Source organism: Paenibacillus massiliensis subsp. panacisoli DSM 21345 (assembly GCF_000426545.1).
Lineage (GTDB): Bacteria > Bacillota > Bacilli > Paenibacillales > Paenibacillaceae > Paenibacillus > Paenibacillus panacisoli.
This window is the reverse complement of record NZ_AUFO01000024.1, coordinates 1-101,104: the sequence shown is the minus strand read 5'-3', so window position 1 is coordinate 101,104 and position 101,104 is coordinate 1. Positions and strand designations below refer to the sequence as shown.

The following is a 101,104-nucleotide window of genomic DNA, read 5'->3' as shown; positions in this document are numbered from 1 at the left end:
AGGGTATTGTCACAGACAGGGAATAGTGCTTCTGCCGGGAAGGAAGATTTGCGGCCCGGAAAGGGAAGTAAGCTGGGATATGTCGTAGCCGGGGCCATTCTAAGCTGTAGCTTCGGCACACAGCCCACTCGGCTGAAGCGCCCGCTAAGCCATGGTGTATATGTCAAAGGCAAGGCGCAAATGAATGTCGGCGATTGTGAGCCGGGAGTGAACATATCTGGCTTTGGCAGGTGCTGGTGTAAGGCCAACCCTGCGGTGAAGGCGAGCAAGCTGGTAGATATCTACGGAGTGCCCAAAGCACCGTGTGTACCGGTCATCACGGGAGCATGGATTGGTGGAAAGAAGGATGTGCTGATTGAAGGTCAGCCAGCGCTGCTGCAAAGCTGCTCTAACGCCTGTATGTATGGAGGCATGATTCGAATTGACGATGATGGACAGAATCTCGACTGAGCGGACGTTCATCATACAAGGAAGGGAAGACAGGGGAGGAACAACGAGATGAGGAAGAATGGTGATGAGTGAGATCCCGACCAATCAGAGCACAACAGTAGAACCTAGCCACATTCCACTGCATCGGCTGGAGCTGTCAGCGCCATTTGCGCTGCAACGGATTTCAGACATGCGAATGAGCCGCCCACTGCACAATCACGCCAGACTGTTCCTGATGGGAATTGTAGATGAGGAGCAACAGGGACGCGTGCTAGAGCAGGCCCGAGCGGATCAGCCGCTCATACTTACGCTCCGAGGGGAGGAGGGTCAGCCTGCACGTACGCTGTTTCATGGAGAGCTCCAGCAGGTGCGCATGAGCATGGTTCGAGGAGTACACACCGTTGAACTGGAGGCGGTGTCTCATACCTATCAGCTGGACGTCAGACCACGCACGCGTTCTTTTCAGGACTCGCAAATGACGTATGCTGAGCTTATTCGGCAGGTGCTAGAGCTTTATCCCGATGCGGACTGCATCCAGATGGTTGGCGATGAAGTCAAGCTTGGTGAGCTCCTTGTCCAGTATCAGGAGACGGACTGGGCATTCCTGCAACGGATGGCCTCCCGTTTTGGAACGGTGCTGGTTCCTGAGGTGACGCTTCCTGGTCCGAAGCTCTGGTTCGGGGTACCAGAGGGACGCTCTGTCAGCTTGGACAACGCCCATTATCGGCTGAGACGGAGCTTCGATAAGGACGCCACGGCGGAATTCAACCATATATTAGAGAGCGGAACACAGGCCCAGCCGGGAGATGAGGTAGAGTGGGCGGGAACGAACTGGACCATTGGAGAGATCACAACGAGCACCCAAAGTGAACTGTTGTTCCATGAGTACCGTCTGATGCCTGAAGGCAGCATTCATAAGCCGCTGCAGCACAATGCAAGATTGACAGGGGCCATACTGGAAGGCAAGGTGCTGGAGGTCAAGGAGGATCGCCTGCGTGTGCATCTGGAGGTGGACGAGCAGCAGGACCCTGCGAAGGCGTGGTGGTTCCCCTATGGAACGCCCTATAGTGCCGAGGGGCATAGCGGCTGGTATGTCATGCCGGAGGTCGGGGACCAGATCCAGGTCTACTTTCCGAATGTTCGGGAGGTGGAGGCTGTGGCAACGGCCTCAATCCGCCGGGCCAAGTCAGCGTCAGCGAAGCTGACTGATCCCCAGGTGAAGGTGTGGGGGACGGCGGCGGGGAAGTCAATACAGCTCAGCCCATCTGAATTGACGCTGACGGCGAGCAGTGGAAAGGTAGACATCCGACTTCACTCTGGTGGCGTGCAGGTGAGCAGTGACAGCAGCCTGTCGGTCTCTGCCAAGAGTCGTCTGTCGCTGCATGCAGATCGTCGTGTGCAGGTGGATGCAGGTAGTGCGATCTATCTGCATGCCGGAGGCAGCAGTCTCGTGCTGGACGGTGAGACCGATCTGCGTTCAGCACAGGTGAAGCTGGAGGGAACGGTGAAGCGCCCGGTCTTCGTAGCGGATCTGGAGCCGATCTGGGAGCCACCTATTGCCGGGGCCCCGACTCCCGGAGACTCGCCAGACGCTTCCGGGGGAGAGGGTGGAGAATCCTCGTCAGGTCGCAGCTCTTCGAATTCGAAGGGAAGTGAAGGGGGCCAAGCTCCTGCGGCCAATCTGATGGGGGCACAACTCAATGCCCTGAAGCTGGGTCAGGCAGTGGCGGGTATGATCCCAGTCTTAGGTGCAAGCCCGGTGGTCGCTGCTGTTGGTGCCGTTGTCGCTGTGGCAATTGCTGGTGCGATGCCGTTCATGGGCCATGTATCATCAGGAGGAGCCAGAGGACGTTCCAGTTCGAGCATATTCGGTCAGCATCTATTGTCAATCGTGGGTGGTCCGCTACTGGGTAAGGCGTATACCGCCGCCAGATTGTTCGGTAGAACGCCGATGGCCGAAGAGCTCATTAAGGCCATGAAGGATGAGATGAAGCGGAAGCAGCGATATAGTACGTATATGGCCTTGCATATGGAGAAGGATCTATTAAGGCCGAAGATAGAGAAGGAGACTCTGGCGGCGATCAAAGCACGCAACCCCGATAGTAAGCTCTATGGTGGAGAGAAGGAGGGCTTCTATCAGGCGCAGCAGTATTATCTAGTATGGCTTTATGGAAGTAAGGCTACTGAAAGGCTGAGCCAAGAGGAGCTTGGACATAATTCATATCTCGTGTATGAGCTGGATAAGCTGCAAAAGCAAGGTAAGGACTTATCGACGCTAACGGTTGAAGAAATGGACCGACTGTCATTTGAAAATGCGAGTCGATGGTTTAAAATTGATTCAGCGGTTGTTACTGCTTACGGTGCAGGTACGGCGTATATGGAGGGCAGAGCCCTGAGCTCGACGGCAGGTAAGACAACTGTAGATCCACAGCCTAAAGCCACTTCTCAGGAGTCTAGCGATCATGTTACGTATTATCGTGTACAGGGAGGAACACCCCCTAATGCTAGTTGGGAAAGAATTAAGAAAAATGATAACGAAAGCATTACCGTTCAAAAAGGTGTTAATGTCAATATAAGTACTGGAAATATTAAACATGCAGAATATTTCCTTAAGGAAAAGCGTCCTGGTGGAGAAATAGTTGCTTTCGATTTACCCAAATGGTTTGATGATTTTGTTAAAGAAACTGCAATAAAACAGAAAGGGTATAAGAAAAACCCATTAAATCAAGGTGGTAGTGCTCCTAAGATCGTTGATCCAACTACTCCCGGTGACTCATATGAGTTTCCCCCGATATGGTCTGAATGGTTTGAGGAATATGCGAAAAATGGTAGGATAATAAAAGATGTTGGGGATTAGATAGTTTAGTTATATTTTCAAATCAATTTAGAAGGTGATTTTATTGAAAGTAAATATAGAGTATGGTGAAAACATTATAATTGCAGTCATATTTAAAAAAAATTGGAGCTGGTATGTTACTGAGAAGGATTACTGGTTTTTAGATCTAGTTAAATTGGAAAATGCATATTTGAATAAAGGCTATCAACTGCATGACCAAGGTGATTATTCGGATCGTTTTAATATTGCAGTACTAGATGAAAACTCAGTTGAGAATTTTTTAGATGAGATAAGTGAATTTCAGGTAAGTAAAGATGAATTGAAAGAAATAATACTTATGACAGATGGGACTAATACAGGAGTTGAAAATTATTTACTTCAGTATATGCCTGCCTTGTTAGTTGATTTTGATAATAGAATATTATCATCCAATTTTCCTGAGCCTGCTTCTTTTGAATGCTATGTTCCTGACGGTTGGATCGGAAAGTATGAAGACTTTTTAGATAAAGTCTCAATTGAAGAAAAATACTGGTTAATAAACAGTAGAGACTATTTTTCCAAAAAGTAAAATATACTACTCAAGGAGGATGTTCCCTTGGAAGAGAATAATAAACTAAATATTTTAAGTGAGAAATTTGTTAACGGCGAGACTGGTCAAGAGGTCGAAGGTGTTACAATAATGATTGATGGTAAATTCAAACAGGCTTTAGACATAATTATGGATAATATCGGTGAGTATACTAGTTATACAGAGATTATGCGTGATATCATATTCAGTGGTACTTCGCAAATTATTGAATCAATTAAAAGGTGATTTTTATGTTTTTAACAACCCCATATAGGTGATTTCGAAAAGCAAGTTTATTTACAAGTTTTAAAACAAGATCGTACAATACAACCAACAAACCAAGGCTAAACAATTAACAAGCACTTGATAAACTTTCAAAAGCTCTTTCCCACTTGAATTTGAGTAGGAATGAGCTTTTTTGTGTGCAGAAAACAAACTAATGGCTGAATAACATGGGGAACAATTGTAGGCAACAGAGCAAAAGAGCTAAACTACTAAATGGGGTAACACTGAGTATAAAACGAGTCAAAAAGTACTGACTAAACCAGAGTATATGACAGGTATTGTAGATGAGGAGCAACAGGGACGCGTGCTGGAGCAGGCCCGAGCGGATCAGCCGCTCATACTTACGCTCCGAGGGGAGGAGGGTCAGCCTGCACGTACGCTGTTTCATGGAGAGCTCCAGCAGGTGCGCATGAGCATGGTTCGAGGAGTACACACCGTTGAACTGGAGGCGGTGTCTCATACCTATCAACTGGACGTCAGACCACGCACGCGTTCTTTTCAGGACTCGCAGATGACGTACGCTGAGCTTATTCGGCAGGTGCTGGAGCTTTATCCCGATGCGGACTGCATCCAGATGGTTGGCGATGAAGTCAAGCTTGGTGAGCTCCTTGTCCAGTATCAGGAGACGGACTGGGCATTCCTGCAACGGATGGCATCCCGTTTTGGAACGGTGCTGGTTCCTGAGGTGACGCTTCCTGGTCCGAAGCTCTGGTTCGGCGTACCCGAGGGACGCTCCGTCAGCTTGGACAACGCCCATTATCGGCTGAGACGGAGCTTCGATAAGGACGCCACGGCGGAATTTAACCATATATTAGAGAGCGGAACACAGGCCCAGCCGGGAGATGAGGTAGAGTGGGCGGGAACGAACTGGACCGTCGGTGAGATCACGACGAGCACCCAAAGAGAACTGTTGCTCCATGAGTACCGTCTGATGCCTGAAGGCAGCATTCATCAGCCGCTGCAGCACAATGCAAGATTGACAGGGACCATCCTGGAAGGCAAGGTGCTGGAGGTCAAAGAGGATCACCTGCGTGTGCATCTGGAGATGGACGAGCAACAAGACCCTGCGAAGGCGTGGTGGTTCCCCTATGGAACGCTCTATAGTGCCGAGGGGCATAGCGGCTGGTATGTCATGCCGGAGGTGGGCGACCAGGTTCAGGTCTATTTTCCGAATGTACGGGAGGCGGAGGCTGTAGCAACGGCCTCAATCCGCCGGGCCAAGTCAGCGTCAGCGAAGCTGGCTGATCCCCAAGTGAAGGTGTGGGGTACGGCGGCGGGGAAGTCAATACAGCTCGGCCCCTCTGAATTGACGCTGACGGCGAGCAGTGGAAAGGTAGACATCCGACTTCACTCTGGTGGCGTGCAGGTGAGCAGTGACAGCAGCCTGTCGGTCTCTGCCAAGAGTCGTCTGTCGCTGCATGCAGATCGTCGTGTGCAGGTGGATGCAGGTAGTGCGATCTATCTGCATGCCGGAGGCAGCAGTCTCGTGCTGGACGGTGAGACCGATCTGCGTTCAGCACAGGTGAAGCTGGAGGGAACGGTGAAGCGCCCGGTCTTCGTAGCGGATCTGGAGCCGATCTGGGAACCGCGGACTACTGTCGCTGCATGCAGACAGGCGTGTGCAAGTGGATGCAGGTAGCGCGATCTATCTGCATGCCGGAGGCAGCAGTCTCGTGCTGGACGGTGAGACCGATCTGCGTTCAGCACAGGTGACCACCGCTTGACCGCCTATTGCCGGAGCCCCGACTCCCGGAGACTCGCCAGGCGCTTCCGGGGGAGAGGGTGGAGACTCTTCTTCAGGTGGCAGTTCCTCGAACTCGAAGGGAAGTGAAGGGGGCCAAGCTTCGACGGCTCCTACGGCCAATCTGATGGGGGCGCAATTAAACTTGTTGAAGCTGGGTCAGGCAGTGGCGGGCATGATCCCAGTCTTGGGTGCAAGCCCGGTGGCCGCTGCTGTGGGTGCCGTTGTCGCTGTGGCGATCGCTGGTACGATGCCGTTCATGGGCCATGTATCATCAGGAGGAGCCAGAGGACGTTCCAGTTCGAGCATATTCGGTCAGCATCTATTGTCGATTGTGGGTGGTCCGCTGCTGGGCAAGGCGTACACCGCCGCCAGAATGTTCGGCAGAACGCCGATGGCTGAAGAACTCATTAAGGCGATGAAGGAAGAGATGAAGCGGAAGCAGCGATATAGTACGTATATGGCTCTGCACATGGAGAAGGCTATGCTAAGGCCGAATGCAGACATCGGCAAGCAGACACTAGCGGAGATCAAGGCAAGAAATCCAGAGAGCAAGTTGTACGGTGGAGAGCAGGAAGGGTTCTATCAGGCGCAGCAGTACTACTTGGTGTGGCTCTATGGGAGCAAGGCAACGGAGCGCTTGAGCCAAGAGGAATTGGGGCATAACTCATACCTCATCTATCAATTGCACAGCTTGCAAAAGAAAGGCCAGGATTTATCGAAGTTAACGGTTGAAGAAATGGATCGACTGGCATTTGAAAATGCGAGTCGATGGTTTAAAATTGATTCAGCGGTTGTTACTGCATACGGTGCAGGTACGGCGTATATGGAGGGCAGAGCCCTGAGCTCGACAGGTAAGGCAACTGTTAATCCTGAAGGGACGGGTGATTCTGCAAAGATACCTAGAACAGGACCAGAATGGGATGAGTATTTCCGTTCAAAGTATGGCGATGGTAATGTGGACTGGAAGACTAACTCTGAATACAAACTATACGGTGAAAAATATATTCCTTATACACCTAAAATCAGACCCAATGCAGTAGTTACTAAGCCATCGTTACCTAATGGGGGAAAACCAGAGGGCAATTATGCTGATACTACCGGTAAAGATAGTCGAGGATTAGAAAGACAAAATGAAGCTGCTGACGTACTTGCGGAAAAAGGATATCATACGACAATGCTTGACGAATTTGACAATGGAAATGGTTATGGTCGTGATCCTAAAAAAAGTCCCGATTTCATTATACAAGGGCAAGTATTTGATTGTTATTCTCCTGAGTCAACTAATCTATCGAACATTAATAAAATGCTCAGAGATAAAACTACAGGTCAAGCTAGAAGAATAGTATTAAATTTAAATGATTATCCTGTTGGAAATAGACGTGAGCTAATTGAGTTTATAAGAAGCCAAACGCATAAAGATTTAAAACATTTAGATGAACTACTGATTATCGAAGATCGTCAAGTAACTAGAGCGTACTGGAGGTATGAGTAAAATGGATTTTTGGTTATGTATTGGTTCTAATCTATCTAGGGCGGATTTGAGAAAGTTGCTTTATGATATGATGTGCGAGGTATTATTTGTAGAATTGATTGATTATGAGGCAGAAGTATGGGATTGGTCCGATACTCAACGCGTAAGAATCGGTTGCACATATTTTTCAATGAGCATTAATTTAGAGGATGAAGATGAATACAGAGAACGTTATCGGAAGGACAATCTCGAAGTATATGGTGTAGATACGAATGTTTTTATTAGTATTCAATTTATAGCCCGTACTTTTGATATCGGGTGGATAAAGATTCTTGAAGTTATTGGGAAATTACTGCGGTTGAACAATAATGATCTGGTTATTGAAGATGATACCTCATATCCATTAATCAAAAGAACTAAAGGATGTTTACTGATAAACACTCATTCAGTTGAATATCAAGCAAACTACTTGACTAAAGAAAACTTGGAACTGCTGAATTATCCATATCAGAAGAAGGATTTTTTTGAAAGTGAGTAAAGAAAGTAACTGCTTCTGATTTGCTGAATAACAGAGACATGGTACTCTGCGGATTTTTGGTGTATCCTCAGCACAACACGAAACCACAATATGAGCATGATTAGATATGAAAGAATTGGAAATTCTGTAATGTTGGACTTTTAGGAATATATTGAAGAAGAGGGTTTACGTATTGTGGTCTTTTTTGCCCTTGTTTTTGCTTCAGATATTAGTGAAGTACCTTCACCAGTACCGAGTGAGTTGGGTAACTAAACCCTGGCAGACATAATCTAAGTAATTGCGGTATGAAAAATGAGATGAAGCGGAAGTAGCGATATAGTACGTATGGCGCTGCATATGAAGAAAGATATGACCTATGAATTACTGGAAAATGAAACAAGAAAACAACTGGACAAGATTCTTTGCAGCTTATGGAATACTGACCCTTATTATGACTTAGAACGGTATAAATAAACAAAACTCAGCTACAACCTATCAGCAAGATGCTAGATAGAAAAGGCCTCATGATCTATGTACTTCCGTACATGAGATCATGAGGCCTTTATCTCATTATTTCAATAAGTTGTTACTCTTCCATTACATATTCATAGGCTTCCTTCAGACCGCTACGTAGATCATAGCAGGGCTTCCAGCCAAGCAGTCGTACTGCCTCGCTATGATGCAGCACGCTGTGCCGGATGTCACCAGGCCTCTCGGGCTCGTAGTGTACCTGGAAGGGCTGAGAATGCAGCTGACGTAGCTCATGCACCAGTGTGTTCAGCGAGGTAGGTGTCGTGGTGGCGATCTGAATGATGTGCTGGTGGCCCCGCCTAACAGCGGCCAGGTTGGCTGCGACGACATCCTGCACATAGACAAAATCCCGTGTCTGCTGTCCATCTCCATAGACGGTCAATGGCAGACCTTTTTTCAGACGCTCCAGGAAAATAGAGATGACACCACCCTCTCCCTTGGGTGTCTGTCTTGGTCCGTATACATTCGCATAACGCAGAACAGTGTACTCGAGGCCATAGAGCTTGTGGAAGACACGCAGGTAAGATTCTGGTGTGAGCTTGGAGATTCCGTAGAAGGAGATAGGCTCCACCAGATCCTCTTCCCGAATGGGGAGCTGATCCAGCTCTCCATAGACGGCACAAGAGGAGGGATAAATGACCTTCCGCACTCCAGCCAGCCTGCAAGCCTCCAGTAAATGAGCTGTTCCGGCAATGTTCACTGTGGCATCGTAGCCAGGATTCTTGACGGAATATTGCACATCTGCCTGTGCGGCATGGTGGAACACCACCTCAGGCTGGATGCGGAGCAGCAGCTCCTGTGCTTGAGGGCTACCGATGTCACACACGTGCAGATGAGCTTGTGGGGACACGTATTCCTGTTTGCCTGTTGAAAGATTGTCTATAATGTGGAGTTCTGCCCCTGCAGAGAGCAGGGCATCGACCAGATGGGAACCGATGAATCCCGCTCCCCCTGTGACGACAGCCTTCATGACAGTCGGCCCGCTTTCATCTGATTGCGGAACCAGTCAATCGACAGTTGAAGCCCCTCTTCCAGCGAAATACGCGGTTCGTACTGCAGCAGATTGCGCGCACGAGAGATGTCGGGTACGCGCACGGGCATGTCTTCATAGCTGCTTCCATAAGCATCGATATATGGAATGTATTCAATCGTGGAAGAAGACCCTGCAATAGTGCGAATCTTCTCGGCCAGATCGGCAATGGTAATTGGCTTCTCGGAGCCAATGTTGAATGCCAGTCCGTCCACCTCCCTCTCCATAGCGGCAATGGTGCCCTCGACCGCATCGCTGATATATGTGAAGCAGCGAATCTGCGATCCATCGTTGTATACCTGGAGCGGCTCACCAAGCAGGGCAGCCTTGATGAACCGGGATACGACCCCGCCATAGGGAGAGGAGGTCTGGCGCGGACCGTAAGCGTTAAAGTAACGTACGATGCTGACCGGGAGTCCTTCCTGCGCATAAGCAAAGCACAGATGCTCATCCGTTGCCTTTGCTGTCGCATAGCACCAACGATTGATGGAAGGTGCACCGAGCACCCGGTCCGAATCCTCACGGAACGGAAGTTGTGTGTTGCGTCCATAGATCTCCGAGGTGGAGGAGAACACGACCTTGATCCCGCGCTCGAATGCCAGCTTCAGAATATTGCGGGTACCGTCTATATTCCCCTCAATGACTTTCAGCGGATTCTCCACTGTATTCTTTACACCAAGTACGGCAGCCAGGTGAAAGATAACGTCACATTCGTCCACAAGCTCGCGAAGCACGCCTGCATCCGTCACAGAGCCCTGTATAAAGGTATGATTCGGATTGTGGGATACCTGTTCAAGGAAATGCAGTCGACCTGTAGACATGTCGTCCAGCGTCCATACCCGATGACCGAGCTGGAGCAAGCGTTCTACCAGATGTGAGCCAATGAAGCCAGCCCCGCCGGTTACCAGAATGTTCATGCTTGACACCGCCTTTAATAGATTTTGTAGCTGTACTGGATCACTTGAATGATCAGATCAGGATGATTTTGCTGCGATCCTTGACATGCTTGGTAGCATTGCGGGTATCGATAATCAGATTGGAGACGGATGGGAGCTGCTCATAGGGGACAGAAGAGTGGTCAGACAGAATCAGCACACAATCGTGCTGCTGGATGTTTCTTTTGGTAAGTGGGATACTCTGAAGCTTCGCACGTCCTACGGTAACCTCGGGAATATACGGATCGGAGTAGCTTATGCGGACACCGAGCTGTGACAGCTTCTCCATGATCGGAATGGCTGTAGATTCCCGCATGTCATTGACATCCTTTTTGTAGGTGATACCGAGGACCAGGACACTACTCTTGTTCAGTGCCTTGCGGGCTGACAGGGACTGGCTGACCTTTTGTACGACATAGTTGGGCATGAAGCGGTTCACCTTATGGGCCAGATCAATGAATGTCAGATCGTAGCCGTATTGCTTGGCCTTCCAGAGCAGGTAGAGTGGATCAACGGGAATACAGTGTCCTCCAATGCCGGGTCCAGGATAATAGGGGGTAAAGCCATAAGGCTTGGTACTCGCTGCATCAATGGCTTCCCAGAGATTAATGTTCATCTTCTCACAGAGCACCGTCAGCTCATTAATGAAGGAAATATTAATCAGCCGTTGGCAATTCTCCAGGATCTTGGTGAACTCGGCCACTCTCGGAGATGATACGACAACGACTTGATCGAAGATACTTTCATAGACTTGCTGTGCAAAGGCTGTGCATTGTCTTGTCACGCCGCCAAGCACCTTCGGAATCGCATGTAGAGCAGCTTGCTGCGGCCCCGGATCGATACGCTCGGGAGAGTAAGCCAGATGGATTTCTTCACCGACCACAAGTCCCTTGGCCTCCAGCATGGGCTGCAAAATCTCTTCCGTTGTTCCCGGATACGTTGAGCTCTCCAGCACAATCAACTGGCCCTTGTGCAGGTGGGGGAGCACGGCTTCCATAGCTTTTTTGACGTAGGTGAGGTCAGGCTGGCTGTCACGGTCCAGTGGTGTAGGCACACAGATGATAATGGCATCTGCATGCGTGACATCGGCGAAGTCGCTACTGACCTGGAAGAGCCCGTCCGCGAACAGCAATCGAATCTCTTTGGCAGAGAAATCCGAAAGATAGCTTTGATGCTGCAGCAGCTTCTGAATCTTGCTATCATCCACATCGATTCCATAGACGTGGTGTCCCTTGCTGAGGAAGAGCTGAGCCAAGGGGAGTCCTACATATCCTAATCCGATTACGGCAATGTTGAAGGTTGACTTGTTCATGTTTTCACTCCTTTTCCAGTGCTTGTATATCCTACTCATTTGCTCTTCCAAACGTATAGATTAAAGTACCGTCAGCGCAAAAATGGTAGAATACCATGCCTGTTCCAGGATTCAAGAGATTATGGTGAATGGCGCCATGAATGGCAGACGTCATGGAAAATGGTTGGATGTCCCTGACGGTGACAGACACCAGCACATAGAATAGTGTGAAATGTCTTGGGGAGGTGCTGGATTAGGTGAGAATTTTGCTAAGTACGTATTTTTACTTGCCCCATGTCGGCGGTCTGTCGACCTACGTAGACACGCTTAAGCAGGGGCTTGAACAGTTGGGGCATGAGGTGGATGTGTTCGCCCATCACCCGGATATGGCGCATTATTACATGTCGAACAACGGTCGCAAGCTCAAGAAGTCACTTATTGAGGAACGGGTACATGGTCAGCTCAGCGCTTATTATGAGCAGCACATGCCACATGTGGAGCACTGGATTCGTTGGCGGGATATCGAACGCTATTGCTTCGAGATTGCGGCAGCCTCCTTCGGCCTGGAATCCTACGATCTGATTCATACGCAGGATATTGTCTCTACCCGAGCCCTGTGGAGGGTGAAGCCGAAGAAGACGCCGTTGGTGGCCACCATACATGGCTGTATTGCTACGGAGTTCCTGCACAATGGAGAGGTTACAGGAAAGAACACACTAGCTTGGAAATATGCTGCGGCTGAGGAGCTGTATGGTGCTACCTCCAGTCATGCGACAATGGTGCCCTCTCGCTGGCTGCAGCAGCTGATGGTATCGGACTTCGGTATTCCGAACCGTCATGTAAGGGTCATGCCCTACGGCATTGATGTAGATGCCTTCATGGCACGGACGCAGCAGCCGACAGAAATAAGTGCAGCAGAGGGGACCAAGGTGATCGTGTGTCCAGCCAGATTGGTGCCTGTCAAAGGACACAAGTACTTAATTGACGCACTGGCTCGCTTGAAGCAAGACCGTACAGATTGGGTGTGCTGGCTGTTAGGAAATGGACCACTCAAGGAGGAGCTACAGCAGCAGACGCAAAGGCTCGGCCTGCAGGAGCATGTCCTATTCTTGGGAGATCGCGCAGACGTACCAGCCTTGCTCAAGAAATCGGATATCTTCGCGCTGGCGAGTCTTCAGGATAATTTGCCGTTCTCCGTTATGGAGGCTCAACTGGCTGGGACTCCCGTCGTAACGGCAGGAGCCGGCGGTATTCCCGAGATGGTGCAGCATGGCAAGACGGGCTTCATTTGCCTTCCAGGACAGAGCAATGCGCTATATACGCATCTCAAGCGTTTGCTGGATAATCCGGAGCTACGGGCTCAGATGAGCAAGCAGGCCCAGGAGTGGGCGACGGAGTACTGGTCCATGTCACGCATGATGACTGAGACGATGGAGCTCTATGAAGAAGTGACGAATCAACCAACCTAAGAGAAAGGAATGACGCATATGGCTTATCGTATGGGGCTGCTCAGACAGACCAAATGCGCTGCGGGTAGACCGACCAAAAGCAGACGTACTAAAAGCGAACGCACCAAAAGTGAACGCACCGCGACTTGGGGTTCTGCTCGTAAGCGACGCCGGTCAGAAGGCTTGAAGAGTCGGAAAAGAAGGCCATCATCGTATAGCGGTAGCGGCGGGGGAGTCAAGCGACAGGCGAGAAGACTCAGGAGGAGTACTCAGGCCAGGGGGAGCAGAGGAGTAAGACAACGGAAGCCGAAGCAAGTGAAGCAGCTTAAGCCGAGCAGTCCATTGCAGCAGCAGAGGAACCACCTCATAGCTCCTGGACTGCCTGCATGGCCTGGAACGCCGCAGCAGGCTGAGGCTTGCCCACCTGAGCAGATGCTGCAGCCGTTGGTGCCTCCAGTACAGCCTATAGCAGCCGTCGCTGATCCTGAGAAGCTGATGCAGCAAGTGCACCCAACGCACCCATTAGAGTTATCCGAGTCGGTGCTCCCGAATCTGGCAGCAGCAGCGCTGCAGCACGAAGGAGAGGGAGCAGGTGGCGATGAATGGGGAGCGCATTCCGCAGCGTTCATTGCAGAGCATTCAGGATTTACTTCTGAGCATCTAGCCAATGGAGCTGTGGAGCAGGTAGCGCCTCACTCTGAAGCAGTCGAGCATGTAGGGGCTCACCCCATTGAAGTTAGTTCGTCGCCAGTTCAAGTAGATGCAGCTGGAATGCCTATGGTTGCAGAGCATACGATGCAAGAGAACAAGATATCGGACGACATCACGGATACAAGTGTTTGGGGAGCTTCTGTAGCCCATGGAGCATCTCCTGAGTCAGCTGCAAGCGAGCCTGTAGTCCGGGAGCATACTGCCCCAGAGGAGGATATACCTGTAATCACCCGGCTGGAGTTGGACCCGGCTTTCCTGGAGGTATTGTTGACATCTTCACCTGCAGCCTTGTCGAGTGCTAAGGGCATGGGAAGAGATGAAGGAGTGGGGACGGTCCTGTCCAAGGATGAGATAGATCAGCTTGCCCTTCAGGTCAGCCCGCCGGAGGTAGAGTAGTTGTAGAATGCTGCTTGAGCTCTTTTTAGGTAGACGTAGTGAAGGAATGTTTTTTTAATGCACGAATGTGTAGGGGGATGAAAAGGGTAACGATACTTTCAAGAAAAGAGAACTCTGTATAAATCAGCCTTCAGTATGCTTGATTCAATAGCGACTGAGGGCTGTGGCTTTTGAAGCCTGTAGGCATGAGTCTGTCTCATTTTTAAACTCTAGTAGCAAATAAAAGCTGACAATGAACAACATGGGAAAGAATTGTATTGTTATCAAGGCTATTTACATCTTAACGATATCCTTATGGAGTATAATCACTATACATACTTTCTGTTTGGAGTGAAAATATGACATTTAAATATGCAATTATGGATGATGAAACTGATACAATAATTGGCCACTGCACAGACGTACAGGTAATTTCTCTCGACGAGGATGAACTAATAGAAGCATGCGTAACAGAAGGTTTTGTACCTAGTAAGGTGGATTTAAACACACATCGGCAAATCCATAATATCTTTTTAGCCCTAATGGATGAACAAAGTAACGTTTTGGGAGGGTACTATTGCTATTTAGAAGAACCAGTCAGCTATAAGAACCTAAACAGCTCTAACCTTTATTTCATCATCAACAGTGCAGCGCGTCCTACAACGAGAGAATTTCAATTATGGGAATATTTCAGAAGGGGGAACTTGTTCAAGGGTAACTGGCTTGAATTTGACTATCAGGGGAAAATAGCTTGGTTACGAGTAGTTCGGATGCATTCTCCCTCAATCGACTATATGGATGTAACTCAAGGCTCTTATACTATTAACTGTAGAAATATAACGGATAGATCATCCTTGTATATTGAGTTAGGAGAGGCTATAAATGGTCCTGGAGGTTATTATGGAAGTTGCTTGGACAGCTTGCATGATTGCCTTTGTGGCGGATTTGGAGCAGTTCCCCCTTACAAGCTTATATGGGAGGGATTCGAGTATCTTGTGGAGTGGTCTGTGGATCAGAGGTGCTATTCAGAGCATGATAATTCTATGACTCTGCAAGCATATATTCAGGAAGCCATACAACTGCTTGAGGAATATGGAATTAGTAATCATAAGGAATGATACAATTTCAGGATAAAAATATACATAAACCTTTCTCATGAAGGAGGTTCGCATGGAGCGAGACTCATATATAGACAGCTTCCTGAAGGAGCACTTTGACGGCAATGAGCTGAAGAAGCCGTTGTTTTACAACTCCCGCGTAGCTATTCGATTCGAGATGGGGGCAGATGTGGAGGAGGACGAAGCAAGGGCAGCGCAAGTGAAGCAAAGGGCCGTTGCCTTATATAATGCCCTGAACCAGCCTGAGGACGATGTGCTTGTGGTGCTATTTATGGACAAGTGGATGGATGAGCCTGTGGATGCGCTTGAGCCGGAGGTTGCGGAAGCCTTCAATACCTATATAGACCAGAATCATATGGGGCCACTAAGCAAAAAAGAACAGGAGTACCGGTATAAGGAACCGGATGATTCCGATGATGTGATGACGATTCGGTATGCGGTGCGTGTGAAATCAAGATATGTGAAATTAGCTGACCTTATGGAGGTCATTGCTAATCAGACGCTGGGGCTGGAACCTACGGTAGATGGCGACATTTATGTGTTGAACACAACGAACAGGACGATTTTTCATCTCTATGATGATCGGGGACTGGATATAGCAGCTGCGAACAGAGAGACGCTGAGACCGATATATGAGCAGTATAACGGCTGGATTTTGGACTATGACCGTGACAGAATTGATGCCACATTCAACTAACCCATGTCATGATCCAGGGAACGATTACTATCACTAAGAAATGATCGCAAGATATGAATTAAATGTAGCCAATGTGTTTGTTTTGACGTCTACAATGACCCGATGCACTCATATAAATAATAAGCTTATTAGGAGGCTCCACGATTGTCTGACCTCTTGTTGCCAGATCGTTTACTGTCAAATCACTTACTTATAGTATTTTTGCTGAATTTGTCTTTATTTCTCCTGCACGAAATGGATGCGATCAGACATGCAGAATGGAAAATGTTTGTCATTCTCAAGGATATGGAGGATTCCACAGCATATAAAGTCTTCACAGGTATTCATCTACCTCTGTATCTCATTATCCTGTATTTCCTGTTCAGTCCTCACCAGATCATTGTGTTCTGGGTTCTCGATCTGTTTTTCATGATTCATGCTATATTGCATCTCTTGTTCGAAAAACACCCCCAAAATGGAATGAAAAATACGTATTCCAGATCTATTATTTATGGCATGGGTATCCTGGCAATGGTTCATGTCATGTTACTTTTCTAGTGACTTAATAGTGTGAATGTTGTGGAGCATGTTCATGTTCCATGACATTCTTTTTTTATTGTAAGGAGCACCATATCATGGATGCGAATGTCATATTAGAGGACATAGCGAGTTAACTTTCAATAAAGAAAGCGCTATTAACAACTCTTTTTATCCTTCTCGCACAATAAACCCGCAATCATTTTGGCAAAGCGGTACATTGTAGCCCTCTTCCGAACTAGGTAGACTTGATCTCAAGATGAACAGCTTAGAGAGGATGTGTAACCATGCCACTTCAAAAAACATTATTGGCCCTTGAGGCTCTGGATAGTGCTTATGTTACAGGAGAGAGTGTGAAGCAGTTGTTTGCTTCTTACCCGCGTGTGTCGGTAGAGGTAAAGACGGTGCAGGGGGAGAAAGGTAGCACGGATTTTGTGAAAATTGTAGTGCCAGGAGCTGACGGGAAATCAGGCGGTGGGCAAGCCCCAACGATGGGGATCGTCGGTCGTCTTGGCGGCATTGGAGCACGCCCCGGGCGCATTGGTATCGTCTCGGATGCGGATGGTGCAGTAGCTGCGATCGCTGCGGCCTTGAAGTTGGCAGACATGCAGACGAAGGGAGATGTGCTCCACGGAGATGTCATTCTAACGACTCACATCTGTCCAGACGCGCCGACACTGCCGCACGAGCCGGTTGATTTCATGGATTCACCTGTAGACATTCAGCAAATGAATGAGCAAGAGGTCCTGCCTGAGATGGAAGCTATTTTGTCGATTGATACGACAAAGGGCAACCGTGTCATTAATCATAAAGGGATTGCGATCTCGCCAACAGTCAAGGAAGGCTATATTCTGCGCATTAGCGAGGATCTGCTGCGACTGATGGAGATGGCAACAGGACAGTTGCCTGTAACCTTCCCGATTACGATGCAGGATATTACGCCTTATGGTAATGACCTGTACCATATCAATTCAATTCTGCAGCCAGCGGTAGCTACACATGCCCCAGTAGTAGGTGTCGCCATTACGGCTCAGGCTGCTGTACCAGGCTGCGGCACGGGAGCCAGCCATGAGATTGATATCGCTACGGCGGTTCGCTTTGCCATTGAAGTCGCCAAGGAGTTCACCGGCGGGATTTGTTCCTTCTATGACGCTGCGGAATTTGAGCGTATTCACAGCCTCTATGGCTCCATGAAAGTGCTGCAGACCTCGGGCGCTAAGTCTGGTAGCCCTACGGCCTGATTCTTGAATCCTACAGCTTGATAGGCTAGTACCTTGACCTGATCAAATGAGTGTAGAGCCGCTGCAAGCAGGGAGCCCTGTCGACCTCTGTTAAGCTTGCTGTTCTTTCGAACGAAAATGAAAAGCTGATGAACAGCAAGCTTAAAGGCGGCCACTGTCGTTTCTCTAGGGCTTCCCCGCTTTCCGCTAACCATGATCTCTCCAGATCATCCACCCTGAGATCAGATTCGGTCAAGGCAATAATAGTCGAATTGTCTAATACTCGAATGGTCTATCACTCTAAGTATCAGTGACTCTGCAACTGTGCCATAACTTAGAATGCAGAGTCATGATGAACAGGGCAAAGGAGCCGATGCTATGAAGCAGCTTGGTATGATTACGATTGGTCAATCTCCTCGAACTGATGTGGCTCCTATTATTGAGAAATATCTGGAGGGCCGTGCGGAGCTTGTGCAATGTGGAGTACTGGACGAGCTCACACCGGCTCAGATTGCAGAGCTGGCACCAGCGCCCGGGGAATATGTGCTGACCTCCCGTCTGCGTGATGGCGGCGCCGCGGTTGTATCCCGGGAACGAATCAGACCGATTCTGGAGCAAAAAATTCGGGAGCTGGAGGAGCGCGGCATCCTGAATATATTGCTGTTATGTACGGGATCATTTCCAGGGCTGCGGGTAGACCGTGCCCACCTGATTGAGCCAGACCGCATTATTCCCCCAGCAATTGAAGCGCTGGCTGATGGTCGTAGGCTAGGACTGATTGGCCCCCTGCCGGAGCAAGCAGATCAGCTGGGGCAAAAGTTCACCTCTACGCCTCCCCCCCTTTTTGCAGCAGCATCCCCCTATGCTTCAGGAGAAGCGGAGTTCCGCCAGGCAGCACGAGCGCTGAAGGATCAGGCCCATTTGATTTTGCTGGACTGCATGGGGTATGATGAACGACACCGTCAGTGGGTAAGCGAGGCTGCGGAGGGAGTTCCGGTGATGTTGTCGAATGCATTAATGGCCAAGCTCGTCTCCGAGACGGTATGACCTATAGGCATAGAAGGAGGCAATACCAATGAGTCAAGAGCGTATCGAGATTAGCAAACATGTACTGATTCAGTGTCTGGGGCTACGCCCTGGTGAGAATCTGGCAGTCGTGGCGGATGATGCCAAGCGTGAGCTGGCAGAATCCATCTATGAGGCAGGCAAGGCGCTTGGTGCGGAAGCGGTGCTGCTGGTTATGAAGGAAAGAAACCGATCAGGTGAGGAGCCACCTGCTCCGATCGCTGAAGCCATGGCTCGTGCCGATGTAGCTGTCTGCGTGACACGTCACTCGGTGACACACACACAAGCACGCAAAGCGGCAGCGGCTGCAGGTACAAGAGTCGCGACGATGCCGGGCATGACGGATGACATGTTCATGAACGGAGCCATAACGGCTGAATATACCGAAGTGAAGGCTCTGACCGAACAAGTGACAGACTTGCTCTCCCAAGGGCGCGAAGTCCGTATCGAGAAGGATGGACAGGTGCTGTCGTTCTCCATTCAAGATCGTCCAGGTGTTCCAAGTACAGGGATGTATTTGAACCCAGGAGAGTCCGGGAATCTGCCTTCCGGTGAGGCCTACATCGCACCTGTGGAGGGTCAAGCACACGGCAGTATTGTGGTCGACGGCTCGATCGCAGGAATCGGTGCATTATCTGAGCCGATCACGCTGACCGTGGAGAATGGTCGTCTGGTTGCAGCGAGCGGAGCAGAAGGAGCGAAGCTGCTGGAGATTCTGGGTGAAGGTGATGGACGCCTACTCGGTGAATTCGGTATTGGGACGAATGACAAAGCCCGCATTACTGGTGTGGTGCTGGAGGATGAAAAGGTGTACGGCACGATTCATGTAGCTTTTGGCAGTAATAACACTTTTGGAGGGACTATTGCTGCGGGTGTACATATCGACGCAGTGGTCTGCAAACCGGATGTGTATATTGACGATGTCCTGATCATGCGGCAAGGAGAGCTGCTCTCCAAGTAATGGTGATCTGCCCGTTGCTGGGCACAAGGAATTAGACAGAGAACAGCGCGTGGAAGAGCGGAGCGTTAAGATACATACACCATGCAAAGTACACATGCTAAATACAATATGCTAAATATGTTAAGCAAAGTGTTAAATACAATCTGCTACATAAAGACATCTTATATGCCCGGTACGGTACTTAATATGCGCAGTACGATACTTTCGAACAGTTCATCTGTAATGCAATAAGACTGTCTCGCAGATAAGGTACTTGGCTTCATTAATTACAATTTCATTACACATCAGCTAGGAGGCGGACGGATGTTAGGGATGATTCGGGTAATTACGCTGGAGCAGGAGGAAGCGGTTCATAGGCACGGGGCCTTGCTTGAGGCGAAGTATGGACTTCCCGTTATCAGTCGCTGCATTCCAGATCAACCGCTGGGTGTATACGATGAGGCTACGGAGCAGGAAGCCATTCCGAAGATTATTGCCTTGGCTCGTGAATTAGAGCAATCAGGCTGTACAGCGATCGGGATTAGCTGTGCCGCCGATCCTGGTCTAGCCGAGGTGAGAGCGGCGATCGGCATACCGGTATTCGGAGCAGGCTCCTGCACTGCTCATCTGGCTTTAACTGCTTCAGAGCGCATAGGAGTGCTTACCATACTGGAGGAGGTTCCACCGTTGATCCGCTCCATTCTGGGGGATGCTTTCGTAGGGATGGAGCGTCCTGAGGGAGTGGTGACGACGGTGGATCTGAATACGCCAGCGGGTAAGACAGCTGCGCTCGAAGCGGCCCGAAGATTGCAGACGATGGGTGCTGACTGCATCGCATTATCCTGTACGGGCTTTGCAACGATGGGGTTCGCCGCCGAAGCAGAGCGAACGCTCGGCATCCGCGTGCTGGATCCGATTCTCTCACTGGGAGCCGCAGTAGCAGCTTCGCATGTCGAGGGGAAATGATCTTCCTTCTGTAGACGAACAACCTTCTCTAGATGAGCAACCTTTTGCAGATGAACAACTAAGTAAAGGCTGCTGCATTTCCCCATAGTAAACGCAATACAAGACTAGCTAGGAGCTGGCTTGTGTGCAAATAGCACCGGTTGGCTGAATGCCTGCTCGGTGCTATTTCGTATGATTGGAGATATTTCTAACTCAATGACTATATGATTCTAGGATTCATGGTTGTACGCTCTATGACTCTATGACTCTATGTCTCTATGTCTCCATATCTCCATATTCTGGAGGCAACTATCTAACCAAGGATTGGAGGATAAGACTTTATTCACTAGATCACTTTACTCCTTCTAAGTGATAACGTAATAAATTTTTTTTGTGTATCCATAGATTTCATATAACAACATGAAAATAAAATATATTTTCATGAAAACAAGATAATAAAAGAAAAAGTCTCAGGAATTTCCGTTTTGTTTACGAATGGAGTCTGGTACACTATCTGGAACATTAGCACATGATGAAATGACAGTAACGACATAATACGTATAAGCAGACATAGAAAATCGGGAAGGATTTATCATCATGAATGCCACTACCGGGTCATAGGGGGCGATAGACTTGAGAACGACAGGAATAACACTGCAGGAGCTAATGAATATCTCCATACTCAACAGAGCCAAGGTGATCAGTGGTCATCAGGGATTGGACAGGGTCGTCCGTTTCGTGGATATTATGGAAGTTCCAGAGCTGAAGGGCTGGCTGCGAGAAGGCATGCTCATGCTGACGACGGCCTACTCCATCCGACATGATCCTGCGATCTTGGGTGAGCTGATCTATACGCTGAATGAGGCGGGAGCAGCTGCGCTGGCAATCAAGCCCGCTCGTTTTCTCAAGGAAATTCCTATAGAAGCTGTGAATGCCAGCAATGAATGCGGATTGCCAATACTCGAAATACCGCCGGATATTCCTTATATGGATATTACCCAGCCAATCATGGAACTAGTGCTCCATCGTCAGGCTGCGCTGCTGCGCCGTTCGGAGGAGGTCTATCGCACGTTAACCACGATGGTCCTCGAAAATAGCGGTATTCAGGCTGTTGGCGACAATGTAGCTGATCTGCTGCAGGCTCCTGTTGGCGTTATTGATAATGCAGGAAAGATCATCGTCTCATCTCCACAGGATTATAACTGGAAGACGACGGAGCATGCCCCGTTATCGTGGGAGATTAACCTGGATCGGAGGCGGGTCGCGCGATTGCTGGTGGACAAGCCGAAGCTGGATGAGATGGAGGAGGTTGGTATCGAGCAAGCACGGCTGGTGCTGTCGCTTGAACTGATGCGCAACAAGGTGGCAGAGGACACTGAGCATCGGCTACGTGGCAATTTCATTGACGAACTGCTCACACCTCCTCTGATGTCAAGACACGAAGCTGAAGCCCGCGGCAGCAAGCTGGGGATGAATCCACAGCATCTGTGGGAGGTCGCTGTCATCGAGGGGGAGGATGAGCCGAATCAGGAAAGTCTGACTGCCCTGCTGGAGCTCGAAGCCAGACAACGTGGTGTAACGCCGCATATGGAGTTTCGCTCGAATCGGGCTGTCTTGTTCTTGCCTACACCCGATTACAGACCAGGCATTGATGATACGGAGAAGCCCTGTGCCTGGGCGAAGACGGTAGATGGCTGGCTGCAGGATTCTGCGAATCGGCTAGGGGGCTTCAGGGCCGGAATAGGCAGCCCGGTCCAGCTGTGGAACATGCACCAGAGCTACGGAGAAGCTCGGAATGCATTGAAGGTATCTGTACGCCTGTACGGATCACGCACGACTCGCTTCGAGGAGGTCGAGGTCTACCACCTTCTTGGGGAATCCATTGAGGATACAGGCTTCGCCGCACTGTTCGAGCGCAAGCTGGGCAAGCTGTGCCAGTACGATCAGGAGCATGCAGGGGACCTGCTGCGTACGTTGTTCTATTACCTGGAGAGTCGGGGGAGCCTAGTGGACACGGCTCAGCGTCTCTATATTCACCGCAATTCTGTAAAATATCGACTGGAGCGTATTCGTGATATCGTAGGCTTCGATCTCAATCAGCCGAGGGAGCAGTTCGTATGCCACCTATGTCTGGTGTACTACTATTTAAGACAGGATGAGCAGGAAGGCTGAGACTTCATCCACAGCAAGACAAACGTTCGCGCAATCCCGATCTGTTTCTTGTCGAAATACGCCCATTAGAACTTTATAATGTGACTTAAAATGACACGGAGAGGTACATTAGTGCACAACCGACAAACGGTTGTGCTTTTTTTTAGCTGAAATGGACGTAGTTCAGCCCCCGGATTCTATGTAAAATAAGCACAATTACTAAAGAGCAAGTGCCGCAAACCTGAAGTACATTGTCTGAGCTACAAGATGTTCCAGCCACAATAGGCAGCTTTCTGCTACGTGCTGGTACTATGAACGATTGGAATGTATCGACGCAGAATGCTGAAGAAGAGATGCAATTGACACACAGCAAGGTGATGACAACAGAGATAAAAAGGGGTTGATCCATTGTTTGCTTTTACAGTCCGCAGGCTGCTGCAGATGATTCCGGCATTAATCGGTATTATCATCATCACGTTCATTCTGTCCAGGGTCCTGCCTGGAGATCCTGCGCTTGTGATGGCGGGAGAACAGGCCACGGATGAGGTCATCGCGAAGATTCGGGCGGACATGGGGCTGGATAAGCCGTTATTCATGCAGTTCTTCGCTTATGTAGGGCAGCTGCTACAGGGTGACCTGGGCTTCGCCTATCATACCGGTCATACGGTTATGAGCGACTTTGCGACCCGCTTCCCGGCTACGATTGAGCTGACCCTGGCGAGCATGATTATTGCCATCTGTGTAGCCATTCCAGTGGGCATCATTGCTGCTACACAGAAGGAATCGATCATTGACCATATTTCACGGGTGTTCTCGCTGATCGGAGCCTGCGTACCTATTTTCTGGCTTGGTCTGCTAGGCATTTATATTTTTTATTCAATTCTAGGCTGGGCTCCTGCACCCATGGGACGCATCAGCGGTGATCTGAATCCGCCGACGAACATTACAGGCTTGTATGTAGTAGACAGTCTGTTAAGTGGGGATATGGTTGCCTTGAAGAGCAGCCTCGCACATCTCCTGCTTCCCGCGATCTGTCTGAGCACAGGTACGATGGCGATTGTGGCACGAATGACCCGTTCCAGCATGCTGGAAGTGGTAGGACAAGACTATGTTCGCACCGCACGGGCCAAGGGCCTAAGTGAGACGGCAGTCATCGGAAAACACTCTTTGATTAACGCATTGATTCCGACCATGACGGTGCTTGGACTGCAGTTCGGCGGACTCATGGGGGGCGCGGTGATCACAGAGACGATCTTCTCCTGGCCGGGTGTCGGTGGCTATGTGACGGATTCAATCCTCGCAGCCGACTATGCACCGATTCAAGCATTTACCTTGGTCAGTGCCATTTTGTTCAGCTTCATCAACCTGATTGTGGACCTGGTGTATGGATTAATTGATCCACGAATCCGCTATGAATAATTTCTCAGTAACGATGGGTGCTGTGAAAGGAGGAACAACGCTGTGAATACTGCTGCACCGACGAGCTTGGGCACATCACCTGCCAAGGCAGTGACTCCCAAGCCAAGAACGTTCTTTCGACTCCTGCTGCGCAATCGTCTGGCAGCCATAGGACTGGCCTTTATCATCATGTGGACTGTGATCGCAGCTGTCGCGCCTTGGATTGCACCTTATGATCCTTATGCTACAGACACCTCTGTGAAGCTTACCGCTCCCACAAGCGAGCACTGGTTCGGAACGGACAACTATGGACGGGATATTCTGAGCCGGGTACTATACGGAGCCAGAATCAGTATCTGGACTGGCCTCATTGCAGTCAGTATTTCGTTCCTGATCGGCGTACCGTTAGGTGGCATCGCTGCTTATTATGGCGGACGTACTGGAACAATCATCATGCGTATCATGGATGTGCTGCTAGCCTTTCCTTCCCTGGTGCTGTCGATGGCGATTGCCGCCTCCATGGGGAATGGATTGACTGGAGCCATGATCGCTGTCGGCATCGTGGGCATTCCCGAATTCGCCCGCTTGATGTATGGACAGACCGTTTCCTTACGTGAAAAAGAATATGTCGAGGCCAGCCGGGCCATCGGCGTGAAGGATCGAACGATCTTGTTCCAGCATATTTTGCCCAATGCACTTGCTCCTCTGCTGGTGCAGGCTACGCTGGGGATGGGATTTGCCATTCTGACAGCCTCAAGCCTTAGCTTCCTCGGTCTTGGTGTCAAGCCACCCATCGCTGAGTGGGGCGCAATGATCTCCGAAGGACGGGAATACATCATTTCAGGCCAGTGGTGGCTGGTGACGTTCCCGGGACTCTCCATTGCGACGTCGATTCTGGGCTTTAATCTGCTGGGTGACGGCTTCCGCGATGTACTTGATCCACGGCTACGCTCGGGTAAATAGCCCGAGGGAATAAGCGGACCGCACGTAGCTTCGCTCCAGCCAGCGATTGGGTTCTCCGATCCGGGAGAATGGATGATTCATACCTGTACAAACAGGTACCGTCAAGCACCTTCGTCCATCTGTATCCAAAGTGAGCATCTATGTGAATCCACGTGCATTCATGCACTCTGTTGAATTGAAGCGATATCGCTGCATGACTTCACAGTGTGATGATCATATGGTGAATCATACTTTGCTGACTGCTGTATATTCGATACCTGGCTTCATTGCTGCATGCATTAGCACCAGCATTCATTCATAGTCGTCAACTTCAAGCATCCAGGTACCCAGACATCCAGAAATCAACGCATTCAAGGTATCAAGGCTTGAAGGATTCAAGCAGCAATCGCTCTACCGATCCAACACGGCTTGAACTCGATTCCACTCGGTTCTACGTGGTAACGAAGGCTTCATCAGATGACAAGGTTCAATTGGGGAGGAAAACAGACATGAAAAAGCTCAAATGGTTCTCAGCATTAATTGCCCTTACTGTAGTACTCGGCGGCTGTGCCAGCAACGCGAACCAGCAGCCTGCGGCATCCGGCGGAGGAGAAGCAGCGAAGCCTGCACCATCACTGACGGTAGCCTACTCTGAAGGCGGTACGACGATGGACCCAGCGGAAGCCAATGATTTGACTTCGGATACCCTGGTACTGGCCACTTACGACCAGCTCGTAACGTATGGGGTGAAGACACTGGATGGCTCAGAGGTTGCTAATACAGAAGATATCCAACCAATGCTCGCAGAGAGCTGGGAGGTATCGCCAGACAATACGACCTACACCTTCAAGCTGAAAAGTGGCGTGAACTTCCAAAGTGGCAACCCGGTAAATGCCGATGCGGTCGTCTACTCCTATGATCGGGTGAAGAACTCCAGCTCCGGCAGCTTCCTCTATGGAATGGCTGACATCAAGACCGTAACGAAGAAGGATGATTCCACTGTGGAGATCGTGCTGAACAAGCCGAACCACATGTTCACACAGATTATCGCGATGTATACCTTCTCGATCGTGGACCAGAAGCTCGTCGAGGAGAAGGGTGAGGATTACCTCAAGACCAATGCCGCTGGCTCCGGTCCGTTCACGCTGGAGAAGTGGGACCCGGCAACTGAAGCGGTGTTCCAGGCTAATGCAGACTACTGGCAAGGTGCTCCCAAGCTTGGCAAAGTTACACTGAAGTTCACCAAGGAAGCCTCTAACCGTGTATTGCTGCTGAACAAGGGCGATGTGGATATGGCGATTGAGATTCCGCCGAAGGACGTGGCGGCGCTGAGTGAAAATAGCGCTTTGACCGTTAAATCCAATGCCAGTAACCGTATTTTGTTCTTCGGTATGAACAACAATGTGAAGCCGTTTGACAATGTGAAGGTGCGTCAGGCTATCAATTATGCGATTCCTTACGATCAATTGATCAATGACGTTATGTATGGACAAGCGAAAGTGATGAAGAGCTCGGTAGCCAGCAATACACCAGGCTCTACGGATGCAGGCTATGTCTATGAATATAACCTGGATAAAGCGAAGCAGCTGCTGACAGAAGCGGGCTATCCAGACGGATTCAGCTTCGACTTTACACTGGGATCAGGCTTTGATGACTGGGAATATGATGCGGTACTGATTCAGGCAGAGCTGGCCAAGATTGGCGTGAAGATGAACATTAACAAGGTCGCTCGCGCTCAATTCCTGGAGCAACAAAAGGAAGGTAATCTGGTATCCTACATCTCCAAATGGACATCCTTCGTGAATGATCCTGGCTACCATCTGGGCTTCCTGCTCTATGGCAAAGGCTCCTCCAACTACATTCATTACAACAATGAGGAAGTCAACAAGCTATGGGAAGAAGCAGGCGCAGAGGCAGATGCGGACAAGCGTAACGAGCTGTATAAGAAAGCACAGGAAATCATTACAACAGAAGCACCTTGGGCTTACCTGTATGAATACAATCGCGTTGTGGGTATGAGTAACAAAGTCAGCGGATACGTGTACTATCCAGATGAGGTATTGCGTTTCTACCCGCTTAACAAAGGCGAATAACAGCACAGGCAGCAAGAAGCAGGAGGGAGACAGGTGCATACCTGTCTTCCAACCTTTTTTCAGGACGATATGGTTAACTGTATGAATATTTGAATAGACGATGCGGAGAGGAGTCTGATCATGATGGACTGGAAGAAGAAAGTGCTGGAAGCAATCGAGGAGCAACAGGATGAGCTGTTGGAGCTGTGCTCGAAGCTGATTCAGTATCCGACGGAGAACCCGCCTGGAGACTCACGGGAGATCAGTGCCTTCATTATTGATTATTTGCGGCAGGCGGGGATTTCCACGCAGGTTCACGCAGCGACAGATACGATGCTGAATCTGGTCTCGACACTGGAGGGGGCAGGCCAGGACAAGTCCGATCGTCATCTGATTTTCTGCGGTCATACGGATGTAGTCCCGGCAGGGGATCTGTCGCGCTGGGATTTCGACCCATTCTGTGGTGAGATTCGGGACGGATACATGCTGGGGCGTGGCGCCTCCGACATGAAGGGCGGATTGGCCGGGCTGCTGTTTGCCACGGCGATTCTGGCCAAGCTGGGCGTGCCACTACGCGGTGATCTGTCGCTGATGATCGTGCCGGACGAAGAGACTGGCGGCGATCTGGGTGTGCCTTGGGTGCTGGAGCGAGGCCTGGCAACGGGGACTGCAGCCGTCATCGCTGAGCCTTCCAGTCCCCAGCATCCGACGATCGGACAGAAGGGGAGCTGCTGGTTCGAGTTCACCGTAGAGGGTACGCCTGGGCACGGAAGTCTGTCTCCCGTCGTAGGCGATAATGCAATTGTCAAAGCAGCGAAGGGGATCGAATCCCTGCAGCGGCTGTGGGATATCAAGCCTAATATTCCAGAAGAGGTGCAGGAGATCATCCGTATATCCCAGCAATATGCGATTGAGCGTGAGCAGGCTGGACTAGCCTATCAGGTCTTCGATCATGTCACTGTGAATATCGGGACAATTACAGGTGGAACGAAGGTTAATGTGGTCGCGGATCGTTGTACGGTACAGGTGGATTCCCGTGTGCCATTCGGCGTGGATTACAGGGATGTGCTGGATCGGGCGCGCTCTCTGCTGCTGGAGGCCGGTATTGAATCCGAGCTGAAGCCGTTCGGCTTCCAAGGTAATGCCAACTGGACACCACCGCATGAACCGATCATTAGTAATCTGGTCGATAGCATTATCGAGGTCAGTGGCGAGGAAGCGTATGGTGTGCTGCAATGGGCTTCCAGTGATGCCCGTCATTTCCGCAATCACAATATTCCCGTACTACAATATGGACCAGCCGAGCTGTCCACGATTCATAATTTTAACGAAAAAGCGCCTGTATGGCAGATTATTCAATGTGCCAAGGTCTATGCGCTGAGCGCTCTGAAATATCTCGGTGTGGAGGGTATGGACGATACGCAGAAGGATGCCCCAGCTGATGGTGCTACCGCACAGGGAGTTACAGCTTCTTCGTAAATGATGCAGTAGATACTCGTTCTGGGAGGAGGAACAACATGACTGAATTGCTCGAAGTCACGGATTTGCGAACAGAATTCATTACAGACAGCGGCGTCATTCGGGCCGTGGACGGCGTGAGCCTGTCTGTGCGACAAGGCGAGGCGCTGGGCATTGTGGGCGAGTCTGGCTGCGGGAAGAGTATCACCTCGCTGTCGATTATGCAGCTCCTGCCCAAGCGGATCGGACGTGTCGCCTCCGGTGAAGTGCGATTCAAGGGCAAGGATATGCTCAAGCTATCCAGACGAGAAATCCGGCAGGTGCGTGGGAATCAGATGGCGATGATTTTTCAGGAGCCTATGACCTCATTAAATCCGGTGTTCAAGATTGGCAAACAAATATCAGAGTCGGCGCGTTATCATCTGAAGCTAGGCAAAAAAGAAGCCTGGGAGCGCTCAGTGGATATGCTGCGCAAGGTTGGCATTCCGCGGCCCGAGCGTATTGCGGAGCAGTATCCTCACCAGCTATCAGGAGGAATGCGTCAGCGGGTCATGATTGCGATGGCGATGGTGTGTAGCCCACAGCTACTCATCGCGGATGAGCCGACCACGGCGCTGGACGTGACGATTCAGGCGCAAATTCTGGATCTGATGCGGGAGCTGCAGCGTACCGAGAATATGGCAATCATGATGATCACCCATGACCTGGGCGTTGTCGCCGAGATGTGCGATCGGGTCATGGTCATGTATGCAGGGCAGGTTGTGGAGGAGACGGATGTGAAGACACTCTTCTCCAATCCCAAGCATCCATATACGCGGGGGTTAATGGCTTCGCTGCCCCAGCTGGCCGGGGACCAGAAGCGACTGTCCTCTATTCCGGGGCAGGTACCCAATCCGGCACATATGCCTGCAGGCTGTCGCTTTGCTCCACGCTGTTCAGTCAAGCAGGAGCAATGTGAGCTGATGCAGCCTGAGCTGCTGGAGATCGAGCCGGGACACCGCTGTCGCTGTCTGCTGGAGCAGAAAGGAGGAGCCTGATGAGTGCCATATTGGAAGTTCGCAATCTGAAGAAGCATTATCCGATTCGGAAAGGCCTGCTAGCCAAGCAAGTAGGTGCAGTCAAGGCTGTGGATGGAGTCACGCTAACGGTAGAGACGGGCGAGACTTTGGCTGTAGTTGGTGAGTCCGGCTGTGGTAAATCTACCACAGGACGTGCGATCCTGCGGCTCATTGAACCGACAGACGGTGAGGTGTTCTTCGAAGGCCAGGATGTGCGCGCCCTGTCTCCTGAGCAGCTGCGTCGTTTTCGTACCGATATGCAAATGGTATTTCAGGACCCCTATGCGTCACTTGATCCGCGTTGGACGGTACAGCGTACACTGGAAGAGCCACTGCTGACCCATCACAGCTTGGGCCGTAATGAGGTCAAGAGCCGTGTAGAGGAGCTAATGGAGGTCGTAGGCCTGTCTCCTTATCAGGCGCATCGCTTCCCGCATGAATTCTCTGGAGGTCAGAGACAGCGGATCGGTATCGCCCGTGCCCTGGCACTCAACCCGAAGTTCATCGTCTGTGATGAGCCTGTCTCGGCACTCGATGTGTCCATTCAGGCGCAGGTGCTGAATCTGATGCAGGATTTGCAGGAGCAGTTCGGGCTGACGTATATGTTCATCTCGCATGACCTGTCTGTCGTTAAATTCATCAGTGATCGGGTAGCTGTCATGTATCTTGGAAAAGTGGTGGAGCTGGCTCCGACGGCCGAGCTGTTCAAGGAGGCGTTGCATCCGTATACGCAGGCGTTGATGTCAGCTGTTCCGGTGCCGAACCCCGAGATCACCCGGCAGCGGATCGTATTGAGCGGAGATGTACCGAATCCGGAGAATCCTCCGTCTGGCTGCACCTTCCATACTCGTTGTCCGTATGTTAAGGATACCTGCCGCTCCGTCGTACCGGAGCTGCGAGAGATATCCCCGGGGCGTCAGGTTGCTTGTCATCTGTATTAAGTAGAGTTGATCTATCTAGTACCTTGGCCAGATCAACTATGAGTAGAGAGCAGCTAGCGAGCAGGGAGCTCTGTCGACCGCTGTGAAGCCTGCTCCTGTCTAAATTGAAGTCACCTGAATGCATGAGACGAAGCTCATGACCAGGTGGCTTCTTGTCGTATCCGGGGGTGAAGGAAGCTTGACCGTCACTGTACTTGGCTACATACTGAGCATACATGGAGGCCATACAAGCAGGAACTACATGTATGGCATCACCTATATGGCATCACCTATATGCATACGTTTACCTAACGTCTATACGGCGCCTATGGCATATGAATTTAGCCGCATGAGTCATAGACGAACAGTAGGGAAAGGAGAGAAGAGCATGTCCAGAGTTAACTTTTATCGGGATGCGGAGACTCCATTTCTGGAGGCCAAGCATTGCCTTGCTGATGATCTGGCTTACCATAAGCATTTTCACGAGGAATATTCCATAGGTCTGATCCATCAGGGACGTACTCGCGCCTGGTGTGATGGTCAATTGCTACATGTGGACGCCGGGAGAGTCATTAGCTTCCCGCCGCAGATGCTGCATGCCTGTCAGCCAGAGCCGGAGCTGGGCTGGCAATACAGTATGCTCTTCATTCAACCAGAGTGGCTGAGGCAGTTGGAGCCGCGGGAGCTGGAGCGTGTGCATATCCCGTATTTGCTCGCAGATGGCAAAAATCAAAAGTGTGCTGTCCTGATCGAGCATGTGATGGCTGCGCTGCGGGAGCACAGGGGACCACTGGAGACGGAGACAGCCCTCATTGACCTATTACAAGCCATTACAGGTGCGGAGCCGGATGATCTGCGCCACGCGCATCGCAGCAAGGGAGATCATCAATACATTCGACGGATTCATGAGTATCTGAACGAGCATTTTATGAAGCGAATTACCTTGGAGGAGCTAGAGCAGCAGGCAGGCATCAGCAGGTTCCATCTCATTCGTCTGTTCAAGCAGTGGAGCCACTTGCCCCCTCATGCTTATCAGAACGTGCTGCGCATCAATTTTGCCAAAGTCGAGCTGGCTCGTGCACGTCGATCGCTATCGGATATAGCGATTGAGGCAGGCTTTTATGACCAGAGTCACTTTACACGGATGTTCACCAGAATCGTCGGAGTCACGCCGCGCCAGTACAGTTTATCCGTATAGGTACTCATAGAAATAGAAGCTTCTATTTCTAGATTCAAATTATCATCATCTAGATTGAAATTATCATCAATGCAATTCGTCTTCTTCTGTCGACAAGATTCTTCTTACCTCGTAAAAATTCATATCAAGTAATATTCTGGAGCCATTCATTGGAGTAATATTTTGGCGCCGTATATCGGAGCAATTTTGTACAATATTTTGGTCGCCCTCTCCTGTACAGTAAGGATACTCAGATGGCTTTTCGCGAACAGTACCTGCTTTATTGTCAACGTAAATGTTACTGTCCCTGAGATTATGTTGGCATTAGTAGAAGTGCCTCGGTCTCGAAAAGCTGCCTTACGAAAAGGAGCTGGAAGAATGAATCAACTACAACCTACAGACCTAGATAAGCAGCTAGCAGAAGCACTCAAAGCTATTGCCCGTCGTCAGGATATCAAGGCTTATCTGGAGCAAAATGAACAGATGAACCGGCTGGTGCGTCGAGCGGCGGTGCAATATGTCACGGGCGAGCAGCGTTATGAAGCCATGATTGCAGCAGCTAGACTAGAGCAGCGTGGCTACGCCGTATCGCTTGAGTATATTGGAGAAAATACGACAAGCGAGAAGGAGTGCGAGCTAGCTGCGCAGGAGCTGTCTGATCTCATAGCTGAACTGGGGGCGTCCAGGCGTTCAGGTCGTGTTTCCTTTGACCTGTCTCATATCGGACTGCTGCTGGATACAGAGCTGGCGCTAGGATATTTGCTACAACTGGCAGCTCAGGCCAAGCCGCTGGGTATTGAGCTATTCATTAGTATGGAGGAATCCACCAAGACAGCCCGAATCTTACAGGTATATGAGCAGGCTGTGGCCCTACACTTGAATATCGGCATCACGCTACAGGCTCATTTACATCGTACCTGGGAGGATGTCACGGCGAAGCTTCCAGCTCAAGCCAGAGTACGTATCGTCAAGGGGGCTTATCAGGAGGATGAAGAAATCTGTCTTCCACGGTCACAAGCTTTGAATGAGCGTTACCTGGAGCTGTTGATTCACGTTGTGACTCAAGGCCATCAGGTATCCATTGCAACTCATGATGAAGCATTAATAGAAGTAATCCTGCAGAAGGGCTTGTTGGACAGACCGGGGGTGGAGTTCGAGATGCTGTACGGCATTCGACCGGAGCTCAGTGCTCGCCTCCAAGCCGCTGGACATCCTGTTCGTATCTATCTGACCTACGGACAGGAGTGGTATCTATACTTGTGCCATCGCATTGCCGAGTATCCGCCCAATCTGTACCGCGCCGTCATTCACATGATTCAGGAGGAACCTATAGACCCTATAGCATCCTATGGTGAATGGCCTACCCGATAAAAAAGATAGACAACCCAATATGCCCAACAAGCGCAACAAACATATCAAGTACAACAAGCACCATAAGCAAATTGGAAAAAGTAAGTTAAGCAAATTAATCAAAACAAGCACAACGAGAAAAGCTTACTAGAAGCCCACGGATAAAAACTCACGAAGAAAAGCCTAACAAAAGCAGCTCCCGAGCTTGCAGATGGATCAACCGTTACTATGGGGTAACGGTTTCTTTTTGTTGTGATACCGTTTACAATTCCATATATAATATGGAACATAACTATTGATCTAGGACGTGGATGATGTGAAAAAAACACTTCTGATCTATGTGGTGCTGATTGGCCTGTTTGCGCTCTATGTGTTCCGATACGAATATGCGAGCCGGACACAGGGAACCTGGGAGGAGCATGCGCTGCAGGGAACATTGACGGAAAGCTATGTCATGATAACGTTCCAGTCCGGGCTGGAGTATTGGAAGGGAGCGCTAAAAGGGTTTGAGGATGCAGCCGATGCGCTAGGGGTGACGGCTGAATATCGCGGAGCCACTCGTTATGACGTGCAGGAGCAGACGACGGTGATTGAGCAAGTCATAGCGCGCAAGCCGGCTGGGATCGCCATCTCAGCTATTGATCCGACCTCTGTCGTTCCAGCGATCAACAAAGCTATTGATGCTGGAATTCCTGTCGTCCTGTTCGATGCCGGGGCACCGGGCAGCCGGGCGTATTCTTTTCTGGGAACAGACAATTATCAAGCCGGTATCACCGCAGCAGACCAGATGGCAGAAAGGCTGGATGGTACAGGAGAGGTAGCCGTCTTGACACTCCCTGGTCAACAAAATCATATGGAGCGGACTCGCGGGTTCATGCAGCAGATCCAAACGCAATATCCTGCTATACAGGTCGTTGAGGTTGCGGATGGGGAAGGTGATGCGAAGGTATCGAACAGCGAGGCTCTTCGATTGATGACGGAGCATCCCCGACTGACGGGCATCTTTGTGACAGAAGCGACAGGGGCAGCGGGGGTAGGGGAGGCGGTTCGGAATGTTGCTGCTGACAGAGCGCTGACGGTTATTGCATTTGATACAAATAAAGCGACGCTGGACATGATCAAGGATGGGACGATCTCGGCGACAGTAGCCCAAGGAACCTGGAATATGGGGTACTGGTCCCTTCAATATTTGTTCCATTTGCAGCACGGCCTGACCGTTCCGGCACCTTCTCCGACAGCTCCCACGGCTCCACTGCCTGTGACGGTAGATACAGGGATATCGCTCGTGACCCGCCAGAATGTGGATGATTTTTATGCAAAATAAACATCAACGTCAGCAGCTACAGACTGAGATACGCGGCAGCCACGAGCAACAGTCAGCTGAGATACAAGAGGACCATGACCAGCATCAACGACTTCGAAAGCTTCTTACCCACATGCAGCTGCGGAATATGCCTCTGCGCTATCAGTTGATCCTGCTCTTTCTGTTATTCGCCATTGTCCCATCGGTCGGTTTGGGAGCTCTGGTGAACTGGACGGTCGAACGAATCGTAGAGCGGCAGGTGGAGAGCCATACACTACAGCTGATCGGGAAGGTGAATGAGGCGCTGGACAGTCAGATGGAGAACCTGCAGAACATGACCTATCTGATCGGTTTTCAGCCGGAGGTCATGGCCTTCATGTCAGGGCAGACGGCAGCGGATGGCTATACCGGACAGTCGGCGCAGACAGCAGACACGTCAGACTCAGGGTCTGGGGCTTCACCAGCTATAGCTTCGGCGCTGGCAACCGTCTCAGCTTCAGCAGCGGTCACACCATCTTCATCATTCTCATCGTCATCATCAGTTTTGTCTTCAACAGCAGTCTCGCCATCATCATTCTTATCATCAGTCTCGTCTTCAGCAACGGATTCAGATTCTCCGAAATCTGAATCGCAGCCTGCATGGCAGCAGCATTTACCGAAGGCTCCGTTGTCGGCTACGGGCGCACCATCGGCCCGGAGCCAGGATCAGCTGTACAGCATGAAGCAATACCTGCAGGGCTTTACGACACTCTATCCCGAGATTGCAGGCATTCTACTCGTCAATCAGCAAGGGGATTATATTAGCAATGATATGTATCCCAGATATGATCGCAGTCTGCTGCTGGAGGATTGGTACGTCAAGGCGAAGCAGAACCCCGGTATTTTCACTGTGCTGGGCCAGCCTGATCAGCGTAACCTGACGAGCCATGCCCGCTATCAGAACAATGAGCTGGTGTCGATCGTTCGCTCGGTGACAGATCCGGCCTCAGGCCAGGTGCTGGGCGTTATCCTGATTGACCTCAAGCAACGAAGCATCTCACAGGCAGCCAGAAATATAACCCTTGGCAAATCCGGCTACGTCATGGTGACGGATGCAGAGGGGAGAAGCATCTACATGCCGGAGCTGTCACCTATCAAGCATATCCCTCCAGAATGGCTCCATAGCGGAGAGAGCGGAGGCATTTTCACTCGGGAGACAGAAGGCAGGGAGATGCTGTTCATGTATCAGGCCTCTTCATTTACGGGCTGGCAGACGGTAGGTGTATTTCCTGCCGATGAATCGGTACAGGAGGTGCGCCAGATTCAATTTTATATTGTCTGCTTTGTGTTCATCGTCTGTCTATTCGGCTTGACGGCGTCCTTATGGTTATCCCGGTCGATTGCCCAGCCCATCCTGCAATTGATGTCTTATATGCGTAGAGCAGAGAAGGGAGATCTAAGCAAGGGGAAATGGACGGAGCGAGCGGATGAGGTGGGCATGCTCGGCAGGAGCTATAACCGCATGGTAGAGCAGCTTCAACAGCTAATGCAGCTGAACAAGGTGCGTGAACGTCAAAAGCGGGAAGCTGAGCTGCGCAGTCTGCAGGAGCATATCAAGCCACATTTTCTATACAATACGCTGGATACGATTCACTGGATGGCACGTAAGCAGGGAGCTGCCGATGTGTCTGTCATGGTAGGAGCACTCTCGCGTCTGTTTCGCATCGGACTCAGTAAAGGCGATGATTATATTCCACTGCAGGCGGAGATCGAACATATCTCCAGCTACCTGCATATTCAGCAAATGAGATACAGAGATCGGCTGCGCTATGAGCTGGTCGTGCCACCAGAGCTTGCGCGATTGTACCTGCTGAAGCTGCTGCTTCAACCCATCGTGGAAAATGCCATTTATCATGGAATCAAGGCCCGGCGTGGACCCGGCCTGATTCGCATTGAAGCTTCCACAGATGCAGACAGCCTCAGGCTCACTGTGAGCGATAATGGGGCAGGCATGTCAGCGCAGCGCTTGCAGGAAATCAGAGAGCTACTGGCATCCCCTGTGGAGAAGCTGGATACGCACGACCGAAGACAGGACACTACTTGGACAGGAAGAAGCTACGGTATGCTGAATGTGCAGGCTCGCCTGCGCCTGTCGTTCGGTGACACATATGGAATCACAGTAGATAGTGTGGAAGGGGAAGGGACCTGTGTAACTATCATTCATCCACTCTTGCCTGATATGCCAACACCTCAGGCTGAGCGGACGGAAAGCGAGGGATTGGATTGAGCGAAGTTGTGACTAACACAAACGGAGACGGTCATAGAGAACCTATGATGTGGCCGCTGGAAAAAGCCCGCAGCATAGGCACGAGTCCACCTACTGCTTCCTACAGAGTGCTGATCGCTGATGATGAGCCTATTATTCGTGAAGGTATACGAGAGGCCATCCCATGGTCTGAGCTAGGGATGGAGGTAGTCGGTGAAGCAGAGGATGGTGAGGAAGCACTGGAGCTTGCTCGAGAGCTGGATATTCATATTATGCTGGTCGATTTGAACATGCCTTTCCTGAACGGGATTGAGCTGATTCGTCGCTTACAGGAGGAATGCCCGGATTGCCGCTGCCTGATCATATCCGGTCATGATGAATTCGCCTATGCCCAGGAGGCTGTTCGTCTCGGTGTACAGGATTATCTGCTCAAGCCAGTAGACGACAGGCAATTATATGAGACCTTATCCGGTCTGCGACAGCGAATGGATGAGGAGCTTGCACGGAGCGCCTATGTGGAGCAGACGGCCATCCAATTGGAGCGACATATTCCCTTGCTCCGGCGTCGCAGCTGCCTGGAGTGGCTAGAGGGGAGCATGGAAGAACCCGAGGTGCTGGAGCAGCTCGCCTTCCTGAGCCTGCCGTCCCATCTTCCGGTACAGATTGGACTTGTACGCTGGCCAGGAGGGGAGTCGCAGAGCATTATGCAGGAGTCGGAGCGACAGCTGCTTCGATTCGGTGCTGAGAATATTATGGGGGAGCTGCTGACGGAGCTTCCGCATGTGTTGTTCCAGACGCGCGGAGGACTGGTTGGTATGTGTCTGTGGCAGCTTGCGCCTGAAGGTATGGAGGCGGAGATTGAACAGAAGATTGGCAGCTTCCTGAATATCGCGGTACATTGCTGCCTGGAGAAGAATGAAGATGGACTGGATGGACTTCGAGCAGCGTATCGGCACTGCCGTGAGCAATTGCAGTATGAGGCCCAGGTGTCTCCCTTGGTCCGCCGTGCACGTCAGCTGATCCGGGAGCGTTATGCCCAGCGCGAGCTTACGCTGGATTCGCTGGCAGCCAGCCTGCAGGTATCGCCCGTGTATCTCAGTCGTGTGCTCAAGAAGGAGCTGAACGATAACTTCGTCACACTTGTCACGCGTACCCGAATTCGCAAGGCCGTGCAGCTGCTGGATTCCACCCTGCTGCCCATTCATGCGATCGCAGAGCAGACCGGATATGACAGCCAGCATTATTTCAGCACGGCATTCAAGAAGATTATGGGCGTCTCTCCGGCCCAGTACCGCCGAGGTCGGGGCACGTTACCAAGTGGGAAGCAATAACGAATAGACGAATAAACGAATAAAGCGATCACTGAAAACTGATAACGATCACTGAAAACTGCTGATAGCTGATAATTGATGAGCCTTAATAACTGACAATGAAATAGCACAGGCCACAGAATAGCAAGCTTAACAGCGGTCGATAGGGCTCCCCGCTTACAGCGGCTCTACACTCCCATATGATTGATCTGGTTAAGGTATAGTAGAAACCAAATGACTTCATCCGTTCTCTGGAGCTGGTGAGGTCTTTTTGTGTTTTTTTAGAGGCAACCGTTCACTAATTTTGATGAGCAGTCGAGCCTGACAAGACAAAAGTTAAAATTTTATAAAAAAGGTTCATTCATCATAAAGACCCTGCTTATTCCCAAGTGATACCATATCCATGCAGGTGACGTACCAATATTACATTTTGAAAGCGTTATCCAATTGTGTCACTGAACATCCGCCAGCAAGTAGCGGCAAGCACAATTCGGGACGAGTGGGTTGGCGATTCAATAGGAAAGGGGACTTCGCGATGAAAAAAGGAGCTGTAATGCTGTGGCTGCTGGCCATGACCCTGCTGCTATCCGCCTGCAATCTGGCAGAGAGCGGGCCGGGCAGCAGAGAGAAGGGCTACGTGGGCATATCTATGCCGACCAAATCCTCTGCACGCTGGGTAGCTGATGGAGAGAATATGGTCCGTCTCTTTCAGGAGCAAGGCTATAAGACGGACCTGCAATACGCTGAGGATGTCGTTGAGAATCAAATTTCGCAGATCGAGAACATGATTACCAAGGGCGTTGATGTCATGGTCATCGCTTCGGTAGACGGCAATACACTGACAGATGTAATTCAGAAGGCACATGATCAGGGAATTCAGGTGATTTCCTATGATCGTCTGATTCGCAATACACCTTATCTAACTTACTACGCAACGTTTGACAATTTCAAGGTAGGCGTGCAGCAGGCCTCGTATATCGAGCAGCGTTTGGAGCTTAAGGAGGGTAAAGGACCGTTCAACATTGAGATGTTCGGCGGGTCACCGGACGATAACAACGCCTATTTCTTCTTTGACGGGGCCATGTCTGTGCTACAGCCCTACATTGATGAGGGCAAGCTTGTCGTCCGTAGTCAACAGACCACGATGGCCCAGATTGCCACGCTGCGTTGGGATGGTGCGCTAGCTCAGTCCCGGATGGATAATCTGCTGAGCGCCTACTATTCGACAGAACGGGTGGACGCTGTGCTGTCACCGTACGATGGAATTAGTATCGGAATTATATCCTCATTGAAGGGCGTCGGCTATGGTAGCAGTGCCAAGCCCTTGCCGATCATCACCGGGCAGGATGCTGAGCTCTCCTCGATCAAATCCATTGTAGCCGGGGAGCAGACGCAAACGGTATTCAAGGATACACGTAAATTAGCGGAGAAGACGGTAGAGATGGCTAACAGCATCTTACAAGGTCAACAGGCGGAAGTGAACGACACGGAGTCTTATAACAATGGAATAGAGGTAGTCCCGGCTTATCTACTGGACCCTATTTCTGTCGATCAGAGCAATGTGGAGAAGGATATTGTGGATAGCGGATATTACACCCGCGAGGAGATTGGTCTTAAGTAACAAGCAGAAGACACGAGCTGGAAAGGAGCAGGTCCATGGCTGGAATCATTCTGGAGATGATTGGTATCACCAAAGCTTTCCCGGGCGTCAAGGCGCTGGAGGACGTGAATCTACGGATTCGCGAGGGAGAGATTCACGCTTTGTGTGGCGAGAATGGAGCAGGAAAATCGACCTTGATGAAGGTGCTTAGCGGAGTGTATCCCCACGGCTCTTATGAAGGGGAGATTCGTTTTCAAGGCCAGACGTGTGAGTTCAAGGATATTCGGCAAAGTGAGGAGCTTGGGATCGTTATTATCCATCAAGAGCTCGCGTTAATTCCGGAGCTGTCGATTGCGGAAAATATCTATTTGGGCAATGAGCGAGCCAGCAAAGGAGTGATCGACTGGAACGCCACTTATGCGGGCACGCAGCAGCTTTTGGCCAAGGTCGGACTGCATGAGCGGCCAGACACGCTGGTATCCAGCATCGGTGTAGGGAAGCAGCAGCTCGTCGAGATCGCCAAGGCCTTATCCAAAAAGGTCAAGCTGCTCATTCTGGATGAGCCGACGGCAGCCCTGAATGAGAACGATAGCGAGAACCTGCTGCAATTGATGCTGGAGCTGAAGCGACAGGGCATTTCCTGCATTATCATCTCCCATAAGCTGAATGAGATATCCAAAGTGGCAGATTCTGTGACCATCCTGCGTGACGGGCACACCATTGAGACACTGGACATGAAGAAGGACGTGGTTACAGAGGATCGGATCATCAGCGGTATGGTTGGCAGAGATCTGACCAGCCGCTATCCGGAGCGACACGCCGAGATTGGTGAGGTCATTCTGGAGGTGAAGGACTGGACGGTCTACCATGAGCATCATGCGGACCGCAAAGTGCTGGAGGAGGTCAATCTGCAGCTACGGCGCGGGGAGATTGTCGGAATCGCCGGACTGATGGGAGCAGGTCGAACGGAGCTGGCCATGAGCATCTTCGGCAGATCCTACGGGCGTAGCATCTCCGGGCAGCTCATCAAGGAGGGCCGCATCATTCGCAACCGGACCGTGACGGAGGCTATTGAGAATGGGTTCGCTTATGTTACCGAGGATCGCAAGGCTTACGGCCTGATTCTGATGGATGACATCAAGCGCAACATCTCGCTGACCGGCTTGCCCAAGCTTAGTCAGAACACCGTGGTGAACGAGCATGAGGAAGTGCTGGTGGCTGAGGAGATGAAGCGCAGCATGAATATCAAGGCACCAAGCATTTTGCAGAAGACCGGTAATCTAAGCGGTGGCAATCAGCAGAAGGTGGTACTGGGAAAATGGATATTCGCGGAGCCTGACATTCTCATGCTGGATGAGCCGACGCGCGGTATTGATGTAGGTGCCAAATATGAGATCTATACCATCATTCATCGACTGGCTGCAGAAGGAAAGGCTGTGCTGGTGATTTCCTCCGAGTTGTCCGAGATTCTTGGGCTATGTGATCGCATCTATGTCATGAACGCAGGACGAATGACCGGAGAAGTGAGCCGTGAGGAAGCATCGCAGGAAGTGCTTATGAGATATATGACCAAGTCAGGAGGCGGGAAGCATGACCATGTTGGCTAGATTGTTCAAGGGGAATGTACGGCAATACGGTATGATATTTGCATTGGTGGTCATCATGCTGCTGTTCCAGGTGTTAACGGGCGGGCTATTGCTCAAGCCGATCAATATTACCAATCTGATTTTGCAAAATAGCTATATTCTGGTGCTTGCCATCGGCATGGTGCTGGTCATTATAACAGGGCACATTGATTTGTCGGTCGGTTCGGTTGCTGCATTTGTGGGTGCGGTAGCTGCGATCATGATGGTAGACTGGCAGCTGCCGACATGGATAGCTGTTATTGCTGCCATCCTGGTTGGTGGCTTAATCGGTGCCTGGCAAGGCTTTTGGGTCGCGTATGTACGGATTCCGGCCTTTATCGTGACGCTGGCGGGTATGCTGCTCTTCCGCGGTCTGACCATGATTGTGCTGGATGGGCAGTCCATCTCTCCATTCCCTGGTGGATTTCAGAAGCTGAGCTCAGGTTTCCTGCCGGACGTTGCTTTTTCAGGAGTTAGTATCATCTCGGTGGTAGTGGGTGTTGCACTGAGTGTCTGGTACATTCTGAGTGAAATGCGTGCTCGTCGTGCGCAATTAAAATATGGATTTGAAGCGGGGGCTAATAGTTTATTCCTCCTGAAGCTGGCTGCGGTAGCAATCATAACGAATGTGTTCACCTTCATGCTGGCGAGCTATGCGGGCATTCCGAACATTCTGGTTCTGTTGTTCGCACTTATTATTGCCTATTCCTTTATCATGAATCGTACGGTCATCGGACGACATGTGTATGCACTCGGAGGAAATGAGAAGGCGGCTGAGCTGTCCGGGGTCAAGACGAAAAAGGTCACGTTCTGGGTGTTCGTCAATATGGGTGTGCTGGCTGCCATCTCTGGCCTGATTTTTGCCGCACGTCTGAATGCTGCTACGCCGCGGGCTGGAACGAACTTTGAGCTGGATGCTATTGCAGCCTGCTTCATTGGGGGGGCTTCGGCCTCCGGGGGGATCGGGACGGTCTATGGTGCAATCATCGGGGGCTTGGTTATGGGCGTGCTGAACAATGGTATGTCGCTCATCGGCCTCGGTATTGATTGGCAGCAAGGTATTAAAGGTCTGGTACTTCTACTGGCCGTAGCATTCGATATCTACAATAAGAATAAGCGCGCAGCTTAGGCACCAAAATCAACCATTTACGATCTATTGCCGCTATTCATAACCTGTTGTAAAGTGAGGGAGATAAGGCACTTTTACATCGTATCCGGGTATCTTCAACTGGATGTCTGAGCTGTATTTTGGGCCTGGATGTATGCAAAATGCTGACTTTACAGCGAACAGGGGCGATAGGGATGAGAGGGAGCATTGAGAGACTTGTGCCGGTCTGGATTACGATGAGCCTGCTGCTGGCGGCTTGTACGGGGATGCAGAATTCAGCTGTAGATCGGGAACAGCCTGTCCCGGCACAGACGCAAAAGGGTGTGAACACCCAAGGTGAAGCTAAGACGGACAGCGGCTTGGGTGCGGGGAGTGAGCATACGCTAGACAGTGAAGATGCTTCAGCATCCACGACTCCAGCGGCAAGCCATTCGAGTCTAGGCTCCTCGTCAGCGGTGTCATCGACATCATCGTCATCAATATCATCTTCATTTTCGGTGTCGTCTGCGGAACCACTTGCAGTTCTCAATCCTTCCTTACTATTGACCGAAGGCGCCTTAGGCTTTGCAGATGCGTCAGGCAGCAGATTGTTAGTTGATTCGCCAAGCGAGGGCAAGGTGCCGAGTCAGGGATACAATCTCGCCGTAGGCTACCATGGCCAGCGCCTCGCTGTTCGATATATGAGTGTACAGGAGCGAAATGATGCGGATAATGGCCGCCAGACGGCCCAGAACTTTGATTATTTGCCTGGCAGTCTCTATGAGATCATCGAGGGGAAGGCTACGCCGAATGAGACCTATTTCTTGACAATGGCGCAAGACATGCCTGAAGCTGCTCAACTGGGCATGACCTCTATACGTGAAGAGCAGACACCTGCTGCGCTCGTCAGCCGTCTGGATAATACCTGGAAGCGTCAGATTCAACATATCTGGCCTTTAGAGCAGATTGACTCACAGGGTAAGTTGTACCTGGTCCAATTCGAGCCCAAAGGCCAAGAACTGCTGGCCAGCCTTGTGCTTGACAGCAAGGATGGACTGATCGTGCAGGATTATCCTGCGCAGCTTGAGGGCTATTCAGCTTGGCGAGTGGACGATGGTGGAGAGGTCCTGCCAGAGATGTTCTCATTCCTGTGGGCCGCTCGCACACCGCAAGGATTCATGCTGGGTGTGCAATGGATGGGAGCAGAAGGTGAGTCCGTCACGTTCCTGTCAAGGGAGCAGAACCAATTTACGGAGCTGGACGTTACTTATGGTCGCTATATGTCACCATTGTGACGGTTAAAGAGACGACGCATATAATTATCTTCTTTATAATTGTCTTTTAAAATACTTGCGCTACTGCTGCAATAGACCTCAGAGACGTGATAACGGATCTATGAGGTCTATTTATTTTGCTGAACATATATTGTTGCTGTTATTCTGCTGTTGCTATCGTTATAGCTCAGTTATATTTGAAGAGTCTTGCTGAAAGGAACGCAGAACTAGGCTCGAATGAATTCAATGCTTCAAGATTAAATTCTGTTGAATTCGATGCCTCTGAAACGATATTTGATAATGATTCTCAGTGAAACTATAATAGAACTAACATAAATTCTGGAAGCGGGGGGTTGGAGCACGAATGGTGACACGCGATCAAATGCTGTTATGGACTTGCGCTTCCATTGATATTGTCGATATTCGACATAGCCAGCTGCAGCCGGGAGAAGAGCTGGATTATGTTGCACCTGCAGAGCTATTCCTCATATCAGGGGCAGGGATGGCTCGAATTGAGGCTGGCGATGTAATTTGCAGCTCTGAGGGTTCACCTGTCGTTCATGTCGTGAAAGGAACACGCCTTCATATCAGTCAGGTGTCGAACGGGCTGGAATACGTCCTGATATTGTACAAAGCCTCTCTTCCACAGCAATTACCGAGCGGGTTGCTTGAGCCGGAGCTGGCTGTGGATCGTTTTGGCTCTTGTTATGGCGGTCCTCCCGGGTCCACTGCCATGTATAGAAGCATGGCGTCCGATATGGACAGATTATGGCATCAGGAGGACCCGCTGGCGCGTCTGGAGGCAAAGCAACGCTTCTATGCCTTCGTGCAGCTGCTGCTAACAGAGCTGGATCGGCTGGAGGGAGCCGCTGACAGGACAGAGGAGCAGGATATGATCGCTTCCGCTCTCTGGCATATGGAGGCTTGCTACAACGAGCCTATTACGCTGTCCTCCTTGGCTGAGCGATTACTTACAAGCCCTCGTCAATTGCAAAGAGGCTTCAAGGCTCGCTTCGGACACGGGCCGATGGAGCATTTGATTGGCATTCGTATGGAGCGTGCAAAGCGACTTTTGGAGCAAAGCGGGCAACCTGTTGCACAAATTGCAGAAGAGGTCGGGTATCCAGATAGCTATTATTTCAGTCGGTTGTTTAAGAAAAAGATCGGACAGTCTCCGAGAGGCTATAGACAGACACATACAGCCAATCCATTCATGACAGGAGTAAATTGTGATAATTGTCGTATTTCTCCAAGTTCATCGTCGCAAACGGTCATTGTCCCTGCCAAATTCGATAGTTATCATCAAAGGGTGAGCGCCACGCAATCCTTCCGTGCACTATTGTCACTAACCCTGATGTGTACCGGAGGACTCGCTTACGTGGACGACAGGATTCGCATGCCTCATATGAGAGGAATATTGGAGCTTGAACGCAAGCCCGAGCGAATCGTCGTGCTTGATTATCAATATTCAGATCAACTGCTATCCCTTGGTGTCTGCCCGGTAGGTAGTGTGGCTTGCAGTATTGTAACGGATGGACTTCCTTTACCACTGAAGCAGTTCATGGGAAGCATGTATCACCTCGGAACGAAGGAGCAGCCTGATCTGCAAGCCTTGGGCGAGCTTCAGCCTGATCTTATTGTCTGTACGTCATTTCAGGAGCACTGTTATGGGGAGCTGCTGGGCATAGCGCCGACAGTAATGTTTGATCGCAATGAGGATTGGCGTGTCACACTGCTTAGATTTGGCGAGCTTGTAGGTCGACAGCATCAGGCTCTTGAGATCCTAGACGGCTTCAATACCAAGCTGGATCGACTGCGTCGCAGAATTGAAACTGGTCAGGAACAGACAGTGGCATTGATTCGACCACGTGACGGCAGCATACGACTGCATACGGAGCGGCATCGAACCGCGCGCCTGTTGTATGAGGATCTTGGCCTTGCTCCGCCAGCGCTCGCAGTGAAGCAGACCGGCACTAGCTCATTAATTCCGTTAGAGACGTTGCCAGAGTTGCAGGCGGATCGGTTATTTGTGCTGACAGATAATTTGAATCAGGAGCAGACTCAGCTATATGAGCAGCATCCTTTGTGGAGTAGTATGAGTGCTGTTCGGAGTGGACGAGTGCGTCATTTTCACACTGCATTATGGACCGGTTATTATGGGCCACTGGCGATGAACAGGGTCGTTGATGAGATTGAAGAGACATTGCTGCCCCCTATTACTTCTAATTTTCGTATTCATAATTTGTAATTAAAAGTAAATATTCCAATTCGGATGGTGAGGGACCTATGCCTGTTACTAAACTGAGTCTAACGGTCGCCTCCAGCGCGGGTAATGAACGAGAGCGCGAGGAGCTGGCTGAACTGCACAGCATCATTATGAATTGGGTGATCCAGATGAACATCCGCGATTGTATTCAGGTCAAAATGGAGTATGAGGCGGTTGATCAGGAGGCCCTCCCCGTAGCTGCGGCTACACGTATCCCACAGTCGGCAGGGCCGGCGGAGTCTGTGGTGCTGAGCGGGAGGCAGCTTGAGATTGCTGAGCTGCTGTGCCGCCACTACAGTATTCGCAGAATTGCGGAGGAATTATATATTAGCGTTAATACGGTTAAAAAGCATATTCAGAATATTAAGAAAACGCTCTGTATCGAGCAGACAGGAGGAGATTTCGTCTTTCTGCTGGCAGAGAAGCTGAAAAGCCACAGTAGAACGCAAGACTAACCCCAAATTAACACGATAAGAGTATGAATATAATCCTGCTGGATAATATTCAGTTCCACTCCATAAATGGTATGATTTAGGCAACCTACTGATAATGATTATCATTAGCGGTAGATCATAAATCGTATCCAAGGAGTGAACCCGTATGCATCCAGCTACAGCGGCAACAGAAGCATCTGCCAACAGCCGTTATCTACAAAGCCAGCAGGAGCGTGAATCTTCGGCCCGCTCCTACCCTAGACGCCTTCCGATCGTGATTGCCGAAGCGGAGGGAGTCCATATCAAGGATATGGACGGTAAGGTCTATTACGACTGCTTAGCCGGCGCAGGAACCTTGGCGCTTGGGCATAATCATCCCGTGGTGATTGAAGCGATGAGGAATGTGTTCGATCAGAAAATTCCTCTGCATACGCTTGATCTTACAACTCCGCTTAAGGAGAGCTTTATTGACGAGTTATTCGCGAGCTTGCCTCCGTCCTTTGCCCGTCATGCCCGTATTCAGTTCTGTGGCCCAACCGGCGGCGATGCCGTCGAGGCCTCAATCAAGCTGATGAAGACGGCGACTGGCAGACGAAGCGTGCTGGCGTTCCATGGAGGCTATCATGGCTCGACCCATGCGACGATGAGCATCAGCGGTACGCTGGGGCAGAAGGAGCAAATATCAGGCCAGATGCCAGATGTTCATTTCCTGCCGTATCCGTATGCTTATCGTTGTCCTTTTGGTGTTGGAGGCGATGAGACACAGCGACTGGGTCTCCGTTATATCGAGAATGTACTGCGTGATCCAGAGAGCGGGATCGTGAAGCCAGCGGCGATGATTGTTGAGCCTGTTCAGGGCGAAGGAGGCTCGATACCAGCTCCAGCTGAATGGCTGAATGGGCTCCGGCGTATTACCCAAGAGCAACAAATTCCCCTCATTGTGGATGAGGTTCAGACAGGATTTGGACGTACCGGAAAGCTATTCGCCTTTGAGCATGCCGGGATTGAGCCAGATGCCATCGTGCTGTCAAAAGCGATTGGAGGCAGTCTGCCACTCTCCGTTGTCGTCTATCATGAACGCTACGATGTGTGGCGGCCAGGTGCGCATATTGGTACTTTCCGTGGCAATCAGCTAGCCATGGCAGCCGGGCTCGCAGCACTTCGCTATATCAAAGAGCAAGAGCTGCCTGAGCGGGCTCGTCAACTGGGCGAGCGCCTGCAAGGAAGACTACGCCAGCTGGCGGAGCAGGAGCCTTGCATCGGGGATGTACGCGGGCTAGGCTTGATGATCGGGGTAGAGATCGTCGATGAGCATGGTAAGCCGGATCATCTGGGCCATATACCTGCAGCTTCGCGGTTAGCAGCGCAAATCCAGCAGGAATGCCTGAGACGTGGACTTATTTTGGAGGTCGGAGGTCGACACTCTGCGGTTATGCGGTTCCTTCCACCGCTCATCGTGACGGAGGAGCAACTGGACGATATCGCTGATCGGTTCTGCGAATCGGTGCGGGCAGCCCGCAAGGCTCTGTCATGCTGACAGAACGGATGACAGTGACGACGGCACAGGGGATGGCCGAGAGTATGACCGCTCGTTCGCTGCTTAATGCTTTCCTGCGGGAAAACGAAGACGCGATAGAGTCAGTCGCCGAGCTTGAAGCTGCGGCACAGCAGGGCTCAGCCGTATCACTAAGCTTGCTGCTGGCGAATGGCGCAAAATTGCGCGTCACGATCCGTTATGCCTCACTGACCGGACAGCACCTGTTCGAGGAAGGCTGGTTATTGGAACGTGGCGGCTATACTGGGCAGCTCAGCTTCGAAGAGTTGGCCGAGACGCTGGTCACGGAGCTGGCACTCCGCTTCGACTCGGAGGCTAGTCTGAACACGACAGCGGTGTTGGAACGCATACACCGTAGCGTCTCTCAACTGCGGGGGCATTTGGAACAGTGGGTGGAGGCCGGGGCGGATGACAAGAATCCGAACAGGCTGGATTACATTGCCTCAGAGCAAAGTGTATTTGCAGGCCACCCGTTCCATCCATATCCCAAAAGCGCCGAAGGCATGAGCGAATCTGAGCAGGATCGCTACAGCCCGGAGCGCGGTGCGAACTTTGTCCTTTATTATTTCGCGGTTCATGCTTCCAGACTGCAGGAGCAGTGGCTGCAGGGAGAAGAAAGCCGCGCCTTTCCAGCGGAGGTATATGTGCAGTTCCGGCAGGCATTGTCGGAGCGTCTGAGTAGCGAGGCAGACACGCTGTACAAGCCCTTGCCCATGCACCCGTGGCAGGCATACCGCATGCTGGAGCGCCCTTGGGTGAGGGAATTGATACAGCGTGAAGAGCTCATTCCACTGGGGCCATTAGGCCCGAGGGTATACCCTACCTCATCCGTACGAACCGTCTGGGAGCCTTCTAGTCGGAACGGCTGGAAGCTTCCGCTGGAGGTGCGCATTACGAATCTGATTCGTGTCAATACGCCAGAGCAGACGTCTCGTACCATGGATGCAGCATCCTTGACTGCGTTTTTGGGGCATGAGCTGGTCCAGGAGCTGCCTGGCTTACTTCCAGAGACGGGGTTCATCGGCCTTGTAGCGCCAGGTCAGGATCAGCCTGATCCGGCCTTCACTGTACTCATCCGACCGATGGAGGTGGATCGAACGTCCACGTTCGTGCTGGCTTCGGCGCTGGAGAGCTGGCCGGGTGAGCATACACCCAAGCTGGCCCAGGCCATATCAGATCGTGCGCGAAATGGGGGGAATCTGCCCATACCCGATATGAAGGCATGGCTGGAATGCTATCTGCGGTTGTCTATGCTGCCGTTGCTGCGTGTCTGGGATCGCTTCGGCATCAGCTTTGAGGCGCATGCACAGAATTCGCTGTTGTCGCTGAAGGACGGCTGGCCTAGCTGCTTTTACATCCGCGATCTGGAAGGGATGAGCGTAGATCATGAGCTCGCCCGCAAGCTGGAATGGATTGGTGGCTCTATTGCGGAGGATAGCCCACTGTTATACGCCCCGGCAGAGGCTTGGCATCGTACCAAATACTACTTTTTTGTCAATCACCTCGGTTCGCTAATTCATGCTCTCGCTCTTTGGCAGGAGCGGCCAGAGGGTGAAGGCTGGGCTGTCGTGCGTAGTCTGCTGCTAGAGGAGCGGGAGCGTGCGAGTGTGCGGCTGCGTCCGTATGTGGAAGAGCTACTGAATACAGATACGTTGCCGGCAAAGGCCAACTTTTCCAGTTGCCTGGCAGATAAGGGAGATACACCGTCGTATTTGGGAATTCCGAATCCAATACGAGAGAGCTGTCTTTCATCCGAAAGGGGTTCGCGTGGTAACAGCATTTTAGGTGAGCAACGAGACTGTGGGAGCTGAATGGATAGGCTTCAGACGTCACGGCATGTTCCACACCAACAATGAATGCTATGAAAGGAAGACGGGCCAAGATGGAAGCTTGGAAGCGTAGTCTATACATCCTGTGCATCGGTCAGTTCCTAGCTATGGCCTCCGTCAGTTGTGTGACACCGTTTCTGCCCCTGTATCTGCAGGAGCTGGGCGTGCATGGACAATCAGAAGTGATGCTCTGGTCGGGCGCGATCTACGGTGCGAATCTGCTCAGTGCCTTTGTCCTTGGTCCCTTCTGGGGAAGACTGGCTGACCGCTATGGACGCAAGCCGATGCTGCTGCGCTCCGGCTTTGGCATGGCGCTGACGATCACGCTGATGAGCGTGGTGAGCGGTCCGCTGGAGCTCTTCCTGTTGCGTTTGGTAAATGGTATGCTCTCTGGATTCAGTCCGGCTGCAGTAGCGCTGATCGCGAAGAATGCCCCGAAGGAAAGAAGCGGCTATGCGCTTGGCGTCCTGCACTCCAGTTCGGTTGGCGGCACGATATGTGGTCCGCTATTGGGAGGAGCACTGGCGGATCAATTCGGCTTCGCACCTGTATTTCTATACATCGGGATAGGAATATTCGCCGCTTCGCTGGTCGTTCTGTTCGGTGTACATGAGCAGCGGGAGGAGACAACGAGCCAGATGCAGACGACGGGATTGCGAGGGGATTTTGAGGAAATCATGTCCCGTCGGGCCATGCCCACATTGCTAGTCTCGGCCTTCTTGCAGCGGGCGGCTATGGTAGGTACCTTGCCGTTCATTCCATTGTATGTACAAATGCTGGCGCCTGGCAGCGATAATATCGCATTGCTCGCAGGCTTTACTGCAGCCGCAATGGGTGTAGCCAATATGCTATCGGCACCACAACTGGGCAGACTCGGCGATCATTATGGACAGCGGCGAGTGTTGAATGGAGCGCTGTTCGGCGCCGTCGTGCTCATGGTTCCTCAGGCTTTTGCACAGCAGCTGTGGCAGCTGATTGCTCTTCGTTTTTTCAGTGGCGCCTGTCTTGGTGGACTTGGCCCGTCACTGAATGTGCTTGTAAGACGTTATGCTCCGTCTGGGATGGAGAGCCGTTCCTTCAGCTATCTTAACTGCGCGCAAATGGCAGGAGGTCTGCTTGGCTCGATCGGATTGGGCTGGATGGCTGCGGCTTTTGGCTTGCGTTATATATTTGTAGGCTCGGCGGTGCTGCTTGCGGCCAACTTCGTCTGGATGTGGACAGCAGAGCGGCGGGAGGGGGTCACGAATACAGATTCCCTGTCGGGTGAAGCTGCATCGGATACAAGCATGATCCAATCGGAAAAACGGGAGCTATAGACAGCACTATCGACGGTGAGGCGTTATCTTGCTGGATGTCCTCCCGGGTGTGTCTCACGGCTGGCAATCCAGTGGTGGTCAATACATCGACCTGGTCCAAGATATAAGTGATAGTAAGGTATGAGTATAGCTTAAGATGTGAGTGATAGTTTAGATGTAAGTGATAGTTTAAGGTATGAGTAATTGTTTGTATAATTCGCAAAACAACGAATAAACGAAATTATGCGAGGTGAAGAAACACATGAAACCATGGAAAGAAATCGACCCGCGCAGCCTAGCGATTCGCTCTCAGCACTACGAGGCGGCAGAGCGACGCGTGCTGGGACAATTGCTTGAAGCTGTGCTGTACGAGGAAATTGCTTTGCCTAAGGAAGGCCTGCCACAGGCAGGCGAGAGCCGAATGGTGGAGCTGGCTGGACGTTCAGCGTCTGGAGAGGTCGTTCATTACCGTTGTGTCTGCCGCCGTAAGCTCAGCTTTGAGAGGATTCGTCTTGATCGTGAATCGCTGGAACGGATCGGGCCAGACGGAGAGTCATCTCCTGCACGACTTGCGCTTTTTGTGGATGAAGTACTGGGTCAATATCAGCAGGGGGAGTTGCTGCTTCGTTTGCAGGAGGAGCTGTCACGCACGTTGCTACATGACGCAGAATCCCGCGCCTGGCGTGTAGAAGAGGGGGCACAGCGACAGCGTGATCATGCGGAGGGAGAGCTCGATGGTCATCCGTACCATCCTTGCTTCAAATCCCGTGTTGGATTTGATGCCAGTGACAACCGTCAATACGGACCGGAGTTCGGTGAGCTATTGAAGCCGGTATGGGTAGCTGTCTCACGTTCCTATGCGCAGCTGTCGCTACGTCGTGGCATGAATGAGGAGGAGTGGCTGCAGGAGGAGCTTGGGGAGAGGGTTCTGGCGGATTTTCGCGCCGTGATTCTCCATAGCGGCTATGATCCAATAGATTACCTGTTCCTGCCCGTGCATCCTTGGCAATGGGAGCATGTAGTGGTGCCTGCACTGCACCGTGAAATAGCGGAAGGTATCGTACTGCCATTAGGTTATGCAGAGGATGACTATCGGGCGCAACAATCCATTCGCAGTCTGGAAAATGCAAGCGATCGCAGCAAAGCAACACTGAAGCTGGCACTCGGTATTGTTAATACGTCGACTCGCCGCATGCTGGCACGGCACACGGTGCTGAATGCTGCCTTGGTGTCGGATTGGCTGCATGATCTGGTGGCGATGGACCGTACACCGAACAAGCCGGAGTTCGCGCTATTGGATGAGTATGCCGGTATAGCCTTTGATACGCAGGAGCTGTCGCCCTCGGTGCGTGAGCGGGCTTATGGTGCGCTGGGCGCCATTATGAGGCGCGGTGTGGGAGCTGTTGTGCGGGATGGCGAGCAGGTGCTTCCTTTTGCCGCGTTGTCACACCCGGAAGGAGAGCAGGCAGACCTTGTAGGGGAGTGGATAGCCCGATATGGGGCAGATCAATGGCTTGGCGAGCTACTTGAGGCATCGGTTACACCGCTTATTCATCTACTGTATGCGCATGGAGTGGCGCTGGAGTCACACGCGCAAAATATTCTCCTGCTGCATCGGGACGGACGACCCGTGCGTATCGCGCTACGTGATTTTCATGATGGCGTTCGGTATTCCCGGCGCTTGCTGCCACAGCCACAGCTTTGTCCAGAGCTGCATCCCGAGCCGGCAGCACATTTGGCTCAGAATCGCCATTCCTATATGCAGACGGATGACCCGGATGCTGTTCGGGATTTTCTGCACAGCGCATTCTTTTTCGTCTGTCTGGGTGACCTTGCCCTCTTCTTGCATGAGCGTCATGGCATCGCAGAAGAGTCCTTCTGGGAGCGTGTAGCCGGAATTATCCATCAATATCAGCAGAGCCACCCTGAGTTCGCAGCTCAGTACGAGCTATATGATCTGTTCTCGGATAGCATTCGTATTGAGCAGTTGGCCCGCCGCCGTCTGTGGCCTGATACGCAGGTCGATCCGAGGTGGGTACCTAATCCACTTCATGCATTTCGTGCTGTGAAAGGAGTGGGGATATATGCCGAATAAGTTGGTTGAAGAGGAAGCACTACGACGTGTCATGGAGGATCTGCTGAACACGTTGCTGGCTGAAGAATTGTTAAGTGGGCTAATCATGCTCACACCAGCAGCCTGCGATGCGCTCGCTGAAGCGGATGAAATCTTCGATTCCGTCTGGGAGCTACATCGGATCCAAGCAGCGCTCATTGCTGAGCGAGCAGGTGCCAGAGCAGGAGACGAAACAAGTGCCGACGGAGCTACTGTAGGATCTGAGACAGAACAGAGCATGCACCCAGAAACATCTGAAACGATGTTTGGCCTTTGGCGTTCGTCCAAAGACAGTACGATGGTCTTGTTCGCCCTTCGTCCCTCCGTGGTACAGCGCTGGCGTTGTATCCCGGGAGCCGTGGTAGTAGGGAGTAATTCTAAGGGAAGAGCCCGACTTCTATCTCCGTCAGAGCTTATGCGCTTAGTCGCTGACAGTCACGGGGAAGCAGCCGGAATACAGCCTGAAGGTACTGCCGTTTTCATCGACATGCTGCAGCAGACAGTTAGGCAGATCTCGTGGTCGCTGGAGCGTCGTCAATCTTATTCGGACCAGCTATCACTACCGCCAGAGCATGCTCTTCTCTCACTGGAGCGTTATGCCGCATGGCGGGACCGTCCATTTCATCCGGTAGCAAAGGCGAAGCTCGGCTGGGGTCAGGAGGAATGCGGGAGCTTTACGGCGGAGGCGGCGGAGCCGATCAAGCTGCGCTGGATTGCCGTGCAACGGGATCGTCTGCTGAGTGGAGCGGATACTGCGAGCGTGCTGCCGCATGAACTGTTGCTCTCTGTAGCAGAGCAGCAGAAGCTGACGGAGGAGTTAACCCGCCGTGGACTGAAGGATACGCACGCAGTCTTGCCTGTGCATCCATGGCAGATGGAGCATATGCTGCCTAGTCGTCTGCACCCAGAGCTGGAGAATGGTGCATGTGTCCCGCTGGATATAGAGGCAGGCACCTATTATGCTACTTCTTCTGTACGCTCATTAATGAGTCTGGAAGCATCACCACGGCATGTGAAGCTGCCACTGGGCATTCGTTCACTGGGTGGCCTGCGTTATCTATCCGCAATCAAGATGATGAATGGCGTACGTGCCGAGAGCTTGCTGCGACAAGCCCGAGAGCTTGATCCGGTCCTGAGCGCACAGCTGTATTTATGCGAGGAAGGGCGCTGGTGGGCATTGAGGCCTGAGGACGATGATCTGTTCGCGGACAATCCCCGTCATCTCTCTGCTCTGGTTCGCACCTATCCAGAAGAAATAATGAGTGATGACAGGAAGCGGCTTGTCCCGATGTCAGCTCTAGCTGTGGAGAGCAGTCAGGCATTGCTGTTCGCCGAATGGCTGCAGGAACGAGGACTTCCAAATACAGCGGAGTCTGCACTTGAGCTGTTCCGTGAAGTTGCCGAGACGTTCGGTGAGCTATCCTTGCGCCTGCTACGCTTCGGTCTCGTACCGGAGGCGCACGGGCAAAATGCTGTCCTGGTCCTCCATGACGGAAAGGTATCAGGACTCCTGCTGCGTGATCATGACGCGCTGCGTGTGCATGTGCCATGGCTGCAGGAAGCGGGTCTGGCTGATCCCGAATATTTGCTGCGTCCAGGCGTGCCTAATTCGCTGTACCATGATTCGCCACAGCAGCTTATTGCGTTCTTCCAGATGCTCGGCATTCAGGTGAATTTGTTCTCCATCATGGATAGCTTAGCCAACGCTTACAGCCTCTCTGAGGAGCGAATGTGGTCAGAGCTTAAGCGGGCTCTGCAGACGGCAATGGAGCGAGCGGCACTGCCTGAACCACAGGCGAGTGTCATCTCCAATAGTCTGTTTATAGCCAAGCAGTGGCCATGGAAGCAGATCGTCCGACCGCTGCTGGCACAGACGTCCAAGGTACCAGGCAGCATGCCATATGGCAAAGGCGAAATGCCGAATCCACTGTGTGCTGTCCAAGCAGAGGAGGAGGTGCCACATGTTGCGTATTGAGCCTCATGCTAAGCCATTGGCACCGGAGCTGCTGGAGCTATATCGCACCATTCAGCCCTCTACGATTGGACATTTGACTGACTTCGGTTATATTCGCGGGATACGCCCATTATTTCATCCGATCCGCTTGCTTGGCTCAGCCCTTACAGTACGGTTACCCCACCTCGATTCTGCGGCGCTGCGTGAGGCGCTGGAGATGGCTCAGCCCGGGGATGTGCTCGTCATCGACATGTCAGGCGACGAGGATCGGGCCTGCTGGGGAGAATTCCGCGCCTACAAAGCCATAGCCAAGCAAGTAGCTGGAGCGGTCGTATCGGGATGTGTCTCGGATGCAGCAGCGCTGAGACAGCTTGGTTTTCCAGTATTTTCGCGTGGCATCAGTGCATTGACAACTCGCTCGCTGGAGCTGGAGGGAGAGGTGAACACCTGCGTCAGCGTGGGGGGTGTAGCGGTACGTCCTGGTGATCTGATCATCGGAGATGAGGACGGACTGTTCGCTATTGATCCCTTGCGAGCAGAGGAGCTGGGAAGGAAGGCTGTGGAAAAGCAGCAGCGTGAGCAACGCACCCGTGACAAGCTCGGGTACGGCCATATTGGTGAGGGAGGAGAGGGAGTATGAGTACAACAGACCAAGGAAGACGTCAGCTTCACCTGAATCTGTTCTTGCTCAGCACGGGACATCACGAAGCAAGCTGGCGTCATCCCGATGCTAGTCCGCAGCTAGCAACAGACTTTCGCTATTACGAGCGACTGGCCCGGATGGCAGAGCAGGCGAAGATGGATTCCATCTTCATTGCAGAGAAATACAGATTGAACAAAATGACGAAGTATCGTGTCATTCCGCAGCTGGAGGCATTCACCATGCTTGCTGCGCTATCAGCGGTAACGGAGCGGATCGGTCTGACGGCGACGGCGTCGACCACGTATAACGAGCCCTTCCATATCGCTCGCAAATTTGCTTCACTGGATCACATTAGCGGTGGGCGAACAGCCTGGAATATCGTGACCTCAACAGGTGATGCGACTGCTCGTAACTTTGGTAGGCAGAACCATCTCGATCACTCGCTCCGCTACGATCGCGCCCATGAATTCGTTGAGGCAGCTGTTAAGCTGTGGACAGGCTGGGCTGAAGATGCGCTGCTGATCGATCAGGAGGCTGGATTATATGCGGATATGAACCGGATCAAAGCTGCTGACTATGAGGGTAAGCATCTATCAGTGGCTGGTCCGCTCAATCTGCCACGATCTCCTCAGGGGGTGCCAGTGCTTGTACAGGCAGGCTCCTCTGAGGCAGGGCGCTCATTCGCTGCCCGGTGGGCAGAGCTTGTGTTCACAGCACAGCCTTCGATGGAGTCGGCGGTGGCCTTCTATACGGATTTGAAGAGCAGGCTGAATCTATGGGGACGCCGACCTGAGCAACTGAAGATTTTACCGGGGCTGATTACCTTTGTGGGGGATACCGAGGCAGAGGCGAAGGAGAAGGAACGCGAGCTGAATGAACTAAGCGCTTCCGAATACGGGCTCTATAATTTGTCGGCGTTGCTGCAGACAGATCTGTCGGATTGTCCGCTGGATGGACCGCTTCCTTATGAACGCTTACCTCAGCTTGAGCAGATACAGGGCCAGAAAGCGCGCTTCCAGCTGTATGTCAATCTCGCACGTGAGGAGCAGCTGTCGATCCGAGAGCTGATTATCCGAACGGCGGGAGGACGAGGACACTTTACTGTTGCGGGTACGCCGATTCAGATTGCCGATACCATGCAGCGCTGGCTGGAGGCAGGTGCGGCCGATGGCTTCAATCTAATGCCGCCACTTTTGCCGACGGGACTGGAGGATTTTGTGACGAAGGTCATCCCTGAGCTGCAGAACCGCAGTATCTACCGTACAGAGTACACTGGAAATACACTGCGTGAGAACTTGGGGCTGACTGAACTGCCTGCGACGCAGTTGGTGTGAGGTATACTAGCTGTGCCGCGACTGCTCAAGGAAAGAATTTGAGTGGTGCAGTATATAGAATGAAAGCAAGGGCTGTCCTGAGAGGGATAGCCTTTGTTGTTTTTAAGGTGGTTAATGGTGGCAGTAAACTCAAACAAAAACATAACTTCAGTAATATAGATGATTATTTCTAAATAAATACTGATACTGCAAAATGATACGTGTCCACGTACCACATTCATCTATTCCTTATGTTAACCTCTCCATAACAAAGGAGTGGTGACATGACAAGTACCAACAGCGAAGACCTCGCTTCGCAATACGCACAACTCGTCCAACGTGAAGACAAACCAACTGGTCACATGTAACAAACTCATACTGGACGCTATGAACATCATCGCGAAGCGAGCGGGTGTGCTGCACATGGACACAGTTACACAGGCTGCGTATCACCTCCATGCCGTCGAGCAGGATCTGAATCGGAAGTTATTTGAAGTCCGACTGGAGAAGAGTATCTTGGCGAACCGAATGAGCCAGTCTACATAAATCCTTTAAATCAGGGACAGCACAGGATCACTTTAGGGTGTTCTTGGACTGTCCTTTTACCATTCCGTTAATACCACGATTCTCATAAGTATTGCCATTCTCTTAAATATCCCTACTGTCGGAAATGTCCAGAACTGCTGACGCAAATGTTCATTTTCAAGCCTTAAGCTTCATGTAATAATGAGAATCAATATCAATTAAGGTTGAGATAGAAAAAGGGGAGTGTCCATTTCATGTTTAGTTTATTCCATAAAGGACTTCGGAGGCGCTCCGGGTTCATGATGTTTACGGCTTGTCTGCTTGTGCTGGTCGTATTGGCTGGATGCGGACAAAGTGCCGGTAATACCGCAAGCTCGGGCAGTGGTGAAGCTACAACCTCCAACGCTCAGTCGGGTTCGACCGCAGCGGGGCAGGAGGGCTCTTCCGCAGCAGCTGGTGAGGAACGTACTGTTCAGCATGCCATGGGCGAGACGGTGATCAAGGGAACGCCACAGAAGGTCGTTACCTTGTTCCAGGGAGCTACTGATGCTTCATTGGCGCTGGACGTCAAGCCTGTAGGTGCCGTAGAGGCATGGATTGAGAAGCCGTGGTATAACTATATCCGTGAACGGATGGATGGGGTCGTGGATCTGGGCTCCGAGAACCAGCCGAATCTGGAGGAGATCGCTGCACTTAAGCCAGATGTCATTATTGGCTCCAAGACCCGTCATGAAGAAATCTATAACCAGCTTAGTGCCATAGCGCCAACGGTGATGACGGAGGAAGTGCATATCTGGAAGGATTCGCTGTCGTTGACGGCGGATGCACTGAACAAGAAGACTGAAGAGCAGGCCTTTCTAGATCGCTGGGCAAGCGAGGTTGCCGATTTCAAGGAAAAGATGGGTGACAAGTTGAACCAGCAGGTGGGAATTGTTGATTTCCGTGCGGATCATGCACGTATTGTCCATACAGGCTTCTCGGCGCTGGTCCTGGATGAGCTGGGCTTCACACGCCCTGACGTCCAGAAGAGCGAGGAGTGGGGAGTGAAGCTGGTATCGAAGGAGAACATTCCGCAAATGGATGCAGACATCATTTTTGATCAGACGAGCACAGATCGCGATGATGGACGCCTCGACTTGCGCAAGGAGTGGACAGAGCATCCACTTTGGAAGAATATCAAGGCCGTGCAAGCGAACCGTGTCTATCAGGTGGATACAGCCGTCTGGAACAGTGGCTCAGGTCCATTGGCGGCCGAAGAGATGCTTAAGGATCTTAAGGAATTCTACGAACTGGACTAATGAGCGGCAGGGCAGCGGCAAGTGCCGAGAGGTATTTATCGGTGCGCCGCTGTTGCTCCGTATAGCGGCGGCCGATATGGCTTGCCGCTTCTGTCTTTTTTTCATTGGCCCTGGATGTTTGTGCACCATGATATGAGGGAGGATCATCGTGAAGCCACTTTTGCAACGTAACCGTAGCAAGCTGATCGGCCTTGTGGCCGCGCTGTTGCTGCTTGCTGTCGCTTTTATCGGCAGCATCGCACTCGGAACGACACCTATTGCCCCGTCTACAACGCTGGAGGCGCTCGTCAGCTACAATCCGGCCAACAATGAGCAATTGATCATCATGACTACGCGTGTACCACGGGCTGCGTTCGCCTTGGCTGTTGGTGCAGCGCTGGCGATTGCCGGGGCACTCATGCAAGCCCTTACTCGCAATCCCCTGGCTTCACCGGGGCTGTTCGGGATCAATGCCGGTGCTGTGCTAGCGGTGGTTCTGGCGCTCACAATTCTGCCGTTGTCCTCGCTGTCACAGCTCGTGTGGGCAGCCTTCGCAGGCGCTGCGATTGCAGCTCTGCTAGTCTATGTACTTGGTTCATTAGGAGGCGGAGGCCTGTCACCGCTTCGGCTAGTGCTGGCTGGTTCCGCGCTCAGCGCTTTGTTCGGCGCCATGACTCAGGGCGTGCTCGTGCTGGACGAATCAGGCTTGCAAAATGTACTGTTCTGGCTGGCAGGCTCGGTAGCAGGCAAGGAGCTGCCGCTGCTACAGCAGGTGCTTCCTTATATGATTACAGGTGGAATCGCGGCTCTGGGGCTCGGTTACCCGCTAACTGTGCTCAGCTCTGGTGAGGATGTAGCCAAAGGTCTTGGTCAGCGTACCCTGCTCGTCAAAGCCATTGCTGCCGCTGCAGTCGTATTGTTGGCGGGTAGTGCGGTAGCGGTGGCGGGAGCCATCGGCTTCGTTGGACTGGTTATGCCACATTTTGCCCGCTATCTGGCCGGAACTGATTATCGCTGGGTCATTCCATACAGTGCCGTGCTTGGCGGAATTCTGCTGCTTGCTGCGGATATTGTCGCCCGCTTCCCAGTGCAGCCGGGAGAGCTACCGCTTGGAGTCGTGACTGGACTAATTGGTATGCCATTCTTCATTTATATTGCCCGTACTGGATTTCGGGGGAAGGAGGCCGCAGGATGAGTCGTCTTGTTCCGATTCGTAGTCGTCAAGAGCGTATATCCCTTCTGGCTGATCGACGAATTGCTCTGACATTGCTGGTATTGATGCTTCTTCTCATGATGTCATTCGTGCTGGGAGCGTCTCTCGGTAGCAAGTGGGAGTCACCGTGGCAAGTGCTGCTTACGCTTGTTGGCCAGGGGGGAGATTCAGCTTTTGTGATTGGTACGCTTCGTCTACCTCGGCTTGTGCTGGCGATGTTGGCCGGAGCGGGTCTCAGTGTGGCAGGGGCTATCCTGCAGGGAGTAATTCGTAATCCGCTGGCTTCCCCGGATGTGCTCGGGATGACAGGGGGAGCATCGGTCGCTGCCGTTGCCTTTATTGCTTTCCTCGGAGGGGAGCTCAGCATTCGCTGGCTACCGCTTGCTGCCATGTTCGGTGCTGCTCTCGTGTCTGGCTTGATCTATGCCCTTGCCTGGAAGGATGGCGTCTCACCGATTCGCCTCGTATTGATCGGCATTGGCATCTCAGCGGGTACAAGTTCCCTGACCATGCTCATGTTGTCGTTCAGCTCAATCACCACAGCGAGCCGTGCTTACATCTGGCTGACTGGCAGCGTATATGGAGCCTCCTGGGAGCAGGTGCTGACGCTGCTGCCGTGGACGCTGATATTTATACCGCTTGCAATGATCTGCGCACGACATCTGAATGTGCATGAGCTGGGCGAGCAGGTGGCTGCTGGCGTAGGCGCAGCTGTACAGCGTCAGCGCCTGGGCTTGCTCCTGATTACGGTGGCATTGGCAGGATCGGCCGTTGCCTTGGTGGGAGCTGTCGGCTTCATCGGCCTGCTTGGGCCACATATTGCGCGCAGACTTGTCGGACCATCCTATGGCGGGCTGCTACCCGCCGCAGCGCTAGTCGGAGCATTGCTATTCTTGCTGGCGGACACCGCAGGACGGACGCTCTTTCAGCCGCTGGATATTCCAGCGGGCGTATTCACCGCCGCAATCGGCGCTCCATTCTTCATCATGCTGCTGCTTCGTCATCGACGTCATTAATCAGGATAGGGAGTGAATTGCCATGCAACAGACAGGCGGACTCGACATTCGTGACTTAACGATCTCCTACGGAGGAGATCCGGTCATTGAAGGGCTCGATCTAGAGCTATTAGCCGGAAAAATAACGGTATTTGTCGGCAGCAACGGATGCGGCAAATCAACATTATTACGTACAGTGGCACGCTTGCTGCGGCCACAGCAGGGTAGTGTGCTCTTGGATGGCAAGGATCTGCTGCAAATGCCAACGAAGGAGGTAGCCCGGAAGCTAGCTATTCTCCCACAAGGGCCGACCGCTCCTGAGGGGCTGACGGTGCTGCAGTTGGCACGCCAGGGACGCTATCCCCATCAGAGCTGGCTGAAGCAATGGAGCCGTGAGGATGAGCGAGTCGTTCGTGAAGCGCTCGACAAGACAGGGATGAGTGTCTACGCGGAGCGTACGGTAGACTCCTTGTCTGGTGGGCAGCGACAGCGGGCCTGGATTGCCATGACACTTGCACAGGATACAGATTGGTTGTTACTGGATGAGCCTACGACCTACCTTGATCTGGCGCATCAGATTGAAATTCTAGACTTGTTGTTTGAGCTAAATGAACGGGAAGGGCGTACTGTGGTGATGGTGCTGCACGATCTGAATCTGGCCTGCCGCTACGCACACCACATTGTGGCTGTCCATGACAAGTCGGTATGGACCGAGGGGCCACCAGAGATCGTTTTGACGAAGGACATGGTTCAGGCTGTCTTTGGTCTGAGTTGTCAGATCGACACAGACCCTATTTTTGGGACTCCCCTTGTCATTCCGCACGGTAAAGGCAGGAGATTGGTGCAACGCTCGAAGAAGAACGTTCAGTATGTATAAGTGAGTAGTATATGAGATGGGAAATATGAGATGAGTGAATAATGATTAGAGAAAATCATTAGAGAAAATCATTAGAGATTAGAGATTAATAACCGTATTATATTTGAGTCGTAGTAGAGGGCCGTTATAGATTGCAGTTTTAGAGAGTAGCCATAGACATAGTGATAGTCATTAATAGAAATAGCGATATAATAACTAACAATAGAAACTAATAATGGAAACTAGCACCTTGACCGGATCTAATTTCAGGTTTTAATGATCTGTAGAGCGTAATGGTTAGCGGAAAGTGGGGAAGACCTAGAGAAACGACCGTGTCCGCCTTTAAGCTTGCTGTTCAACTGCTAACAACTTAGTTCAAGAACAACAAGCTTAACAGTGGTCGAGAGGGCTCCCTGCTTGCAGCGGTCTTAGACCCACATTGATATTTGAAATAGTCCACAATCTACCTCAGAAGGATTCAGAAGAATCCCTGAGGTTTTTTTCGTTCCATAGCTTCAACTAAGGTCCATACCAACGGCAACGAGTGGAATATATTAAATAGTATAACTCCTTGTGACCTATGCTTTTGCAAGGATCGAAGATTTTCACCCAAGGGATGGGTTCGTATCGTGACATTTGCTCAGTAAGGTGAGCGGTTGTTCGGGAAAGGAAGGGCTTCGTTTGAAGATTTTGCTTGTAACCTACTGGCCATACCCCCATACAGGCGGAGTGACGACACATTTGCAGGGCATGTCCTCACGGCTAGAAGATTTGGGTCATGAGGTGGAGGTGCTCGCTCAGCATCCAAATCTCTCTCATTATTACTTGGTAAAAGAAGGACGACTGATCCCCAAGCAGCCGCTTCTGGATCAAGCTGAGGCAGCCATTATGGCACGCATGCAGCAGGAACAGATCACCCTGACAAGCTGGCTTCTGCGAAAGGAGATCGAGAAGGCAGCTTTTGGTCTGGCCTGTATCCAGGCGAAGCTGGGGCAATATGACATCATTCATGCTCACGATATTTATGCCTCTGCAGTTTGTGCCAAGTATAAGCCTGCGCGTACCCCATTAATCTTCTCCATTCATGGGTGTCTGGCTACGGAGTGGGTAGTAAATGGTGAAATTCGCTATCGGACTGCTCAAGAACGCGCGTATCTTGTCTGTGAGGAGTACAGCGGGGTGAGGTCTGCTGATCGCTTGATTGTCCCCTCCCGCTGGCTGACTCGCAGATTGGGGGATCTGGGCGTCCACCACGCCAGTACGGATCTTGTTCCCTATGGCTTGGATCAGGAGCTTTATGTCCACAGCATGTCCTTGCCGTTAATGAAAGCTGTACCTATGCATGCTCAAGAAGAGGATAAGCTTGTCATTGCCTGTCCGGCACGACTGGTCGCCATCAAGGGACATGTATACCTGTTGAAGGCGCTTGCCAAGCTACGTGATTCCGGTCATCCATTCGTCTGCTGGATCATTGGCGATGGTATGCTCAGGAAGACATTGGAGGAGCAGATTGCGACTCTTGGTCTGGAGGCTTCTGTATATTTGCTTGGCAAGCGCAAGGATATTCCCCAGCTATTGTCCCGTGCGGATATTGTGGTGCTTCCATCGCTGCAGGACAATCTTCCGTATTCCATTATCGAGGCCCAAAGTGCCGGAAAGCCCGTAGTGGCTTCTGGCGTAGGCGGCATCGTGGAAATGATTCATGATGGGGAGGATGGCTTCCTGGTTGAGCCAGCTAATGCGGATATGCTGTATCAAAGGCTTGCTCTATTAATCGACGACCCTGTGCTGAGACACCGTCAATCGCAGCAAGCATTAGCCAAGCGAGGCGAATGGGATGAAGCTGTGATGACGAAGCGAATTTTGGACATATATACGGAGACACATGCTGCCACCAACCTTGCTTCATCAAACACCACAAACACCACCGAGATGGATCACATAACATGCTCTCATCCATGGGAGTTATTAGAATTCATGATGCCCAAGAGAACAGAGCAGAGCAGCATATTCCTGGCAGGTGGCGCCCCTGAATCACTAGCCCGTGAGATGTCTGACATATCAGGCGTTGTAACAGCTGCGACAACAGCGCAGCCGATCCCAGATGCAGGTCTTCATTTGCTCGATTGTGCCGGGATGGTATTGTACAACGCGAGAAGCGGGCATGACGGAGCATTTCAACTAAGTGATGTTCAGCCTGGAAGCTATGAGCTTGTATGTGTGAAGGAAGATTACAAGCCTTATACGCAGAAGATCACTTTGCATACATCCAGTGAACTCAGGATTACAGCTGTACTTGGAGAGGTGGAGAATGAATGAGTGAGCAACAGCCCTTTTATCTATGGAAGCAAGTGGAGGGAGAGGGGGAGCATGACCGATTCGGAAGCCGTATTCTAGCGGGAGATATTAACGGAGACGGACAGGAAGAATGGATTATCGCAGCCAGTACAGCCACTTATGTAGAGGATAAAAATGGAGTGAACCCTATCCCGTATCCATTTAGCGGCAGAGTATATGTCTACACCCGTGATATGGAGCTACTGTATACATTGGAGGGAAATAACAACGGTGATTGCTTCGGAGCAGCTCTTGCGCTTGGAGATCTCAATGGTGATGGCGTTCCTGAGATTGTTGTAGCCTCTCCACGGGCAAGTAGTCTCACCTGCGTAGAGTGCGGAGAGATCCGTGTCTTCTCTGGCGTGTCGGGAGAATTGCTATATCGCTGGCAAGGGATGGAGGATTATGCTCGTCTGGGATCTCAACTGGCCATTCTGGACTGGGATGGGGACGGGGTACCGGAGGTAGCGGTGTCCTCCCATCAGACAGACATGTATGGCACGGAACAGGACGGAATGGTTACCGTCTACAAGCAAGATGGAAAGCAGATTTTGGCTCGCTTCATGGGAAATGCCCGAGAGGGACTGGGTCTATCACTGGCGGCAGGTGACGTCAATGGTGATGGACGAGATGAACTGATCATCGGTGCTCCTCATTATCATGCAGATGGGATGACACGCAGTGGGAGAGTGATGATCTGCGCACCGAACGGCGTGCTGGGCGAATGGCGGGGAAGCCGCGCTTATGATGAAGGCGGGAGTCGTGTTGCTGTACAGGATGTGGACGGAGACGGAATACCAGATATCCTGATAGGCTCACCAAATGCCAGTCGCAAATACCAGCGTGGAGGACTCGTCACCGTCTATTCTGTTGCGCTACAGCGGGAGCTTCTGCAGAAGGAAGGGACATTTGCATCCCAGCAGCTCGGAACCTTCGTTGGCAGTGGACTGAGCGGACAGAAGCAATGGCTTATTGGCTCCAGAGCAGGCCTTACCTATGTACTGGATTCCTCGGGACAGGTGCTGCATGAACTGGAGGGTGTCGAGCATGAATTATTCGGTCACTCCCTATGTGTATTGGATGCAGGACTGGGCCGTAGTCGGCTTGCCATCGGCGCGTTGTCGGGCTTGAATCGTCAGCACTGGATGTCGGGCTGTGTGTATATTTTCAATCAAGAAGGGAAAGCTCGGGATGCTACTAGCTCTGTAAAATCCAGTAACTCATCCCATTCCCCCGGAACTAGTGAATCAAGCCAATCTGCTCCAACAACTCCAACAACTCCATCAGTGGAATTTACCAATTCCAACGATTCCAGCGAACCAACGGGATTAACATACTCAACCGAAACAGCCCTTCCAACGGAATTAGCTGCATCGAGTGCATCAAGTGCATCAAGTGAGTCAACGGCAAACGCATTTAACAAAACTAACGAAACTATTGCATCAACCACACCAACCACACCAACCACACCAACCACTTCTAGTGCATCTAACGAACTCATCCAAGCTACTGAATCCTCGTCCTCCCATTCGCTTGATCAGATCGACTCTGCGAAACAATCGGAAGCACCAGCCAACGTTCCTGACCGGACTATGCCGTCACCCACAATAGTTGATTCCACCTCTGGCACTCATCTATCATCGGCTCTCATAGCCAAAGGTCATCCCACCTACATTAGATCCTTACGCATTCTGATCGTCACCTATTGGTATCTTCCGCACGTGGGGGGCGTAGACGTCTATGTGCGCCTGCTCAAAAAAGAGCTGGAGCAGCAAGGGCATACAGTCGATGTGTTGGCCCACCACCCAGATATGGCGCACTATTACCTGACAGATGGTAGCCATATAGAGGACAAATGGCCGATCAAGGAAGTGGTATACGAGAGACTGATGCCCCTGTATCAAAAATATCTCCCCCATATTCAGCCTTGGGTCCGTTATCGTGAGATTGAGCGCTATTGCTTCGAGCTGGCAGCCTCCTTGTTCAATCTGAAGCAATATGATCTCATTCATACGCAGGATATTATCTCGACCCGGGCTCTATCACGAGTCAAGCCAGCCTCTACCGCACTCGTATCCACCATTCATGGGCTGCTGGCCAAGGAGCACGTCTATGCCGGGGACATTACAAGCAAGGAAAGCCTGGCCTGGAAGTACGTTGCAGATGAAGAGTACTATGGCTGTACTTCAGCAGATGCTACGATCGTTCCCACCGAATGGCTGGTTCGTGAAATGGGACAGTTCGCGGTACCACCGGAGTCGCTGTGCGTTCTTCCCTATGGAATGGACATTGCTGGCTTCCTGAAGCGTACAAAAGAGGTGCCTGTCCTGACGCAAGCTGAATTCCAGCAGGGAGTACCCATCATCAGCTGTCCGGCCAGACTCGTACCAGTGAAGGGTCATCGGGTGCTGCTGGGGGCACTGCGCCTGCTGGCCGCTGAGCACAAGCTTCCGTGGCGCTGCTGGTTAATCGGCGATGGCGTGCTGCGAGAGGAGATCAGCGTCATGATTGCGGAATACCAATTACAGGAGCGGGTAGTGCTGCTTGGTGACCGGAGCGATGTGCCTGCCCTGCTACGTCAGTCAGATCTGATGGTGCTGCCATCCTTGCAGGATAATCTTCCATTCTCGATTATGGAGGCACAGCTGGCGGGAACGGCCATTGTCGCATCGGACACCGGGGGAATCCCGGAGATGATCAAGCACGGTGTAACAGGTCATATTGTAGAGACGGGAAATGAACGTCAGCTGGCAGCAGCGCTTCAGTTACTGTTGACTGGACACGAATACAGGCAGCAATTAGCAGAACAGGCCCGAATATGGGCAGAGAAGCATTGGTCATCGACTACGCTAATGAATCGGACACTTCAGGTCTACCAGGCTGCGATAGATTCGGTGAAAGGAGCTGCACAAGAGTGACGAGAATTCCCATATTCAATATCACGACGCGTCCTGTCCTTCCCGAAGAGAGGCAGCACCAGCTAACCGAGCTACTGGCAGCGTCTTGCCTATTCCCTGATCCTGCCTTTCTGAAGACACTCGACCCGCATGAGCTGTATAACGAGGAGCGACTATTTAACATGGATGGGTTCCGGGAGCTGGAGCAGAGAAGCGAAACAGTCGACCTCTGGACTAGGCTGCAACAAAATCTGCCTGAGCAATATACCATCCCGGACATACCCTTTTTGCGAAGACAGCTTGAGATCGATTGACGGGTCATGAAGTAGGGCAGGAGAAATGAGTTCAGACACATTCGACAGCGGAGCCTCGACTAGCGTTCGTCACAGGTCCAAGGTTATCTTCGTAGCGATGTTCACGACATCCATTTTGGTTATATCCATCACGAGGCTTAATGTGTCCCAACAGGCAGACAAGAAAGTGTGGAGGGGAGGAAGCACGCAGTGAAAGTTCTGTTTGTTTTTTACATCCCGAGCGGAGGTATGGAGACGTTGAATCGCCAGCGCTGCTCAGCACTTCGCCAGCGTGGCATTATGGCCGAATGCCTGTATTATGAGCCAGGAGCTGGGCTGCAAAATCCCGTGGACTTCCCGGTTCATGTCACTCGGGATGATGAGCAGACACGGCGAATTTTGCAGGATGGTCAATATGACGTTATCGTCGTGACAACGGATCATAGCAGCTTTGAACGGTTCAGAAGCCTCGGATTCCAAGGCAAGCTTGTGCTTGAAATTCAGGGCTACGGTCCGATGGAGGTAGCACGTGCAGAACTGACCAAAGCTATGCCCATTGTTCAGGCCCATGCATCTGCTTTGTTGAATCCTAATACACCCCATATCGCAAAACTCTTCAACGAACTGTATCCGACCCTTCCGAAGTTTCACATGAACAATTGCTTTGATACAACAAGCTTCACCTATGATTCGGCATCGAAGCCTGATGCTCCGATTGTTGCCTGGATCGGGCGAATCGAGGACAACAAAAATTGGAGAGAATTCCTGTACATCGGGTATCGACTGATGCAGGAGTATCCCCAGCTACGTCTGTGGATGTTCGAGGATGCGAGTCTGTCTGTACCCGCAGAACGTGAGCAATTCGAGCAGCTGGTGTTGGGACTGGGGCTGGGACCTCGCCTGGAGATCCGCTCCAATATACCGAATGCCCAGATGGCTTATTATTATTCGCAGATAGGCGATTCTGGCGGATTGCTCTGCTCCACCTCCAAGGTAGAGGGCGCTCCGTTATCGATACTGGAGGCACTGAGCTGCAGATGCCCTGTACTCGCCTCGAACTCAGATGGTGTGACGGCCTCGGTCATCCATAATGTCACTGGCAAGCGCTATATGCTGGGGGATATTGAGCAAGCTGTACGTGGCGCCAAGGAGCTGATGAATGATCCGAGACATAGGGACGATATTCGTGAGGCTGGGCTCAAGCATCTGCAGCAAGAATTCAGCGCTGAGAAATATTGTATGGAATTTATGAAGATGCTCCATGCAATCGGGTAGAAAGACACGATCCAATACGGGGGAAAGAGAAATTCACATTCATCCCTATCGAACGCTTCAAGCTCGGCGATTATGATTTATCATTAGGCGGCATCTGACGATGCTGCTTTTTTGCTTTTAAAATCAAAGGATTTCTATGAAAACAAATGTATTTTCCTCTTAATTCACTTCGTCCCCCGTTAATCATCCATGTAAAAAAGTGTTTTATTTATATAAGCTTATACGGAAGCGAAAGCCTTTTAAGCGGCAAAAAATAAATAAAGGAGATTTTTTCGTGAACTTAAACACTGCTCTTGTAAGAAAAGGCGGGGCTAATGTGTCGTCTTCCAAACGTCTTCCGTGGGCCGGGTTGCTAGCTTTAGCCATGGCGGGCTTCATCTGCATTCTTACGGAAAGCCTGCCTGCTGGATTACTGACGCAAATTGCACAGGATCTTGGGGTTAGAGAAGCTCTTGCTGGACAATTGGTCACTCTCTATGCGATTGGATCGCTTCTGGCCGCCATTCCTTTGACAACGGCTACCCGTGGGTGGAGGCGTCGACCGCTTCTGTTGCTGTGCATCATCGGTTTTCTTGTATTTAACACCATCACCGCGTTATCTTCTGTTTATGTGCTGACGCTTGTCGCACGTTTCTTCGCAGGTGTCTCGGCAGGTGTTCTGTGGGGGATGACGGCCGGTTATGCACGGCGCATGGTACCTGATTCGCTGAAAGGAAAAGCGATGGCCGTAGCCATGGTCGGCACTCCGCTGGCATTGGCGCTTGGCGTTCCGCTTGGTACTTTTTTTGGAACATATACAGGGTGGCGTCTCATTTTCGGAGCTGTATCATTACTGACTGTAGCGCTTATTGGCTGGGTGCTCTGGAAGGTGCCGGATTATGCAGGTGAGCCAGCTGGGGATCAAGTCCCTTTTCACAAGGTTTTCCTGCTTCCTGGAGTGCGCACAATTTTGTTCGTCGTTTTGACATGGATACTGGCTCATAATATTTTGTACACTTATATTGCACCGTATCTTGCGGAGACCGTGTTTGCTCAGCGAGTGGATTTGGTTCTTCTTATTTTTGGAATTACCTCGGTTGTTGGCATTTGGGTAATAGGCATACTGATTGACCGTTTTCTAAGAATGCTGGTTTTAATCAGCATCACAGGATTTGCCTTGGCTTCTGTAGCCTTGGGAATCGGAATGAATCAGCCTGTAATCATCATGCTTGCTATTACAGCGTGGGGGCTTACGTTTGGCGGGGCAGCCACTTTACTGCAAACAGCAATAGCACAAGCTGGAGGGAAAAGCGCAGATATAGCCCAATCAATGCTGGTTACTGCGTGGAATGTGGCCATAGGCGGGGGAGGCATTATTGGTGGCTTTCTTCTCGAGTTGCTCGGAGCCCGATTCCTTCCGGGAGCATTAATTATCCTGTTGCTTCTCTCTTTGCTTGCAGCTTGGCAAGCTAAAAAGCATGGGTTTCCTTCCTAAAGGAGCCCAAGAGTATATGTAACATAAGCAAAAAAATGAATCCGCTGTATGGCGGATTCATTTTTTTGGGATTAGAGAAGTACATCTTATGCGAGCAAATCTGTTTCTCCAATGAGATTTTTGTAAGCGATTGGTGAAGACATGACGATCATAGTCGTATAGGTTCCGTATTGATCGCACCGGTGTTCAAACCCTTCCAGCTCCTGGGTTGTTTCCGTGAGGACCTTCAATAAATAATTATGCTCTCCGCTTATCCGGTAACATTCCGTGACCTCCGGTGATGAACGACAAAAATCAAGGAATGGATAGCAATTACGGGTCCGAACTAGCATATAGGCTGTACATTGCTTACCCATTTTTTGCGAAGAAATGACGGTTCGGTATTCCTCGATAACCCCCTTTTCTTCCATGCGTTTTACACGTTCAGTAACAGCTGGCTGAGATAACCCCACTAGCTTTCCTAAATCTGTCATTGATAATCTCGCCTGATTCTGCAAATGGAGCAGGATGTCTTTATCGATTTCGTCCAAGAAAATCATCCTCCTTTAATTTAAAATCCATTTATTTTAAATGCCTTTAAAATCATCGAAAATTTCTTTGTATAACTTGTTTTCTTTATGTAAGGTGGCAGAAATTATTTATATAATAAACACACTTGCTATAAAAAATCAAGTGAATTACAGCAGGAGAGGATGAGAAGCATGAGAAAAATAGATCTGGAATGGCTGCATAAAAGCGTCAATGAGGTCATTGACCACACACTTGAGGAAAAAAGGATCGTGGGTACCGTCGTCCTAATTGCATCAGGCGGAAATGTTGTCTACCACAGGTCTGCTGGTTGGGCCGACCGCGAGCAGAAACGACCGATGCAGGAAAATGCTTTGTTTAGATATGCTTCGGTAACCAAGCCGATCGTGTCAGCGGCAGCTTTAGTATTAATTTCGCAAGGGAGATTGCAGTTAAATGATCTGGTGGAAAAATGGTTGCCCGCCTTTCGTCCCAAACTGCCAAACGGACAGTATGCCTCTATAAGCATTCACCATCTGATGACACATACTGCCGGCTTAACCTACCGTTTCTTCCAGGAAGAATCGGGAACTTATGAGCTTGCCGGGGTATCGGACGGCATGGACCTGGCAGGAATTACCCTTGAAGAGAATCTGCAAAGACTCGCTTCTGTCCCGCTTCTATATGAGCCGGGGAAAATGTGGAGGTATTCCATAGCAACAGACGTGCTCGGAGCGGTCATCGAAAAGGTAACTGGAATGCCGCTAAGTGAAGCTGTACGGTTGCTTGTAACTCATCCGCTCTCAATGATGGACACAGATTTCAAGGCTGTGGATGCGGACCGATTGACCGCGGCTTACGCAGACAGTGCTGGAGAGCCCCGGCGCTTGCACGATTTTGATACCATTCCTTTCGTGGAGGGGACGGCAGGATTCCGCCTTTCACCCAATAGGTTTACCGATAAGACAGCTTATCCTTCTGGTGGAGCTGGTATGATTGGTAGCGCAGGAGACTTTCTTAAACTGCTGGAAGCTTTGCGGCAGGGAGGAAATCCGATTCTGCCTAAGGCTCTTGTCGCAGAAATGACAACCAATCAAATTGGTAACCTTGTGATGCCCTATTGGCCGGGAAGAGGCTTTGGACTTGGTTTCACGCTGCTTAAAGACCCAGCGGATGCCAATACACCTGAATCGCCGGGAACGTGGCGGATGGGCGGCACCTATGGGCATTCCTGGTTTGTTGATCCGAGTGAGGAGCTTAGTGTTGTATCGTTCACTAATACGGCGCTTGAAGGAATGTCAGGCAGGTTTACAACGGAGCTGTGCGAATCTGTCTACAAGGGTATTCGAGAAGATAAGTAATGAGTAAGAACATTATCTTGAACAAATTTTGGAGTATGTAGACTCTATATGGATATCAGGATTTTTTCTACCTTTTCAGCTGTTCTTACAGTGCTTGCGGCGCTCATTTTTCGTCGTCGGCTCTGGCAGGAGCAGTTTCTTTTTATTCAGGCTCAGCAAGTCAAATAGCAATAAAGGGGAAAGCGATATTTATGATTTATTAGTTCACAAGTTAGACACATTATTTTAAGCTTGCATTTAGATAACTTTAAGCGAGAATTAGTAGTTATTAGATATAGTGGTACAGCCTCCCGTTCACAAAGGCGGGAATATGCGGAGAAAGGATGAAGTGATGTGCTTGATGTGAAGAAGGTTAGCAAAGCTTATGATGGCCGGATGCGGGTCAAAGAGCTTGACTTCAGCATCCAGCCCGGTGAGATTGTTGGTTTTCTGGGGCCAAATGGAGCCGGAAAGACTACGACGATGCGAATGATTACAGGATATCTGTACCCCACCTCGGGAGAAGTGCTGGTGAATGGGATCTCCGTGCATGATGAAGGGAAGCGGGTAAGATCACGAATTGGTTATTTGCCAGAGACACCGCCTCTGTATTCAGAAATGTCCGTACAAGGTTATCTGAGATTCGTAGCGGATCTGCGAAATGTCCCTGCCCGTGAACAAAAAATGACCATTAGCGAAATGATTAGCAGACTAGGGCTGAATGGAAGGGAACGACAGCTTGTTCGGAGCCTGTCCAAGGGATACAAGCAAAGACTTGGCCTTGCGGGGGCTATCCTCCATCGGCCAGATTTACTTGTGCTGGACGAGCCTACGTCGGGGCTGGACCCTAATCAGATTATGGAAATCCGGGATCTGATTCGTGAGTTGGGGGAAGAACATACCGTACTGCTTAGTACACATATTTTGCCTGAGGTAAGCATGCTCTGTAACCGAGTGCTGATCATCCATGAGGGGGAGATTGTCCTGGATGGTGATCCGCAAGCAATAAGAGGAAGCGTGAATGAAGCCTTCAAAGTAACGCTGGAGGTCAAGGGGGAGCGGCAGCAAGTCATGAGTGTACTGGAAGGATGGTCATATGCCAAGGCTCAGATAGCTGGTGCTGTGGACACGTTACCTGCGAATACATCACCTACGAACACTTTAACTGGAGCAGCGCAGCTTCCAAGTCAACGTGAAGACGATATACATCAGCTATCAGCTTCCGGGACTACTCGTCTGTTCCTTGAAGGAAATACGGCTGAGGACTTCCGTGAGCCGTTATTCTATCTTTTATCCGAGGCGAACCTGCCTATCCTGGAAATGAAGCGAGAACAGCCAAGTCTGGAGCAGATATTCCAGCAGCTGACATTGGAACGCGCCTCCTCCCCATCGGAAGAGATAATCTCAGCGGAAGATTCACAGCAGACCGTTCCGAATCAGGTAGAGTCTTCCGCACAGGATACTCCTGCAACGGACGAGCCTGAATCGTCGAGCTCCACACTGGACAAGCAGAATTCAGCAGAGGAGGACAAGCGATGAGAAGAATGCTTGCGATCTGTCGAAAGGAGCTGCATGGCTATCTATGGACACCTATGTCGTACGGGATACTTGCCGTGTACATGCTCCTGTCGGGGTTACTGTTCTACTCAAGCTTCGTGTTTTATCAGCCAAGTATCGTAGATTATCGCTTGGTACTCGGGGATACATTATCTGTCTTCATCTTCGTGATTCCACTCTTGACGATGAGACTGATGGCTGAGGAATTCCGTCAGGGTACTGACGAGTTATTACTAACCTCACCAGCGAGTACGACAGAGATTATTCTAGGTAAATACTTATCCTCGCTCGTATTCTTGCTGGTGCTGGTCTTACTTAATTTGCTCTATCCGTTATTAATGTCCCAGTTCGGAGAGCTGGACCTCGTTATACTCTTCACCTCCGCATTCGGGTTATTCCTTATGGGGGCTGGTATGATGGCGATTGGTCTGTTCGCTTCGTCTCTGTCGCGACATCAGATGGTGGCGGCCATAGCCGGCTTCATTATATTGCTCTCTTTGTGGATGCTTGATTCACTCGGAGGCAGCAGCAACACGGCTATTATGAAATGGCTTCAGCCCTTCTCCTTATCCAGTCGTTTTAACGGATTCCTGAAGGGCATCCTGAATGGAGCCGACATCATCTACTATATAACACTGTCCGCACTGTTCCTGCTGTTCAGCATACAGGTTGTGGAACGGAAACGGTGGAGGTGAACGGAACATGAAAAAATGGCTGGGACATGGAAACAGTGTGGTGTTATCTCTGGCTGCAGTTGGAATATTCATTCTGCTTACGTTGTTTCTTCGTTCGATTGGCGGCTTTCAGCTCGATCTAACCGCGAATAAGCAGTACACCCTGTCTGAGCAGACACAGAGTGTGCTGAAGTCGATCCGGCAGGATGTGCGCATTTTGTCCTTTACGGTAGGTAGTGCGCAGAATCAGGTTCTGAATCAGGATGTCTCTGATCTGCTTGAAGAATATAAGAAACGCAGCAGCAAGCTGTCTGTGGAGGAGTATGAATTGAATCAGGAGCCTGCACTCGCGCGGCAGTATGGTGTCTCATCCGCCTCGATTGTGCTCCTGCAGGGAGATCAGAGCCGAGTCGTGGATATCGGTACTTTGTTCCGTGCCACGGCAGATGGCAATGGCTACGAGTTCGCAGGGGAGGAGCAGCTCACCTCAAGTCTGATGTCTCTGTCCTCTTCGGATACGCATAAGATTGCCTTCCTGAGCGGGCATGAAGAGATTCCACTATCAGAAATGACGGGGCTACATTCGTCTTTGGAGCAGTACAACGCTACGGCTACCGAGCTTCAACTGAATCGGGATGGAGCTATTCCTGAGGATACGGATGTACTAGCGATCATAGGTCCGCAACGTGATCTTAGTGATCAGGAGCTGAAGCTGATTCGTGAATATTTGAGCAATGGCGGCAAGCTTCTTCTAGCACTTGGATTCAAGGATGATATGGCAGAGAGCTGGAGTAATATTGATGCCTTGGCTTCTGACTATGGCGTGAAGGACCTGCATGCCGTCACAGTGGATCGTACCCAGACGAGTACACTGGGACCACTGTGGGTTGTGCCTAGTCTTGGAGAGCATCCGATTACGTCGAAGCTGGCTTCAGCCAATCTGCTGCCCATGCTGTCTCTGTCTATTGCTTTGACCACATCCGAGGAGGAGCAGAGCAATTGGCAGCTGACCTCTCTCATGCAGAGCTCGGGAGACAGCTATGGAGAGCTAGATATTAAGGGCCTGTTAAATGGAGATACGAGCTTTAATGAAGGTACTGATATTCAGGGACCAGTAAATCTAGGGTATGCGGCTGATACAGCAGAGGGCAAGTCCAAGGCGATAATTCTAGGCAGCTCGGCCCTGTTCAGTGATACGGAATGGATGAATGGAGGCAATCGGGATCTGGCGCTGAATAGCTATAATCATCTGCTGGAGCGTTCCAACGATCTGTCGATCAGACCGCGACAACAGCAAGGCTATGAGCTGGCCTATTTGACGCCTGTTCAAGCCCGGACCATCTTCGCCATTACTGTGGTCGGAATTCCGCTGGTGCTGATAGCGGGTGGGGCACTTCTGTGGTGGAGGAGAAGACAGTCATGAGAAAATGGATGCCTACATTATTGCTGGTCGTGATATGTATAGCCGGCTTCTGGTATGCAAGCTCGGAGAATTTCTTTCGGAGCACCGAGACCGTAGCAGCGCGATTAGTCCAACAGGATAAGAGCTTAATCCGAGAGATTGTAATTCGTGGAAAAGGAGAAGATGGGACAGCTATACGACTTATTCAGGACAATGGGGCCTGGATGATGAAAGAACCGGATGCCTATCCATTAAATAAATACGGTGTAGAGCGATGGCTGGATATGCTGCAGACAGCAGAAGCCGGAGATGTCATTGAAGCGAACCCGCAGGAGACTGCTAAATATGGAATGGATGGGCAACACGACGAGATTGAAATTACGGATGAACAGGGAACGGTCACAAAGATTGCTTTTGGAGATACTCTTCCTACGGGTGATCAGGTATACGCTCGGGTGAATGAAGGAGATATTACGTCCATAGCCAATAGTACGATGACTTCCTTGCTGCTGAGCTATTCTGAATTCGTGAATACTACACCTTTCCTGTGGGATCAGTCCGAGATTACCCAGCTGGAATGGGAGGGAAGAGAAGCATCATGGATGCTGTCCCGCAGTACAACATCAGAGACGGAGTGGAAGCTGAATGGGACCCGCGTAACGAATGAAGTGGCCTCAGGCATTGCAGACCAGATTAAGAATACCGTTGCAGAGCTACCTTTGCTTCCCGCCTCCAAGCTCAAGGGGGCTGTACATCAGTTTACCTTGACAGTCACACGCTCAGGGCAAGATCCAACAGAGGTATACCAAGGCTGGACGCTTCCCAACGATGCGAAGGTATGGGTGGTTCCACCGGGCAGCAATTGGGCCTATGGTATCTCAGCGAGTGAGGTGTCTAGCTTCGACCGATCAGCAAGTGAGGCTGCCCAATCAGAATGACACTCTTCAGCAACCTTCTTTCTTCATAATGATAAAGCGTACGACTGTGTTCCCATATCCTTGCAGGATAAATGCCCTCTCATGAGCGCATTCTAGGATTGTCACACAATTTATCATATTGGAGGATGAATTCATGCCTGGAGGGAAACAACTTATTTCTTTGTCCTTATCTGCTGTACTGATTGCTGGCATGGTCAGCGTGACAGGCTGTGGATACCGGGATGGCAACGGAAACGTTAGCACGAACAGTACACGGTATGGAACGAAGACTCTGGATATGAACAGAGTGAATCGTTACGGTGTCAATTCCACTGGACGAGATGGTCTGATGGACGGCAGCGCGAACGGTCGTAGTGAGAACCTGCGGGTCAGCAAGGAGTTGTCCCAGCGCATTTCTGAAATGGCAGAAGTAAGAAATGCTACCGTGATGCTGCGCAATAATGATGCCTATGTAGCCGTAAATACGAATAACATGGGTGCAAACGGCGTACGTGGAATGAATAGCACGCGTGGGATGAATGGCACAAATGGAATGAACGGCACTCGTGGGATGAATGGCACAAATGGAATGAATGGCACTCGTGGGATGAACGGTGTAAATGAGCGGACGACAGACCTGGGAGGTCCCCGTGTATATGGAACGAATACTCCTAACACGACAGGTGTGCCAATGACTGGTGAGCGGAACATGGTTAGAGGAAATACAGGCTATGGCCCAGCCGATCAAGGGATGGACATGACGTCACGTACAGGCGTGCTTGGTATGATGAGAGGCGCAGCAGCTAACTCTAATGCAGGTGTTCGTGATCATGGCATGATGAATAGAGCTGGTGTTCACACGTATAATACCAACACAGCAGCTGCAGAGCTGCCACAACAATTGAAGAATAAAATTGCCAATAAAGTCAAGCAATTTGCTCCAGAGATTGAGAATGTATATGTATCGGCTGACCCACATTTCACACAGCGCATGAGCACTTTTGCCCGTGATATGGAGAATGGACATCCGGTACGTGCGATTACCGATGAGTTCCGTGTGATGACGGAGCGTTTGTTCCCGACTCCAGCTGGAACGACCCAACCGAACGGAACGGTTAATGGAACTCAAGGTATGCGCGGTAATACTATGCGATAATACGAACTGATAGCATTCTGGAATGCTCTGTACATTTCTCACGGAGCCATCCATGAACAAAAGTCACAGTTAGTACCTGATCGGTGCTGCTGTGACTTTTGTTTTTATCCAACGTATAGCACCGCCAGAATCATTGCTGCAATGTACTGTGGTTGTCAGTTGGATGGTATGTTCAAGGTTTCACCGGTTCAACGGTAGCTGCCTGCCCTGAATCCATACCTCCTCAAGCGCAAGCTGAGGGGACAAGCGTAGTATATCTGCCTGCTTACCCTGTTCCAGCGAACCGACACGATCTGCCATGCCGATGGAACGTGCCGGGTTCAGACTGGCAGTCAGCGAAGCCTCGACCAGACTCATGCCAGCTTCTTCAATGAGAAAGCGGAAGCCGCGGATCATGGTTAAGGTGCTACCAGCAAGGGTGATCCCATCCTCGAGGCGTGCGACACCATCCTTCACTACGACGGGCAGATCACCGAGGGTATAGTTCCCGTCATGAAGCCCTGCCGCAGACATGGCATCCGTAATGAGTATCAGATTATGCTCCTGCTTCAGTCTGGCAAGTAAAGCGACCGCTGCCGGATGAACGTGAATCCCATCGGCTATGACCTCCGCTTCAATCCGATCATCCCCGAGCACCGCTCCAGCCGCTCCAGGCTTCCGATGATGCAGTGGAGTCATAGCATTGAACGTATGCACGGCGTGGCGTAGTCCAGCCTTGACCGCTCGCTGAACCTCTTCATACGTGGCATCGGTATGTCCGAGTGCTGGGGTAATTCCTTGCTGACTCAGCCAGGCTATCAGCTCCAGTGCACCTGCCTGCTCTGGAGCCAATGTGAGCTGACGGATCAAGTCAGGATATTGCGTGACCCATGATCGTGCCCATTCGAGATTTGGCAGGGCAATATGCTCTGGGTTCTGTGCTCCTGGCCACTTGGGACTGAGAAAGGGTCCTTCCAGATGGACGCCAAGCAATTGAGCGTATGGCATATCCTGTTGGATATAGGCATGCACTTCTGCCAGTACACGCTCGATGCTCTTGCGAGGAGCTGTCATGGTCGTAGCTAGCATAGAAGTCGTCCCCTGTGAGGCATGAAAGGAAGTAATGGTATCGAGTACCTTTTTGTTAGCGTCCATAAAGTCTTCTCCGTTACCTCCATGGACATGAATATCTATAAATCCAGGTACCAGGTAGCCATGCGAGCCAGATGCTATCGCTTGATCAGAAGACATTCCTGCTGTCGATGCTAGAGTGGAGGCGACATCCTTCCATTGGGCTGGGATGTTCTCCATAGTGCCTACATATTGCAGAACTCCATCCTGTATGACCAGCGCACCGTCATGGATAATGCCTGTCGGAGTAACGACAGCGCCATACATAACCTGCGGCTTAGACTCTTGCCCCCTCATGGCAGCTGACTCCCTGCTTCACGATCAAGCAGAACAACGACATACGGATGGCATTGCAGCAGTGATGCCGGACATGCAGTCGTGATCGGCCCGGTGAATGCTCGGCGAATAATGTCCGCCTTATCTGCACCGCGTGCAATCAGCAGGATTTGGCGCGCCTTCATGATGGAAGCAACCCCCATCGTAATGGCTTGACGTGGGACATCATCAATCGAGTCGAAGAAGCGTGCGTTGGCCGTGCGTGTCTGCTCATCCAGCTCGACGACGTGTGTACCACCAATCAGACTCTCAGCAGGCTCATTGAAGCCGATATGGCCGTTGTGTCCGATGCCTAGTAGTTGAAGATCTACTGGCCCTCGATCATCAATGAGTCGATCATAAGCAGCGCATTCTGCCTGTAGATCAGGAGCATTTCCATTCGGCACACGCGTATTGGCGATTGGGATGTTAACCTCGTCAAAAAGGTGCTTGTTCATGAAGCTGCGGTAGCTCTCGGGGTGGTCAGAAGATAATCCGACATATTCATCAAGGTTCACTGTGGATACCTGAGCAAAGCTGATCAGATCCCTGCGGTACATCGCGGTTAAATGGCGATAAATGCCTACCGGTGAGCTTCCGGTTGCAAGGCCGAGGGTGGCACGGGGCTTGGTCTGAAGGAGGCTTGCAATGATGCCTGCTCCTGCTGCATTTAGGTCATCCTCGTGTTCAAAAATTCGAATATTCATCCTTCATTCGCCTCCCTGATGTTTACGAGTCTTCTGTACGTTGCGGTAGGAATGCTCCAGTCTTGGAATGTAGTGGTCAAAGCCAGCGCTCACCATACCTGTAAACAAAATATCAATCACATGCAGCTGCGCAATACGCGAAGCCATATCACCCCTGCGCATTCCTTCCTCCAGCGAGGATGAGAACAGCGGAAAGTCCGCAATTCGGGCAAGTGTATTGCTACCGTAAGAGGTGAGCGATAGCGTAGCTGCCCCGTTTTCCTTTGCGACACGCAGTGCGTCAATCGTCTCGGGGGTCTCACCGGAATAAGATACAGCGAGCGCTACATCTCCTGACCCGAGTGTCGAGGCTGAAGTGATCTGCATATGGGAGTCGGCAAAAGCTGTGCTGTTCTTGCCGATGCGTACCAGCTTCTGATAGAAATCCTGAGCCACAATGGAGGAGGTTGCCATTCCATACAGGTCAATGCGATTAGCTCGACATAGCAGCTCCACGGCCTTTTCCAGTCGTTCCATATCTAGCAGCCTGGTTGTATCTGAAATGGAGGCCAGATGATTGGCGGCGATTGCTTCTACGATTCGGGATAGGGGATTGCCTGCTACAATATCCTGATAGGCCGTCTCCTGAGCGGGCTGAGAGATCTCGGCAGCCAGCTTCATTTTGAAATCGGGAAAGCCTTTGAAATGGAACGCTTTGCAAAAACGTGTCACCGTTGCGGGACTTGTCCCGCTCTGTAATGCCAGTTGGTTAATCGTCCAGCCTGGAACTTCGGAGGGAGTATGCAAAATAATCTCCGCAATCCGGCGCTCCTGTGGGGGGAGACCCTCCAATGTCTGCTGCAGCACATGTAGTATGGCTGTCATGTAGAAACTCCTCTGAAAATTATTTTTATTAATTATAAATAAATTTAGAAAATTATTTTTACATCTTGATTGTAATCAATCATTTATAGTAAAGCAAGTGGATTCTGGTCCATAGCCACAAAAAAACATAATGAACAGGTGTGTAATATTACACAAAGTCCCCAGGTTCATTTACTATGGATTACGTGGATACCAGCAGCAAAGGAGATATCTGGCTATGAATCGACGACAACGTCAGAAGTACATTCCCTCACTCTGGATTATTGCGGAGAAAAAGCACACACATGGCTCGTATTTTGCATTGTATGCCATCGATTGGAAGCGTGGAGGGCGATTAAGCTGGGAGGGATGGCAGCGGCTTGAGGATCTGCTACAGTTTCGCATTCCATTGAAGCGCGGAGCAGGAGGCAGGAAGCTGCGCTACCAGCCTGGTTCGAAGATCGTCCCCAAAGCACTCCACCTGAGACTGGACGAGTCACAGTATGATGAACTAGAGAGACTCTTTTATCAACCCTTCTCCCCAAAACGCTGGAGGGAGTTCATTCGAGCAAACAACTGCCCATTTTTGCAGTAAAACTGAACCAACACCCTTCACCTAACATAAAATGTGTTGACTGTATCCCTTAACCTTGTTACACCACATAAACCCGAGCAAGGAGGGGTGAATCTTGAAGGGCAGCGACCACAAAAGCAAATTTTTGCTGACTCACCGTGAACGTGAAGTATTCGAATTGCTGGTACAAGACAAGACAACGCGGGATATTGCAGGGCAGCTATTCATTAGCGAGAAAACGGTGAGAAACCATATCTCGAACGTAATGCAAAAATTGAATGTTAAGGGGCGTTCACAAGCGGTCGTAGAACTGATCAAGCTTGGAGAACTGAAAATCTAACGTACTTACGCTCCTGCGGGTGCATAACCTTCTTGATTATCCTTCTGCAGAAGGATGGGAGAGAGGGTTTTTGTGCGGTATTCCTTTTCGTTGCTATTATTCAGTCAAATCCTGGTGAGAATTAGAGACCAACAACAAAAACACGGAGCTCTTGGCTCCGTGTTGGAACGTTCCTTGCGAACTATTCTTCCCTGATTTGCCTGATATTCCGATTCATTAAATGACGGACAATCCGGCTATAGATCTTTTTTTTGAGCGGACCCAGCTGTTGTTGATGAGCGGAGAAAAAGGCGTCTGGACTCTTGTAGGTTCCGAAATCCTGAACAATTCCTTCTTTTTGTACATAGGTGTCATTTTCATTCCAATGGATGGGCGGGTTCTGAAAATTGTCTGTAGCAACGCCATAGCCACAAAAGGAGCCTGTACATTGCTGGAATTTTTGCTGAAGCTTGGTGAGATAAGGAAGGTCCAGAATGAAGCCCTCGATATTCAACCACTTGTCCTCATACCATACTTCCACCCAGCTATGCAGAATTTCCTGGGGCGACAGTCTATAATACCAGCCCTTTATTGCGCCTTTTTGCAGCTGTTTATGGATGGTGAATCCATGCATACGACAAGGAATGCCGAGAGCTCTTAGCAGTGCCATAAAAAGTACACCTTTGGTATTGCATTGACCATAGCTGTCTTGCAGTACTTCGGAGGCTGGAATATCATCGGATCGATTATAGCCAAAGACGATCTCGTCGCGGACGTAATTATATACGGCAAGAATCTGATCCTTCACAGGTAGACAATCCCACTGCCGACTGCGGATTAGGCCTTGAATCGTCGGGTGAGTGTAGTCAAGTAATACGGTATCCGTTAGATATGAACTCATTACAAGCACCTCCTTGCGCTAATTGTATAGCTAATGCAGGCAGGAAACTTGCAAAAAGACGCTATCTTTGCGAATATCCTTGGCCGTCATACCTAGCAATTTCTTGCTTGTGGCGGCTAAATGCGATGGACTATCGAATCCCGCTGCCATAGCGGCATCTGTAATACGGAGTCCCTGGAAGATCAGATAAGAGGCCTTTTGAAGCTTGTGGAGCAGAATATACCCACTCAGCGATATCCCCGTATTTTCTTTAAAGAGATGTGACAGCCTACTGTTGGACAAGCCGATCTGGCGAGCAAAATTACTGATTGAGTGATCGGAGTCCGTACAAGCTTTTATTAGCTGAATAAGCTCTATAATTCGGGGGTCCGTAATGACAGGTTGCTTGTAGTCCATATGAAAATGCTGCAAGAGGTTCTCCAGAAATGAGACATACCCTCCGGTATCCTTAATATGGAGTGATGCACTGTGTATAAATGGGACGACATCGTCAATTATATCTGCTGGAAATAGCGCATACGGCTGACTGCCCATATAGCGCTTGAAGCTTGCCGCCATTGTAGATGTACTATCCATAAGCAGCAGTAGCAAAGGCTGGCCCATTCCGTGCAAGCGATGCGTAACATTGGAATTAATGATGACCCCGCTGGAAGATATATGTTGTCCCTCAATGTCCATGTCAAACGGAGCTTCTAAGGCGATGGTAACTTGAATAAAAGAGTGCTTATGCACATCCGCATCAATGGTATCGGATAATATAAGGATGTGATGCTCAGCTCCGTATAAAATCATCTGCAAGTGAATTGTTGGACATGATCATTATAATCATGCTTCAGATACAGGGTTCCAGACTCACCGATAGCGAGCACACCCGCATAATAGTGTCCCATAATGCCAATACATAGACATTTCTCTTGAGCATGACGAAGGATACTCTGATAGTCCTGGCCTTGGCTGAAAATATCAGCTGCTTCGATGTTCAGCCTGAAGTCAAAATCAAAATAGTTATCGCCGCCTTCCTCATAACAGAACTGGATGTTCGGCTCCAGATTGGCATAGCTCGCAATGAACTGGTAGGAAGCTGGTGTCAACTCTACGAATCTTGAGCTAGCCATCTCTTTATATGCTGTAATGTCTACTGTGCGACCTTCATACCAGCCTGCAACTTTTAGAAACATTTCATACTGCTCATGTCTGGGAAGTGATTTTACATACATTATCTATTCTCCTTAACGTCTGCTGCCATACTCTTGCTCCTTACCAATCTCGTTCGCGAAGAGCTTCTTCCAGATCAATATCAATGGCGAAGAATTGAAGCACATCTCTCACAGATACAGCAATGCTATCCCGCGCAACAGTCTCAATCTCGCTCTCATGTTCCCAGAACAGCTCCTGAATATCGTTAATGGTACTCGTCATCTGGTCGAGCTTCTCTTGAATGGCTTCAAGGTCCTTAGTGTCGGTCTCCAGAAAATGAACCAGGCTAACTATTTCATCCTTGATCTTGTCTACCAGAAAATCGGGATAATAACTGCTGCTATACATGTCTGTTAGAAGCTTGAACTTTGGCTTTGCATTCAATGGACTGTGCCTCCTTAGTGAATTGAAAGTGCTTATTGAGCTAGATCATGTCTTAGCCTATACGGCTATTCTTGAATACGAATGATTCATGGTATGTGATGCTCTACATTAGGTACTACAAGTTGCGAATGTGTGCCTCTACGGATCTACATCACTACGCATTAACCTTATGCATTAACATCCGTAATGGCAGGCACATGAATTTCTTTGACGCAAGCGACCTTGGACAGGCTGACAATGCATTTCACGATGGAGACGATATCTTGTACGGGAATCCGTGTCCCATCATATTCTGCAATCGCCTTGTCCGGCCCATCCTCGAACGGAATCTCTGCGGCCAACTCTCCGGGATTGACGCAGGTGACTGCGATGTTGTCCTTGCGAACATGCTCCCGCAATGCATTCGCAATACCGCGCAGGCCGAACTTGGAAGCCACGAAGGACACTTGGGCATTATTAGTATGATCCAGCCCGGCTGTCGAACCAATCATGATGATTTTGCCAGCCTCAGAATGTCGTACATTAGGCAATAATGCCTGGATACAGGTAATCGTCGCGGTGATGTTCACCTGGATAATATTCGATATCTCAGCAGGAGTATCTAGGTCAAAGCTATAGTGCTCCTCGAAGCCTTCCTTTTCCCAGATACCCACGTTATAGATGAGTACATCAATGGTCTCGCCTTGCAGAGCATCGGACACGGCCTGTGCAGCGTTTGGTTGCCCCAGATCGGCGGCAATCCATCTTCTATTGACGCCATCCGCAAGCTCCATACTGCTTGGCTTATTTCTGGAGACGATCCATACTTGATCCCCCTGATCAGGCAGTCCTTTCACAAAGGCATCGCCCAACCCCTTGCTTGCACCAAAAATAATATAGTTTCTCATATGTTCTCCTTCATTGCTAAACAGTTTGATATATCATTTCATTTCCTTCATTATCGTACGTTCTACCATTACATCTGTCTTTCGAGCTCCTTCACTATGGAATGCTCTTGTCCAGTCGTTCCTTCATGCTGACGAGTTGATGAGCGAACCTCTGCTTAATGTAATAAGGATGAATATCAAGCAAATAAGGCCCGAATTGATGACAATATTGGAGTAGGAAATCGATCTCAGAAGGTTCGATCCAGCCAGTGATCAAGCTTTGTCCATCCTGTCCATTCTTCTTCTCAAGCGACATATTGGGATAATGAGAACGCTCGTAGATGGGTTCGCCTTCTGTAGCAATGGTAATAATGTAATCCATCGCCTGATCACTCTTGCGCACCAACTGGAAGTGATTGGTCAGATCCAGATCCTGCAGCCACTTCAGAGGTAGATCGTCAAGTACAGTCAATTGGATGATCCGGTCACAACGGAACAGCCTGTATTCCTGTTTGTCGAGGTCCCATGACGGACAGTACCATTTACCATACTTGGCGAGCATGCCTATGGGCTGGATGCGCCGTTTGGTGTGCTTGTGCGCGGTCTGATATACGATGCTTACTACAGACGGCTTCAGAATCGCTCGAAGAATGGGCTCCAGCATAGGGCAATCGTCAGCTAGCTTCACAGTACCAAATGAAATACGAGAGTTCAACTGCTCCAGTGTACTCCTGATATTCGGCGATACCGAATCCAGAAATTTAGAACGTATGGCACCATATTCGGCTTGGAAGGGTATAGCCCCTAGCAGCTCCATACTCTTCATAGAGAAGAACAGGGCGTAGGCCTCCTGTGGAGAAAAAGTCACGGGGGGCAGCTTATAGGTGTCCAGAATAGTGTAGCCACCGTAGCGGCCCATTTCCGAGTATAAGGGCACACCGATATCTTCAAGGGCTTTGACGTAGCGGAGGGCGGTGCTTTTGGAAATGCTGAATTCTGTCATTAGATCCTGCAGTGTGAAGCGATCTTTTTTGTAGGCATAATTCATGATCCTGTATATGTTTTCGTATTTTTTCATAGTCTCCACCAATGGTGTCTAATTTTGATACCTTTCGTGATTATAGTATACATAGATCACACGTAACATCATACATGAATAAAGGAGTGACATTATGAGCTACGAGGTAGTTACATTTTTATCGATGAATGGAAGAGCGGCAGAGGCTATTGAATTTTATACGCGTCATCTTCAGGCCAAGGTCATCTTCAAGGTGACCTATGAAGAGATGAAGAGAATGGAACCGACTCTGGTGGTGAAGGAAGGAACAGAGCAGTGGGTATCCCATTCCATACTGGAGGTTGGGGTGCATAAGCTTATGCTAGCGGAGGAGACGATGCTCCCTCAATCAAGCTACCAAGCAGGAAATCATATTTCCCTGTGTATTCAATCTGCAGATCGGCAGGAGATCGAAGGCATGTATCATTCACTGCTTCAGGAATCGAGAACCGAGGTGATCCGACCTTTGGGCGAGATCGTCTTCAGCGAGGCCTATGGGATTGTACAAGATCCATTCGGTATTCTGATTCAATTGATGTACGACAAGCGTCTGGCCAAGTAACCGGGGCAAAAATGGAGCATGACAGAGAAGAGCCTCACCAGTCCACTGATGTGGACCGGGAGGCTCTTCGTTGTAAGTGATTGACTGTGCTAGAACATACGTCAGGTGTAGCGTATTTATCCAGGCACGTTCGTCTAGTATTCTATCTAGCGTACTCAGGACATCCTTAAATGCGGAACCTACCCGCAAGCTCCTGTAGCTGCTCTGCCAGGCGAGTCAGGTCTGCAGCGGAGGAACCAATCTCCTCCATGGAAGCCAGCTGCTGCTGGGCTGCGGCAGAGACAGTCTCTGTATGGGCTGCAGCCTCCTGCGCCAGATGGGTCACTTCGGTCATCGTAAGCACGACATCTTCAGCCCCGTGGGATATCTCCTGCACAGCGCCGGATACCGACTCCAGCTGCTTCGCAGCCTTCATGACGCTTCTGCGAATGCGAGAGAAGGAGCGGCCTGACGAGTCAATGGACAGAATACCTTCTCCGACGCGTTCCTTCACGGTCTGCATTGCTTGCAGGGCTTCAGTGACCTGCTGCTGGATGCCCGCGATCTGCTCGTTAATCTGTCCAGCGGAAGCGGACGAGTTCTCAGCCAGCTGGCGAACCTCGGAGGCCACGACGGCAAAGCCTTTACCATGCTCACCAGCTCTTGCGGCTTCAATGGAAGCATTGAGAGACAACAAGTTGGTCTGTCTTGCAATGTCCGCCATCAGTGTGACAATGGTACCAATGTGCACAGAGCGTTCGTTAAGTGCAGCGATAATAGTATCGAGCTCCTCGACAATGGAACGGATGCCATCCACGTGGACTACGCTGTGACCAATCTGCTCGCTACCATTGTCAGACGCGGTAATGCTCTGCTCGGTGAACTCCGCCATTTGCGCTACAAGATTAGTCATGGAAGTCATCTGCTCTGCAATGCCCTGTAGGCTCTCCTGACCGTGCTGGACCTTGTCGGCCTGCTTCTCACTGCCTGAGGCTACATCCTGGATTGCTACAGTTACATGCTCAATGGCACGCGTAGTCTGCTCTGCACCTGCCGCAAGCTCCTGAGAAGAGGCAGACAGATTCGAGGTTAGATCCTGGATGCTCACTACCATTGAGCGGAGATTGTGTACCATGGTTCCGAAATAACTAGCTAATAAGCCGATTTCATCCCGACTGGTGATTGTTGTCTGCTGTGTCAGATCTCCATTGCTGACCTGCTCAGCCACCTGTCTGAGTCGTTGCAGTGGCTTCAGCATCGAGTGAATCAACCAGTAGGAAAGCAGGCCAATGACCACAGTAGACACACCAAGCACGATGAAGGTCGCATAGGTAATTGGTGCGATGGCCTGTGAGATTTCGGAAATCTGCAGTACCCCTGCAATTTTCCAGCCTGTTAACTCGTTAGTTATATACTTCATGCGTTCAGCGGCTCCTGCGTCATCAATATGATCGAATTGACCGGAGGCATCCTTGAACAACCCATCGCTGAGATCCGTCTCCGCCACTTCTCCAGCAGGCTGTGTAGGATGACTGATAATCTGTTTGCTGCCATCAAGGATTAGTATGTATCCATGATCACCGACCTTCATGTTGGTCAGCTCCTGCAATGCCGTCAGATTCAGAGACATACCCAGGACCCCGTTTCCATCAGCAAGCACGCGTGAGATGAACACGACAGGGATGTTCTCGGTATTCAAGGACACGGATGAGATTATCGTCTCACCGGGCTTGTTCATGGCATCCTTGTACCAGGCTCTTTCTCGCGGATCATAGGGCTCCGAGGAGTTACGCTCCAGACCTCGCACCATGATGCCATCTTTCGTACCTACGAAAATATTCGTAACCTCTGCATGAGTGGATAGATACAGCTGAAGTTCATGTAGCAGCTCGGAATCCTCGGGATTGGCTGTCATATCGGTGCTCAAGATGCCAGCATAAAAATCAATATCTTTTACCTTGGTACTAATCGTCTGGGTAGTGATCATGTCGGCAGCTGAGATGCTGGACTGGGCCCCCGACATCAACTCGGCTTCAATTTTGTCAGCGGCCACTTCATAAGCTATTATGCTAACTAATAAAGCTGGGATCACCATACAGATTAGAAATGATCCGAGCAATTTTCTGCGCAAAGTAAAAAAGCCTAACTTCATATGTCTCTCCTCCGTTGTCTGTTTCTGTTCTAGTATTGGGAATTGTTTAACAGCTTACATGAATATATATCGGGCGAAGGGCTAAAAGTAATGAGAGAGAATTTGTAAAAGTATGGAATTTGGACGCCCAGATCAGAAATGTAAAAAATAAATCAAAATCGTCAAGCCACGGTTTTTGCCACATTAAGGTTAAAATAAGGGATAGCATTGATGTTTTCATATCTTTATAGTACATTAGCAGTGAATCCAAAGGAGGCTCTTCATGTACGCAAACAGACAAGAGGATACTTTATACATCATGACCTACACATTAAACAGTGGCATTAAGGGCACTGTGCCTTTGTCTAATCAGCAGATCCAGGAGTGGATGAATTGTTACAAGAGTGGAACGAAGTTCGTCACCGAGATTGGAAAAGAATTTTTCGGCCTGCACGCAGACTTGGTTGCTGATTTCAAAGTACATAATTCTTCTTCCAGCTATCAGGAAGTAATCACGCCTGTCCAACAGCAACAGACAGACAGCAATTTGAAGCAGCTATCGAACGCCTACAAAGAAACAGAGATTTTGATCAAAATTGACTGCAAGTGCGGTACCGCATATGTAACAGAGTCCCCATTCAAGCGAACCAAGTGGTACTGTACCAAATGTAAGGAGATCGTGTTCCTGGATTCAAAGAAGGGAATGGTAGAAACTTCACGTGGCGAAGCATACTATATGACCAATAAATATTTCGTGGAAAGAGAAACAACCGGCTGAGCGCCGGTTGTTTTTTTTGTTCTATAATTCAGGCTTGCAGCGAACGAATGTATTCGACGATCGTCAACAGACCTTTATCGAAGTTCTCCAGATTGAAATGCTCGTTCGGTGCGTGCAGATTCTCATCTGGCAGACCGAAGCCCATCAGTACAACTGGTGCGGACAAAGCCCGTGCGAAGGTCTCAACGATGGGAATGGAGCCACCATCCTTGGTGAAGATGGCCCGTCTGCCGTAGACCCGTTCGAACGCATCTGCCGCCTGCTGCAGGAAAGGCTGATCCGGATCAATGTTGAAAGCACGGGCCTTCTCCTTCTGGCGAACATCAATGCGAGCACCAGTAGGTACATGAGCATTCAAATGCCGCTCAATCTTGTCCAGGATGTCCTGTGGGTCCTGATTCGCTACCAGTCGGCAGGTAATCTTTGCATGAGCCTCCTTAGGAATGACCGTCTTGCTGCCTTCGCCCTGGAAGCCACCGTATACACCATTCAGCTCCAGAGTTGGACGTACACCGACACGCTCCACGAAGTTAAAGCCCTCTTCGCCATAGAGACTCTCCAGACCCAGACCCTGGCGTAGCTTCTCTTCATCCAGATCCATCTTCTCCAGCTCCGTCTTCATGGCTGGGGAGAGAGGCTCAACGTCATCATAGAAGCCATCCACACCGACACGTCCTTGCTCATCATGCAGGGTAGCTAATAGCGTGACCATGGCATGAAGTGCGTTCGGCACTCCACCACCATAGCTGCCGGAATGTAGATCTGTATTGGCTGTGTGCAGGGACAGCTCCATGGAGCAAAGTCCGCGCAGCCCTGTGCAGATCGCTGGTTTGCCTTTCTCAATCAGGGAGGTATCGGAGACCAGCACTGCATCCGCAGACAGCTTGGTTGCAGCTTCTGAAGTGTTGAGGAATTTTAACAGATTAGGGCTACCAATCTCTTCTTCACCCTCTATGCAGAACTTGATATTGACCGGAAGCTTGCCGTCTTCACGAAGAATGGCCTCGATCGCTTTGACGTGCATGAAGATCTGTCCCTTATCATCTGTTGCTCCGCGTGCATACAGCTTGCCATCACGTTCCGTCGGCTCGAACGGAGGTGTCTCCCATAGATGGAGCGGATCGACGGGCTGCACATCATAGTGCCCATAGACTAGCAAGGTGGGCTTCCCTGGGGCATGCAGATGATCCGCATATACGATGGGATGGCCAGCTGTCTCAATGATCTCGATATGCTCAAGACCTGCTGCCTTCAGGTGATCAGCCAGCCATGATGCTGCTCTGTTCACGTCTTGTTTGTGATTGCTTAGTGCAGAAATACTGGGGATGGTCAGCCATTCCTTCAGCTCTGACAGGTGCTGCTCCCGATGGTCTGCAAAATATGTAGTATAGATGTTGGAACTCATCTACTTAGGACCTCCTTCAATCTTTTCTTTCCATAATCTGTCCCTGTCTATTGTACACGTTTTGAAGGTAAAACGGAAAGAACGACACAAAAGGTTCTTCTGCGCAGGTCAGAGTGTATTGCAGACCCGGAGAAGAACCTTCTTTGGTGAAGCTTGATCATCGTCTCAATCAAATTCCTGTGACGCTATCTATCCTGCTGTTCTCTATTCATTTGAATCAATGCGGAACTTCTCGACCTGTGTACGTAACTGCTCTGCCAGGTGTGTCAGATCCGCAGCAGACGAGCCGATCTCTTCCATAGAAGCCAGCTGCTGCTGAGCTGCTGCAGAGACGGTCTCGGTATTTGCGGCTGCCTCTTGGGCCAGACGAGAGATGTCAGCCATGGCTTCAGCTGCCCTATTGGCTCCTGCTGTTACCTCCTCGGAGGAACGTGTGATGGTATCCAGCTGCTCGGCTGTCTTGGCTACATTCCGACGAATACGAGAGAAGGAGCGTCCTGACAGATCAATGGACGCAATCCCCTCCTGAACTCTTGCCTTCACCGTGTCCATGGATTGAAGAGCTTGGTTCACGCTTTCCTGAATGCTGGAGATCTGATCCCGAATCTGCTGCGCAGATGCAGAGGAGTTCGCCGCGAGCTTGCCGACTTCCGTAGCTACTACGGCAAAGCCCTTGCCTTGCTCTCCAGCTCGTGCCGCTTCAATGGAGGCATTCAAGGCCAGCAGGTTGGTCTGCTTGGCAATCTCGGAGATCAATGTGATGATACTGCCGATGTGCCCGGAACGTTCATTTAGCGTGTTGATTACGCTATCCAGCTCCTCGACGATGGCTTGAATGCCGTCAATGTGCATGATACTGGTCCCGATATGCTCACTACCCTGATCCGAGGCCACGATAGCTTGCTCAGATAGCTCGGACATCTGGATAATCAGCTCGGTCATCGCGTGTGACTTGCCAGCAATGACTTGCATGCTGTCCTGACCTTCCTGCACCCGCATGGCTTGCTGCTCTGTTCCTGAAGCCACATCCTGCATGGCTACCGTGACATGCTCTATCGCACTCGTTGTCTGCTGAGCGCCAGCTGCCAGCTGCTGGGCGGAGGAGGACAGATTGACGGTCATGTCCTGAATGCCGCCTACCATACCTCTCAGATTGTCCACCATAGTCTGGAAGTGACTGGCGAGCACGCCTACTTCATCGCGGCTATCAATCCGGACCTGGCTAGCCAGGTCTCCCTGACTGATGCTCTCGGCAGACCGACCGAGACGATGGAGTGGTCGCAACAGGGAACGGACGATAATGACCGCAGCCACACCAACCAGCAAGGCCGATACGACCATTACAATGACAATGAAGTTCAAGAGCGGCCTTACAGCTGCCTGAATCTCGGCGGTGTCAAGGCTTCCGGCGATCTTCCAGCCAGACAGCTCATTCGTCGTAAAGCTCATCTCTCTACTGCTATCAGCGTCTGTGTAGGAGAATAGCCCCTCTGAGGCACCAAACAATTGATCAACCCATGCACCTTCCGGCTGGTCTGCACTGGCCAGTGTCGGGTGTACAACAACCTTATGCGTGTTATCCAAAATCAGGACGTAGCCCTCTTGCCCAATCTTCATGTTCGTCATGGCTTGCAGTGCGCTAAGATCCAGGGATAGTCCCACAACGCCACTTCCATCTGGTAATGTTCGGGAAATGAACACGACAGGGACCTGCTGCGAATTCAGCTCTACAGGCGTCATAACGGTCTGACCAGGATTGCTCATCGCGAGCTTGTACCATGGTCTCTCACGAGGGTCATAATTGCTGGAGGTAAGGGGACGTCCTGGCGCAATCCGACCATCTGGAGTAGCCAGATACATGTTCAGAACGTCACCATGTGTATTCAAATATGTATCCAGTACATTAAGAATACCGGAGTCTTCCGGCTCCATAGTCATGTCTGGACTGAACACGGTTGCATAATATTCAATGTCTTTCATCTTAACGCTAAGTGTCTGGGTGACAGCCATATCGGCTGCATTAGTGCCTGCTTGTGCACTATTCAATAACTCACTACGAATCTGATCTCCAGCAGCCAGATATGAGAACACACCAATGATAGACGTGGGGACAAGCAAGCAAAAAAGAAATGCTGCGATTAATTTTTTTCGAAGCGTCAAGAATCCAAGTTTCATTCCAATCCCCCGGCTTTCTGCACGAACTGCACCCATCGGTTAATGGAGCATCTGCTTGATATAACGCATGCTGCGGGCTTTTACATGAAATCCCGCAGCATGCTGATACTATATATATCGGCCAATTCCGGGGGAAAAGAGAGAGGGGATTCTAAGGAAATAACTTGAAGCTTAGAATAGGCTCATCTGCTCCGGGTCTTCTCCATCCTCAGGTGCTAGACGAACTGGCAGGGGCTTCGGATTCATGCCCAGTAGCGTCATCAACTGCTTAGCGTTAGCCGCAGCGTGCCCACCTGAGTTGTTGTTGAAGATGACGCATACTTCCTTGCACTGCTGCTGCAGCTCCAGAATGATGTGCTTCCAGTCGGTGAGCTCCTGCTCATTATAATTATAGAGGTATCGTACCTCACGCCAGTTAGGAGCATCACTCTGATTCCAGCCGCTGACATTGCGTCCATGCAGCCTGACGAGTGTCAGCTCCGGGTGAGTGGCCTTAGGGACGATGGGGATCGATCCCAATCCGGCCTGCGGCTCGTCACACACACTATGCCTCCACTGCTCACGGGATAGGAAGGCCAGTGTCCGTTCACAGAATTCGTCCGCGTACCAGCTCTGATGACGGAACTCGACGATACAGGGAATATCCTTCATCCGACTACGGGTATCACGTAGAATCTGTACATTTTCAAAGGTGCAATCGAACCATGGTGGGTATTGGAACAAGACTGCCTTGAGCTTGCCTACCTCTACCATGGGGGCTATGGACTGCAAGAAGGCGTGATACATATCCTCTTCGGAGGTGAAGTAGGGTATCTTGCCCCGTGTATGTCCGGTCATTCCCTGATACGCCTTCACGATGAAGGAGAAGCCCTCTGGCGTCTCCGCCGCCCATTTTGCCATTCGTTCCGCTGGCTGTACTGCATAGAAGGAGCTGTCCAATTCAACGATGGGAAAATGCGTCCCGTACACATAGAGCTTGGCTGAGGGCTTGGTGCCGTAGGGTTCTAGGCTTTCGTGGTCCCCCCATCCGGTTAATCCGACATGAATCATTCGTAGCACCTCATTAGTCATGAATTATGCAACATGTAATTATTGTAGCATGTGATACAATATCAGAGAATTTTACAGGCCAAATGGAACGTCAGTAGCTAGATAGACTTGTATTTGGGGGGATAGAAATCATGACAGAATGGTATAAGGACAGCTTCGGAGAAGATTATCTGATTGTATATAAGCATCGCGATGTAGCCGGAGCGAACCGTGAGGTCCATCGAATGATATCCTGGCTGGACCTTCCGAAGGGAGCCCGTGTGCTGGATCTGTGCTGTGGCATGGGAAGACACTCCATCGTGCTTGCCCAGATGGGCTATAAGGTGACAGGTGTCGACCTGTCCAAGGTACTTTTGCAAGAAGCATCTCATCTTGATAAACAGGAACAGGTAGAGTGGGTATGTGCAGATATGAGAAATCTTCCATTAGAAGGCGGATATGATGCGGTAGTGAACCTCTTTACCTCGTTCGGGTATTTCCGGGATGATCAGGAGCAGGAGAAGGTATTGCATGAGATTCGCCGAATATTGAAGCCAGACGGGCGATTCATCATTGATTATATGAACTCGTCCTATGTCATTCGTCATTTGGTGCCGCATTCTGTCCGATCTATAGAGGGGCTGGAGATTGAAGAGCACCGCAAGGTGGAGGACGGATATGTCAGTAAGCAGATCACGCTGCGGCCCATGAAGGATGGTCAAGGGGACGTGCGGACTCACCAAGAGCGTGTCAAGCTGTACACCTATGATGAATTCATGCAGATGCTGCAGGAGGCAGGGCTTCATGTTCAGCAAGTGCATGGGAGCTATCAGGAGGACAAATATGATGAGCAGAATTCTCCTCGCATGATCTTTGTAGGTTACCGGAAGGAGTAGTACGGAGGAGTAGCTACATAGAAGCTATACATAGTTACCCTAGTCCACTTGGAAATAGAGTTCAAGTCAATCGTACATTTCTCATGTTTCTAGTAATTCAATCAAGTGAAATGGCGACAAAGACAAGCTGGTGCCAAAAGAAGGAGTGTTGGACCTCATGAAATTACCAGAACTTACTTATTGGGATGAGGATGATCTGATTCAGGCGAAAATAACGATGGCTTTCCCCCTACGCTGGGTGAATAGTTATATTCTTCGAGACAGAGAGGGTGTGACTATTATCGATCCTGGTCCCCACACGGAGCTGGCTGAGCAGGAGTGGAAGTGGCTGCTTGAGCAGTTATCCCTGTCCTTTAAGCAGATTAAAGGTATTGTGGCGACTCACCATCATCCTGATCATTATGGAATGACAGGCTGGCTGCAGGAGCGAAGTGGTGCCCCTGTCTACATGTCCCAAAGAAGTCAGGAGGAAGCGAGGAGAATGTGGGGAGCCTCTGCGAACATGGTTCAACAGCTGCCTGGGCTGTATGCCAGACATGGCATGACAGCGACGTGGCTCGAGGCTCTGCCTGCACATATGCAGGAGGGGGAGCAGCAAGTGACGCCCCAACCGGAAGTAACCCTGCTGGATGAGCGGCAGAGCTTCAACATGGGAGGTCAATGCTGGCAGATGATCCAGACCGGCGGACATGCTGCTGGCCATCTGTCCTTTTATCAGCCGGAGCGGCGTACGATGCTATGTGGAGATGCGGTGCTACCGCAGATTTCACCCAATATCAGCTATGTGCCAGGTGGTGAGACGAATCCTTTACAGCAGTATATGGACGGGCTAAGGGAGCTCGGAAAGTATGAGGTAACGAAGGCCTACCCAGGCCATAGGAACCCTTTTTCTAATTTTCAAGATCGAACGTGGATCTTGCTATCCCATCATGAGGAGCGGCTGAACCGCTTGGAGGAGTTGCTCGTTGCAGGACCGACTACAGCCTTCCAGCTCTGCATTCAGCTGTTCAGTCAGAAGCTGACACCTCATCAGATGCGCTTCGCCATGTCAGAGACACTGGCGCATCTGTTCGAGTTGATTCGGCGTGGGCGGGCAACGCAAAAAGGGGGAGAAGAGGCGGAGGAGGTACTGTTCCACCACTCAACGTCCCCGTGGTCAGTCAACTCGTAGCTTGATCGAATCTGAGGTCGGATGGATGGTCTGGAGAGCATCGTCGTTAGCGGAAATCGGGGAAGCCCTAGAGATACGGAGTGCCTACCTTTAAGCTTGCTGCTCATCAGTTTTGGAGCCTTGGTCGACAGAACAGCAAGCTTAAGTGATTGACAGGGCTCTCCGCCTGTAGCCTCTATACACCTACAAGCGAATCTGACGAAGCTACTGCTTACTACTCATGAATAAATTTATTATGAGAACTTTAAAGGGAGCGGGAAAAGACATGGAAGCTATCCCGCTTCTCCCAGCCGTGGGACAGCCAGAAGCGCTCTCCCTGCTCGTTGCCGCTAATGACGAAGATGTGGCATTTATCAATGCCTTCCTGTCGTAGGGCCTGCAAGGCGTGCTCGACCAAATGCTCACCGATGCCGCGCCCTCGCCAAGCAGAGTCGACCGCCAGATGATACAAGAAGCCACGGCGTCCATCATGCCCGGCGAGCACGGTTCCTGCTATACCATTGCCGATATCACATACGAAGCTGCAGCCGGGGTTGTGATTCAGATAACGCTCAATCTGCTCTCGTGAATCTGCCTCGCTGACAGCTAATCCCTCCATATGCTCCCACAGGCTGAACGCCTGTTCATAATCCTCTATTGTCATGGGACGAATGCTCCATGAGACCTTCGTGTCACTTTTGCCACTCACGCCACTCATGCTATTCATTCCACTCACGTTACTTGGCTTACTCAATAGTACCCTCTCACTCTCCATTTCAACTAAGTCCCTCTGTCTACCGGTACATTTCCCAACGTTATTAATCATCCTTCAGCGAGCGGACTTATATCTTACCGCCCATAGAGTTCATTCGATCGGGATGTGATTAAGGAGCGATGCTGTCTCCGAGTGTATCTTCACCAAGCTCCCGCTCCCGCTCTGCTTGCTTGCGGTGGGCAATGCGACTGCTTGCGGAGGCGGCAATCGCGCCAACGATATCGTCCAGGAAGGTATGAATCGGGAGGCTCGACTTATCGTTCAGACGCTCCAGCACCCCTGGCTTCAGCTTGTCCACGTATCCATAGTTCGTGAAGCCGATGCTTCCGTATACATTGACGATGGAAAAGGCGAGAATCTCATCTACTCCATACAAGCCTTCATCATTCTCAATCATTTCCTGAAGGGGGGAAATCAAGGCACCTTGCTCTGCAAGTATATCGAGCTGAATGCCAGTCAGTACAGCATTCTGCACCTCTCGCTTGGCCAGTACCTGCTCGACATTGTGAATGCATTCCTCCATCGTAAGGTTGGGGTAGTACTTTTGCTGGAGCAGCATGACCAGCTCTGCAATTTCACTAATCATGACGCCGCGCTTGTGCAGCCACTCTCGGGTAGCATCGGCGACCTTCTTGCTGTTCAGACTATACGGAACTTTTTCTTCCTTCATCATGAAGCACCCTCTCTTAGCCGTTCTTGTCGTATGATTATTTCCTGAATCAGATATTTCTAGCGAGCTATGCATGACGAATTTACTGGTTATTTTTTGCATACAGGCTCGTATACATATTAGTACAATCTCCAGCCTGTTCACAATGCTTGCTATGGTTCGTTTACGGGAAGATCGCTTATGGTAAGTCCGTAATCGGTAGGGCGTGGGCAAGGCTGTAACTACTAGGTTTAGGGGAGGGCTAACACTCATGAAGGGTAAAAGAGCCATTAGATTAGTTCCGGCTGTTGGCGTGCTTATGGTGCCATTGCTGCTGGCTGGATGCGGTCTATTCGATTCTTCGGCACAGTCCATTGATCCACCGCCAGCCTCGGTGGAAGAAGCGATGCTGAAGGCAGCATCAGGAGAGAGCGTACCGACTGGAGATCGTCTGGAGGCCGTCTATTTGTCGGATCAGAACGGCCTGCTAGCTCCTGTATCACTTCCGATTGCACCTGGAGATTCGGCAGCGAATGCGAAAACTTCACTTGAAATGCTCGTTAAAGGCGGACCATTCTCAGGCATCATTCCGGAGGGCTTTCAGGGAATTCTCCCGCAGGGGACCGAGGTGGAAAGCGTAAGTATTGATCAGGATAGCAAGGTTGCTGTGGTGGAATTCAACTCCTCGTTCCTTGACTATCCCGCGCAGGATGAACGCAAAATACTGGAAGCCCTGACATGGACTTTAACGGAGCGTCCGGATGTACAGAGTGTGCAAATATGGGTGGATGGCCGCAAGCTGAATGAGATGCCAGTCAATGGAACACCGACCGACCGTCTGTTGACAAGGGCTTTGGGGATTAATCTGGAGCTTGGAAACGGAGTGTCTGCGATGTCTTCAAGCCCTGTAACGGTCTATTTCTCCGCTGCTTCCCCTGCAGGCGTGGCCTACTATGTGCCTGTTACGAGGCTCGTTCAGTCTGGTCCTGACAAGCTAAGCTCTGCACTGACTGAGCTTATTCATGGTCCTCAGTCCAAGCAAGGACTCAATCAGGTGCTGACTGGCCAGACGAAGCTGGAATCCGTCAAGAAGACAGAGGATGGGGTGGTCAGTGTCGCGATTACAGACGATATGTTCGAGCATGGCGAGATCGTCCCAGCGGAATTCCTGCAATCCATCGTGCTTACCGCAGCAGATAATGCCGGTGGAACAGCGAAGATCCGCATTGAGCTGAATGGGCAAAAGACAGTCATGGGCGAGGATAATCAAAATTACGGTTTACCTGTGGCAAGGCCTGAACATATTAATGAAATTCCAATCTAGAGCGATCACGGAGCGTTCCTGTTTTTGGATTTTTACAATTCCTCTGTTAGAATAGAGTGAACATGCAGGACGCAAACGATGTAGGAGGAAAACATGAGATCTAATGGACGCAGCAACAGTGATGAGCTAAGGCCAATGAAGTTGACCACAGGTGTGAACAAATATGCGGAAGGCTCCGTATATATTGAAATGGGAGATACGAAGGTGATGTGTACTGCCAGTGTAGAAGAGCGGGTACCTCCCTTCATGAAGGGGCAAGGCAAGGGCTGGATCAATGCAGAATATTCGATGCTGCCTAGAGCAACACACACCCGTAACCAGCGTGAGGCAGCTCGCGGCAAGCTGGGAGGACGCACGATGGAGATTCAGCGTCTGATCGGCAGAGCACTACGCTCAGTCGTCGACTTACAGGCGCTTGGGGAGCGCACAATCACGTTGGACTGTGATGTTATACAGGCAGATGGCGGTACGAGAACCACTTCCATTACAGGTGCCTTTGTGGCGCTGTCCATCGCTGTCGATAAGATTGCGCAGCAGCACAAGCTTCAGGTATTTCCGATTACGGACTTCCTGGCCTCAGTGAGCGTGGGGGTAGCCGGCGGTAACACAGTACTTGATCTTAATTATGATGAGGATTCCAAAGCGAAGGTCGATATGAATCTGGTCATGACGGGTAGCGGCAAATTCGTAGAGCTGCAAGGCACTGGAGAGGACAGCCCATTCGATCGCAAGGAGCTGGAAGAGATGCTGACGCTCGGCGAGAATGGCATTCTGCAGCTAATTGAGCGCCAGAAGGAAGTACTGGGGCCAATCGCACTGAAGATTGGGAGTCGCCAAGCCGGGGTGAATGCTTAATGAGCAGTCAGAAGGATATCGTTATTGTCGCCACGAAAAACAAGGGCAAGGTACGCGAGTTCGCCCATGCGCTGGCCCCTTTTAACAAAGAGGTTAAGAGCATGTTTGATTACCCGGATCTGCCTGAGGTGGTGGAGGATGGCGCGACTTTTTCTGATAATGCCCTGAAAAAGGCCAGAACAGTAGGGGATGCTCTGGGATTGCCAGTTCTTGCTGACGATTCGGGTCTTTGCGTGGACTTACTGGGTGGAGCGCCGGGTGTCTATTCTGCACGCTTTGCAGGGGAGGACGCCACGGATGAGGACAACATCGAGAAGCTGCTGGAGCAGCTGGAAGGAGCGCAACAGGGAGATGATACGGGACAACCGTTATTGAGCCCTGCTCGCTTCGTCTGCTCACTCGTACTGTATGATCCGCAGACAGGACGTACGCTGGAGGCTTCTGGAGAAGCCGAAGGCTGGATTACCACTGAGAGAGCAGGGAATGGCGGCTTCGGTTATGATCCTGTATTCTACGTGCCAGCCTACGAGAAGACTATGGCCGAGCTAACGATGGAGGAGAAGCAGTCGATCAGTCACCGAGGGGCAGCGCTGCGCTCTTTGGTACAGCAGTTGGGAAGTCACGAGCTGTAAGTACAGAGGATGGTTGGATCGGTTAGCCCTAGCGTATGGAACAGATTACATGTGAGTAAGAGCCGTTATCTGCTAACTCATGCGCTCCACAGATCACGAAGCATGATAACTAGGTAAGATCAAGGAGCCGGGATAATTACAGGATATCGTGAATAAATAAGCAGGCAGCTCTGAACTGCACCCCAATTGTTAGACACCATCTAACAGTTGGAGGTGCAGTTTTTTTGTCCAAATTTAATTTAGAATTAAAAAAAGAAGCAATCAATCAATATCTTTCGGGGTCTGCTGGGGCAAAGAGCATTGCCAAGGCTTTAGGCGTGAATCATGAAGTTTTGCGTATGTGGATTAAGCAATACGAATATCACGGTTTAAAAGCCTTTGAAAAAAGCTATACAGCCTACTCCATGCCATTTAAACTAGACGTACTCAACTATATGAATGAGAACGGGACGTCTCCAAATGAAGCTGCTGTGATCTTCAATATCTCTTCACCAGGGGTTATTCGAAGGTGGCGCAGTGAATTTAATGAATATGGTAGCGACGCCCTAATACCAAAGAAAAAGGGGCGTCGTATCATGTCAGATAAACAGAATAACGGATCTAATCAGAATAAGCCTGCGCAAGGATCAATTGAAGCATTACAGGCCGAACTAGAACGTTTGCGGATGGAAAACGCGTATCTAAAAAAGTTGAATGCCTTAGTTCAAAACAAGGAAAAATCACCAAACAAGACAAAGCGCAAGTAGTCTATG

At 50.7% G+C, this 101,104-nt stretch carries 86 protein-coding genes and 1 pseudogene; 68 read left to right on the top strand and 19 right to left on the bottom strand.

Annotated elements, in window-relative coordinates; translation table 11 throughout:
* Positions 1-48: 48 nt before the first annotated feature.
* The 7 genes from K331_RS0119160 (at position 49) to K331_RS0119130 (ending at position 7,871) form a co-directional block, all read left to right on the top strand.
* Positions 49-450, top strand: coding sequence for a DUF4280 domain-containing protein (locus tag K331_RS0119160; protein WP_028591577.1), 402 nt, complete (start codon positions 49-51; stop codon positions 448-450).
* Positions 451-514: 64 nt separating this feature from the next.
* Positions 515-3,286, top strand: a complete 2,772-nt coding sequence (locus K331_RS0119155) for a contractile injection system protein, VgrG/Pvc8 family (protein ID WP_028591576.1) — start codon at positions 515-517, stop codon at positions 3,284-3,286.
* Positions 3,287-3,329: 43 nt separating this feature from the next.
* Positions 3,330-3,833, top strand: coding sequence for a hypothetical protein (locus tag K331_RS0119150; protein ID WP_028591575.1), 504 nt, complete (start codon positions 3,330-3,332; stop codon positions 3,831-3,833).
* Positions 3,834-3,860: 27 nt separating this feature from the next.
* Complete coding sequence (locus tag K331_RS0119145) at positions 3,861-4,079, top strand: hypothetical protein (protein WP_028591574.1); 219 nt, start codon at positions 3,861-3,863, stop codon at positions 4,077-4,079.
* A 307-nt stretch (positions 4,080-4,386) separates the two neighbouring features.
* A complete protein-coding gene (locus tag K331_RS29950) occupies positions 4,387-5,757 on the top strand; it encodes a contractile injection system protein, VgrG/Pvc8 family (RefSeq protein ID WP_051289923.1) in 1,371 nt (456 codons plus the stop codon).
* 247 nt (positions 5,758-6,004) lie between these two features.
* Positions 6,005-7,354, top strand: a complete 1,350-nt coding sequence (locus K331_RS31090; protein ID WP_156897687.1) for a CdiA C-terminal domain-containing protein — start codon at positions 6,005-6,007, stop codon at positions 7,352-7,354.
* A gap of 1 nt (position 7,355) precedes the next feature.
* Complete coding sequence (locus K331_RS0119130; RefSeq protein WP_028591572.1) at positions 7,356-7,871, top strand: hypothetical protein; 516 nt, start codon at positions 7,356-7,358, stop codon at positions 7,869-7,871.
* Between the two features lie 565 nt (positions 7,872-8,436).
* On the opposite strand, the gene K331_RS0119125 is transcribed toward K331_RS0119130, so the two are convergent.
* The 3 genes from K331_RS0119125 to K331_RS0119115 are packed head-to-tail and all read right to left on the bottom strand — an operon-like array spanning position 8,437 to position 11,658.
* Complete coding sequence (locus K331_RS0119125) at positions 8,437-9,351, bottom strand: NAD-dependent epimerase/dehydratase family protein (RefSeq protein WP_028591571.1); 915 nt, start codon at positions 9,349-9,351, stop codon at positions 8,437-8,439.
* The gene (locus K331_RS0119120; protein ID WP_028591570.1) at positions 9,348-10,328 is read right to left on the bottom strand and encodes an NAD-dependent epimerase/dehydratase family protein; all 981 of its coding nucleotides are present in this window, start codon (positions 10,326-10,328) and stop codon (positions 9,348-9,350) included. Before K331_RS0119120 ends, K331_RS0119125 begins: the two co-directional genes overlap by 4 nt.
* Positions 10,329-10,380: 52 nt before the next feature.
* Positions 10,381-11,658: a nucleotide sugar dehydrogenase gene (locus tag K331_RS0119115; protein WP_028591569.1), complete on the bottom strand. Its 1,278-nt coding sequence runs from the start codon at positions 11,656-11,658 to the stop codon at positions 10,381-10,383.
* 236 nt (positions 11,659-11,894) lie between these two features.
* On the opposite strand from K331_RS0119115, the gene K331_RS0119110 reads away from it, so the two are divergent.
* The 45 genes from K331_RS0119110 (at position 11,895) to K331_RS0118895 (ending at position 70,186) form a co-directional block, all read left to right on the top strand.
* Positions 11,895-13,106: a glycosyltransferase family 4 protein gene (locus K331_RS0119110; RefSeq protein WP_028591568.1), complete on the top strand. Its 1,212-nt coding sequence runs from the start codon at positions 11,895-11,897 to the stop codon at positions 13,104-13,106.
* Positions 13,107-13,124: 18 nt separating this feature from the next.
* Positions 13,125-14,192, top strand: coding sequence for a splicing factor U2AF large subunit (locus K331_RS0119105; protein WP_156897686.1), 1,068 nt, complete (start codon positions 13,125-13,127; stop codon positions 14,190-14,192).
* A gap of 338 nt (positions 14,193-14,530) precedes the next feature.
* Positions 14,531-15,289: a barstar family protein gene (locus K331_RS32510; RefSeq protein ID WP_051289921.1), complete on the top strand. Its 759-nt coding sequence runs from the start codon at positions 14,531-14,533 to the stop codon at positions 15,287-15,289.
* Between the two features lie 52 nt (positions 15,290-15,341).
* Complete coding sequence (locus K331_RS0119095; protein WP_028591566.1) at positions 15,342-15,986, top strand: DUF3885 domain-containing protein; 645 nt, start codon at positions 15,342-15,344, stop codon at positions 15,984-15,986.
* 144 nt (positions 15,987-16,130) lie between these two features.
* On the top strand, positions 16,131-16,523 hold the full coding sequence (locus K331_RS0119090) for a DUF6713 family protein (protein ID WP_226383638.1): 393 nt from the start codon (positions 16,131-16,133) through the stop codon (positions 16,521-16,523).
* A gap of 266 nt (positions 16,524-16,789) precedes the next feature.
* Positions 16,790-17,743, top strand: a complete 954-nt coding sequence (locus K331_RS0119085) for a DUF1177 domain-containing protein (protein WP_028591564.1) — start codon at positions 16,790-16,792, stop codon at positions 17,741-17,743.
* 357 nt (positions 17,744-18,100) lie between these two features.
* Positions 18,101-18,769 (top strand): AroM family protein, encoded by a 669-nt coding sequence (locus K331_RS0119080; protein ID WP_028591563.1) that lies wholly within the window; start codon positions 18,101-18,103, stop codon positions 18,767-18,769.
* A gap of 28 nt (positions 18,770-18,797) precedes the next feature.
* Positions 18,798-19,748 (top strand): aminopeptidase, encoded by a 951-nt coding sequence (locus K331_RS0119075; RefSeq protein WP_028591562.1) that lies wholly within the window; start codon positions 18,798-18,800, stop codon positions 19,746-19,748.
* A gap of 303 nt (positions 19,749-20,051) precedes the next feature.
* Positions 20,052-20,693, top strand: coding sequence for an aspartate/glutamate racemase family protein (locus K331_RS0119070; protein ID WP_028591561.1), 642 nt, complete (start codon positions 20,052-20,054; stop codon positions 20,691-20,693).
* A gap of 612 nt (positions 20,694-21,305) precedes the next feature.
* Entirely contained in the window at positions 21,306-22,844 is a 1,539-nt protein-coding gene (locus K331_RS0119065; protein ID WP_028591560.1) for a PucR family transcriptional regulator, read from the top strand.
* Between the two features lie 387 nt (positions 22,845-23,231).
* The gene (locus K331_RS0119060) at positions 23,232-24,242 is read left to right on the top strand and encodes an ABC transporter permease (protein WP_018885513.1); all 1,011 of its coding nucleotides are present in this window, start codon (positions 23,232-23,234) and stop codon (positions 24,240-24,242) included.
* Between the two features lie 42 nt (positions 24,243-24,284).
* Positions 24,285-25,184: an ABC transporter permease gene (locus K331_RS0119055; RefSeq protein WP_028591559.1), complete on the top strand. Its 900-nt coding sequence runs from the start codon at positions 24,285-24,287 to the stop codon at positions 25,182-25,184.
* Between the two features lie 488 nt (positions 25,185-25,672).
* Complete coding sequence (locus tag K331_RS0119050) at positions 25,673-27,256, top strand: ABC transporter substrate-binding protein (protein ID WP_028591558.1); 1,584 nt, start codon at positions 25,673-25,675, stop codon at positions 27,254-27,256.
* Positions 27,257-27,376: 120 nt separating this feature from the next.
* Complete coding sequence (locus K331_RS0119045) at positions 27,377-28,714, top strand: M20 family metallopeptidase (RefSeq protein ID WP_028591557.1); 1,338 nt, start codon at positions 27,377-27,379, stop codon at positions 28,712-28,714.
* Between the two features lie 38 nt (positions 28,715-28,752).
* Positions 28,753-29,730 carry an ABC transporter ATP-binding protein gene (locus K331_RS0119040; RefSeq protein ID WP_028591556.1) on the top strand — a complete coding sequence of 326 codons (978 nt, stop codon included), beginning with the start codon at positions 28,753-28,755 and terminating at the stop codon, positions 29,728-29,730.
* Positions 29,730-30,692, top strand: a complete 963-nt coding sequence (locus tag K331_RS0119035) for an ABC transporter ATP-binding protein (protein ID WP_025677720.1) — start codon at positions 29,730-29,732, stop codon at positions 30,690-30,692. Before K331_RS0119040 ends, K331_RS0119035 begins: the two co-directional genes overlap by 1 nt.
* 367 nt (positions 30,693-31,059) lie before the next feature.
* Positions 31,060-31,869: a helix-turn-helix transcriptional regulator gene (locus K331_RS0119030; protein WP_028591555.1), complete on the top strand. Its 810-nt coding sequence runs from the start codon at positions 31,060-31,062 to the stop codon at positions 31,867-31,869.
* Positions 31,870-32,226: 357 nt separating this feature from the next.
* A complete protein-coding gene (locus K331_RS0119025) occupies positions 32,227-33,219 on the top strand; it encodes a proline dehydrogenase family protein (protein ID WP_028591554.1) in 993 nt (330 codons plus the stop codon).
* Between the two features lie 295 nt (positions 33,220-33,514).
* Positions 33,515-34,522 carry a substrate-binding domain-containing protein gene (locus K331_RS0119015; protein WP_028591553.1) on the top strand — a complete coding sequence of 336 codons (1,008 nt, stop codon included), beginning with the start codon at positions 33,515-33,517 and terminating at the stop codon, positions 34,520-34,522.
* Entirely contained in the window at positions 34,512-36,767 is a 2,256-nt protein-coding gene (locus K331_RS0119010; protein ID WP_028591552.1) for a sensor histidine kinase, read from the top strand. The genes K331_RS0119015 and K331_RS0119010 overlap by 11 nt, the downstream gene beginning before the upstream one ends.
* A gap of 47 nt (positions 36,768-36,814) precedes the next feature.
* On the top strand, positions 36,815-38,077 hold the full coding sequence (locus tag K331_RS0119005; protein WP_051289919.1) for a response regulator transcription factor: 1,263 nt from the start codon (positions 36,815-36,817) through the stop codon (positions 38,075-38,077).
* A 514-nt stretch (positions 38,078-38,591) separates the two neighbouring features.
* Positions 38,592-39,677 carry a multiple monosaccharide ABC transporter substrate-binding protein gene (gene chvE, locus K331_RS0119000; protein WP_028591550.1) on the top strand — a complete coding sequence of 362 codons (1,086 nt, stop codon included), beginning with the start codon at positions 38,592-38,594 and terminating at the stop codon, positions 39,675-39,677.
* Positions 39,678-39,712: 35 nt separating this feature from the next.
* Complete coding sequence (gene mmsA / locus K331_RS0118995) at positions 39,713-41,263, top strand: multiple monosaccharide ABC transporter ATP-binding protein (RefSeq protein WP_028591549.1); 1,551 nt, start codon at positions 39,713-39,715, stop codon at positions 41,261-41,263.
* On the top strand, positions 41,247-42,410 hold the full coding sequence (gene mmsB, locus K331_RS0118990; protein ID WP_028591548.1) for a multiple monosaccharide ABC transporter permease: 1,164 nt from the start codon (positions 41,247-41,249) through the stop codon (positions 42,408-42,410). Before mmsA ends, mmsB begins: the two co-directional genes overlap by 17 nt.
* Before the next feature lie 173 nt (positions 42,411-42,583).
* Positions 42,584-43,663: a hypothetical protein gene (locus K331_RS29940; RefSeq protein ID WP_051289918.1), complete on the top strand. Its 1,080-nt coding sequence runs from the start codon at positions 42,584-42,586 to the stop codon at positions 43,661-43,663.
* 343 nt (positions 43,664-44,006) lie between these two features.
* A complete protein-coding gene (locus K331_RS0118980; RefSeq protein ID WP_028591547.1) occupies positions 44,007-45,890 on the top strand; it encodes an AraC family transcriptional regulator in 1,884 nt (627 codons plus the stop codon).
* Between the two features lie 38 nt (positions 45,891-45,928).
* The gene (locus K331_RS0118975) at positions 45,929-46,363 is read left to right on the top strand and encodes a response regulator transcription factor (RefSeq protein WP_028591546.1); all 435 of its coding nucleotides are present in this window, start codon (positions 45,929-45,931) and stop codon (positions 46,361-46,363) included.
* A 145-nt stretch (positions 46,364-46,508) separates the two neighbouring features.
* Positions 46,509-47,879 carry a diaminobutyrate--2-oxoglutarate transaminase gene (locus K331_RS0118970; protein WP_028591545.1) on the top strand — a complete coding sequence of 457 codons (1,371 nt, stop codon included), beginning with the start codon at positions 46,509-46,511 and terminating at the stop codon, positions 47,877-47,879.
* Positions 47,873-49,708 carry an IucA/IucC family protein gene (locus K331_RS0118965; protein WP_084165512.1) on the top strand — a complete coding sequence of 612 codons (1,836 nt, stop codon included), beginning with the start codon at positions 47,873-47,875 and terminating at the stop codon, positions 49,706-49,708. The genes K331_RS0118970 and K331_RS0118965 overlap by 7 nt, the downstream gene beginning before the upstream one ends.
* Positions 49,709-49,779: 71 nt before the next feature.
* Positions 49,780-51,042 carry an MFS transporter gene (locus K331_RS0118960; protein WP_028591543.1) on the top strand — a complete coding sequence of 421 codons (1,263 nt, stop codon included), beginning with the start codon at positions 49,780-49,782 and terminating at the stop codon, positions 51,040-51,042.
* 241 nt (positions 51,043-51,283) lie between these two features.
* Positions 51,284-53,116 (top strand): IucA/IucC family protein, encoded by a 1,833-nt coding sequence (locus K331_RS0118955; RefSeq protein ID WP_028591542.1) that lies wholly within the window; start codon positions 51,284-51,286, stop codon positions 53,114-53,116.
* On the top strand, positions 53,106-55,109 hold the full coding sequence (locus K331_RS29935; protein ID WP_051289917.1) for an IucA/IucC family protein: 2,004 nt from the start codon (positions 53,106-53,108) through the stop codon (positions 55,107-55,109). The genes K331_RS0118955 and K331_RS29935 overlap by 11 nt, the downstream gene beginning before the upstream one ends.
* Complete coding sequence (locus K331_RS0118945) at positions 55,096-55,728, top strand: S-adenosylmethionine--2-demethylmenaquinone methyltransferase (RefSeq protein WP_028591541.1); 633 nt, start codon at positions 55,096-55,098, stop codon at positions 55,726-55,728. The genes K331_RS29935 and K331_RS0118945 overlap by 14 nt, the downstream gene beginning before the upstream one ends.
* A complete protein-coding gene (locus K331_RS0118940; RefSeq protein ID WP_028591540.1) occupies positions 55,725-57,065 on the top strand; it encodes an LLM class flavin-dependent oxidoreductase in 1,341 nt (446 codons plus the stop codon). Before K331_RS0118945 ends, K331_RS0118940 begins: the two co-directional genes overlap by 4 nt.
* A gap of 402 nt (positions 57,066-57,467) precedes the next feature.
* A complete protein-coding gene (locus K331_RS32980) occupies positions 57,468-57,590 on the top strand; it encodes a hypothetical protein (RefSeq protein WP_264177764.1) in 123 nt (40 codons plus the stop codon).
* A 233-nt stretch (positions 57,591-57,823) separates the two neighbouring features.
* On the top strand, positions 57,824-58,867 hold the full coding sequence (locus K331_RS0118935) for an ABC transporter substrate-binding protein (RefSeq protein ID WP_226383637.1): 1,044 nt from the start codon (positions 57,824-57,826) through the stop codon (positions 58,865-58,867).
* Positions 58,868-59,015: 148 nt separating this feature from the next.
* Positions 59,016-60,041 (top strand): FecCD family ABC transporter permease, encoded by a 1,026-nt coding sequence (locus K331_RS0118930; RefSeq protein WP_028591538.1) that lies wholly within the window; start codon positions 59,016-59,018, stop codon positions 60,039-60,041.
* A complete protein-coding gene (locus K331_RS0118925) occupies positions 60,038-61,075 on the top strand; it encodes a FecCD family ABC transporter permease (RefSeq protein ID WP_028591537.1) in 1,038 nt (345 codons plus the stop codon). The genes K331_RS0118930 and K331_RS0118925 overlap by 4 nt, the downstream gene beginning before the upstream one ends.
* A 22-nt stretch (positions 61,076-61,097) precedes the next feature.
* Entirely contained in the window at positions 61,098-61,931 is an 834-nt protein-coding gene (locus K331_RS0118920) for an ABC transporter ATP-binding protein (protein WP_028591536.1), read from the top strand.
* Between the two features lie 660 nt (positions 61,932-62,591).
* Positions 62,592-64,229, top strand: coding sequence for a glycosyltransferase (locus tag K331_RS29930; RefSeq protein ID WP_051289916.1), 1,638 nt, complete (start codon positions 62,592-62,594; stop codon positions 64,227-64,229).
* Complete coding sequence (locus K331_RS31080) at positions 64,226-67,165, top strand: glycosyltransferase (protein WP_051289915.1); 2,940 nt, start codon at positions 64,226-64,228, stop codon at positions 67,163-67,165. Before K331_RS29930 ends, K331_RS31080 begins: the two co-directional genes overlap by 4 nt.
* Positions 67,162-67,458, top strand: coding sequence for a hypothetical protein (locus tag K331_RS0118905; RefSeq protein WP_028591534.1), 297 nt, complete (start codon positions 67,162-67,164; stop codon positions 67,456-67,458). Before K331_RS31080 ends, K331_RS0118905 begins: the two co-directional genes overlap by 4 nt.
* Positions 67,459-67,483: 25 nt before the next feature.
* Positions 67,484-67,651, top strand: coding sequence for a hypothetical protein (locus tag K331_RS31975; protein WP_156897685.1), 168 nt, complete (start codon positions 67,484-67,486; stop codon positions 67,649-67,651).
* A complete protein-coding gene (locus K331_RS0118900) occupies positions 67,648-68,712 on the top strand; it encodes a glycosyltransferase family 4 protein (protein WP_028591533.1) in 1,065 nt (354 codons plus the stop codon). Before K331_RS31975 ends, K331_RS0118900 begins: the two co-directional genes overlap by 4 nt.
* A 274-nt stretch (positions 68,713-68,986) precedes the next feature.
* The gene (locus K331_RS0118895; RefSeq protein WP_028591532.1) at positions 68,987-70,186 is read left to right on the top strand and encodes an MFS transporter; all 1,200 of its coding nucleotides are present in this window, start codon (positions 68,987-68,989) and stop codon (positions 70,184-70,186) included.
* 86 nt (positions 70,187-70,272) lie between these two features.
* Here the strand turns inward: K331_RS0118895 and K331_RS0118890 are convergent, their stop codons facing one another.
* Positions 70,273-70,716, bottom strand: a complete 444-nt coding sequence (locus tag K331_RS0118890; protein ID WP_028591531.1) for an Lrp/AsnC family transcriptional regulator — start codon at positions 70,714-70,716, stop codon at positions 70,273-70,275.
* A 171-nt stretch (positions 70,717-70,887) separates the two neighbouring features.
* Here K331_RS0118890 and K331_RS0118885 point away from each other — a divergent pair, with 171 nt between their 5' ends.
* The 6 genes from K331_RS0118885 (at position 70,888) to K331_RS29925 (ending at position 77,739) form a co-directional block, all read left to right on the top strand.
* Entirely contained in the window at positions 70,888-72,054 is a 1,167-nt protein-coding gene (locus K331_RS0118885; RefSeq protein WP_028591530.1) for a serine hydrolase domain-containing protein, read from the top strand.
* A 333-nt stretch (positions 72,055-72,387) separates the two neighbouring features.
* Positions 72,388-73,572, top strand: a complete 1,185-nt coding sequence (locus K331_RS0118880) for an ABC transporter ATP-binding protein (protein WP_028591529.1) — start codon at positions 72,388-72,390, stop codon at positions 73,570-73,572.
* Positions 73,569-74,285, top strand: a complete 717-nt coding sequence (locus tag K331_RS0118875) for an ABC transporter permease subunit (protein ID WP_028591528.1) — start codon at positions 73,569-73,571, stop codon at positions 74,283-74,285. Before K331_RS0118880 ends, K331_RS0118875 begins: the two co-directional genes overlap by 4 nt.
* 7 nt (positions 74,286-74,292) lie before the next feature.
* Positions 74,293-75,687 carry a GldG family protein gene (locus tag K331_RS0118870; protein ID WP_028591527.1) on the top strand — a complete coding sequence of 465 codons (1,395 nt, stop codon included), beginning with the start codon at positions 74,293-74,295 and terminating at the stop codon, positions 75,685-75,687.
* On the top strand, positions 75,684-76,604 hold the full coding sequence (locus K331_RS0118865) for a DUF4340 domain-containing protein (RefSeq protein WP_028591526.1): 921 nt from the start codon (positions 75,684-75,686) through the stop codon (positions 76,602-76,604). Before K331_RS0118870 ends, K331_RS0118865 begins: the two co-directional genes overlap by 4 nt.
* Before the next feature lie 133 nt (positions 76,605-76,737).
* Positions 76,738-77,739 (top strand): YhcN/YlaJ family sporulation lipoprotein, encoded by a 1,002-nt coding sequence (locus tag K331_RS29925; protein WP_051289914.1) that lies wholly within the window; start codon positions 76,738-76,740, stop codon positions 77,737-77,739.
* Between the two features lie 180 nt (positions 77,740-77,919).
* Here the strand turns inward: K331_RS29925 and nagA are convergent, their stop codons facing one another.
* From nagA to K331_RS0118845, 3 genes are read right to left on the bottom strand one after another with little or no spacing between them, the layout of a single operon-like run.
* Positions 77,920-79,146: an N-acetylglucosamine-6-phosphate deacetylase gene (nagA, locus tag K331_RS0118855; RefSeq protein ID WP_028591525.1), complete on the bottom strand. Its 1,227-nt coding sequence runs from the start codon at positions 79,144-79,146 to the stop codon at positions 77,920-77,922.
* Entirely contained in the window at positions 79,143-79,871 is a 729-nt protein-coding gene (gene nagB / locus K331_RS0118850) for a glucosamine-6-phosphate deaminase (protein WP_028591524.1), read from the bottom strand. Before nagB ends, nagA begins: the two co-directional genes overlap by 4 nt.
* A gap of 3 nt (positions 79,872-79,874) precedes the next feature.
* Complete coding sequence (locus tag K331_RS0118845; protein WP_028591523.1) at positions 79,875-80,735, bottom strand: MurR/RpiR family transcriptional regulator; 861 nt, start codon at positions 80,733-80,735, stop codon at positions 79,875-79,877.
* Positions 80,736-80,952: 217 nt separating this feature from the next.
* Here K331_RS0118845 and K331_RS0118840 point away from each other — a divergent pair, with 217 nt between their 5' ends.
* The gene (locus K331_RS0118840; protein ID WP_028591522.1) at positions 80,953-81,309 is read left to right on the top strand and encodes a hypothetical protein; all 357 of its coding nucleotides are present in this window, start codon (positions 80,953-80,955) and stop codon (positions 81,307-81,309) included.
* A gap of 94 nt (positions 81,310-81,403) precedes the next feature.
* A complete protein-coding gene (locus K331_RS0118835) occupies positions 81,404-81,628 on the top strand; it encodes a helix-turn-helix domain-containing protein (RefSeq protein ID WP_018885466.1) in 225 nt (74 codons plus the stop codon).
* 181 nt (positions 81,629-81,809) lie between these two features.
* Here the strand turns inward: K331_RS0118835 and K331_RS0118830 are convergent, their stop codons facing one another.
* The 6 genes from K331_RS0118830 to K331_RS29915 all read right to left on the bottom strand — a co-directional run bounded on the left by K331_RS0118830 (position 81,810) and on the right by K331_RS29915 (position 86,033).
* Positions 81,810-82,508 carry a transglutaminase-like domain-containing protein gene (locus K331_RS0118830; protein ID WP_028591521.1) on the bottom strand — a complete coding sequence of 233 codons (699 nt, stop codon included), beginning with the start codon at positions 82,506-82,508 and terminating at the stop codon, positions 81,810-81,812.
* A gap of 30 nt (positions 82,509-82,538) precedes the next feature.
* On the bottom strand, positions 82,539-83,186 hold the full coding sequence (locus tag K331_RS29920; protein WP_166653365.1) for a helix-turn-helix domain-containing protein: 648 nt from the start codon (positions 83,184-83,186) through the stop codon (positions 82,539-82,541).
* Between the two features lie 110 nt (positions 83,187-83,296).
* Complete coding sequence (locus tag K331_RS0118820; protein WP_028591520.1) at positions 83,297-83,725, bottom strand: SUKH-3 domain-containing protein; 429 nt, start codon at positions 83,723-83,725, stop codon at positions 83,297-83,299.
* A 40-nt stretch (positions 83,726-83,765) separates the two neighbouring features.
* Positions 83,766-84,089: a DUF5713 family protein gene (locus tag K331_RS0118815; RefSeq protein WP_028591519.1), complete on the bottom strand. Its 324-nt coding sequence runs from the start codon at positions 84,087-84,089 to the stop codon at positions 83,766-83,768.
* 167 nt (positions 84,090-84,256) lie between these two features.
* The gene (locus tag K331_RS0118810; RefSeq protein ID WP_028591518.1) at positions 84,257-84,976 is read right to left on the bottom strand and encodes an SDR family NAD(P)-dependent oxidoreductase; all 720 of its coding nucleotides are present in this window, start codon (positions 84,974-84,976) and stop codon (positions 84,257-84,259) included.
* Positions 84,977-85,070: 94 nt separating this feature from the next.
* Complete coding sequence (locus K331_RS29915; RefSeq protein WP_084165511.1) at positions 85,071-86,033, bottom strand: helix-turn-helix transcriptional regulator; 963 nt, start codon at positions 86,031-86,033, stop codon at positions 85,071-85,073.
* A gap of 94 nt (positions 86,034-86,127) precedes the next feature.
* Here K331_RS29915 and K331_RS0118800 point away from each other — a divergent pair, with 94 nt between their 5' ends.
* Entirely contained in the window at positions 86,128-86,574 is a 447-nt protein-coding gene (locus K331_RS0118800; protein ID WP_028591517.1) for a VOC family protein, read from the top strand.
* 166 nt (positions 86,575-86,740) lie between these two features.
* On the opposite strand, the gene K331_RS0118795 is transcribed toward K331_RS0118800, so the two are convergent.
* The gene (locus K331_RS0118795; RefSeq protein WP_028591516.1) at positions 86,741-88,705 is read right to left on the bottom strand and encodes a methyl-accepting chemotaxis protein; all 1,965 of its coding nucleotides are present in this window, start codon (positions 88,703-88,705) and stop codon (positions 86,741-86,743) included.
* A 262-nt stretch (positions 88,706-88,967) separates the two neighbouring features.
* Between K331_RS0118795 and K331_RS0118790 the strand changes: the two genes are divergently transcribed.
* Positions 88,968-89,462 (top strand): hypothetical protein, encoded by a 495-nt coding sequence (locus tag K331_RS0118790; protein ID WP_028591515.1) that lies wholly within the window; start codon positions 88,968-88,970, stop codon positions 89,460-89,462.
* Between the two features lie 28 nt (positions 89,463-89,490).
* On the opposite strand, the gene K331_RS0118785 is transcribed toward K331_RS0118790, so the two are convergent.
* From K331_RS0118785 to K331_RS0118775, 3 genes are all read right to left on the bottom strand, one after another.
* Positions 89,491-90,867 carry a dipeptidase gene (locus K331_RS0118785; RefSeq protein WP_028591514.1) on the bottom strand — a complete coding sequence of 459 codons (1,377 nt, stop codon included), beginning with the start codon at positions 90,865-90,867 and terminating at the stop codon, positions 89,491-89,493.
* Positions 90,868-91,071: 204 nt separating this feature from the next.
* A complete protein-coding gene (locus K331_RS0118780; protein WP_028591513.1) occupies positions 91,072-93,042 on the bottom strand; it encodes a methyl-accepting chemotaxis protein in 1,971 nt (656 codons plus the stop codon).
* 171 nt (positions 93,043-93,213) lie between these two features.
* Positions 93,214-94,092: a DUF72 domain-containing protein gene (locus K331_RS0118775; protein ID WP_028591512.1), complete on the bottom strand. Its 879-nt coding sequence runs from the start codon at positions 94,090-94,092 to the stop codon at positions 93,214-93,216.
* Between the two features lie 131 nt (positions 94,093-94,223).
* Between K331_RS0118775 and K331_RS0118770 the strand changes: the two genes are divergently transcribed.
* Together K331_RS0118770 and K331_RS0118765 are read left to right on the top strand one after the other, a co-directional pair.
* The gene (locus K331_RS0118770; protein ID WP_028591511.1) at positions 94,224-94,967 is read left to right on the top strand and encodes a class I SAM-dependent methyltransferase; all 744 of its coding nucleotides are present in this window, start codon (positions 94,224-94,226) and stop codon (positions 94,965-94,967) included.
* Between the two features lie 157 nt (positions 94,968-95,124).
* Positions 95,125-96,138 (top strand): MBL fold metallo-hydrolase, encoded by a 1,014-nt coding sequence (locus K331_RS0118765; protein ID WP_028591510.1) that lies wholly within the window; start codon positions 95,125-95,127, stop codon positions 96,136-96,138.
* Between the two features lie 244 nt (positions 96,139-96,382).
* Here K331_RS0118765 and K331_RS0118760 read toward each other — a convergent pair whose 3' ends face one another.
* Positions 96,383-96,835, bottom strand: a complete 453-nt coding sequence (locus K331_RS0118760; protein WP_051289924.1) for a GNAT family N-acetyltransferase — start codon at positions 96,833-96,835, stop codon at positions 96,383-96,385.
* Between the two features lie 166 nt (positions 96,836-97,001).
* Positions 97,002-97,562, bottom strand: a complete 561-nt coding sequence (locus tag K331_RS0118755) for a phosphatidylglycerophosphatase A family protein (RefSeq protein WP_028591508.1) — start codon at positions 97,560-97,562, stop codon at positions 97,002-97,004.
* A gap of 250 nt (positions 97,563-97,812) precedes the next feature.
* Here K331_RS0118755 and K331_RS0118750 point away from each other — a divergent pair, with 250 nt between their 5' ends.
* From K331_RS0118750 to K331_RS0118735, 4 genes and pseudogenes are all read left to right on the top strand, one after another.
* Positions 97,813-98,865 (top strand): GerMN domain-containing protein, encoded by a 1,053-nt coding sequence (locus K331_RS0118750; RefSeq protein WP_028591507.1) that lies wholly within the window; start codon positions 97,813-97,815, stop codon positions 98,863-98,865.
* 93 nt (positions 98,866-98,958) lie between these two features.
* Positions 98,959-99,720: a ribonuclease PH gene (gene rph, locus K331_RS0118745; protein WP_018885448.1), complete on the top strand. Its 762-nt coding sequence runs from the start codon at positions 98,959-98,961 to the stop codon at positions 99,718-99,720.
* The gene (locus K331_RS0118740) at positions 99,720-100,352 is read left to right on the top strand and encodes an XTP/dITP diphosphatase (protein WP_028591506.1); all 633 of its coding nucleotides are present in this window, start codon (positions 99,720-99,722) and stop codon (positions 100,350-100,352) included. Before rph ends, K331_RS0118740 begins: the two co-directional genes overlap by 1 nt.
* A 224-nt stretch (positions 100,353-100,576) precedes the next feature.
* Positions 100,577-101,104: pseudogene (locus K331_RS0118735) on the top strand (transposase); the annotation flags it as partial.

Excerpts from the sequence above, each read along its gene's own strand:
- K331_RS0119155 (WP_028591576.1), top strand. The coding sequence starts at position 515 with ATGAGTGAGATCCCGACCAATCAGAGCACAACAGTAGAACCTAGCCAC.
- K331_RS29950 (WP_051289923.1), top strand. The coding sequence starts at position 4,387 with ATGACAGGTATTGTAGATGAGGAGCAACAGGGACGCGTGCTGGAGCAG.
- K331_RS0119130 (WP_028591572.1), top strand. The coding sequence starts at position 7,356 with ATGGATTTTTGGTTATGTATTGGTTCTAATCTATCTAGGGCGGATTTG.
- K331_RS0119125 (WP_028591571.1), bottom strand. The coding sequence starts at position 9,351 with ATGAAGGCTGTCGTCACAGGGGGAGCGGGATTCATCGGTTCCCATCTG.
- K331_RS0119120 (WP_028591570.1), bottom strand. The coding sequence starts at position 10,328 with ATGAACATTCTGGTAACCGGCGGGGCTGGCTTCATTGGCTCACATCTG.
- K331_RS0119115 (WP_028591569.1), bottom strand. The coding sequence starts at position 11,658 with ATGAACAAGTCAACCTTCAACATTGCCGTAATCGGATTAGGATATGTA.
- K331_RS0119105 (WP_156897686.1), top strand. The coding sequence starts at position 13,125 with ATGGCTTATCGTATGGGGCTGCTCAGACAGACCAAATGCGCTGCGGGT.
- K331_RS32510 (WP_051289921.1), top strand. The coding sequence starts at position 14,531 with ATGACATTTAAATATGCAATTATGGATGATGAAACTGATACAATAATT.
- K331_RS0119095 (WP_028591566.1), top strand. The coding sequence starts at position 15,342 with ATGGAGCGAGACTCATATATAGACAGCTTCCTGAAGGAGCACTTTGAC.
- K331_RS0119085 (WP_028591564.1), top strand. The coding sequence starts at position 16,790 with ATGCCACTTCAAAAAACATTATTGGCCCTTGAGGCTCTGGATAGTGCT.
- K331_RS0119080 (WP_028591563.1), top strand. The coding sequence starts at position 18,101 with ATGAAGCAGCTTGGTATGATTACGATTGGTCAATCTCCTCGAACTGAT.
- K331_RS0119075 (WP_028591562.1), top strand. The coding sequence starts at position 18,798 with ATGAGTCAAGAGCGTATCGAGATTAGCAAACATGTACTGATTCAGTGT.
- K331_RS0119070 (WP_028591561.1), top strand. The coding sequence starts at position 20,052 with ATGTTAGGGATGATTCGGGTAATTACGCTGGAGCAGGAGGAAGCGGTT.
- K331_RS0119050 (WP_028591558.1), top strand. The coding sequence starts at position 25,673 with ATGAAAAAGCTCAAATGGTTCTCAGCATTAATTGCCCTTACTGTAGTA.
- K331_RS0119045 (WP_028591557.1), top strand. The coding sequence starts at position 27,377 with ATGATGGACTGGAAGAAGAAAGTGCTGGAAGCAATCGAGGAGCAACAG.
- K331_RS0119040 (WP_028591556.1), top strand. The coding sequence starts at position 28,753 with ATGACTGAATTGCTCGAAGTCACGGATTTGCGAACAGAATTCATTACA.
- K331_RS0119035 (WP_025677720.1), top strand. The coding sequence starts at position 29,730 with ATGAGTGCCATATTGGAAGTTCGCAATCTGAAGAAGCATTATCCGATT.
- K331_RS0119030 (WP_028591555.1), top strand. The coding sequence starts at position 31,060 with ATGTCCAGAGTTAACTTTTATCGGGATGCGGAGACTCCATTTCTGGAG.
- K331_RS0119025 (WP_028591554.1), top strand. The coding sequence starts at position 32,227 with ATGAATCAACTACAACCTACAGACCTAGATAAGCAGCTAGCAGAAGCA.
- K331_RS0119010 (WP_028591552.1), top strand. The coding sequence starts at position 34,512 with ATGCAAAATAAACATCAACGTCAGCAGCTACAGACTGAGATACGCGGC.
- K331_RS0119005 (WP_051289919.1), top strand. The coding sequence starts at position 36,815 with ATGTGGCCGCTGGAAAAAGCCCGCAGCATAGGCACGAGTCCACCTACT.
- chvE (WP_028591550.1), top strand. The coding sequence starts at position 38,592 with ATGAAAAAAGGAGCTGTAATGCTGTGGCTGCTGGCCATGACCCTGCTG.
- mmsA (WP_028591549.1), top strand. The coding sequence starts at position 39,713 with ATGGCTGGAATCATTCTGGAGATGATTGGTATCACCAAAGCTTTCCCG.
- mmsB (WP_028591548.1), top strand. The coding sequence starts at position 41,247 with ATGACCATGTTGGCTAGATTGTTCAAGGGGAATGTACGGCAATACGGT.
- K331_RS29940 (WP_051289918.1), top strand. The coding sequence starts at position 42,584 with ATGAGAGGGAGCATTGAGAGACTTGTGCCGGTCTGGATTACGATGAGC.
- K331_RS0118980 (WP_028591547.1), top strand. The coding sequence starts at position 44,007 with ATGGTGACACGCGATCAAATGCTGTTATGGACTTGCGCTTCCATTGAT.
- K331_RS0118975 (WP_028591546.1), top strand. The coding sequence starts at position 45,929 with ATGCCTGTTACTAAACTGAGTCTAACGGTCGCCTCCAGCGCGGGTAAT.
- K331_RS0118970 (WP_028591545.1), top strand. The coding sequence starts at position 46,509 with ATGCATCCAGCTACAGCGGCAACAGAAGCATCTGCCAACAGCCGTTAT.
- K331_RS0118965 (WP_084165512.1), top strand. The coding sequence starts at position 47,873 with ATGCTGACAGAACGGATGACAGTGACGACGGCACAGGGGATGGCCGAG.
- K331_RS0118960 (WP_028591543.1), top strand. The coding sequence starts at position 49,780 with ATGGAAGCTTGGAAGCGTAGTCTATACATCCTGTGCATCGGTCAGTTC.
- K331_RS0118955 (WP_028591542.1), top strand. The coding sequence starts at position 51,284 with ATGAAACCATGGAAAGAAATCGACCCGCGCAGCCTAGCGATTCGCTCT.
- K331_RS29935 (WP_051289917.1), top strand. The coding sequence starts at position 53,106 with ATGCCGAATAAGTTGGTTGAAGAGGAAGCACTACGACGTGTCATGGAG.
- K331_RS0118945 (WP_028591541.1), top strand. The coding sequence starts at position 55,096 with ATGTTGCGTATTGAGCCTCATGCTAAGCCATTGGCACCGGAGCTGCTG.
- K331_RS0118940 (WP_028591540.1), top strand. The coding sequence starts at position 55,725 with ATGAGTACAACAGACCAAGGAAGACGTCAGCTTCACCTGAATCTGTTC.
- K331_RS32980 (WP_264177764.1), top strand. The coding sequence starts at position 57,468 with ATGGACACAGTTACACAGGCTGCGTATCACCTCCATGCCGTCGAGCAG.
- K331_RS0118935 (WP_226383637.1), top strand. The coding sequence starts at position 57,824 with ATGTTTAGTTTATTCCATAAAGGACTTCGGAGGCGCTCCGGGTTCATG.
- K331_RS0118925 (WP_028591537.1), top strand. The coding sequence starts at position 60,038 with ATGAGTCGTCTTGTTCCGATTCGTAGTCGTCAAGAGCGTATATCCCTT.
- K331_RS0118920 (WP_028591536.1), top strand. The coding sequence starts at position 61,098 with ATGCAACAGACAGGCGGACTCGACATTCGTGACTTAACGATCTCCTAC.
- K331_RS31080 (WP_051289915.1), top strand. The coding sequence starts at position 64,226 with ATGAGTGAGCAACAGCCCTTTTATCTATGGAAGCAAGTGGAGGGAGAG.
- K331_RS31975 (WP_156897685.1), top strand. The coding sequence starts at position 67,484 with ATGAGTTCAGACACATTCGACAGCGGAGCCTCGACTAGCGTTCGTCAC.
- K331_RS0118885 (WP_028591530.1), top strand. The coding sequence starts at position 70,888 with ATGAGAAAAATAGATCTGGAATGGCTGCATAAAAGCGTCAATGAGGTC.
- K331_RS0118875 (WP_028591528.1), top strand. The coding sequence starts at position 73,569 with ATGAGAAGAATGCTTGCGATCTGTCGAAAGGAGCTGCATGGCTATCTA.
- K331_RS0118870 (WP_028591527.1), top strand. The coding sequence starts at position 74,293 with ATGAAAAAATGGCTGGGACATGGAAACAGTGTGGTGTTATCTCTGGCT.
- K331_RS0118865 (WP_028591526.1), top strand. The coding sequence starts at position 75,684 with ATGAGAAAATGGATGCCTACATTATTGCTGGTCGTGATATGTATAGCC.
- K331_RS29925 (WP_051289914.1), top strand. The coding sequence starts at position 76,738 with ATGCCTGGAGGGAAACAACTTATTTCTTTGTCCTTATCTGCTGTACTG.
- nagA (WP_028591525.1), bottom strand. The coding sequence starts at position 79,146 with ATGAGGGGGCAAGAGTCTAAGCCGCAGGTTATGTATGGCGCTGTCGTT.
- nagB (WP_028591524.1), bottom strand. The coding sequence starts at position 79,871 with ATGAATATTCGAATTTTTGAACACGAGGATGACCTAAATGCAGCAGGA.
- K331_RS0118845 (WP_028591523.1), bottom strand. The coding sequence starts at position 80,735 with ATGACAGCCATACTACATGTGCTGCAGCAGACATTGGAGGGTCTCCCC.
- K331_RS0118840 (WP_028591522.1), top strand. The coding sequence starts at position 80,953 with ATGAATCGACGACAACGTCAGAAGTACATTCCCTCACTCTGGATTATT.
- K331_RS0118830 (WP_028591521.1), bottom strand. The coding sequence starts at position 82,508 with ATGAGTTCATATCTAACGGATACCGTATTACTTGACTACACTCACCCG.
- K331_RS29920 (WP_166653365.1), bottom strand. The coding sequence starts at position 83,186 with ATGGACATTGAGGGACAACATATATCTTCCAGCGGGGTCATCATTAAT.
- K331_RS0118820 (WP_028591520.1), bottom strand. The coding sequence starts at position 83,725 with ATGTATGTAAAATCACTTCCCAGACATGAGCAGTATGAAATGTTTCTA.
- K331_RS0118810 (WP_028591518.1), bottom strand. The coding sequence starts at position 84,976 with ATGAGAAACTATATTATTTTTGGTGCAAGCAAGGGGTTGGGCGATGCC.
- K331_RS29915 (WP_084165511.1), bottom strand. The coding sequence starts at position 86,033 with ATGAAAAAATACGAAAACATATACAGGATCATGAATTATGCCTACAAA.
- K331_RS0118800 (WP_028591517.1), top strand. The coding sequence starts at position 86,128 with ATGAGCTACGAGGTAGTTACATTTTTATCGATGAATGGAAGAGCGGCA.
- K331_RS0118795 (WP_028591516.1), bottom strand. The coding sequence starts at position 88,705 with ATGAAGTTAGGCTTTTTTACTTTGCGCAGAAAATTGCTCGGATCATTT.
- K331_RS0118790 (WP_028591515.1), top strand. The coding sequence starts at position 88,968 with ATGTACGCAAACAGACAAGAGGATACTTTATACATCATGACCTACACA.
- K331_RS0118785 (WP_028591514.1), bottom strand. The coding sequence starts at position 90,867 with ATGAGTTCCAACATCTATACTACATATTTTGCAGACCATCGGGAGCAG.
- K331_RS0118780 (WP_028591513.1), bottom strand. The coding sequence starts at position 93,042 with ATGAAACTTGGATTCTTGACGCTTCGAAAAAAATTAATCGCAGCATTT.
- K331_RS0118775 (WP_028591512.1), bottom strand. The coding sequence starts at position 94,092 with ATGATTCATGTCGGATTAACCGGATGGGGGGACCACGAAAGCCTAGAA.
- K331_RS0118770 (WP_028591511.1), top strand. The coding sequence starts at position 94,224 with ATGACAGAATGGTATAAGGACAGCTTCGGAGAAGATTATCTGATTGTA.
- K331_RS0118765 (WP_028591510.1), top strand. The coding sequence starts at position 95,125 with ATGAAATTACCAGAACTTACTTATTGGGATGAGGATGATCTGATTCAG.
- K331_RS0118760 (WP_051289924.1), bottom strand. The coding sequence starts at position 96,835 with ATGAGTGGCGTGAGTGGCAAAAGTGACACGAAGGTCTCATGGAGCATT.
- K331_RS0118755 (WP_028591508.1), bottom strand. The coding sequence starts at position 97,562 with ATGAAGGAAGAAAAAGTTCCGTATAGTCTGAACAGCAAGAAGGTCGCC.
- K331_RS0118750 (WP_028591507.1), top strand. The coding sequence starts at position 97,813 with ATGAAGGGTAAAAGAGCCATTAGATTAGTTCCGGCTGTTGGCGTGCTT.
- rph (WP_018885448.1), top strand. The coding sequence starts at position 98,959 with ATGAGATCTAATGGACGCAGCAACAGTGATGAGCTAAGGCCAATGAAG.
- K331_RS0118740 (WP_028591506.1), top strand. The coding sequence starts at position 99,720 with ATGAGCAGTCAGAAGGATATCGTTATTGTCGCCACGAAAAACAAGGGC.